Below are 115343 nucleotides of genomic sequence, written 5' to 3' on the forward strand. Positions count from 1 at the left end.
TTTCTCCGGTCAGTGATGAGAATCTCGGTATTCACCACGGGGTTACAACCAAGTCCGTACGCCGGGCATTGGAACGTCACCCTGACGCCAAGGGCGTCCTTGTCATCAACCCGACATATTACGGTGTGTGCGCCGATTTGAAGGAAATTGTAGATCTCGCTCACAGCTATAATGTGCCGGTCCTGGTCGATGAGGCTCACGGAGTACTGATTCATTTTCACGCTGATTTGCCGATGTCCGCTATGGAGGCGGGGGCAGACATGTCAGCTACAAGCGTCCACAAACTGGGTGGTTCCTTGACTCAAAGCTCGATACTGAATGTCAATACAAAAAACGGATTCGTTAATCCGCAACGTGTACAAACTATTTTCAGCATGCTGACAACGACGTCCACTTCGTATATCCTGCTGGCTTCGTTGGACACATCCCGACGCAACCTGGCCCTTAACGGCCATGAAATAGCACAACGTGCTCTGGAATTAGCTGAATATTGCCGCGCAGAGGTCAACAAAATCGAAGGGTTATATTGCTTTGGCAGCGAAATTCTTGGCACAGAAGCTACCTATGATTATGATCCGACCAAAGTTACAGTTCATATTCGCCATTTAGGCCTTACCGGATATGATGTGGAAAATTGGCTGAGAGATCACTACAATATCGAGGTTGAGCTTAGCGATATGTATAATATTCTCTGTTTGGTGACCCCTGGTGATACCAAAGAGGAAATTGACATTTTATTAAAAGCTTTGCGAGAGCTGGCTGCACTGCACTATTCCACAGGTCAGCAGCATGAGCTGGTTGTAAAGATACCGGATATACCGCAGCTCTCCCTCATTCCGAGAGACGCTTTTTACGGAGATACAGAAATCGTGCCCTTCAAGGAATCTGCTGGCCGTATCATTGCAGAATTCATTTATGTATACCCACCGGGCATCCCGATCCTATTGCCGGGAGAAGTTATTTCGCAGGACAATATTGATTATATTGTAGATCATGTGGAAGTAGGCCTGCCTGTTAAAGGACCTGAGGATCGAACGGTACATCAGGTGAAGGTTATCGTTGAAACTGACGCTATTTCTTAAACATGATCTGTTAACACCTGCTTGCAAAAAATGTTGATAGTCAACAAAAAAAGCCCCCATTTGGGGGCTTTTCTATTGTGTGATGAGCAAGAACAGCTACTGTATCCAATCCTATTCGTATTGGGCAACAAGCTCGCTATATGCAGCTTCTACACGCTTCCACTCATCTTCGTCCTCAATATTGTAAAGCACCATTTCTTCGTTTTCTTCTTCCATACGAAGAATGATACCATCCGCTTCGGGATTGCCTCGCTCAAGCAAAAGAGCATACACGTGATCTTCTACGTCAAAGGTCTCTACCAGCACCATTTCTACATCTTTGCCATTTTCATCAGTTAGCGTAAGAACCATTTCTTCATGTTCGTGGTCATGATCGTGGTTGCAGGCTTCACCGTGTTCATGTTTGTGATCACTCATGGAAATACCTACCTTCAAATTGTTTTATTTTCCCTCGTATCGTAACATGATCAAGAGTGCAGGTCAATTTGTGGTATGCCTAATTTATCGCTGTAATGACTTTTTCGGACACGAGGGTATAACTGCCATCTTTACTTTCTTTAATGTAGAAACCGACCCGATAGTTTCCTGCTGTCTTGAAATCATACGTAAAGTCGTTTGTACGGAACCAGAAGTTATCCTTTTGCGCTCCTTTGATATCTTGGGACTGAATATCCTTTACATTGCCCGAAGGGTCGGTAATTGCTACTTTCACTCCGGAAATATCTGTTTTCAGGGTGTCAATTTGACTGAAAACATTAAACTTCACTTTGTTACCTTTATTCACGTTACCAAACACAGTATCCCCCTTGAACAGGAACATATGCACGTTCGGCTGGTCGAAAACAACTTTTCCACCAGAGGGATCAAAATTTACAAGCCCATTAAAATCACGGATAGGCACATAAGTTTTCCCATCAATGACAACTGCGCCATCTTTTGACACTTCTCCGTTAATAATCAACTGCACTTGGTCCTTGGCGGACTCCGCCGAAATGACGGTCCCTCCCATTATTGAAAAGGCCATCACTAGGGCCATCACTTTTCTCCATTTCATACTACATATCCCTCCATCATTATCTGTTAAAAACCATCTGTCGTACATTTATACCTAGCTCAGCCGCACAAGTTGCGCTGTGTTTCACAAATTGTCCAAAGTTTTTACATGAGGAGCCAAATCTTTAGTTCTCGCAGCCTAGATGTTAAAATACGATTGTAGAATGTCTTATAACACATCGTCTGGAGGGTGAATCCATAATGGGCCTAACGATACAAATGCTTGGTACAGGCAGCGCCTTTGCCAAGCATTATTACAACAATAACGCACTGCTGGATAGCGGGGAAGGCAAGCTGCTGATCGATTGCGGTACAACCGCATCGCTGGCATTACACCAGATGGGTGTCCCTTTGCCTGATATTGACGCTATTTTAATCACACATATTCACGCAGATCATGTCGGAGGCTTAGAGGAATTTGGTTTTCAAATGAATATCCTCCATCGTCGCAAACCTCTACTTTATATCGCCGAACCATTAATCCACCCTTTATGGGAGCATACGCTCAAGGGCGGCATGTCCCAGCAAGGTATGATTGACAAGCTTGAGGATGTATTTGAGGTAAATGTCATAACGCCTGGCGTATCCACCACATTAGTACCCGGTATCCAGGTAGAGCTGATCCCTACACAGCATATTCCTGGTAAACACAGTTACTCTTTGTTCATAAATGATCGTCTTTTTTATAGTGCGGACATGGTTTTTGATCCCGATTTACTTCATCATCTGGTGCATGAACGGGGATGCCGGAGCATTTTACATGAGGTTCAGTTACAAGGCGCTGGAGAAGTACATACAACGTTAGATGAGCTGCTAAGCTTGCCAACACCTCTGCAAGAGCAAATTCATCTGATGCACTATAGTGATGATATGGAACAATTTAGAGATAAGGCAGGGATTATGTCCTTTCTGGAGCAGCAGCGAGTTTATCCGCTAGCAGATTTGGAACGTGCAGAGTAGCCGAGCTAATGAGAGCTTAAATAATTAACAAAAAGCCGCCTGGCTTTCCTACAAAGGATAGCCGGGCGGCTTGCTGCATATTTTTTGTATACAATGATAAGCTTGGACGTTAATGTTGCGAGTCAAGGTCAGAACAACGGCAGTTGATCCAGGTTATTAGAAGGATCTCCATCGGCATCTCCTCGAATTCGTTTGCTTCCATCCTTGGCCTTGAACACGTTGACGCCTGCAATGGAGCCTGCTTCAATCTCGTTCAACGCTTGGCTATAATCCAAAATCCGTCCAGTAGATGTCTGAAATGACGTAAGATCGCCATCCCCGTTTTTACGTACTGCCGTAATTTGTTCTCGTTCTGTATTCGCCATGCTGCATCGCTCCTTATCCATAGTATAGTGGAGGAACTTTTACTAGCATGTGCATTGTACAGCTTTGTATACACCCCGTGCCTCAATTACAACTTTTTACGCATACGTACGTGCGGTATTCCCGCATCGTCAAAAGGTTCATCAGAGATCGTTTCATAGCCTAGCTTTTCGTAAAACTTCTCAGCTTGACATTGAGCATCTAGCAACGAGTATCTCAGCCCCAGTTCACGTGCACGTTCCTCCAGTGCTAGCAGTAATACGCGTCCATAACCTGCTGCACGATGCTCCTTGAGAACGGCAATACGTTGCATTTTAGCTGTATCCTCATCATAATATGTCAACCGACCAGTAGCCACCATTTCCCCATGTTCACAAATTAGTAAATGATGGGCGGTATCTCCCAGCTTGTCATAATGATCAATTTCAAGATCTAGAGGAACCTTTTGCTCTTCGACAAACACTTTGGTCCGGATTAATATTGCCTTCTGCAGTTGCTCTTCTGTTGTTACAGTTATAATTTCTGCGGCCATCATCTGTTCCTCCATCCCTAATTTCAAATGTAAACTCGCTAAATTTGAATTATATATATAAATGGTTATGAAGTACAGGCTGATTTGTATTTTTTCACTTTACATATATGGTTAATACATGATATTATCTAGTAACTACAGGACGGTAGCTCAGCGGGAGAGCATTATCTTGACAGGGTAAGGGTCATGGGTTCGATCCCCATCCGTCCTATACGCCTAAAGCCTTGATATTCAAGGCTTTTTTTGTTTATTTGGAGATACAGCGAATTTTGCTAAAAAGAGAAACAGGTCATTGTTTAAGATTTGAGCACAAAAAAGCCAACCTGAAATAAGGTTGACTTTTTTATATACTCTACCACTACAATTAAGCTGTAATATCTCTTTATTCAGTAAGATTGAATTCTAGAGAATCGTTGGGCAATACATATCTCTTCTATTATATAGAAGAACAACTAAGCCCAGCACCCCAAGCACAATAAACTCAAAGCCTCTAGATTATAATAAAAACAGCTCCATTCTCACTATCAATCTCCGTCGGGTAAGTGGTCACACATCCAGTATCCGGATCTCGCACCTGGCCGGTGGATAGGTCGACTTTCCAGTCATGGAGCGGACAATGGACTACCGATCCACAGATCATTCCTTCAGATAACCGTCCCCCTTTGTGCGGACAACGGTTCTCAAGCGCACGCACGCTGCCGTCACTAAGGCGGAATACGGCTATCTCTGTATTTAGAATGCGAACTGTTCTTGCTCCACGTTGGTCAATTTCGTTCAGATCTGCAATCCTGATTCTGCTGGTTATCGTATTGCTCTCCATTTGGTCAGCCCCCTATTCCATTACTGCCTTAAGCTCTGGCAGCTGCACAAAATTTTTGCGCAGCTCTTCGTTATGAATGATTTCGTGCCACGGATCCGTCGTTGTGCTTAACGTCTCCTCAATTCTGCTTACCAGTTGCTGCCTCATCTCCGCATTTGCTAGTACCTGTTTGATCGAGTCTACGCCTACCCGTTCTACCCAATGAGCTGTTCGCTCGTTCCAATTCGCCTGCTCACGGTAATACTGTAAATAGGCACCAGTCCATTCCATCACTTCATCCTCGGTTTTTACAGTACACAGCAGTTCTGCTGCCCGCACCTTAATACCGCCATTACCTCCAATGTAGATCCCCCAGCCACCATCAATAGCGACAACGCCCAAATCCTTAATCGTCGCTTCTGCGCAGTTACGCGGACAGCCCGACACAGCCAGTTTGACTTTGGATGGTGCATTCAGACGCTCGAATGCCTTTTCCAACCGGATGCCCATACCCATAGCATCCTGTGTGCCAAAGCGACAAAAGGTGTTTCCAACGCACGTCTTGACCGTTCGCAATGTCTTTCCATATGCATACCCTGACGGCATATCCAATTCAGACCAGATTCCCGGTAGATCTTCCTTTTTCACACCAAGCAAGTCGAGACGTTGGCCACCCGTAAATTTAACCAAAGGCACGTTGTATTTCTCCGCGACAGCGGCAATCTTCTTCAGGTCGGCAGGTGAAGTAACTCCTCCATAAATTCGGGGCACCACAGAGTAGGTACCATCCTTCTGGATATTGGCATGGTACCTTTCATTCGTGAATCTGGATTCCTTCTCATCCTCATAATCCAGTGGCCACAGCAGACCTAGATAATAGTTGAGGGCCGGCCGACATTTGGTACACCCTTCAGGTTCGTTCCAGCCCAGCACGTTCATCACTTCTTTGACGCTCTTCAGCCCCATTTCCCGGATACCATCAATAATCGCTTCCCGATCAAGCGTTGTACAACGACATATCCCTTCTTTAATCGGTTCTCCGGTTTCTGCACCTGCGTACAGCTGTAAGAGCCCCTCCACTATTGGCTTACAGCCGCCGCATGATGCCGATGCCTTCGTACAGGCCTTAATCTCCCCAAGACTCCTGCAGCCTGCCGCAACCGCCTCTCCAATGTCACCCTTGGATACACCATTACATCCGCATACAATTTCATCCTCAGGCATCTGCTCCAGCATCATGGTGCCACTACCTTCTGGTTGGCCAGGGTTAAAACCAAGTAACAACTCTTTCTCTCGACCAACCACCGAATCACCACTTTTGATCAAAGAAAACAACATGGCTCCATCAGATGTATCCCCAAACAGGACGGCTCCGGTCAGTTTTTCTTCCTTGATGACGATTTTTTTGTAGACGCCACCAATATCATCCTGATACCGCAGAGATCGCGTTTCTGGCTCATCCTTGTAATTGCCTGCTGAAAACACATCGACGCCCGATACCTTCAACCTTGTCGAAGTAACGGAACCACTGTAGCCGGGAGTCTCCATTCCCGCGAGTCGCTGAGCAAGGACACCCCCCTGCTCATATAATGGGGCAACCAGACCGTAAGTGATTCCCCGGTGTTCTGCACATTCTCCAACGGCGTATATGCCAGGAATGTTCGTTTCCATGTTATCATTTACGATGATGCCACGGTTTACGGGAATTCCCGCCGAAACCGCCAGTTCAATATCTGGTTTGATACCTACCGCCATAACGATCAAATCCGCTTCCAGTTCGCTTCCATCAGCAAACTTCAGCCCTTCCACGCGACGACGCCCGGTGATAGCCGCCGTCCGCTTATTGACCAGAAAAGTCATTCCCTGTTCCTCCAGCTCGCGCCGTAACATAAGGGAAGCTGCCTCATCCAGCTGTCGGTCCATAATATATCCATTGAGATGAATAACTGTAACGTCCATCCCCAAATTAAGCAGCCCCCTGGCTGCCTCTAGCCCAAGCAATCCGCCGCCGATAACGGCTGCTTTTTTGTGCGTCTTCGCAGTCTCTATCATCGTCTCGCAGTCACGGATATCCCGGAAACCAATCACACCATCCTTGTCGGCTCCTGGAAGCGGCAGGATGAAAGCTTTAGAACCTGTTGCCAACAACAGTAAATCATAAGAGACGCATACACCGGATCGTGAAGTCACCTGCCGATTTTCCGTATCGATAGCTGTGACAGGATCATCGGTATACAATCGGATATTATTCTCTTCATACCAACTCCAATCGTTGATGATAATATCCTGCAAACCTGCTCCTCCAGCCAGAACAGAGGACAGCATGATCCGATTATAGTTGGGATGGGGCTCGGCCCCAAATACCGTAATCTCATAAGCACCTGGTGCGATCTTCAGCAAATGTTCGAGAGTGCGTATCCCCGCCATTCCGTTGCCGACCAGCACTAATTTTTGGATGTAGTTCATTAGGTCACTCCCTCTCCATTTCTATCCTTAAAACATAAAAAGCCTGCTTCACATACGGGGATGAAAAATATCCCTCCACATGTAAAAACAGGCTCCATTGCCGTTTCATCGAATACGCCGTTGTATCCATCAGAGTATGAATTTAAAGTACTGTAGCCAATATATAACGATTCAAATCACATGTCAATATTCCTTACGCATTATCTTATAAAAAATTATATTTTATCACTAAGTAACATATCCATGACGTATAAAATATCACTCTTCTGCAAAATTAGGATTGATTTTCAGTCCAAAACACGCCAAAATGGTTTAAAAGTCTGTTTCTACTTCATTATGATGGAAAAGTAAAACCATCTCGCAAAGTTCTATGTCACATTTCTTATCAAGACATACAATCCTCATGCTTATTTACCCTTGAGTTAAAGAGAGGAGGAGCCCGCTTGCGTTCCTTGTTGGTAATCCACTTACACGCTGACCCTGCATCCGAGCAGGCAAACGCCATTCCCTCATGGCAGGCAGGACCTGAGCACCTTTTAGAATCCAACGGATACCTACCTTTGCCCTGCCGCAATGAATCTGAAATCAAACAGCTCATCCATAATGCAGATGCGGCAGTACTTAACATACCTGTCGGCACAATCAGCATGTGGAGCAGCAGGTTAGAGCAAACCAAAGCAATTCCGTTGCTCTGGTGGTGCAGCCCGATATCAGCGCTGTCATCGACGGAGGCTTGCGAAGCAGATGTGATTGTCGACGGTATTCTAACCCCTTCCATGGCAGCTCATGAACTGAATTGGGCTCTTCATTTTAGCGCCAAACACTTTTTTGAACGCCAGCATTGGCAAAGTGAACGCAAACAACTGACCGCTCGGCTGGAAGAACGCAAATGGATTGATATGGCGAAGGGGATACTTGGCGAAGTAAACGGCATCCCGGAAGCGGAGGCATATGATCTACTGCGTAAAAAAGCGATGAATGAACGCAAACGAATCGTTGATGTGGCCATCTCCATTGTGAAAGCACAGCAAATGCTAAAAGCATAAATCTGAAAGGGGCCTGAACATGAATATCATTGAAATATTAAAAGAAGTTGGGCGCGGCAAAAGAGGCGCCCGTGATCTGAACTACGCCGAAGCCGAAGCTGCCGCCGAACTGATTATGACCCGGTCGGCAACCCCTGCTCAAATCGGAGCCTTCTTTGCCGCGGAACGCATCAAAATGGAGAGTGTTGACGAGCTGGAAGCATTCGTTAATGTCTGTCGTAAATATTCCCACCACTTTCCCATGGAGGAAGGCATTGATTTCGCTGGTCCGTACGACGGTAGAAAGTCATCATTTATTGCCACCTTCGCAACTGCCTTTCTGCTTTCCTCCTACGGAATACCTGTAACGATGCATGGCAGTGCACCTCTCCCTCCCAAATGGGGGGTTACACTCCCACTTTTGTTGCAGGAGATGGGGGTAGCAACTGCGGACATAACACACGAAACCGCCATTCATGCTGCGAAGCAGACAGGCGTGCTTTTCGTCGTTTCCGAACAATGGTGCCCGCCCCTGCGAGATCTGCGGCCTATTCGCGAAGAGTTGGGGCTTCGCACAGTACTGAACACAGCCGAGAAACTAGTTGATTACGGTTCTTCCCCGTACATTGTATTCGGCGTTTTCCACAACACCGTATTCGACAAGACGGCGAAAGTTATGCAGAATCTGAATTATCGCAGGGCTTTGATCATTCAGGGGAGCGAAGGATCGGAGGACCTGTTCATTGATCGACCGACCCGGACTTACCTGTTTGCTAACGGTGAAGTGTCTCTCCAGGTTATAGATCCCGAAATGTACGGGCTGGATTCGGTAGTACCAGAACACAACTGGACCCCCGCTGAACAACTGCGCATATCAGAGGAAGTGCTGCAAGGTACAGCTCCTACTGCCTTCTCGAATCAAGTGTTGCTCAACGGCGCGGTCCGACTGTTCGTTGCAGGGCGAGTAGACTCCATTGAGGAAGGCTTATATACCTGCAAACCACTGCTTGAAAACGGGGAAGCCTGGGATTTGTACTGCCGTTGGCGTGAAGCTATGTTGAGAAAAGAAATAAAAACGGGAGTCGGCACATCCGAAACCCGTTCGTATTTATAATATCGGTCTTATACAGTCGTGCTCTAGAATTGAGACCACTCCCCATTATGTCCACTGGTCGCAGATACAGCTAGGCGAAGGGGACGGATGCGTACAGCAGCCGTTTTAAAGCCAGGCATCCGGCAGAACGGATCAAGGTCGGGGCGGGTCGCCCGATTTACATTTTGCGCCCCGCCCCAATGCATAGGTACGAAAAGCGTATCTTCGCGAATATGCGGCCTGATCCGGCTGCGGACAGTAAAGCTACCGCGCTGGGATACTATTTCTACCCACTCCCCGTCCTTGATATACCAGCGCTGTGCTGTACGCGGATGAATTTCTACATAATTCTCAATCTCACGCGCGGCCAGCGAAGGACTTCTGCGTGTTTGTGCGCCGGTCAAATAGTGAGCCAGCACGCGGCCATTCGTCAAAGTAAGCGGGTATTCCTCGGATATTTCCTCTCCTGCTCCACAGCTTTCAACCACTGTAAAAACAGCCCTTCGGTCGGAAAGAGCAAAGCTTTCCCGAAACATCGTATCCATACCAGCTTCATCCGTAGATGGGCATGGCCAATATACTCCTTCCTCGCGACGCAGCCTGTCATAAGTGATCCCGTAATAATCAGCAACCCCTCCCCGGCTAGCGAGGCGCAGTTCTTCAAAGATATCCTCTGTATCCTTATACGCGAAATATCCACCCTTGTTCAGTCTTGAAGCTATCTGGCATAAAATGCTCCAGTCATCTCTAGCTTCGCCCGGTGCAATCCGCACCGCTTCCCGCAGCAAAACGCGGCCTTCTAGATTAGTCATCGTCCCCGTATTCTCCAAATAAGACGTCACAGGCAAAACAACGTCGGCCATTCGCGCCGTTTCAGTGAGAAACATATCCGCCACAATCAACAAATCCAGCTTTTTCAGCGCCTCCTCGACCAACCGGGCATTCGGGTTAGATACAACAGGATTAGAGCCCATCACGAACAGAGCTTGGATTTCTCTCTGATGAACCAGTTCCATCATTTCATAGGCCGACACTCCTTTTCCCGGCAAACTGCTTGGTTCAACTCCCCACACGGACGCAACATAGGCTCGATCTTCTTCATTCTCAATCGATCTGTAGCCAGGAAGCTGGTCAGCCTTTTGACCGTGCTCTCGTCCCCCTTGCCCGTTTCCCTGACCTGTGATGGCCCCATACCCACACCCTTCTCTTCCAATCTTTCCGGTGGCCAGCACAAGATTAAGAAATGCACGCACTGCCATGTGCCCATCCGTCTGCTGTTCGACACCCCTGGCAGTAAAAACGATACCCGTTTCCACACTGCCAAAGGCACGCGCTGCCTGCCGGATCATCTCTGCCTCGACTCCGCACAGCGCAGCTGATTCGTTCAGATCCACCCCATCCAAATGAGTCAACAACTGTTCATACCCGTTGGTCCGCTTGCGGATAAATTCTTCATTTACCAATCCCTCATCCACGATGACCTTTAGCATGGCATTGGCCAGCACAGCATCCGTACCCGGTCTGATTTGCAGGTGCAGATCGGCTATTGCCGCTGTGGGTGTCGCGCGCGGGTCAATTACGATGACAAACGCACCATTTTCCTTCGCTTGGTGAAAATAAGGCATTAACGTCGGCTGACATTCAGCGATATTCGTACCTGCAAGCACAATACAACGAGCTAACGGAATATCAGCCAGCCTGCAGGTCAGTCCGCGGTCAATACCAAACACTTTGCTGCCAGCAGATGCTGCTGCCGACATGCAAAAGCGCCCGTTATAATCGATATAGCGCGTGCCAATAGCCACCCGCGCAAATTTCCCGAGTAAATAAGCCGTTTCATTCGATAGCGAGCCTCCGCCGTAAATGCCGATTCCGTCAGGGCCCTGCGTGGACAGCAGCGAAGAGAAACTGCTACCTACAGCATCCATCGCTTCCCCCCATTGAACGGGAACAAGCTTGCCCTCTTTGCGCAGTAGGGGCTGTGTCAGCCTTTCTGCATGAGTTGCATGCTGATGCGCATTCATACCCTTGATGCATAACCTACCTTGTGAGGCTGCGTTAGATTTGCCTTCCGCTTTATACACCGTTCGAATGATACCCGCGAGTGTCTCCGTTTCCGTACTAACGGTCATCTTACATTGCACGCTGCAAAATGGGCATTGTGTCTCCACCACAGGGAGGATGAATTGACCGACTTCCAGTTTGTTTTCTCCTGACTGACACATAAAAGTCACCTTCTCTCTCCATTCGCTGCAATGTTACTGTCCTCGCACACGTATCTATCACTACAACTCCCACAATCCGTTAACCTGTCAGCATGGTGGACCGCAGACTACCGGTCAGTTCACTTCGCAGAGTAGCGTCGAGCACACTTTCCCGCAGCGCCAGAACGCCAGTCCGTTCAATCCATTCCCACATTTTCTCCCCATACCTAGCACTATGCCTGTATATTTGCAAGCAGGTTACAGCCATCAGCACTACTTCTTCTGGATTCTCCTCCAATCCAAGCAGCAACCCCTGACGAACCGGGTGCCCTGCATGCCCACCGGCATAAACCTCCCAACCTGCTGGTGATCGGGATATTCCAATGTCATGGACAAGCACGCCACCGGGATACTCTGAACCCGGACTGACAGCAACCGCAACTGGTGACGGTAATGAAAGACTGCCCCATACTGCCGCTAGCCGCTCTCTTAGCCAGATCACTCCACCACAAGCCTGATCGATCGGGGCAGGATCAACACAATCCCGACGTTCAGCATTCAAATTTGTAAAACTCAGGCCCACAGAACCCACTTCCCCTTCGTACGGTAGGGTGGACTGAACCGCAACGTCTATTCCCAGTTGGTTTGTTGCAGATCCGTTCCGCAAACCTAGAGATTCCAGATAATAAAGTACAGCTGGACGACATAATTCACACCCCTGCTGTCTGGTCCAACCAAGACGGGATACTACTTCCTCTGGAGTTCGACAAACTGCGTCCACCATCGCTGTCTTAAGCGAATCATGATCATAATGCGTACAACCACACACAGAAACAACTTCTTGAGCAGTCGGAGTTACCACAGGTCCAGAAGCTGTTTCTCGGGACAAACCATTTTTGACCAGTGCAGCCACTAGCGGCCGGCAGCCTCCGCAGGAACCGGACGCTTTGGTACGGCTCTTCACCTCTTCAACTGTTTTCAACTTATCCGTGGCAATCGCTCGCAAAATATCCCCCTTGCTCACACCATTGCATGCGCATACCGTCTCTCCTTCGGGCAATGCTTCCGCAGCATCCTCCGCTTTGCTTTTGCTATTATTCTGGGATGTAAGCTCTGTAGTTGGCGCGCCGCGCCGTACCATTCCAAGCAGCGAGGTGCTTTCCGCCGTATCTCCAAACAAAATTGCTCCAGTGATATTGCCGGCGCGCATCATCACTTTTTTGTAAATCTCCTGCATACCGTTATATTCCATGATCGCGATCTCGCTGCCCTCTTCACGAATGTCTCCTGCCGAAAACACATGAATTCCCGCCACCTTGAGCTGTGCATACGGGACCGTCCCTTCATAGGGAGCCGTTTCACGACCACAAATCACCTTTGCCAGCACTTTGGCCTGCTCATATAGCGGCGCCACCAGCCCATATGAAATCCCGCGGTGCTCAGCACATTCGCCAACTGCGTAAATACCAGGAATACTCGTGCGCATATAATCGTCCACGACAATGGCACGGTTTACTGTCAGACCACTGTCCTGAGCCAAACCAATATTCGGCCGGATACCAACCGCCAGCACAACCAAGTCCGTTTCCAATCTGTTCCCGTCCGCAAACATCAATCCTTGTGCCCGGTTGCGACCTATAATGTTGACTGTATCTTTCGCCAAATGAAACCGCATGCCCTGTTGCTCCAACCGTCGTTGTAAAAGTACAGCCGCAGTACGGTCAAGCTGACGATTCATCAGATACTGCGCATTATGAACAACGTCAGTTTCCATCCCCAGATTCAGCAAGCCTTGAGCAGCCTCAAGCCCCAATAACCCTCCTCCGATGACAGTGGCCTTGCGGTACGTCTTGGCATATCTCGCCATGGTTTCACAGTCATTTACATCACGAAAAGCAATTACTCCCTCTTTTCGAACTCCGGGAATGGGTGGCATGAAAGGCAATGAGCCAGTTGCCAGTACGAGAATGTCATAGGGCTCTTGAATACCGGATTCCGTTTCCACCATACCAGTTGCCACATCAATACGACACACACGTTCACCAGCTTGCAACTTTACCCCATTTTCTTCGTACCAGTCCCAGCTATGGGTAACGATATGTTGGAACGTACTCTCCTCCTGAAGCATTTTGGACAGGAGCACACGGTTGTATCCGGGCCGCGGTTCAGCACCAAATATTGTGATTTGGAACCGTTCCGGCTCCAGACTGAGAATTTCCTCCACACATTTGATGCCTGCCATACCATTACCGATGACGACCAGCCTTTTTATCATAATGAATCCAGCCCCATTCTCCGTACTAAAATAAGACAGAAAAAGCCCTTCTCCATTCGATGGAAAAGGGCACCGTTGCCGTTAATGTCGGCACATCGTTGTACCGATATGTACTTAAGATTACTGAATTGTGAGCGTCATGTCAATATTCAATACATGAAACCTGTATTTAAACCTTATTTTAAATTTATTATAATTTTAATGTTATGTATATTGACATATATAGAATGTCTTTTTATAATTTGAATTAAAATCACTACGATGTGATCATATCAAAGCGATGCACAATGAGGTGTGTCAAACACGGCAATGAAGCCGCAAAGCGTTTCCCAGATACGATGTCGGGACGATTTGCGGTTTTTTTATGTTCAACAGAAAATTGAGGACTGAGCTCTACAAACCACAATAAGAAGAGGAGAGATCGAGAATGAAGAAAAAAAGTTTCTGGCAAAGCGGACACAAGCCCACCCTATTGGGCTCCTTTCTGTATTTTGATATTAGCTTTATGATATGGGGAATGATCGGACCGTTGGTCGTTGTCATTGCTAATGACTATCCAATGGACCCTGTACAAAAAGCCAACCTTGTCGCTCTCCCAATACTTAGTGGTTCCCTGCTGCGACTCGTGCTTGGATTCATGTCAGATTATATCGGTCCGAAGCTCACGGGACAGATCGGTATGCTTGTCACAATTATCCCTCTCCTGCTTGGCTGGCTGTGGGTTGATTCGCTGGAGCAGTTGTACGCTGTCGCCCTGCTTCTGGGTGTGGCCGGAGCCTCATTTGCAGCTGCACTGCCGTTGGCTGGCCAATGGTACCCCAAAGAGCATCAAGGGCTGGCCATGGGAATTGCCGGTGCCGGCAACAGTGGGACCGTCCTCGCAACTTTGTTTGCCAACCGCATTGCCCAACATTTTGGCAGTTGGGAGGTCGTTTTTGGCTTAGCCATCATCCCGATTTTCATCGTTTTTGTTCTATTTAGTATTTTTGCCCGCAACAGCCCTCATCGCCCAGCACCAAAAAGTCTTTCACAATATGCTTCGGTGCTCAAACAGAAAGATGCCTGGGTGTTCTGTGCCTTTTATTGCGTGACGTTCGGCGGGTTCGTTGGCCTTTCAAATTATTTGACCATTTTCTTCAATACCCAATACGGTCTCTCCGCGGTCCATGCTGCTGATTTTGCAACCGTTTGTGTCATTGCCGGAAGTTTCTTTCGCCCTGTAGGCGGCTTTTTGTCCGACCGGATTGGTGGTTCACGCATGTTAATGTACTTGTATGCCGGGGCCGGGATTATGCTCGCCAGCATTGCATTTTTACCACCCCTTGCCGTGGTCGTAGTCCTGCTGTTCGTAGGTATGATGTGCCTTGGTGCTGGCAACGGCTCCGTATTCCAGCTCGTGCCGCAGCGATTCGGCAACGAAATCGGGCTCATGACTGGCATCGTCGGTGCTGCTGGCGGCATAGGCGGGTACTTTCTTCCCCTGATTCTGGGACATCTGTACAAATTAACGGGTTCTTACATGCCAGGCTTCATCTGCCTAAGCCTGATCACATTCTGTGCTCTTGTCCTCGTGATCATCATGCAATTGAAATGGCGCAACAGCTGGATGCGACGTTCTGCTCCAGTTGCTAATGAAGCCGTTAGATTTTAAGCCTCAATTATCCCTTATAATCAAAAATAGCTTAACTTCGTTTATAGAAAAATGAAGTTAAGCTATTTCCTCATACATATTCAATCTAATTATAAAATCTATGAAAAAAGTCACATTTAATGAATATTTACCGAAAACATTATGAAAATTTAATGAATTTTTCAGTTGAAAATCATTGAAAATCGCTTTCATTTTCATATTTTTTCTTATGTAAACACTTATATAACCATTTTTCACACAACATACTTGTTCACTTGGTTTAAAATAAGGCGTATACTTGTTCACGAATTGTTCAAGGGTTAACCAAATGTATTTTTTTAGGAAAGAAGGAATTGGAAATGCGTGCTTTTCATGTTACGGAAGATGGAACTATCGAAACCAAATTAACCGGAAAGGATCTTCTTGCCAACCCACTGCTGAACAAAGGAGTGGCTTTTACACTGGAAGAGCGTCAGCAACTTGGACTTGACGGCCTTCTTCCTCCTACCATATTAACGATTGAGGAACAGGTTCAACGGGTGTATGAGCAATTTCAAAGCCAACCAGATAATTTACGTAAAAACGTTGCCTTAAATGATCTTTTTAATCGGAATACCGTCCTTTATTATCGTTTGCTTTCCGAACACCTGAGCGAGATGCTTCCGATTGTTTATACCCCAACAGTCGGTCAGGCTATTCAGGAATACAGTCATGAATATCACAAACCAGGTGGTATGTATTTATCTATTGATAACCTTGCTGGCATCAAAGAAGCTTTTAAGAATTTGAACTTGGGCCCTGATGATATCGACCTGATTGTAGCCACAGATTCCGAAAGTATTTTGGGAATCGGGGACTGGGGAGTTGGCGGTATTAACATCTCTATTGGTAAGCTTGCTGTATATACAGCTGCTGCTGGAATTGATCCTAGCCGGGTGCTGGCCGTTGTGCTTGATGCAGGTACAAACAACGAAAAGCTGTTAGAAGATCCTTTGTACATGGGGAATCGTCATAAGCGTGTACGTGGAGAACAATATGATCAATTTATTGATACTTATGTTCAAGCTGCACTTTCTTCATTCCCGAACGCACTGCTGCACTGGGAAGATCTAGGTAACGTCAATGCTCGGAATATTATCAACAAGTACGGAAATCATATTTTAACGTTTAATGATGACATTCAAGGTACTGGCGCGGTTACGCTCGCAGGTGTGATGTCTGGTGTCCAATTGTCCGGAATCCCACTGAGCAAGCATCGGGTTCTAGTGTTTGGTCCAGGAGCTGCCGGAATCGGCAATGCAGACCAAATTAGTGCGGCCATGATGCTGGAAGGATTGTCAGAAGCTGAAGCAAGACGTAACTTCTGGGCATATGATTACCGCGGTCTGCTTACCAATGAAACGGAAGGACTTTTCCCATTCCAGGTCCCTTATGTGCGTGATGCTGCCGAATGCCGTGACTGGGAGCATGCTGAAGATGGCAAAATCCCTCTGCTTGAAGTCATTCGCCGTGTGAAACCGACGATTATGATCGGAACTTCCGGTGTTGCTGGAGCATTTAGTGAGGAAATCGTGAAAGAGATGGCCAAGCATACAGAACGCCCTATTATTATGCCAATGTCCAATCCGACTCCTCTGGCAGAGGCAACTCCTGAAGACCTGATCCACTGGACGGAAGGAAAAGCCCTTATTGCAACAGGAAGTCCTTTTGAGCCAGTAATCTACAACAATATTAAGTTTGAAATTGGACAATCCAATAATGCTTTCGTATTCCCAGGTCTTGGTCTTGGAGCAATCGTAGTAAAATCCAAAATTATAACAGATAGCATGTTTGCAGCAGCTGCCCATGCAGTAGCTCAAATGGTTGATTTGTCACAGCCTGGTGCTTCCCTGCTACCAAAAATCAACGAACTGCGAGAAGTATCTGAAGCTGTTGCTGTAGCAGTTGCTAAGGCGGCAGTTCAAGATGGAGTTGCGCGTCATCAGCCGGATGATATCGTACAAGCGGTTCGGGAATCCATGTGGGAATGCAAATATAAACCCATCAAACAGTATGGACAGGAAGCCGTTCTGGTTTAAAAATAGCGAACAACATCAAAATTTATACTTGCTGTAAGCAAAGTGATTATTTAACTGATGTCCGCCATTTTTGGCGGACATCTTTATTGGAGGCGACATCATGGCTACAGGTCATATCTTTATTATCTTAATTCCTATTTTCTTTGTCATTTTAATTGGTTATTTTGCAGGTTTTTTTAAGGCTTTTAACCCAGCTTCATCTAAGGGATTAAATACACTGGTAACCAAATTCGCTTTACCTGCACACTTGTTTATTGGTATTACGACGACACCAAGAGAGACGTTAATCCAAAAGTGGCTCTTTCTTGTTGCATTGCTGCTTGGAGTGATCGGCTTTTACATTGTATTGCTCATCTTATATCGCTTAATTGCAAAAAAAGGTCTGACAGAATCCTCCATGTTCGCATTGAATTCAACACAGCCCTCTTTCGCATTCATGGGGATTCCGGTTTTGGGAAGCTTGTTCGGAAGTGCGGCGGTCGCCATTCCTATTGCGATTACCGGCATCGTCGTTAATGCGATTCTTGATCCGCTTGCAAGTATTTTGGGAACGGTCGGCCAGCGTAAATCAACAGAATCTGATGACACTAAAGGTAATTTATTTACAGTCACTATAAAATCTGTCCTTCATGGACTCAGCGAGCCGCTGGCTTGCGTACCCTTGATTGGTGTTGTATTGACTTTATGCGGATTCCAAGCTCCGAAGCTTTTGCAATCTATGTTTGATCAAATCGGCAATATTACTGCTGGTACGGCTCTATTTGCCATCGGGGTAACTATTGGAATTAAAAAGATTACGTTCAGTCCAAAAGCGCTTAGTATCGCTGTACTGAAAGCGATCGTGATGCCTATGGTTATGCTCGGTATTGCTGTTCTGATCGGACTGTCCCCTGAGGATGTAACTAAAGCCGTACTGCTTGTCGCATTTCCCGGATCTGCTGTAGCCGCTATGATCGCGACCCGCTATGAATCACTGGAAACAGAAGCGGCATCTGCATTTGTTATAAGCTCAGTATTATCGCTCATTTCGCTCCCTCTGCTCATTTCACTACTTGTATAATGACAGAAAGCTTTCAACCTTCAGCGAAAGACTGTTATATATAATAGTTAAGGGCATTCGTTCGCCCTCATTTATGTTATTTTTTAAATATTGTCCAAACAATAAAGTGATTTAGTCATATTTGAGCTGAAAACCAGTATGATATTCCGTTTTGCTAGCAAGCGGCAACCTACATTTATTCCATGTGGGTTGCCGCTTTTTATTTTTGGTAAGCTTTCATACCTTTTGTTGGTTCTTATCATTATTTTCACTATCCATCAGTAAGTATATCCCAATTGTAATAATTCGCTAACATTTATAAAGGAAATTGACGAAATATATAAGGGATAGCTGTACTGTAGCATTAAATTAAAATTTAAAGGAGAAGAAACTTGTGAAAAACTTGAAGTGGAGCACTATGTCCTTTTTTGGTAAAAATCTATTAATATCTTTTCTTAACATCGTATTAATAGGTGCTATTCTCATCACATCTAGCTATATACTTCAAAAGAACATTCTCACCACGCAGCTGCAAGATCAGGTAAAAGTGCTGACCAAAAAATGGGCAGAAGATGTTGACAAAACAAAAGTACAACAAGCATTAAGCGAAAAAGATTATAACGGTTCTGCTCAACAAGAAATACGCAAATTTCTAGATTCCATTCACACATTTTATCCTAATGTCGCCCAAGCTTACATATTTGGGACAGAACTAAAAGAAGGAAATCAAACCTCCATTATTGGCGTTCCCACTAATTTGGTTCAAGCTTTCCAAAACTCGAAGATGAATATTGGGGATATGTACACGTTGCCTGACGAAAATGCAGACGCCGTAAATAAAATGCTTCAATCCAATGAATCAGCATTGAGCAGCTTTTATACGGACGAATATGGCACATGGACTACTATTGTTTATCCGATTACAGATGCAAGCGGTAAAGTCACAAGTGCAATTTACTTTGACGTAGATGCGAGCTCTGTACCTACGGGTCTTCATAAGTTGCTTGTATATGGTGTTTCACTGCTCATTCTGTTTCTTGCTATCTTCTTGACAATTCAATACTTGCTGGTAAAACGCACGCTCTCCCCGATTCGTTCCTTGATGAAGGGCATTGAAGAAGTCAGCGAGGGTAATCTGAATGTAAAAATCAAGACAGGCCTAGACGATCTTGGTATTATCAATCAAAAATTTAATTCAATGATCAAGCGCCTTAACGATACGATGGTGAAAGTACAGGATACGACGCAAGAAGTAACAGGATCAGCTCAGGAATTGTTAAGCATTAGTGAGAAAAACAGTACGAATACAAACATCATTAACAGCAATATTCGGGAAATAACTCAGGGACTTGAAGCTCAGGATCACGCAGCACTTGAAAGCTCCAGGGCTATGAATGAAATGTCTACAGTGATCCAAACCATTGCTGAAAGCTCCTCTTCTGTAGCGGATCAAGCTTATTCCATGGAAAAACGCTCCGTTGAAGGCAATCAGGTAGCCCAAAAGCTATCCACTCAAATGGACTCTATCTCCACTACAATGGGCAGTACAGTTGATTCGGTTAATGCACTGCAGAACCGTTCTAACGAAATCAGTAATATTGTAAGCATCATTACCGGCATTGCCAGCCAAACGAATCTGCTTGCTCTCAACGCTTCGATCGAAGCTGCCAGAGTGGGTGAAGAAGGCAAAGGTTTTGCAGTCGTAGCGGGAGAAGTGCGTAATTTGGCTGAACAATCTCAAGAGTCCGCCAAACAAATTGCAGAGCTTATTGAAGAAATTCAAAAAGAGATTGAACAAACTGTAAAAGGCATTAGCCTGGGTACACAAGAAGTTCAGGTCGGACTGGAAGTTACGAAGCAGACAGGCGAAATGTTCTCTGAAATTTTAGAAGCGTCCAATAAAGTGTCATCACAAATCCAGGAGGTATCCAGTGCAACTGAGCAAATCTCGGCCAGCACGCAGGAAATGTCAGCTACCTCGGACGAGTTGTCTTCCACAGTTAGCAAAACAGTCAACAGCAGCAAACAAATCGAACAAACCATTGGGGAACAAACCGAGTCTATGGCTTCAATTGTCCAAGCTTCGGACAAGCTTACATCAATGTCCGGGGAGCTGGAAGAGCTTATTTCATTCTTCAAAGTAAACCGTGAAGTCTAAAACTATAACTATCCAATCCTCATAACAATAAAGAACCTCTAGTCTGCATAGAATGCACATTAGAGGTTCTTTGATATTTTATACACTTCTTTAGTTTAGAAAGCCTTCCAACGCTGAGGTTGGCTTACCGTCAGCCTGCCAAGCACCTTTGTTATAACCTTGATTATAACCTGGGGTTGCAGCCGGCTCCCAATAAAATACGCCGACACCTTTGCCCCCTCCGATACTCCGAACCTTCGTTTTGATTGCAGAAATAAATGCCTTGGAGGCAGCAGGTTCATTATATTCCATTCCGATTTCACTGATGACAATGCCTTTGCCATATTTTGCAATGAGACTATTGGCATTGGTAATCGTCTGATCCACCTTACCCTGCCAGTCAGAGGAAGACGGATATAAAGACAGGCCAATAAGGTCGAACTGAGCTCCGTTTTCAATCAGTCCACCAATGTTCCAGTTTAAAACGGAACTGTTATCCCCATTAGCTAAATGCACGATTGTCTTGGTACTGCTGCTTACGGATTTAACAGCGTTATTCCCTGTATTGACGAGCCACGCATAGTTTTTCATATTCACCGAGGCTTTGCCATCATCCCAGAGCATGCCATTGTTCGTCTCATTGCCGATTTGCACCCAATCCGGTGTCACACCCTTGCTCTTCATCGTGTTCATTACATAGACAGTATGGGACCAGACCGCATCCATAAGTTGTGTAAATGTAAAATTGCGCCATGCGTAAGGCTTATTCTGCTGGCCTGGATCAGCCCAGGAATCGCTATAATGCAGGGTCAGCATAACGCTCATGCCTAACTTTTGGGCTCGCTGCGCAAGTTCTGCCGCCTTCTCAGCATTCATGTATCCGCTTGCATAATCCTTCATGTCAGGATTTACCCAGACGCGAATACGAACCGAATTGATCTGATAATCGTCCCGTAAAATTTGCAGCACGTCCCGGCGAACCCCTTTTTTATCCTTCCAGGTCATACCTTGGGCTTCCATCCCTGCGACCCAGCTTATATCTGCTCCTTTGGCGAAAGCAGGGGCGGCCGAAGCCGCACCCACTCCCACAGAGCCCAATGGGTACAAAAAGCTGGATAACAAGATCAACATCGCAAATACCATAGTACGTTTACCTGTTTTCATAAGTCATCCCCTATCTAAATTATATACTCACATTGCCTCTGGCCAATCCACTTGCTCCCTCACTCGGGAAACGGCGGCGATCACATGTATAACGTGTTCTAATTATTGCGCTCTGCCTTTAAAACCTTAACAGCATAGGCACCCAGTTGAACGCTGCTATCTGCTATCACATGATTTTCAAGCAGATCCGAATAAGTTCGGCCATCCAGTGTAAGCTTTTGCGGCTCATGCGTAAAATTCATTACAAAAATATAGTCATGAACTCCATCAGTACGAATCGCTGTATTCACCCCATGTGGCAACTGCACATCGAGTGCTTTACTGAGACCTGCATCATCAATTAAACTTTTGTAAAAATGACTATGGAATAGTCCAGTGTTGCGTGAAGCGATGTAATAAGCTTTTCCCTGTCCCAAACGGTTCACCGTCAAAGCCGGACGGCCTGCATAAAAGTCTGCTCCGTACTCAGCCAGTACCTCTGCACCCTCCGTATGAATGAGATCACACAATTCTACAGCTTCATATTCCCCTTGTAGATCCAGCTCATTGCCTTCAACCGGTATAATGTAATTACGATCATGATCATGCAATCCATCAATCTCTTCCGACCAAATCCCCAGCGTCTTACGAAGCGGTCCTGGAAAGCCTCCAAGAAAGCATAAATCATGTTCATCCACGATGCCGGACCAATAGGTTGCTACGAATATGCCCCCGTTTTCAACAAACTTCTGTATGCGCTCTCCTACACCGCTGCGAACCATATACAACATCGGAGCTACCAAAAGCTTATATTTGGAGAAATCTGCATCCATATGAATGACATCTACTGGCACTCCCTGCTCCCACAATGCCAAATAATGTGCTTCAGCTGTCTCCTCATATTTCACCCCTTTGTTCCGCGGTCCCTGTGAATCGTTGATTCCCCAACGGTTCTCCCAGTCAAAAATGACTGCGGCCTCAGCCGGTACGGATGTACCGATAACCTCTTCCAGTTTTTCCAGTGCATGACCGACATCTGTCACATCCCCGAATACCCGAGTATGCTCGTGTCCGACATGATCGACGACTGCACCATGCAGCTTTTCACTTGAACCGCGGCTTTTCCGCCACTGAAAATATTGAACGGTGTCTGAACCGTGCGCCACAGCCTGTAAAGACGATAGCAAATGCATACCTGGTCGCTTCAGCTTGCTAACGTCTTGCCAGTTCGTTAAGCTTGGCGTACTTTCCATGAGCATCCAGGGTTTCCCACCTTTAATGGAGCGAATAATATCGTGCATCATAGCCACTCTCGCAGCCTGACGGCTGTCATCCCCTTCACGGTCATGCCACGTCGGATAACTATCCCAGGATATAACATCGAGCAGATCAGCAAACTTCCAGTAATTCAATCCTTCAAAAAACTCCATTAAATTGGTTGTGACTGGAATGTCCGGATTCTCAGCCTTGAGCGGCACAATCTCATGTTTGATAAAATCTGCGGTCTGTTCGGTTACAAATCGTCTCCAGTCCAAATTCATGGCATGAACCTGCGTTTCACCATGAGGTGCCGGAGATTCAACTTGGCTCCAGTCCGTAACTGTATGACTCCAAAATGTCGTCCACCATGCATGATTAAGTTTATCTAACGCACCATATTTATCCTGCACCCAAGCGCGAAATGCCTCCTGACAGTGATCACAGTGGCAATCTCCACCAAATTCATTGGAAATGTGCCAGCCAATAACAGCAGGATGATTAGCGTAACGCTCAGCCAGCTTCGTATTCATGATACGTACTTTTTCCCGGTAGACAGGCGACGTATAACAGTGGTTATGTCTAAACCCATGTAAGTTACGGACACGGTTAGCCTCCACTCGCAGTACCTCGGGGTATTTTTGCGACATCCAGGCTGGTCTTGCTCCGCTAGGAGTAGCCAAAAACGCATAGATTCCGTTTTCAGCAAATGAATCCAAAATACGATCCAGCCATTCAAACGTAAATACGCCCTCCTCAGGCTCTAATGAAACCCATGAGAAAATGCCGACAGACATCACGTTACATTTGGCTAGTTTCATCAAGCGAATATCCTCCGCTAATACCTCGGGATATTGCTGCCATTGCTCCGGGTTATAGTCCGCTCCATGCAGCATACGTGGAACTCGCTTACTAATGGGAGGGTACTTGGTTATGTTTGAATAGGTCATTACAAATCATCTCCTTGTATTAGTTCTATTACTCTTTGACGGAACCTAGTGTCATACCTTTAACAAAATACTTTTGTAAAAAAGGATATACAACAAGAATAGGCGCTGCACCAATGAAAATTTGTGCTGCATTAACCGTCGTTTGTGACAGTAATTCCATCTCTTTGGGACTCATGCTCATGGAACTCATGTCCTTCTGTATAATTACAGTTTGCAGGAACGTCGCTAGCGGATAATCCTTTGCATTGCTCAAATAGAGCAGACCGTCAAACCATGAGTTCCAATGAAATACCATACTGAACAGCGCAATCGTTGCAATGGAAGGCATGGATATTGGTAAGAAAATACTAAACAATGTCCGAAAATGCCCTGCTCCGTCGATCAATGCGGCCTCTTCCATCTCTTTGGGAATTCCTCTAAAAAAGTTCAGCATAAGAATGACCAGAAATGTATTGACCGCTCCTGGCAAAACAAGTACCCAGAAGCTGTCCATAAGATGGATCTTTTGAATAACCATATAGAATGGAACCAGACCACCGTTAAAAATCATACTGAATACAAACAGCCATGAATAAATGTTGCGACTGCGGAACACCGTTGTTTCCTTCGAAAGCGGATAAGCAGCTAAAAAGGTAATAAGTAGCGTCAAGCCGGTTCCCAATACAGTCCGACAGACAGAAATCCAGATGGAGTGCAGAAAAATCGGGTTATTCATCGTCTTCTTATAGGCTTCTAATGAAAACTGCACTGGCCACAGGCCAACCAGATTGGCATCTGCTGCTGATTTAGCACTAAATGATACTGCCAACACATGAATCAATGGAACGATACACATGATAGACAAAATCACTAGTAAGCAAATATTGAACACATTGAAAATGCGGTATGGCGTTGTTTTATGATACATGACTCTCCCTCTTTCAGCCTCGTGGAATCAGAATATGCGGTAACCTGCCCATTTGTAAGCAAGCCGATAAGATATCAGAATGAGAATCATACTGATAACGGATTTGAACAACCCAATGGCGGTAGCAAAGCCCATCTCCCCATTGATCAATGCTGTCCGATAGACGAATGTGTCAATAATATCGCCTTTTTGGTATACCAACGGATTATAAAGGTTGAAAATCTGGTCAAAACCGGCATTCAGAACATTACCAAGGGCGAGCGTCCCAACAACGACCACCATCGGAATCAATGAAGGTACAGTAATGTGCAGTGTCTGTCTCCATCGGCTCGCTCCATCCATTTCAGAAGCCTCATACAACGAAGGATTGATACCCGCCAGTGCAGCGAGGAATACGATGGTATTGTAGCCAAACTCTTTCCATATGTCCGATACAATGACGGTAAAACGAAACCAGTTGTTATCTCCCAGAAAGAAGATAGGCTGGATTCCTATACTTCCAAGAATTCGGTTCATAAATCCATCAGTAGCCAACAGATCAATCAGAATTCCGCCCAAGATAACCCAGGACAGAAAATGTGGCAGATACACCATTGTCTGAATGGAGCGCTGAAGTCCGACCTTGCGAATTTCATTCAGCAGTATAGCAAAAACAAACGGAACCAGCAGATTGAAAAACATCTTTAACACAGCAATAATCAGCGTGTTCCATACGACCTGAAGACTGTCCTCCCGTTGAAACAAAAAGCGGAAATTATCCAGTCCAACCCATTCGGAACCAGTTATGCCTAGCCAAGGCTTGTAATTTTGAAAGGCCATCACGATGCCACCCATCGGAATGTAGCTGAATACAATTAAGAAAATGATGGCTGGCAGCAGCATGATATGAAATGGCCACGTACGTTGCAGACTTCTCATTGCAGTTCCTCCTGTAACTCTCATGGTATACCTCAATTATAAAAGCGTTTTCGCAGTCTCAACAGTTCAAAAAACCAACATACATGGCACAAAAGCAATCATTTTTATTAATCCGTGTGAAGCTTAAGTAAAAAGGCTGTCCACCTCGGGACAGCCCTCCTAATTTGTTTTACATCATCAATAACTTTTACTTTTCTACGCTCTTATACCATTCGTTTACTTCATTTGTAATTTGTTCGCCACCAGCGGCTTTCCACGTCTGTACAAAGGTATCAAAAGCAGAAATCGGCTGTTTGCCATAAATAATTTCATTGAAGGTCTGGCTTTCAATCTTATCCAGGTAATCCTTTTTAGCCTTCATGGTTGGCGTAGTTGGTCCTGTAAACTGATCTTTCATAGAGATATCCTTTTGTTCCATAAGCACTTTGGCCGCAGCGGGAGTGTCTTTCCCGTAATTCACCATTACATCTTTCTCCAGTCTAGTTTTCGGTTCTGCACCGTCAGCCAAGCTTAACAAAGCCTTCATTTGGGCATCAGGGATACGTGCACCATCACGAACCAGCAAATAACGAATAGAGTTTACATAACCGCCTGGTATTTTATCAATAGACATCAGCTTTCCATTGGCATCTAAATCATAATCGTAGCCCTTAAACAGCCCATTCGACAAGTCACCGTCCGGTTTGGCATTTGCATAATGGTCAAACAAGTAATTTTGATACGTGAAGAAAGCTTCAGGATGCTGCATTTGTTTGTTGATGAGTACGACACCATTGGTGTACTGCGTTCCATGGCGCATAGCTTTGTTGTCAGGTCCCGCTGGAATCTTGATCGGCTTCCATACAGCACTCGGCGCATTTTTAACCGTATCCTGGAGCGGCCAACCGCTCATCCAATATGGTCCTGGAATCATCCCGGCTGTCCCTGCAACTGTAGGTTCAGCCGTTTTATTTTCATCCCACAATGCTGCTTCCTGAGGAATATATCCTTTTTTGAGCCACTCGCTCAGCTTTTGCAGACCCGGCTTCATGCCAGGCTGAACAGAGCCATATTCCAAGCTACCGTTTGCACCTTTGTTCCACTGTTGGGGTAGTGTGCCATAAGCTCCGAAAATCCAGGACGGGTCACCCATCCATGTGTTCATGGATGTTTTGAAACCGATGCTGAGCGGAGTCACTTTGTCCGGAGCCAGTCCGTCTGGATTTTTGTTTTTAAAGGCATCCATCACTTTTTCCAGATCATCCATCGTCTCCGGAGCCTTCATCCCCAGCTTATCCAACCAATCTTGTCGTACCCACAATACATAATCATGGTTATAAGCGAAATCAAGCACAGGGATACCCATTTTTTTACCATCTCGGCTATACTGATTCCATACGTTCGTATCCTGACTCATTGCCTGCTTCCAAGAGTCCGAAGCATATTTATCAAATAATGGGCCAACTTCAGCGAACATACCGGAATCGATCATATCCTGGGCCAGCTGCTCATTCTCTGTCCCCAGTACAACGACATCAGGCATCTCCTGACCGGAGGACATCGCCAACCGCAGCTTGGTAGCAAAAGCACCATTTGTATCCGTGACAGACCAGAGTGATTTTACATTAATACCAAATTTCTCTTTGGCCCATTTTGTCGCAACGTTATTTTCGATAGATTCGCCATTTTTAAATTTTAAGGCGGGATCTACACCCCATACCGTGGATATTGTAACTTCTGGGTTGTATTTTTCTTTGTATACGTTTTCAGTTTTAGCTGTGTTGTCCGCATTCCCATCATTTCCTGCACCTGAGCAGCCCACAAGGCCAACCCCTAATACCATAGTTGCGGCGAGCAACGACAATAGCTTTTTTTTCGAATGAACTCGCATCTTGTTCCCCCTCTAAAAATCATTTTCTACTCTTTTATTATAAGAGGGCTTTTCTTAGCAGCCTATGTCACAAAATAAATATTTCTGCACCTTTCTCAACTGATCTTTACTCATTTGTCTTTACTGGTCCCGAAATTCATGCGGAGTCATTCCATAATGCTTTTTGAACATCTTGCTGAAATATTGGGGATTCTGATAGCCGAGTTCAGTGGTTATTTCATATATTTTTTTGTTGGAATATTTGAGCAAATAAAGAGCCCGTTCCATTCTCATTCGGATAATATAATCTCCCAGACCTTCTCCAGTTTCAGCTTTATAGATTTTAGACAAATAGACGGGATGAAGATAAACTTGGTCGGCAATCGTCTTAACAGACAGCTCCTGCCCTTTATCCTGGGCGATCAGCTCCTGGACCTGCTTGACCACATAGCTTTTGGCGCTTTGCTCGCTTGCAGACCACTCGGCTTTAAGCTTGTTCATCATGGAAAATATCCACTCTTTGAGGTGTGGGAACGAATGAACCAATTTCTGCGCATGTAACGGATCAAAGCCTACTTGGTCCATCTGTGTAATGAAACGTCCTTGTTTGTGAGCTGTATACATAAAGGCGCTCGTTACCGAAATAAACAGTTCATATAAATGCTCGCGTGTATATCCCGCCTCTTCCATTTTGCCAAATACACGGCTTACTTTTGCTTCGGCCTCTTCCCATTGCCTGGACTCTAGCAGATGAGTAAGCGTAGGGTGCGTATAAAGCCCCTCCAGCGACTTCACTGAGTTGTGTGACTGTTCTGTCTGCTCTTCTATGAATAGGAGTGGATTCGTCTCCTCCTGTTGGTTCCAATATAAGGATCTGATCGCTGTCTGATATAGCTTAGGCAGCTCATCCGGGAAATGAAACCAATTGGTTAATGTGACGTAAATTTCCCCTTTCAAGTAATTGCTCACATTTTTTCGAAAGGTTTCAATCGCTGCACGCAAAAAATGATTCTGCTCATCCACAGTCCGTTCAGGAAACAAATGCCAATTGCCTTCTATTAATACGATTAGGCAATCATGTGGCGCTTTGCAATGCCAAACATGAAAATCAGGAGCGAACACTTCTTCTGCAATATTCCCAATCGCATACTCAATTAAGGACACTGAGTGATAATCCATGTCAGAAAATTGCTTGCCCAGCTGAATAAGCAACATACTGGCAGGATGTTCTGTGCGTAGCTTGATTTCGTACTCGGACATTTTGTCCTTTATTTTTTGTACAGTCAAATCACGCCCGAGTAACAAATCGTGCATCAAATGAGTGCGCAGCACACCGTAATCGTTCCTACGACTGTATTGTAATTGATGAACCTTGTCGAATGCTTCCCATTCTTCCTTTAGCGAATCCATGGCAGCTGACACACATTTGAAAAACTCTTCATCATCCACCGGCTTTAAAATGTAATCAAAAGCCTTAAGCTGGAGCGCTTTTTTAGCGTATTCAAAATCAGCATAGCCTGTCAGTAATAAACTACGGATATGCGGCCAACGCTCATTTACTTCAACAATCAACTCCAATCCCGTCATGCCGGGCATACGAATATCCGTAACCAGAATATCAATATCGTATGCTTCCAGCACATCTATTGCTGCCAAGGCAGAAGCTGCTTGATGAACCTTTTCGATTCCCAACGTCTCCCACGGTATAGTAGCCGCCAGGCTTTCAGTAACATAGCTTTCATCATCCACTAGTAATATCTGAACCATCAGTATCCTCCAATTTACTATTTCTTGAATTTGACGAAGAATGGATCAAACCGTCTTCCTGCCCTTCTTCAATTGACAGTGTCCATTTTAAAATCACTCTCAATCCTCCCAACGGAGACAACGAGAATTCCAAGCCCGCGTTTTCACCAAAATGTAATCGCATTCGTTGGTGCACATTCCATAAACCATAACCACTTTTTTCTTCTACAGGTTTCTCTAGTGCTAATGTAAGGGACGTTATACCTTCATCACTCAAACCGAGCCCGTTATCATCTACAATCAAGTACATGGATGAGCCGACACACTCAGTCATAATACGGATGATCCCCTCCTCCGCCTGAGGTTCTATTCCGTGCAACACCGCATTTTCCACCAGGGGTTGCAACACAAGCGGTGGAACCAGCAGAGGATTGGCCTGTGAAGAAATATCAATAGTGAACGTTAACCGTGGCATACGCATCTGCTGAATTTTCAAATAATATTGCACAAACTCGACTTCATCTGATAAAGGAACCAAATCTCTTTCCTGTCTTGTCGTATAGCGATAATATTTGGATAAATTATGAGCCATGGCCACGACTGCCTCATGATTGCGCAACTTTGCCATACTCGTAATAAAGGAAAAACAATTATAGAAAAAATGGGGATTGATTTGAGACTGGAGCTGCTTTAGACGTGCTTCCTTCACATGCAGCTTCTCAACGTAAACTTTCTCAAACAGCTCCTGAATCTGTTCGACCATCAGGTTGAATTGACGTGACAGAAATGCAAACTCGTGACTGCCCTTAGGACTCAAACGAACAGCGTAGTCTCCATCCTTTAATCGCCGAAATGCCCGCACAAGCTGAAGAATCGGGACTTGTACCTGTGAGTGAAGGAGATAAGCACCAATGATGCCTACCAGTAGTGAGCCAACAACGGTTATATAAAATAGTCGGTTAGATGAGTAAATCGGAGACATCATATCGGACAAAGGCATGTAGTCAATCAAATACCAGCCTGTCGTTTGCGAAAGAACGGCGTGAACAAGGTAACTCTCTTCTCCAATTTTCACGGTCAAATTATCAACTTCATGTAATCCCAATTTCTCCAGTTTCGCAATCAGCTGGCTTGACAATTCTGCATTTGCAGAGCGATTATAAATCACTCCTACGCCTTTTTTATAATAAAAAGGCTCCTTTCGTCCATCGCCTTTAAAGCGGTCAAGCATGTCCTGAATATTGCTGCTATCGAATTCCACTTTAATAATCGTGTTAGCGGTTTCCGGATTAGCTAGAGAGGAAAACGGGGATAAGGTATACAATGAAAATATAAATTGATCCTTACCGTACACTCTTTTCTTAGATACCTGCCAGCCGTTTGTAATCGATTGATTTAATACCTTCTGATCATAATAACTGGCTCCATTTTCCGATACAACTCGTCCAAGTGAAGGGGAATATATACTCAGCCCTGTTCTCCAGTTAGAAGAGCTTTCCTGAAGCCCAAGCTTGGTTTGAATCCGCTTGACCAGGTTAATTCCATCCAGATTGAGAGTCTTGTCCTTTAAAAAAATCGCTTGGAAACTGGCAACATCAGGATCATGAATCAGCAGGTGCGGCCAGGAAGAAATCATTTCAATATTCGTATTCACCTGGTTTTGAAAAAAAGTTAGCTGATTATAATTGGATTGATTCAGTTCCTCACGTAATACACCTGTCGTTGTCTGATTAGAGTAGACATACAGAAGCAGCACAGGTATCAGCAATACGATAACGATGGACACGATTTTAGTATAAAAATTAAATTTAAACATGAGTTTCACACATCCTCTGCACAAAAAACAGGCATACTTAAAAGGTATGCCAGAGCCCTGACCTTCGTTGCCGCCACTACATACTATACATTATTAAGGGTTGGCGGTGATAATATGTTTGACGCTAAGCAAATGGAATGGTTAGACCAACTATCTGCTGAAGACCTGGCCATTTTAGCTGCCGGCTTCAATACACTAGGTGATTTTTTTGATTTTCTGGCGCTGATTAAAGCCAAACAGGAAACATCTAAGGAGCTAAAAGGTAAAAACACGAAATCAAAAACTATTTAATAACGAATTTTACACGAGTTCCATCCTCATACTGATCTAACTGGTGACTGACCCATGATCCTGCCCCACGGTTATCCTTAGGAGCTATGTATTTGACATTTGCACCCTTGCCCCCTTCTGAGCACATAGCCATCGGCCATTCATCACGATCAAACCCTTTACGAGTAGGAACACCCGCAAGCGAATGCTTACGATTTTGCTCGGCTCCTTCCCGGTCAATTGTGCATACTGGTGATTTTCCCGCTTGAATGGCTTCCTTAATATGCTGCGCCGTTTCAGGATAACGACCTGACGGAAATTGCAGCGTTACCTGAGCTGATGAAGGCGGGTTTTCTCCTGTTATTTTTGTAAAAAGATTGTCTCCTTCAACCCAGTACGCGCCCACAGCTAGCAGCACTAAGGCTATAAAACTTAGTAACTTTTTCTTCAATTTCCCTCTTCCTTTCAAGCTATTCCAGTAAATGACCTTCAGCTAAGGCAATCCCCAGATTTTATTTTTTGTAACCCCTTACCGACTATAAAAAAAGATTAAATATCCGACGACAAATAGTATAGAGAGGAGGTTGTACGAATGAACGATGAGATCCAACTGGCCGTGAGCCAAATGCAAGCTGTTGTAATCCGGTTACTGAATGGAAATACCGTAATTGGCTGGCCTAAGCTCCTATCTGACCAAGAAACTCAGCAATTCAAGCTCTACGATGACGAACACGTATATACGATTTCCGTTAATGACGTGGATACAGTCGCAAGAGTTATTGTATAAGATACAGGAAGCACTTAATGAGTCATCCAGCGGACAAGCCCAAACAAGGCGCACCACAGGAGAAGACTGATCAGAATTCCCCAAAATAAACCTTTAAAAAGCTTCATACCATACTGACAACCTTTCCGACTGGGCTTTTTCCCCATTATAACATGTCAGAAAGACAGCTGTCGCAGCACGCTCTTACATTGTCTTGGTATCATATATTTCAAATTTTGAAATCACGATACCAAGGGAAAAGCGCAAAATTCCGAAATTATGCCTGATCACCAATGAAAATGCAATCATGACATAATAAAAGTCACAATTTAATCGAAATTTAATGAAACTTTTCCGAAAATGATGTATAATTATTGACATAACAAAACGCACGAGGTGATCATCATGGCATTATTAAACAGAGTTAAAGAATTAAAATTACAACTGCCTAACGAGCATCATAGCATTTCACAATACGTGGAGCATGCACTGCATTCGATTGACAGTTTTGTAGAACAACATCGTCAATTTGTAGCCGCTCAAGCTTTATATGGTGAAAAAATCAATGGTACGGAAGAAAGATTATTTCGCGACACAATTGCTGAGATTAAAGCCCAACTGGTAGCTACGCTGGAGAAAACAGTTGAAGATTTCGCACATAAAGGCGATAAGCACTGGAAAAATCATTATCAGGACGGCGTAGAATAAGCTAAAAATAAACCCCCGGTCTTTGGACCGGGGGTTTATTTGACATACGCCAGGTGTGGTAATGTGCGTTGACTATTTTAAAACTTTGGCAGATGTCGTTACCTTCTTACCACCATAGACTACTTTAATACTGGAGCTTCCGCTATCCAATGCCTTCACCTGACCAGCTGTAACCTGTACGATCGACGGTTTGGAGGATGTCCATACCGCTGAATTGGTCACATTTGCAGTCGCTCCTGAATCATAAACGGCACTCACGCTAAGCACTTGAGACGAGCCTTTAGGCAGCTTCAGGTTTTTATTGCTCAATACCAGCTTAAGCAATTTAGGTGTAACCTTAATCTCCACGTTAAACGACTTATCCTGGTACGTACCCGTAATGGTTGCTGTTCCAATTCCAACAGCTTTAATGGAAGACCCTTTTACGACCACTACAGAAGCATTTGATGTTGTCCATTTCACTTTACTGCTCAGGGTAACTTTTTTACCATCTGTATAATTGCCGACGACTTTGATGGACTTACTTCCCTTCAAATTCATCTCAGCATTCGAAAAGCTTGGTGTCAATGTAGAAATGGCTCCCTCCACAATGACAGGCACTTTCACGTATTTATTCATATACATTGCCTTGATTCCCGAGTTGCCACCACTCACCGCTTTTACTTTTCCATTTCCTACTGTAACTGCGGCTGTTGTAGCTACCCAGCTTACCTGGTTGGTAACATCCAGTACTCCACCACCAGCCATATGTGCTTTTACGGTCGGAATACTTGTTTCTTGGCCTGCAACCAATACATATTTTTTCTCAGAAGCCGTTAGCTTGAGAACTTTATATTGTACGGTCACTGGAATGTCCAACTTGAGCGCACCTACTGTCGCCGTCAATGTTGCACTACCTGGGTTTACTGCAACCAGCTTACCATTTACAATCTTGACTGCACTCTCACTGCTTAAGCTCCATTTCACATCGGATTGAACTGCTTTTTTGGCTCCATTGACCAAATAAGCAGATATACTTGGAAGAGAAGTTTTGCTTCCAGTTTCGAGAGTCAGACTGGCTTTGCTTGAGACCAGTTTTTCAACAGTTGGAAGTACATTAATCTTCAGAGTCTTACTCAAACCATGATAGGAGGCTGTAATCGTCGAATTCCCTACATCCATCGGTGTGATTTTACCTTGCTCCACCGTAGCAACCAATGAATTAGAGGAAGTCCATTCTGCCGTGCTGGTCACATCTGTTTTTCCGCCAGTCAGGTTCACATCGGTTGCAGTAACCTGAAACGGGGAGCTACCCAGATAGACCGATTTGGAGCCAGATGCACTCAGTACCAATGCCTGGGATGAAGAACGCACATACACGATCAATTGTGCATTAAGTCCATCTTTGGTGGCTTTAATGTAAGTCACGCCTTTGGCAAGAGGACGTACAAGTCCATTTTCTACGGTAGCAACAGCTTCATTCGTAGATGTCCATTCCACGCCAGACACATTTTCCGTGCCGCCTCCGCTAAGCACACCTTGAGCAGTCAGTTGCTTCGATTCTCCGCCAATGGTCAGATTGAGAGGACCCGTCGGATTGAATTGCAGCTTGCTGTAAGGCGATTTTACCGTAATCGTCGTACTTACTGTTTTCTGATCATATGTGGCAACAATCTTAATCTGCCCTTTGGACACTGGAGTAATGAGTCCCTTTTCTACCTTTAAAATACTTGAATCTCCGGAGATCCATTCAGCTCTTTCGGTTACATCCGTTTTACCAGTCTGCGTCACAGACCACACTTTTAATTGAGCGGGGCTTCCACCCAGATTAACTGTGGTTGGATTTTGACTGTCCCACTGTACTGTGGAGGTCGTTTTCTCCTCAGCCCGGATCAAACCTGCTGGCCATGCTGCGAATACAAACATCAGCAAAGCAAGTAAGAAGGTACTCCGTTTGCTCATACGTTTCATACGCTCCATTCGTTTCTCTCCCTTGGTTTCATTCTATAAAACAGGATATTATTAACAATCCCAATATCTTTTATCGGTAAGCAGCTAACTAAATTGAACCCTTCATCAAAAAAAGGTGAATTATTACAGTTAAAGTTCTCCACGCAGTGACCTCACTACAAATAAATGCTCTTCCTTGGATAAGGTTTGTCCATCCTCAAGAGTCACATGGTCTGCCGAGTGACTAACCAGCTTTACATTGTAAGCAATCAGTTGATCATCTCTCCAAATCGTCACCGCTGACTGAAAATGAATGGCATTATCAAACTGTAACGGAACGTTCATTACATAACCGAAAGTGTTCAGCCTAGCTGGATGGCGGCTTTTACGCTCACGTCCCGGAGGAAGCATGGTAATGTGCGTAATATTTTCAAAAGGAATAGCCAGCATTTTCGGGCCCAAAATAACGCATTTTCGTATATCATCCCATTTTTCAAGTGTGCCGCGCACCTTCTGGGTATGACCGTTGTTGCCGTGATATAAAATGACCTGACGTCCCTTCCATTGACGCATGTCCTCACCTCCCGTGCTAGCGGTTAGGAATCTCCCACTGAATCGGTTCCATTCCATGCTCCTGCAAAAATGCATTGGTACGTGAAAAAGGCTTGCTGCCAAAAAAACCTCTGTGAGCCGCCAATGGACTCGGATGGACAGATTTCAGCACCAAATGCTTGCTGGTATTCACAAAACTGGCCTTTTTCTGAGCATGACTCCCCCACAAAATGAACACTACCGGCTGTTCACGTTCATTAATCGCTTCAATGACAGCATCCGTGAAACGTTCCCAACCTATTCCCTGATGAGATTGCGGTTGTCCTTCACGCACAGTCAACACGTTGTTCAGCAGCAGCACACCTTGCTCAGCCCAAGGAACGAGGTATCCCTGATTCGGAATGGGAGTGCCGACATCATCGCGTAACTCCTTATATATATTTTGTAGAGATGGCGGTGTACGCACACCAGGTCTAACAGAAAAGCTCAAGCCGTGAGCTTGTCCCTCTCCATGATATGGGTCCTGTCCCAATATAACCGCTTTGGTCAGATGATATGGCGTTAATTTGAGTGCTGAAAACAAGTCTTCTTTTGGAGGATATACCTTATGTAACTTGTACTCTCGAGCTAACGTATACCTTAATTCATTAAAGTAAGGCTTTTCGACCTCTTCTCGTAGTACATCATCCCAGTCATTCCCAAACATACCGCTGTCTCCTCTCAATATGTAAATCTGTGAAAGCTGTAAACTTTTGTCCAAACAAATAAAGCTGACCCCTCATCCGGAGCCAGCTTATTTATTCGTTACTTGTGTTCTATGCCGAAGGACCAGAAAAGTATTCTTACGATAGTCAACTACCGCGGGGTCTAAATTCGATTTCCTTATTATAGCATTCACGGTATTGATGTCAAGTAACTGAAAGCTTAAATTCCTCAGAAGAAAAGCGCTTTGTTGCTGTATTGGTTACGACTTTGGATGAGCATTCAGGTATTCCAATGCATTGTATAACATAACAGCAGCCTCGGCACGCGTAATCGCACTTTTGGGATGAAAGTTTCCCTTCCCATCCAGGACATTGACCTTGTACACTAGCGAGCGTTGAATGCTACCTTGGTAAGAAGGCTCCAGTTCGCTGTCATCCGTAATATTTGCAGGTGCGATTTTAATCATGGGAAGAGCACCTGCTTTTTCCATGCCCTGAATCAACATGTGGGTGAACTCTTCCTTGGTCAGAGCTTTGGCAGGATTGATATCTTTTGGAATGTCTACGCCATTATAATACGCGTTAATAAAAGCTTCAGCGTACCATGCGGTATCTTTAACCTGGGTAAACAATCCACTCGCCTGTGGCGCCTGGTTCAAATCAATGGCAGCCAAACTGAGCTGAAGTCCACCCGAGATCAACTGAATGCCTTGGGCAGCGGTCACTTTAGATGAGGGGAGAAACTGCATGTCTGAGGCACCTTTAAGCAATCCCCGCTCTTTAAGGGAGAGGATTTTTTCTTTGCCGTTTACATGGTCCAAATCCCTGAATTGACTATCTGCCGCAGACAAATGACCTCCTATCGAGAAGGACAGCAGAGCTACAGTCGCAAGGGCTGCGATTGCATTTTTTCTCATGCGCATGTTAAGTTCCACCTTGTAGTTGAATTAGGCCGCTTGGCCATTAACAACTTCTTGACGTGGTTCAAGCTAGAAAGGTTGCAGCAGACGCTACTAACCTAAAGTGAACGATCTAAGCTAAATAAAAAAACTCTCCTCTGCTTCTAGCAGGGAGAGTTTATAGCTCACTCCATCGGATTTAATTGCGTGCTGGATTCAGCTTTGCTTGCAGTATCTTGTTAAATCCGTTTATTCTGTTTGTGGCTGAGCATTTGCCAATTTGATATTAACATCTCTCAATTGTTTGTCAGTAACCTCCGAAGGAGCTCCCATTAATACGTCCTGTGCTTTGCTATTCATCGGAAAAGCAATAACCTCTCGAATATTCGATTCATTTGCAAGGATCATCACAATCCTATCAATTCCAGGTGCTATACCGGCGTGAGGGGGTGGCCCAAATTGAAAAGCATTAAAGAGTGCAGGAAATCTACTCTTGATCTCTTCATATGTATAACCCGCGATCTCAAAGGCTTTTACCATAATCTCTGTATCGTGGTTACGGACAGCACCCGAGGACAGCTCAATCCCATTACATACAATATCATATTGGTACGCCAGGATATCCAGAGGATTCATATTCAGCAGCGCATCCATACCACCTTGCGGCATCGAAAACGGGTTATGACTGAACTCTATTTTATGGGTATCAGGATCCAATTCAAACATGGGGAAATCAACAATCCAGCAAAACTTAAACGTATCCTTTTCTAATAAATCCAGCCTTTTGCCTAATTGACTTCGGACAGCACCAGCTATTTTTTCGACATTTTTAAGCTCATCGGCAGCAAAAAACAGTGCATATCCCGGACCAGCTTGCGTTACATTCATTAATTCGTTTTTTACCTTCTCCGGAATAAATTTTGCAATTGAGCCGCTGAGAGACATATCATCATTGAACTTAATCCATGAAAGGCCCTTCGCTCCAGCCTCCATAGCAAAGTTCACTATATCATCGTAAAAGCTTCTTGGCTGCCCTCCACAACCAGGAGTTGCAATAACTCTTATCGTTTTATTTTTAAACACTTTAAAATCAGTCTCTGTAAAAAGCTCTGTAACATCATGGATAATTAATGGATTTCTTAAGTCAGGTTTATCGCTCCCGTATTTGAGCATGGCTTCTTGATAGGGAATTCTACTAAAAGGCTTTGAAATTTTATAATTTGTAAATTCGGAAAAAACTTCATACAGCATATTTTCAACTACATTAAAAACATCTTCCTGTGTAGCAAATGCCATTTCCAAATCCAGCTGATAAAACTCGCCAGGCGATCTGTCTGCCCTTGCATCTTCATCTCTAAAGCACGGTGCAATTTGAAAATATTTATCAAAGCCGGAGACCATTAATAGTTGTTTAAATTGCTGAGGTGCCTGAGGCAAGGCATAAAATTGACCTGGATGCACTCTACTAGGAACCAAATAGTCTCTGGCGCCCTCTGGAGATGAACTTGTCAGAATCGGTGTCTGAATCTCTAAAAAATCCAAATCAATCATCTTTTTTCGGATACTTTGAATTACTCTAGAGCGAAGTACAATATTATCATGCAGATTTTCATTGCGCAGATCCAGAAAACGATACTTTAATCTTAAATCTTCCCGAGCTTCATGTGCTGAAGATACTTCAAAAGGCAATGGATTTATGACCTTTCCTAACACTTCTATCTCCTTGGCAACGACCTCAATATATCCGGTTTTCATATGGGGACTGATCGTACTTTCGGATCTGTGACATACAGCTCCTATGACAGAGATGGTTGATTCCCTGCTGATCTTGGATACAAAATCCTTTAATTCATTAGAATCAGAGACAACGATTTGCGTAACCCCATAATGGTCCCTAAGGTCAATAAAAACAATCCCGCCAAGGTTACGAATATTTTTAATCCAACCTGCAATTCTCACGATTTCTCCGACATGCGTTTGATCCAGTTCTCCACAGTTATGAGTTCTATACCTATGCACGAAAACACCCTCTTTCTTTTACCCTAGTATCTAAATGGTTTTAATGATGTAACCCATGGTCTGATTGCAGAGATTGTCACTCTATCCTGCATGTATCCGGCCATGGGCTTATTCAGCTAGAACGTACTGCACTTCACTATTAGCTTCTCGTAGCTTCTCGCCATTGCTTGAATCCAACTAGATTGTAAGTAGACTAGCAGTTAAAGCTTTAAATCTTTCATTCAGGTGTTCTGCAGTCTCAACCATTATTTTTTGTCCTATATCGTCAACATGTCTATTCTTCCAATCCTCAAGGGCTGTCCCCTTAACCCATTGATTAAAAGCACCAAGGGCTGGTCCGCAGTGTACTTGATAATCGACCCTGTTGTTTTTGTCCCCATTAATGGCAAGTCGGGTAGAATAAGTAAAGTACCATCTAAATATCAAGGCCATCTTACGTTTTGGGATTCTTTCAGCTTTTTCAATGATTTCAGCCGGGTAATAAGCTTTAATATCTTCATAGACTTGTTCGATACTCTTCTTAAAATATTTTTCTTCAATATAATGTTTGGTTTCTCTATCAATTTCATCTATGGAATTATAATTCCGGTAAAGATCATATAATTTATTCGCCCTCGCCGGGAAAAACACTCCTTTTTTCATAACCTGAACTTTTGCCCCCATTTCAAACATATCCCCTGCTGGAGCGTAGTCCGTATCCTGAATGTTTAATTGCTGGAGCAAATCTTTTACTTCATCACTCGTCCCTGCTTCAACCGTACACTGATTGATAGAACCCGTCATGATAAAATCAGCACCTAATATAAACGCTGCCGCTGCAGCTTGTGGAGTCCCTATTCCCCCCGCTGCCCCTACCCTTATGCTTTTATTGTATTTATACTTTCGAATCGCTTCATCCCTCATCTGAAGCATTAGCGGAACCAATACATATGCAACTGCATGGTCGGTATGCCCGCCTGAATCAGCCTCGACGCATAAATCATCAACCATGGGAATTTCCATTCCCATCATCGCCTCTTCCCGGCTGATCCTATTTTCCGCCAGCAGCTTATTTATAATATTCTGAGGCGCAGGACTCAGGAAGGCTTCAACAACCTCGGGTCTGGATACTTTCGCTATAATTCTGTTCTGTGGCGTTACGTTTCCCTTTGCATTCCGCCTCAGTCCCTTCAGCCTGTACCTAACCAAAGAAGGCGTGATACTCATAAACGCAGAGGCTTCAATATTTCTAACACCGTATTTTATGTACAAATCAACGATGTTATTTTCTATGTCTGGGTGGTCTGGCACATGAATAAGATTCATTCCATAGGCTTCGCCATGGTTCAATTCCTTTTGAATATACTTTATGGTTTCCTCCAGAGCATCAATCTTCACTCCCCCAGCTCCAAAAAATCCCATCATTCCTGCCTTTCCTGCTTTTACGACCATCTCTTTTGAAGAGATGCCCTTGTACATAGAGCCTATAAGATACGCATACTTAATTCCGTAATCTTGTTTAAATTCGCTATGCCCAAGAGACTCCGCCGTAAATCGTTTGCTGGATTCCAGTACGTCATGACCTGATTTTGTTCTGGGAGCCTGTCGCTTTTCGGATATCGATTCATCATTTCTCAACGTATCCTTCGACATCCTCTTCTGTACCTGTTCGTTCCGGTCTTCAACCTCTGTCACGATCAATGGCTCGGCTTCTCGTTGTATGGCATTAACCAATCCTGCCACAACATTTCCAGGCCCGATCTGAATAAACTGGGTTACACTTTTACCCATCAGATAGCGTATACTTTCCGACCATTTGACCGGGCTCACAATCTGGTTGATTAGCGTGCTTCTTAAATCCAGCTGCTTGTAGGGTCTGGCATGGACATTTGAAATAACGGGTATTTTGATTTTTGAGAATTCGAATGACGCCGCATAAGCCTCAAATTTCTGTCTCGCACTTTCCATATACCTGGAGTGAAATGCTCCACTTACATTCAAAACCACATAATTTCTGGCTCCAGCATCCTCAAAAATCGGTTTCGCCTGCTCAATCAGTTCCTTTGGCCCTGAAATGACAATCTGGCTGGGCGAATTATAGTTGGCAACATCGAGCTCTACTAATTTATTTTTTTCCATTACTTCCCGAAACACTTCTTCTTTCAAGCCTAAAACTGCCGCCATTCCGCCGCCAGCAGCCCGAGCCATCAGCTCTCCTCTTTTTTTGACCAGCTTCAAGCCGGTTTCAAAGTCAAACGCTTCCGCGGCAAATAAAGCATTATATTCACCCAAGCTATGTCCTGCAACATAGTCGGGTTTTCTTCCGGTTTCTCTTATTTTTTTCAGGTAACTTAAGGCATTTACGACAAATAGCGCCGGCTGGGTAAAATCCGTTTGTCCGAGTTGCTTGGCAGGGTCCTCAAGGCACAGCTTCTGAATAGAATAACCAAGAACTGCATCCGCTTGGGCAACCCATTCTGGAAATTCATCAAACAGTCCTTCGCCCATGCCTTTCACTTGAGCTCCTTGTCCAGGGAACAGATATGCGATCATTGATTTCCTCCTTGTTAGTAATGGATGCATATTAGTCAAATATTTCGAACAGACGATCCAAATTTTTTATATCCTGTTGAAAAGGAGAGAGCATGGAATAAACGCTTGCCTTTTTCTTGGGACCAAAATTATACTTTACAAAATTAGCAAGCGTGCCCGAGGGACCGAGATCAATATAAACAACCCCGTCACTATCTCCCAGACACTTTAGAGCGCTCTGAAATTGGATAGGCTTTCTAGTGACGTCCCAAAGAAAACGGTTGTCAAGCCATGTCGTCTTCCCGCCGTACATAGATGAAACCATATTTATTTTAGGTTTTCTTATGGTCTTGAGCTTTAAAAATTCTGTATATTCCAATGCGATTGGGTCCATTAAGGAAGCATGAAAAGCATAGTGTACTGGCAGTCTTTGACAGATTATCTCATTTACCTTCAAATAGTGTTCAATCTCTGATAGACCTTCGCAGCTGCCTGAAATAACAAAATGCGAGTCAAAGTTGATGGATGCCAGTTCTGAGTTGGTATTCAATATGGGTGCTTCGTCGTACAGACTGGGATTGCCAATGACGGCCATCATGCCCCCTTTCGGACAGTAGGCCTTCACCAACTGTGCTTGCTTGATAATACATTGAAGCGTGTCCTCATAGCTCATGCAGTCAGCCACAGCAACAGAAACAGACTCACCCAGACTAGAGCCTAAAACATAATCAGGATAAATTCCCTTTTCCAATAACACCTGTGTGAGCGAATATTCAACCATGAAAATTGCAGGGTGAGTATATAGCAGGGTATCAAATTCTTCTCCCCTGCGACGCGTATCATCGTACAGCGTTTTTAATACAGAGCTGCCTGTAATATCCATATGAATCTCATCCAACCTGGTCATCCATGTTCGGAAAACCGGGTTGGACATATATAATTCCTTTCCCATGCCGTAGTATTGCGAACCCTGGCCTGAAAACATAAAAACCACTGATCTGTCCATCCGAGTAACCCCCACAACGTATTGATCAGACTCTCCTAAGCAGTTCCTCTATCATTCAAAGTTCACAACAAATTGCGCACTAATTGCATTTGGGATGCCGTAGGATTGCTTTCGTTAAGAACATTCTCCATATGCTGCCTGATTGCAGGTTTGAATTTCGGTTCTGTGATGATATATAGCTGCCCTTTTCGGATGCCCTCAAAAATCTGATTGGCCACATCCTCCGGAAGTATTCCATTTTGGACAGCCTTGCGAGCCAATTCGGTAATAACTTGTCTTTCAGGTGGAAGATTGCCGCTCCCATCTGGCTTACGCAGCTCTGTCGGGCGGTTCCGCTCTGCATCCATGATTTGAGTACGAACGAATCCCGGACATACAACCGACACTCCCACATTAGAACCGATCAATCTGAGCTCCTGATATAACGTTTCAGACAGGCTTAAAACAGCATGCTTTGACGCGCTGTATATTCCATTTCCAGGACCGGACAGCAGACCGGCAATAGATGCTGTATTTACAATATGGCATGGAGTTTTTTGTTTCACCATAATAGGAACAAAAATTTCGGTGGCAAACAGAATTCCCCAAATGTTTACGTTGATTACCCACTGCCAATCTGCCACCGTATTCTCCCATAATAAGCGGCCTGTGCCAGCATCCACGCCTGCATTATTGAACAAAAGATGCACAGCGCCAAAGGTCTGAACTGTTTTTTGTGCTAATAAACGAATATCAGCTTCTTTGGAAATATCGGTCACAACGGAGAGGGTAGCTGCACCCATTGCTTTCAATTCTCGTTCAGTCCTTAGAAGAGCTCCCTCTTCAATATCCGCCAAAACGACCTTCATTCCTTCTTTGACACATCGGTCTGCAATAGCTCGGCCAATTCCGCTGGCAGCTCCCGTAATCACAGCTACCTTATCTTTGAACTCCCTCATTTGTACCTCCGGATTATTCGTATTTTTCGTCAGACAGTGTTCAGTTCCCCAATTTGTGCTCAGAACGGAGAGGTCGGTAAGGGAATTCTGCGAACAGCTTGCCCCTCATGGAGCGCCTCCCACGTAATTCTGCCTCCCTGGGTCCAATACATTGCAATATTTTCCAGGTTCCTCTCCTCTAAAAGAATTTGGGAAACTTTCTCGCCTACTTTTCCTAAAAGGAGTGCACTTGTATTCGAATCTTCTCCGCCTTCCCCAATAAATATCGGAATAGACGCTCCCTCTGGCTCGTTGCCTTTGCCGACGGATTCGATAAGCTCTCTCAGACCAGTGAGCAGTTCCTCTCGCGAGCTCGCTACGATTGCCGTTCGGCACTTCATCGCTTCGCGGCCTGTCTGAAGTGTGAAAGCCACATCATGTAAGCAAAGCTCGTTCTGCTGCTCCACATATTCAAGCAATTGACTCGCAAGAGCCTTCAATCGCTCCCAGTTTACGTCCGAGAGAACCACTACTTCTGTCTGATCTGCCCCTTTCAACTGAACAGCTTCTTTTGGCGAAGGAATGTATTCTTCCAGAATAAAATGGACGTTAGATCCCCCAGCACCGAAGGAGCTTACTGTTGCCCGCAACGGAAATTCCCGCGCTTCTCCTTCCAGCTCTATTACAGGCCGCTTCCATTCCTGAAGCTCCCGCTGCAGATAAAATGGAGTATTGCTGAAAGTAAGATTGGGATTCAGCTTCTCCGCTTTAATGGTGGGAACCAGTTTTCGATGCCACAATTGCAATATGGTCTTGGTTAGCTGCGATATCCCCGAGGCTGCTTCTGCGTGGCCTATATTGGATTTAACCGATCCCATGGCACAAAAGTGCTGCTCGTCCGTAAATTTCTGGAATGATTTTTTCAAGGCGACTAGCTCAATTGGGTCTCCCAATGTAGATCCATTGGCTGCTGCCTCTACATAGCTGACTGTCCGGGGGTGAATGCCGGCTTTCAAAAAGTTCTCTTCAACAAGTTGTGCCTGTACATTGGGATTAGGGACCGTATACCCATTGCTGTGTCCTCCATGATTAGTTGCCGTAGATTTGATGACTGCTAAAATACAGTCTCCATCCTGTTCTGCCTTATGAAGCGGCTTTAAGAGAACTGCCCCAACTCCTTCAGCGGGAAGATATCCGTCTCCATCTGCAAAGCTTCGACTATCTTCATGGCTTCCGATCAAATTGTTCTGGCTGGATTCGATATACTTTTTGGGGCTTGTCAACAGATTTCCCCCGCCAGCTACTGCGATTTGACACTCTCCTCTGATCAGGCTTTCACATGCCATATGGACAGCCACTGCAGAGGAAGAGCTCATCGTATCAATAGATATGCTCGGACCCTGGAAATTGAAATAATGCGACATGGGGTTGGCGACAGCAACAGAACCAAAGGATGTGATCCGAGGGGCATCCGTATTTGTATCACAGTCGCAGTATTTATGATACGTAGCACCAACGTAGACCCCCACCTTGGACTGGTGTTTTTTCTGTAGCACCTCTCGCGTATATCCCGCACTTTCCAGCAGGCTCCATATCATTTCCAGGAAAAGCTGTTCCATTGGGTCCATCAAACTCACCTCATGAGGGGTCAGGTGAAAGTAAGAAGAATCCAACGGATTTATTCGGTTTAGGAAGCCCCCCCATTTGCAGTAGGTTTTTCCCGGTTTATTTCTTTCTTTATCAAAGTAAAGATCGTGATCCCAGCGATCTTCGGGAACTTCGGTAATGCAGTCCTTGCCCTCTTGGAGATTTCTCCAGAATTCTTGAATATTTTCCGCTCCAGGATATTTTCCGGACACCCCGATGACAGCAATGTCCATCGCTCCTGTTCCTGTGACCGCCTCCTTAGGCTCTACTCGCACTGACGAAATGGGTGAGTGCCGAAATATTGGAGAGGGAGCTTTTGCATGTTCTACGATGCCAATGGATTTCGTGCTGGCTCCCGCAACTAGCTCTTGTTCAGCACCAAACAAAGCGTTCAATTCATCCCAGTGTGATTCCAGGAAGTAATCCGTTAAACTCTGGATATTTGGATATTCAAACAGTAAGGTTCTGGACAGTGATCCAAACGTTTCTTCCAGTTGATCGGTTATTTCCATAGACTTTATGGAGTCAACTCCATAGTTCTCTAGGTTTTTATCCTCTTCAATGCGTTGTTCCGGCAGTCCGGTGGACGAGGAAAGTAAGCCCTTTAGATACCCTGTCGTCTGATCACGCAGCCGCCCTTCTCTAGACAGGGATTTTGTCTCATTGGCTACAGAAACCGTGTCAGCTATTGCACTTACAGTCGCTACCTGATCCAGACCAAACAAAGTGCTTAATTCGTCTCGGTGAGATTCCAGAAAATATTCGGTTAAGCTTCGGATATTCGGATATTCAAACAATAGCGTTCTGGACAGTGATCCAAACGTTTCTTCCAGCTGATCGGTTATTTCCATAGACTTTATGGAGTCAACTCCATAGTTTTCCAGGTTTTTATCCTCTTCAATGCGTTGTTCCGGCAGTCCGGTAGATGAAGATAGCAAGCCTTTTAGATAACTTGTCACCTGATCACGCAACTGTTCTTCTCCTGGTCGAAGTTCTGTAACCATTGCTGCCGTGGCGGTGGCGGCTTTTACACCTACAGTTGCTGCCTGCTCCAGACCAAACAGAGCGATTAATTCGTCTCGGTGAGATTCCAAAAAATACTCGGTTAAGCTCCGAATATTCGGATATTCAAAAAATATCGTCTTTGACACCTGATCGAACGTCTTCTCCAACTGGTCAGTCAGTTCCATGGACTTGATAGAATCCACCCCGTAATTTTCCAACGGCGTATCCTCTTCAATTCGATATGCAGGCAGTTCGATTGACGAAGACAGCAAAGTCTTCAAGTAATGGGCCGTCTTTTCACGCAGCAGATGTTCATCTTGGACGGACACTACCTTATTTGCTGAGAAGAGAACCATGTTGTCTTCTGATCCGAGTCTCTGATCTCGGGCTGCTTCTCCGCTTTCTTCAAGCTGTCCTTCCATAATCATCATTCTGCTGATCAGCTCAATGTCTCCTTCTACCACCATCGCTTGATTCGATATGCAGGCTATACTTTGATACAACGCACTAATACCAGTCTCTGTCCTCATCGCAAACATACCTACATTCTGCAAGGCCTTCTCCGTCTCCTGGTCAGGCCGCATTCCGCCTTCTTTCCATAGCGGCCAATTGATCGACAGCGTTTTGCCCATACGCTCCCAGGAGGATACCAAGGTATTACGATACCAAGCATATGCATCCATGAACGCATTCGCGGTAGCATAGTCAGACTGACCCGCATTTCCGCCCACTCCCGCAGCTGATGAAAAAAGGATAAAGAAATCTAGGGGCATGTCCTTACTGGCCTGATCCAAATGGGCTAGGCCGGCCACCTTTGGCGCCAGTACTTCCCTAAATTCTGCGCTCGTCTTTTTGATGATATAGTTATCTTTGATAATTCCAGCACTGTGCAGAATGCCATTAATTCCGCCGTATGCCGTTTGGATGTCCTCAATCAGGCCAACCACCGCTTCCTTCTGCGTAACATCCACCTGTCTATATTCCACCTTGGCGCCCAAAGCCTTCAATTCTTCCAATGGGGCCAGCTTGTCCTCGTCCAGCATGGAACGCCCCGTCAGAATCAGAGTTGCATCCTTGGTCTGACGCGCAATTTCTTTGGCAAAAATAAGACCCAGGCCTTTGGCACCTCCAGTAACCAGATAAACTCCATGATCTTTCCATGGAATTTGTGGTATCGACGGCATTTCGACCTTGTTCCAGGCAGGAATCCAACGTTTGCCTTCTACAAACCGGATGCGGCTGTCCTCTGGACGCCGACTGCTCGATCTTAATATTTCAATGAGTCTTTCATTTTTCTCCATTTCCCCTACTTCAATCAGTTGCCCATAGAACTTTGGGTTCTCCTTATGAGCTGTTTTGAGTAAGCCGCACAGCCCGGAGAAAAGTAGCTTTTCATTTCCAGACATCATTACAATTTGTACCAACACTTTGCCTTTAGGCTTGTTAATCAGGATACCTTGTATTTTCTCAAAGACCTGAACAGCATATGTTTCAAAGCGTCGGTCGACCTCCTCCATGCGGGCTTGTAGGGTGATACATTCCGCGCCTGTCAAGGAAGCCTCGACATGTAACGCAGCTATGGCATCTGTCTCACAAAGTATGACCACATGCCGTTCGTAGTCGGTTGTTATGGTTTCCTCCCCAACCGCCTGTTCTTTCCAGAATGGCTGCAGCATCATTGCACCGAGCGGTTGCTCACAAGTCTCCGCTTCCTTGTAGGAGACCCCTTTTATGCGCACACAGATTCTGCCTGCCTCGTCGCACAAATCAATGTCAAACTTGTGCGCCCTATGATCAATCTGGTTTCCTCTTCCATGCCGTACCAACGCCCACATGTCGCTCGGACACTCCCGAAATATTTGAAGCCTGTCTATCGCAGTCGGCAGTATTTTTTTCCGAGAGTCAATGCCGGTGAACCGCATAATATTTTCATTATTCGAAAGCAGGTATAACGGCATTTGCAGGGCAGCACTTGTTATGAAGGGATGCACAACAAATAGGCCTTCAGTATTTGCAATACCGGAAGGCAGTGATAGCTTGGCCAGTACCAAGTCCTGACCTATATAAACTTGCTCAGCGGACTGGAATTCCGAACCGTAGTTAACTTCAATCGTCCGCAGTGCTTCATCGTCTCCCCCATGTGAAATACGATCAATGCACTCCATCTGCAAAGCCTGAATATCTAATGTTTCCGTTCTACTTAAAGCCTCCAGCTCGGCACTTCCCTCGCTGTATATGACAGGATCGCCTGCTTCGGTTCGTGTGCTGTAAATCTTAAAATCAATTCCACCTTGATCTCCCGGAAAGAGTCCTATATGTATTTCCGGCCGATCTCCTATGACAGGAGTATGTGTCCATACCATGTCTGTGAGTGTGATGCCTGCCTGACCCTTCTCCTGTACTGTTAACGACTGTTCAACCGCTGCCCGTGCCATTTCAAGACATGCTCCATCTGACAGGACAAGTCTTCCGTCAACGACGGAGCTATTCAGATAAAACTCCTGACCGTTAAAGGTTGAGCTAAATCTTTGCTCAGAAAGAACGGAGGTGTTGTGATGCAGCAAGGGGTGCAGATATGCTGGAGCGACACCAGCGGGCTTTTCTTCATCTACTGATATCCAGTAGCGTTCCCTAGCAAAGGGATATGTGGGCAAACTGATGCGGAAAGGCTGGATATCACTGTAGAGTCTGTTCCAGTCAACGTGCACACCCTTGACCCACAATTCCGAAATTCTGCCGTATTTCTCTGCTAGATTCCAGACATCAAAGGATTCATCCAGCGCTTCTTCCAGCTGAGCTACATCCAAGCTCTCCTTGTCCCGCTTGGCCTGTCCCCGATAAAGCTGTGCAATATCCCGTCTTCCCCCATTGAATTCCCGCAGTTTGTTCCTAAGTTCCTCTACTGACTGAACGACCACGGCAAGACGCTCATCCATCGCCTCACGCCCCATTTGCAAGGTGTAAGCCGCATTCACCAGGTCGTTATCTGAGAAGACATTTTTATCAATTGCAGCAGTCAACTGAACAGCCTGCTCTTTCAATGCTTCATCACTTTTGGCCGACAATATAATGACAACCGGCTTTTGCGGAGTAGAGACAGCCTGTTCTGCCGGAATGTATTCTTCTAGAACGATATGGGCATTAGACCCTCCGGCTCCGAAGGAAGATATGCCTGCAATTCTAGGGTATTCCCGTTGCTCGCCGTTTTTCTCCAAAATCGGACGTTTCCATTCAGCAAGTCCCTGCTGAACTGTAAATGGCGTTTTGGCAAAGTTTATATTGGGGTTCAATTCTTTGGCATGCAGGCTTGGGACAATTTTTCGGTTTTTCATTTGTAGAATAATTTTAGCGACTCCCGCAATCCCTGCGGCCGCCTCTAAATGGCCTATGTTTGATTTTACCGAGCCAATCGCACAGAACCCTGTATCCTGTGTATCCTTCTTGAAAGCCTGGGTAAGTCCGGTAATTTCAATAGGATCACCGAGTTCTGTCCCTGTACCGTGAGCTTCAATATAACTGACTGTTCGAGCATTGACGCCTGCTTTATCCAAGGTTTCTCGGATCAATTCTACCTGTGCTACCGGATTAGGCACGGTATACCCGTTTGTTTTTCCGCCATGATTGATACTAGTTGCCCGAATAACCGCATAAATATGGTCCTTATCGGCAATGGCACGAGATAAAGGTTTGAGCAGCACAACACCCGCACCTTCACCAGGGACAAATCCATTTCCTCCTTCACCAAAGCTCTTGCACCGTCCCTCTGGCGATAGCATTCGCATTGTGCTTAGAAAAACATAGTTGGAAGGATGAAGATATAAGTTGACTCCTCCTGCAATGGCAATCTCGCATTCTCCGTTATGGATATGCTCACAGGCCTCATGGATTGCAGTTAATGACGATGAGCACATGGTATCGACCGAAAAGCTAGGTCCCTTCAGATTCAAGAGATACGATATTCGATTTGCTACCGAACTGAAGGATGTGCGAGGAAAGATCGGTTTGCCTTGCTCCCACAGCTTGGGTCCGTATAAATTGAAGCCTGTTGCGGTAATGCCTGCAAAGACGCCGATTCGCCCATTATATTGCGCTGCAAGCTGATCTCTGCTGTATCCAGCATCCTCGAAGGTCTTCCAGCATTCTTCCAGGAATATCCGCTCCTGAGGGTCCATACTCATAGCTTCCCGAGGAGATATATTGAAGAAAAGAGGATCAAAATCTGCAAAATCCTCCACAAATCCCCCAGATTTGCTATAGCTTTTGCCCTTCTCCACAGCTTCCTTTATGTTAGGAGAGTAAAATCCTTCCCTCTTCCAGCGATCTGCGGGGATTTCTGTAATACAATCTTTGCCCTGTTGTAAATTGCTCCAGTATTCCTCCATATTTTTCGCTTGTGGAAATCGTCCGCTCATGCCAATAATGGCTATTTGTTCGTGTTTTACACTGCCTGTGTCTATAACTGTCCTACTGGCATGATGGTTTTCTTCCTTTGGCAGAGTCGGCAATGATAATTCGCTATCAGTATGCAAAGATGCGGGAACGAAGTTTTCTTCCGGCTCCAGCCGTCTTCCAAGTCCTGTCCACCATACGCATTCCTCATAGTAGTCAGCAATAAAATATTCCGCTACCGCTTCCAACGTCTGATATTCAAAAAACAGGGTCATCGAGATTTCACCAAAAACTCCTTGAAGCTTTTGGTTGAGCCTTGTAATCATGATGGAGTCTATGCCGTAGCTCTCCAAAGGCTCACTGACATCAATCTTTTCAATGCTCAGCTTAGTCACTTCTCCAAACAATACTTTAAGCTGGTGCAAGGTTTTTTCCAGAAGCAGCTCAGGATTTATCGGTGAAGAAGCTGTCTCTTCAACATATAATTTTTCCTGTGGCTGAGGCTCCAATAGATGCTTCCGCAATCTGGGCAAATCCCCCTCTATCACCAGTACCTGCTTCTGGCCAGAGGCTAGGCTATCATATAAAGCCTTGACGCCGTTTGCAGTTTGCATGGCCACCATGCCAATACTTTGCCAAACCATCTCCGTTTCGGCATCCGCATGCATTCCTCCATCCTTCCAGAGCGGCCAATTGACAGACAGCGTCTGCCCTTTGCGTTCCTTGGAAGAGACGAGGCTGTTTCGATATAAGGCATAGGCATCCATAAACGCATTTGCTGCAGCATAATCGGCCTGACCAGGATTGCCCATAATCCCTGCGATGGATGAGAAGAAAATGAAGAAATCAAGGTCTAGCTCCTTCGTCGCCTGATCCAGGTTGACCAATCCGGCTACTTTGGGAGCCATTACTTCCTTGAACTCTTCCTGCGTCTTATGAATGATAAAACGATCCTGTATCACCCCTGCACTATGGAGGATGCCATCAAGCCCTCCATGCTCCTCTTGGATCTTTAGGATCAGTTGCGAGACCTCTTCCTTTCGGGATACGTCCGCTCGTTTGTACTCTACGCGGGCTCCCAGCACCTTCAACTCCTCCAGTATGGTCTGCTTGCCTTCGTCAAGTATTGAACGCCCTACCAGGACTAGCGTAGCTTCTTGGACTCGCCGGGCGATATCTCTCGCAAAAACAAGTCCTAATCCTCCTGCACCGCCCGTAATCAAATAAATCCCCCGATCTTTCCAGGGCACTCTTCCCGGAGTTTTAGGGGCTTTCATTTCATTCCAGCTGAGAACCAGACGTTTACCGTTCTCATACTGTATCCTTTTGTCTTTGGGGTATTGGCTGTTCTCTTTTAATTTCTCAACGATCTCTTCCAAACCTGTAGCTTCCAATTCAACGAATTGCCCTACGATTTTTGGGTTTTCCTTTTCGGCTGTTTGCAGCAATCCCAAAAGCCCAGCAAAGAGCTGCTGTCCGCTTTGGGAGGAAGCAGCAATCTGTATCAGTACGCTGCCCCTCAAGTTCTCTTTGAGGAGCATTTGCACTTCCGCAAGCAGTTGAAGGGCATAGCCCTGAAAGCGTTCATCCATGCCGGTTTGACCGGCATGGAGCTTGATGCATCGGGTTCCTTTTAAGAGCGCTTCAATGCTTCGCTCCGAGATATGATCGAGTTCGCAAAGCACCACCAGATGTTGGCTAAATTCAGGGAGAGTCGCTTTTTGGAGTGCAGCTTGCTCTTTCCATGAAGGCTCAAGCATAAGAATTCCTGTATTCGCCAGGGCCCCCGCCTCGGCCCCTGCTTTGCTTTGCAGGGTACCGTGTGAAGCCATTTGAGCTTGAACTTGGCGTATTCTGAAAATAGCCTCCTCTTTCTGCATCCGTCCGCTTTTTACCTCGCCCAGAATATTTTGAAAAAAGTCCTTCATCTTCGATTGCCTCCCAGCATGTAGAAACTTCTCATTTACGTGTGAATATATTGAAGATTTCGTTGGCAGCCTCATCAACAGACATGGCATCGTTCATCATTTCATCCAAGAGTCTGCCACACAATTGATCATCAAAATCTACATTGCTTTCATTTTGCGGCAGTAATGCATGGGCTTTTAATTGATCCTTGCTTTCAGAAGTCCAGTAATGCTCTTTTGCAAATGGATAGGTTGGCAAGCTGATACGGCGAGGTACCTTGCCAGTATAAAGTTTGTTCCAATCCAAATTTAGCCCTTTGGCCCACAGCTCCAGAAGCTTTGTATATTTCCTTTTGGAAATCCAATGTTCAATCAGTTGCTGCAGGTCTTCGTCCCCCGTAAAAATGGACAACGCTTCTTTGTTGCGCTTCACCTGACCTCTATACAGGTTGAGCATGTGGTGGCGTCCGGCCACAAATTCCTTTAATTTCTCCTCAAGATCTGTGATCGAATCCACAAGCATGGCTAGACGCTCCTCCATCGGTTCGCGTCCCACCTGGAGCGTATAGGCAATATCCAATATGCTAGCAGAGGATAACTGACCCTGAAGAGCCTCAAGCAATTGTCGTCCTTTTTCCTTAAGCTGCTCCTCACTCTTGGCTGATAGCACGATCATGGCAGGTCCCTGAGAAGCAGATTCTATTCCTGATGGCTCCTGGACCTCGGGAATATACTCTTCAATCACGATATGAGCGTTGGCCCCTCCTGCACCGAAAGACGATATTCCAGCCCGTCTCGGATACTCTTCAGTGATTCCATCCGTTGTAATTACCGGTCTCTTCCATTCTTCTAGGCTCTGCTGAACGACAAAAGGAGTATTGGTGAAATGAATTTCACGATTCAACTTCCTAGAATGTAAAGATGGTACTAACTGGCGATGCTTAAGCTGCAACAATATTTTAGTTACTCCTGCAATGCCTGCTGCGCTCTCAGTGTGACCAATATTGGATTTGACCGACCCTATGGCGCAGAACTGCTTGTCTTGTGTGAATTTCTCAAAAGCCCTGGTCAATCCTGCAATTTCAATAGGATCTCCCAAAGCCGTGCCGGTTCCATGGGCTTCAATATAACTGATGGTTCTTGCATCAACATTCGAACGCTGGAGCGCCGCCTCGATCAGCTGAGATTGAGCTTGAGGGCTAGGCACTGTATAACCACTGGTTTTACCTGAAGCATTGAGCATGCTCCCTTTGATGACACCATAAATATGATCACCGTCTGCAATGGCCTTCTCCAGCGGCTTTAACACGATAGCGCCGACGCCCTCCCCATCAACGAATCCATCCGCTTGGTCTCCAAACGACTTACATTCGCCACTTTTGGAAAGCATCGTCATTGCTGACAGCTTGATATAGTGGATTGGGTCTACGATCAAATTGACCCCTCCGACAATAGCGCACTCGCTGATACCGCTATACAGACTTTCCAAAGCTAGATGGATCGCCGTCAATGAGGAAGAACAAGCGGTATCGATAGTCATACTTGGACCTTGGAAATCCAAATGATAGGATATCCGATTGGAAATGGAATTGTATTGAGGTCCCAAACCGTAATTCCCATTCATTACGCCCGCAAATACGCCCACTTTTCGACTCTCACAAAGATTGGCAGGGGTATATCCGGCATCCTCAATACTTGCATATGCGGCTTCCAGAAAGAGCCGTTCTTGCGGGTCCATAGTTTCAGCTTCTGCAGGAGAAATCTTGAAAAATAGCGGATCAAATAAATCAATTCCATCGATAAAGCCGCCTGATTTCGTATAGATGGTGCCTCGTTTTCCTTTTTCTTCGTCAAAGTAGGTCTTCCAATCCCAACGGTCTTTCGGAATTTCAGTGATGCAGTTTTTGCCCTCTTTTAGGTTGTTCCAATATTCCTCTACATTACGAGCTCCTGGATAGCGCCCTGACAAGCCCACAATCGCAACATCTCTGATATTAGAGGAGTGCTCCTTCGGCTTCTCACCTTTGCTGACAGACGGCTTAAGGAAGCGTCCTTCCCGTACAAAGCTCATTGGGGCCATATCGATTACCTGTGGAGCAGGTACCTCTACCACTCTGGAAGTTTCTTCGCTCATCTCTGTCTCCTTCATACCTACCAGCTTCTTCAACGAATCCCTTTGCGTTTGAAGCAGGTACGCTACCAGATCATCTATGGTGTTGTACTCAAAAAACAGGGTGCTGGCAAAATCCTCGATGACCTCACGCAAAACATTGGTGATTTGCACAACCAATATCGAGTCGATCCCGTACTCTTCCAGGGCAACCGTAGAGTCGATGCTTCCCGGTTCCATTTTTAGTGTTTCGCCAAGTAAATTTTTAAAGTAGGCCGTACTTTTGCTGCGCAGCACATTTTCTGATTCTGCCTGTACTGCCTCTCTTTTGGGCTGAGCTGATTGTTTCATTGATCCTGCTTCAACAGTCCTATTCTCTATCGATATGGTTTTCTGCTTTGGATGTCGCTTTTGCCGAACCAAGCCATCGCTTTGGGCTGCAACGATCTGCTGGCCCCAATCATGCGCCTCCTGCGCTGGGAAGAACGCTGTGTGAAAGCCTTCTTTGGCCAATACGCTTTTCCATACGTGAGGATACAGCCCAGGGCAGCCGGGAATACGCAATTCCGAATCCTCATAAGCCCACCAGCCATCCAGCAATCCGAAGGTAAGATGGGTAAACACACTGCTGCCCATGAGTTCATTTAACAGAAGCAGGCCGTTGCTTTTCAAAACCGCTTTCGCATTGCGCAATGCCTGGCGGATATCTTTTGCCGTATGAAGTACATTGGCAGCAATGACAATATCATATTTACCCGCATCAATACCTTGTCCAGCAATAGGTTCTTCCACATTAAATATTCGATAACTGAGATACGGATTGTCTGGCCCATACTCTTTTTCTGCGTGCATCAAAAAGGCCTTCGAAATATCGGTATAACAATATTCCTGAATGTGTTTGCGATATGGCCGTAATTTGAGAAATACGGCGCTGCTGGTTCCTCCGGTGCCTGCTCCGATTTCGACAATTCTGATTTCTGCAGCGGAGTTGTTCATAATTCTCTGCTGAACATAGGCGGCAATCGTATCGGAAAGAACTTCATTAAAATAGTCGGCGACCAGACTGTTCTTATAAATCCCTTCCACCAGCTCCATAGAGGAATTGGGGAACATGATTTCCGTGGCAGGACATTTGCCGGTAATAATTTCAGGCAAAGCCCGCAGCGTTGTCTCAACCAAATGTACCCTTGCTCGCATCTGCGGATATTTCAGCCATGTGTGCTTGTGCTCTTCCCATTCCTGCCAGACATCCTCTCTATAAGTCGAGCTGGAATCATTTCCACCTGTAAGGGCATCATTCATCCGTGCCAAAATCTTTACGCTCTCTCCTAGCCATTTGCCATATAACTCAGGCAGCCCATGCTTATGTTTAAACTCGTCGACAGACTGACGATCTGTCCCTGACAGCCCCATAGACAAAAGTTGCCCCTGCATTAGTTTGCACAATAGGTGTTCCAATTCCCTTTCCTGCAGGCTGCCAGCATCCTCTGCCGCATAGTCCTCGGCAAACTGGACTTTTGATTTGATCATAGCAGCAATACTTTCTTGTATATCCCGAAGATCGGGATCCGTGTTGTGCGGGTACAGGTCAATGGCTTCCGCCGGATTAGTCCCTTCCAAATCTAGATGTTTTGTTGTTTTCATCAGCCCTACTTGATTCAGCGGGGAAGCAAGCAACGTCTCAAGTGCCTCCATCCCCTCTTGAGGCTCAATAAGTCCAACACCGATCTGCGCTAGTCTTGAGTAATTTTCCACCTCTTGCTGCCTGTCTTGGGAAGCATTGTTCTCGTCGTTCCCCCAGTATCCCCAGTTCATGACTTTCACCGGACAACGCCATTCCTGTGAGAGCCGCTGCGCAAACGCATCCTTAAAGGTACATCCGGCAGCATAGCTACTTTGTCCCGGGTTTTTTACATAGGCAATAATGGAAGAGAAAAACAACACGAAATCCAGCGGTTCATTTTGGAAGACCTGAGCCATGCGTACACTGACATCGACCTTTGCCGAAAGCCCGGACCGGAGCCCTTCCTCCGTCAAGTCTTCCAATCCCTTCTCCAAAAAGGCAATGGCAGAGTGAACTACGCCGTTGATCTTGGAGTAACGCTGCTTTATCTCCTCATATGCTCCCTGCAGCGACCTTTCATCTGCTGCATCTGCCGTAATATAGCATGGAACAGGCCCGTGGCCTTTAAATTCGTCCAATTTAGCCTGGATGGATGCATCCTTTGGCCTTCTGCCTATCCACACCATCTGGGCCTGATAGGTCGAAGCCATATACTTGCTCCATGCCACTCCGATGTTGCCTGCACCACCGATAACCACATAGACGCCTCCGGTTTTGTACAGCGTCTGTCCGTTTGAGCCTGGAGTCTGTTTAAACGGAATCAGCTGCTGGCGATACCACTGCCCGCCTCTGAAAACCCACATCCGTCCCTGACGGTCTGAAGGCAGCGTAAATAGTTCGGATAACGGCCAGTCATAGTCGGATTGCAGGTCTATAATACGAACCTTCCAGTTCGGATATTCTTTGGCCATCGTGCCTACCAACCCATGGAAACTTGCGTGGGCCGGGTGGACTGTATCATCCTGATCGATCGACTGAGCCTGGGTGGTTATAGTTGTCCAGCCTAGCTTTTTCGTTCCATACCCCAGTAGGAGCAGCGCCTTGACTAATCTAAAGAAGAGCAAGACTCCTGGCTTCTGTTCGTCAATCAAGGATTCAGCAGTGACCGATTCGACGGAACTACAAGGTGCAATCCACAAAATGTGGTCAACTGCTCCATATTCTTCGACCTTTGAGGCAACCGTTTCTATGGAATCCTGCGCCTGTAGCTCCAAAAAATGCGCCTTCGGATAGTATTCCCGGATAGCCTGTCTATCTTTGTCTGTACCACCTGCAATGACCATTCGGTCTATCGACGATGGGAAAGCTGTATCTTTTTTAAGCGCAACCGGGTCCCATTTGGGGATGAGCATAACGGCTCCTACAAGCGGATCGGCGGCATGATCTCCTGCGACTACACCTTGTGCATGCTCAGTGCGGATATCTCCGTCCAGCGCCCGGGTGGATAGTCCCGTTATTCTGACACAAACGTTCCCTTCCTCATCACATAAGTCGATATTGAGCTTCTGTACCTTGTCCTCTTTCTTACTGCCCTCGCTGTATTGAATCAACGACCACATATTCTGGGTGCATCCCCCATGGATTTCGACCTCTTGAAGAGCGAATGGCATAGAAGGGGTATTTGGTACCTTGCTGTCCGGTAGCCCTCCATCTTGCCCCATGATTAATCCGATCGATGCATGCAAGGCCGCATCCATTAAGCTAGGGTGAAGAACAAAGCTGTCAGCCGAATCAGAGAGCATGGAGGGCAGTGCCAGCTTGACCAGTACCTTGCCCGGACGTGAGTACACTTTCTCCACACATTTGAAGGCTGGGCCGTAATCCATCCCGATTTTTTGGAAGATATCGTAGCAGCGCGCCCCCTCAAATCCGTGTGGATCAAATTCTGCCTGTAATGCCTCAAGGTTAAGCACTAGCTTTTGTTCCACGTTAAACTGCACCGCATTGCCCTGGCTGTGCACGGTATGTCCGATATTGCTTCCTTCTTGCTCACTATACACTTCAAAGCTGATTTTTCCGGCGTCTTCCAAGAATAGTCCGGTGTGTACTGAGAATGGCCGATCTTCCACCACAATTGGCCGAATCCAGTTTACATTTTTCAACCGGATTCCTGTTGCGCAGTTGTCCTCATCTCCTATAGAGCGTTCCACAGCCGCCCGCACTATCTCAAGATAAGCGACACCTGGTAGAACCCGTTGGCCTTTTACCGTATGATCCCTGAGGAAAAACTCCTCGCCTGTAAACGTTGAGCTGAACCGCTGCTTCAAGAAGTTTGAAGTGTTGTGATGCAGTAAAGGTGACAAAAATGTAGACTGACCGAGAGCGGCTGTCATGCCATCGATCTTTACCTGGTTTACGGGCACCCAATAGCTTTCCCTGGCAAAAGGATAGGTTGGCAAACTAATCCTGCGAGGCTTCACTTCCCCATAAAGCCTGTTCCAGTCCAACAGCAATCCCGTCGCCCAAAGCTCGGCGAGTTTTCCATATTTACCTTTGCTCACCCATGCACCCACCATTTTAGCCATATCCTCATCGATTTCCTGAGTGACCAATACTCCTTTGTTGCGCTTTACCTGTCCTCTATACAGCTCTTCTATACCTTCCTTTTTCAGCAGGAAGCTTTCCAATTTCCAATCCAGCTCTTGGATGGAGGTGGCAATGATCGCAAGCCGTTCTTCCATCGCTTCTCGTCCGATCTGCAACGTGTAGGCGATATCTGCGAGACCTATACGCGGGTCATTCAGCTCTCTGATGGCAGATAGCAATCTTTGGGCCTGCTCGTTCAGTCTTTCCTTGTTCTTGGCCGATAGCACAATCATGGCAGGATTAAGCGACGCAGGAGCAGCTTGCAGCTGAGCAGTCTCTGCTGGAATGTATTCTTCGATTACCACATGAGCGTTAGATCCGCCTGCCCCGAAGGCCGAGACTCCTGCCAGCCTTGGGTATTCCCTGATTTCGCCATCGATGGATACGACAGGTCTTTTCCATTCCTCTAATTCCTGCTGAACTTTAAAAGGGCTATCACTAAAATCGATATTGGGATTTAACTTGCTTGAATGCAGCGAAGGTACCAATTGTTTATTTTTCAACTGCAACAGCACCTTTGTCACCGCGGCAATACCAGCTGCGCTCTCACAATGTCCGATATTAGACTTGGCAGACCCGATTGAACAGAACTGCTTGTCTCTGGTATATTCCCGGAACACCTTTTGTAAGCCCGCAATTTCAATCGGATCACCCAGAGGAGTTCCTGTCCCATGCGCCTCTATATAGCTAATGGTTCTAGGGTTGATTCCCGCCTCCTGAATGGCCTGCCCAATCACGCTAGCCTGTGCGTTGGGGTTGGGTACGGTATATCCATTGGTCTTACCTCCGTGATTCACTGCAGTACCTTTTATGATGCCATATACCCGGTCTCCATCTGCTATAGCTTTGGCCAACGGCTTGAGCAGCAAAGCCCCGACTCCTTCTCCTGGCACATATCCGTCACCCTGTCCGAAGCTTTCACACCGCCCATTGCTTGATGCAAAGCTTCCCTGTCCGAGTAGTAGATATTTGTTGGGATGGACAGAAACGTTAACTCCCCCTGCAACCGCCAGTTCACATTCTCCATGCTGCAACCCGTGACAAGCCATATGGATTGCTGTCAGTGACGAAGAGCACATGGTATCCACAGCGATACTTGGTCCATGAAAATTACAAAAATACGATACACGGTTGGCAACCGCCGAAGCATTCCCGAGAAGCCCGAGCATATTCCCTTTGGCTTGTTCCTGGGCTCCATAAAGCTGATATTCGTGATACATCACTCCGACATAAACGCCAACATTGCCTTCCATGCCGCCAAGTCCCCGGTCTGCACAAAGAGTTTCACGCGTATAGCCCGCATTCTCTATGGTTTCATACACGCATTCTAGGAATAGGCGCTCCTGAGGGTCCATCGTTTCAGCTTCTCTTGGCGAAATGTTGAAAAACAATGGGTCAAACCAGTCCACTCCGTCGATAAACCCTCCCCACTTGCTGTAGGTTTTCCCGAGCTTACCTTTAGTTTCATTAAAGTACAGGCTGTGGTCCCAACGCTCCTTGGGAATCTCAGTGATGGAATCCTTCCCATCCCTTAGATTTCTCCAGAACTCGTCGATATCTGCTGCCCCCGGATATCTTCCCGATACCCCGATAATGGCAATCTCCAAGCCCTTCTTTTCACGATGGGGCTGCGTACTTGTCGGGAGAGGCCATGTACGTTTGCGACCCGCAGCTAACGAAGCCAAAGGCTCTATTGCTGCTTTTGCAGGTTTGTTCGCTACTTTGTGAGGAGCTATATTCTTCTCCTGCGCTTTTAAAACGTCTACCAGCCGGCCGCGATGCGATTCCAGGAAATAGCCAGTTAATGAGCGGAGATTATGGTATTCAAAAAATAATGTCTTCGGCAGTGAGCCAAACGTTTTTTCCAATTCATTCGTGAGCTGCATGACCAATATGGAATCAATCCCATACCTGTCCATAGGCGCGTTTACATTTATACTTTCAGCCGGCAGCTTGATTACAGCCGAAAGCAATGTTTTCAAATAGTCTTCAGCTTTTTCTTTTAGCCATTCTTCGCCGATAACCGCGGCTTCCCCGTCTTCCAATCCGGAACGGCCTGAAATTTCTGTTCCTGAAGACTGTCCAAGGATGGCCGCCTTAATCGTTTGAGGATACCCTTCGATAACCATGACCTGGCTTTTACCGGAAGATAAGCTTTGATACAAAGCCTTTATTCCATTCTCTGTTTCCATGGCAATCATGCCCAGACCTTGCATCGCCTTTTCCGTTTCCCCATCGACATGCATGCCCCCGTCTTTCCACAACGGCCAGTTGATCGACAGCGTGTGCCCATGGCGCTGCTTGCCTGCCACCAAGGCATTTCGATAAGAAGCATAAGCATCCATAAAACCATTGGCAGCAGAGTAATCAATCTGTCCTACATTACCAAGACTTCCGGCGCCGGAAGAAAACAGGATAAAGAAATCGAGAGGCAGGGCTCTGCTGGCCTGATCCAGATGGATCAACCCTGAGACTTTGGGAGTCAGCACTTCTCTAACTTCTTCTATCGTCTTTTTGATGATGAAGTTGTCCCGTATCACTCCTGCTGTGTGTAAAATACCGTTAAGACCGCCAAATTGCTCGACGATGCCATTAATTAACTCGGTGACCGCTTCCTTTTGACCCACATCCACCTGTCTGTACTCTATATGACCTTCCCGCGCTTCCAATTCACTTAACAAGGACTGTTTATCCGCTGACAGAGGTGATCGTCCTGCCAGTACGACGGTGGAGTTTTTCACATTGCACACGATGTCTCTGGCAAAAATCAGTCCCAGACCGCCTAGACCGCCAGTGATGAGATAGGTCCCTCCATCTTTCCATGGCCGGACTGGATCTTCGCACAAGGTTTCAATTTCTTGCCACTTTAAAGCCTGTCGCTTGTCGCCATGATATCGTATCCGTTCGTTGTACTGGCTGTATCGGTTCTCTTGTAATTTTTCAATAATCCCCTCAGGGCCATCTTTGGCATCAAGCTCTAGCAGTTGACCCATGATACTCGGGTTTTCTTTTTGGGCGGTTTGCAGCATGGCAAAGAACCCGGAATAGACCTGTTGATCATTTCGGGCAGGGACTGCAATTTGCAGCAAAGTTTTTGGTTTGTGTATGTCCAGCATCATAGTTTGCAATTCTTCAAATATCTGAATAGTGTAGTCTTCAAACCGCGCATCCAAGTCAGTACTTGAGGACTGTAAAACAATGCAGCGAGTACCGTCCATGCGAGCTGCAATATCCTCCCCGGCGATACCTTCAAATTCGCACAGGATCACAATGTGCCGTATATCGTCGAACGCGTTCTCTCCTGCGGGGACTGCCTTCTCCTCCCAGACCGGCTCCAGCATGAGTGTGCCCACATGCTCAACGAAGTCTGCTTGCGCTACTCCTTCTTCCAGCTCTCTGGATGAGAGCCCTTTGAGCTGCACACAAATCTTTCCGGTCTCGTCACAGAGATCGATATGTACCATGCTCAATCCATTTAGTGTCTCCTCATTCGCTTGTCTGGAAATCCGGGCCCACATCACAGAAGTGCATTTTTCGAATATTTTCAGTTCGTGCAAGGCAAAGGGTACTGAGAGCTTGCCCTCAGGCACATGTTCTTCCCGATCCATCACCAAGCCGATTGTGGCCTGCAAGGCTGAATCCATCAAAGCCGGATGCAATACAAATTCACTTTGGGTATGAGATACATTGGATGGAAGGGACAGCTTTGCCAGCACGTAATCCTTTCCCTGAAAGATGGTCTCTATTCCCCGATGTCCCGGGCCATAGTCTATTCCCATGGTTCTGAAAGCTTCATAGCATTGGCTTGAAGATAGTGAACTGCGAATACATTCTGCCTGTAAGACATTCAGGTCCAGATACTGCGACTCACCGCTTCTCTCCAACACAGCTATCCCCTGGCTGTGTATAATACCTTCGGCGTCTTCTCCCACTCTGCTATATATTTCAAACGCAATCGCTCCATCTTCCTGAGGATATAGGCTGGTGTGCACCCTGACTGGTTTGTTAGCTACAACGATGGGCTGAGCCCATACTACATTTTTCAGCTGTATATGAGTCTCACCCTCCATAACATCCCCCGCTGCTTCTTCTACGGCCGCTCGCACCATTTCAAGGTAAGCCACCCCGGGTAATGTCGGTTGGCCTAGGATTCGGTGATCCGCTAGGAAAAATTCCCGGCCTGTAAAGGTGGAGTCGTAGCGCTGCCCAGAGAGATCGGAAGTATTTTGATGCAGCAAAGGGTGGATTTGGGCGGCCATAACCGGGTTTATATTCTCCTGCCCCATGTCTGTCTCAGACAACCAATAGCGTTCCCTCTCGAAAGGATAGGTCGGTAGACTGATTCGCTGAGGCTTAATTTCTCCATAAAGTGCATCCCATTCAATACTTGCGCCATTGGCCCATAATTTGGCCACCTTATCAAGTCTTCTATTCTGAAGCCAGGTCCGAACGAGGGTCCCGGTGTCTTCGTCAGAATCAAAAAGTTCAATTCCGTCTCTAGCATCGTCTACCTGTCCGGTTAACACCTTATCCGATGAGTTTCCATTCACAAAATGCTCCAGCTCATCGATCAGATTTCCTCTTGAATCTGTCAAAAACGCGAGGCGCCAGTTCATGGCATCTCTGCCCACTTGAAGGGTATAAGTCAGGTCCGACAAATTAGCATTTTCGTGCAATTTAACAAAGTCCATCATGTCAGCTGCATAGGCTTTCAAGGCTTGTTCGCTTTTGGCAGACAGTACAAATAGCACTGGGTTGTCTTGATCGACTGGGTCCAGCTTCATCTCAGAGGCTACAGGCACATATTCTTCAATAACCATATGTGCGTTAGTGCCGCTAAACCCAAAAGCACTTACGCTTGCACGCCGGGGTGTCCCCGGTTTTGACTCCCACTTTTGTAGCCCGGTGTTAATGTAAAACGGGCTTTCCTCCAAAGAAATATGTTCATTTAAGGCTTCAAAATTGATCGTTGGCGGCAATTGCTGGTGTTTCATAGCCAGGAGTACTTTCATTACCCCGGCCACTCCGGCCGCAGTCAGCATATGTCCCATATTGCTTTTCAGCGATCCCAGCGCGCAATAGCCCTTTTTGCTCGTATAGGATCGGAAAGATTCGGTAAGTCCTTCCACTTCGATAGGATCGCCCAGCTTGGTGCCTGTCCCATGGGCCTCTACCAGAGAGATGGTTTCAGGATTAATATTAAACCGTTGGTAAACCTCTCTTTCGAGCGAAATCTGTGAATTTACACTTGGAGCGGTGATGCCGTTGGTTTTCCCATCCTGATTCATTCCCCAGCCTCGGATAACCCCATGGATGGAGTCCTTGTCCCTGATTGCATCAGAGAGCCGTTTTAATAAAACAACGCCAACCCCTTCTCCGGGGACAAAACCGTTTGCACGGGCATCAAAAGTAAAGCATCGTCCATCCTTGGACAACATTCCTGCTTTGCTGGTCATAACATGCATCCCCGGTCCTGCCATAATCATTACTCCGCCCGCCAAAGCAAGATCGCTTGTTTCTAAAACAAGGCTGTTGCAAGCTTCAGCAATAGCTACCAGAGAGGAAGAGCATGCGGTATCAATCGCCAGAGAAGGGCCCTTCAAATTCAGTAAATACGAAATCCGGGCCGATAAAATGGAAGGCGCTCCTCCTATAAGAACCTGCGCGTTCAACCCCTGTCCGCTCATGGACCTTCCATAATCACTAGCTGCACAACCTACAAAAACACCGCAACGGCTCCCCGACAGTGAGGCAGGATTTAAACCTGCATCTTCAATGCATTTCCAGCTACTTTCCAGAAATAGACGCTGTTGAGGGTCCATCATCTCTGCTTCCGCAGGAGATATATTAAAGAACAACGGGTCAAATCGATCTATATCCTCTAGCACACCCATCCACTTGCTATAGGTTTTCCCCTCAACCTTGGGATCAGTATCATAATAATCATCAATGGACCAGCGTGTTGAAGGAATTTCCGATATACAATCCCTGCCTTGAGCCAGGTTATCCCAGAATTCAGTCAATGTTTTGGATTTGGGGAACTGCCCCGCCATGCCAATAATTGCGATCGAATCCTTCTCCTGACCATGCGGTATACGGGACACGTTTTTTTTCAGATCAGCCTGCTTGAGCGGTTTGTGCGTATCATCGCTATTCGACTGCTGTCCGTAGGCCGTTTGAATCCGTTCCTTGACTTCTTGCTGATTCACAAACGTTTTGTCCTGCATTTTTATTTCTTTTTCAATCGTCGCCGCCAGCTTTTCTCTTATCGGCTGAGCCATATGGTTTTTCAGCTCAATCAATGATTCTCTTGGCGATTCGGACAATTTTCTTGCCAGCTGCATAGCGTACGGTACCACTTCGTTTCTCGGCAGAACAGGAAAAGGAGTCCCTTTGGACTCCAGTTCTGAACCGCTATATCTAGTACCTGTGAATAAAATTTCCTGCGCCATGCTAACTCCGAATTTTTCAGGAAAAATGAGAGTTGAGCCCGCACCAGGAGTGAAGCCGTATTTCATAAAATTAGTGGTGTAGATGCTTTCTCTACTCATCACGATAAAATCGCAAAACATCCCCATGCACCAGCCTGCACCAATCCCATGTCCCTGCATAGCGGCAATGACCGGTAGCTTGCAATCCAGTGCAATCTTGTAAACATTGGTATCGCTATATTTCGCCTTTCCCTCATGAATTGCCAGCAGTCCCTCCTGTGTACCTCCTGTGGCAAAGTAGGTGTCGTACCCCGTCAGAATCACAACTTTATAATTTTCGTTAGCCTGCACCGTTTCGAACGCCTGATTCAGGCCTATAATCAGTTCATTGGAAAATGTATTTTTGTGCACTGTATCCTTCATTGTTAACAGGACAATGCCATGCTCAAATTCCTGCAGTTGAACCACAGGCGGCACTTCCGTTTCGCCATTGCTCTCCTTTTCCGGTCCGTGAAAACTGTCCAATGGCTGTAGCGAAAGAGACAATTCCTCTAATGATGATTCCTCTGATCGAGCTGCCAATGATTCTTCCAAAAATTCATCCGAGAGCCCGCCCATAAATTGGAGCAATTGTTTTTCGGCATCTTCAGAATTTATTTCCCCTGTTTGTACCGCACGAAAAATATCTTTTGGATCCATAAAAATGCCCTCCTAGCTGTATGAAATAGGACGAATATCGTGTCGGCAATTTACGAGTGTAATTGCTTGAACAACTGATCGGCCTGCTCAACATTTAATTCCCCTTGCAGCACCTTCTGGATCAACGCTTGCATAGGCTGCGTAGAAGTTGACTCTACAGGCACTTGATTTGAGGCTTCCGCCGATTTGCTTAATTCCTTTGCTAAATATCTGGAAAATTCTTTAATGTTAGGATAGTCATACACTCTGGTTGCTGAAATAGAAGTTCCAAACCGTTTGTTCACGTCCTGTACCCACTCTACACCTATAATAGAATCCAGTCCCATGTCGATAAATTTATCGTCCCGGCCAATGTCCTTTTCGTCCATACTCAAGGATTTTGCAAGACTTTCAATTAGTTCCTTCTCCAAGGCATCAACCCGTACAGCCGCAGGCCCATTAGCAGATCGCTTGACCTCATTCTTGACAGCCAGTTGCGGTGAGGAAATGATAGGTTTAGGTTGCGGCGGAGCCGGCTTCACTTCTGCGGGCTTGGCTGCCTTTTTCGGTGTATCGGCTACCTTCTCGATGTCAGAAACTGAGCGCAGCAAAATACCCTGCGGTTTTTCAGGTACTTTCGCCAATGTCTGTACCTGCACATTATCATCGACAGCAGGAGGACTGAAAACAGGCTTTTGTGCCGGGATATCAACTTCAAGAGGTTCCATCTTGGTCTCCTTGGACTGGCTTCCGAACGTAGAGATCCAATAGCTCTCCTGAGCAAATGGATAGGTTGGCAGACTCATCCGACGAGGTCTGGCCTTTCCATAAAGCCTGTTCCAATCGAATAACAAGCCCTGAACCCAAAGCTCTGCCAGCTTTGTATACTTGCCCTTGCTTATCCAGACATCCACCAACTGTTCCATGTCCTTGTCTGCTTCAAGAACAGTCAGAATATCTTTATTTTTCTTTACCTGACCCGAATAGAGTCCGTCGATATCCTCATTCCCCGCCAGGAAGCTCTCCAGCTTTCCTTCAAGCTCCCTCGTAGACTTAGCTAAGACTGCTAACCGTTCTTCCATAGCTTCCCGTCCTACCTGAAGGGTAAATGCTATATCCTCCAAACTGGCTTCTGCGTATTCCGGTGCTCTGAGTGCAGAAAGCAATCTTTGTACCTGCTCGTACAAACGCTCTTGATTTTTGGCCGACAGCACGACCATGGCCGGGTTTTGCAATATCACGGCAGCTTGTCTAGTCTCCTGCACCTTAGGGATGTATTCCTCAATAAGCACATGTGCGTTGGAGCCTCCGGCGCCGAAAGAAGAAATACCTGCAATTCTCGGGTATTCAACGGTCTTTCCATTTATAGTGACGATCGGTCTTTTCCACTCTTCAAGCTCCTGCTGAACTATAAAAGGGCTATTGCTAAAGTCGATGTTCGGGTTGAGTATGTTTGAATGCAGCGAAGGTGCGATTTGTCCGTATTTGAGCTGAAGGAGCACCTTAGTCACTCCAGCAATCCCTGCCGCACTCTCACAATGCCCTATATTAGATTTTGCCGATCCAATGGCGCAGAACTGCGTGTCTTCCGTATATTTCCGGAAAACCTTTTGCAATCCAGCGATTTCAATAGGATCACCTAAAGATGTCCCCGTGCCGTGTGCTTCAATGTAACTGATTGTTCTGGGGTTTATTCCGGCTTTCTTAAATACCCTCCCAATCACACTGGCCTGCGCCTTGGGGTTCGGAACCGAAAAGCCATTGGTCTTCCCGCCGTGATTCACAGCGGTTCCCTTGATGACCCCGTATATGTGATCGCCGTCTGCAATTGCTTTGGTCAGCGGTTTGAGCAATACGGCCCCTACGCCTTCACCCGGCACATACCCATCTCCGCCTTCTCCGAAGCTTTCGCACCGACCCTTGCTTGATACGAATCTTCCCTGCCCAAGCATCAGGTATTTGTTCGGATGAATGGAGACATTGACACCTCCAGCAATGGCAAGCTCACACTCATCTTGCTGTAAGCTTTGGCAGGCTAAATGAATGGTCGTCAATGAGGATGAGCACATCGTATCCACAGCCATGCTCGGCCCGTGGAAATTACAGAAATAAGAAACTCGGTTTGCAATGGAGGCCGGATTCCCTGGTACGGCAATCATTTTGCCTCTAGCCTGCTCCTGCGCCCCATAAAGCTGGTATTCTTCATACATAACTCCGACAAAAACGCCTACATTCCTTTCCAAACCAAGCCCTTCTCGTGTATAGCCTGCATCCTCGATCGTTTCATAGACGCATTTTAGGAACAAGCGCTCCTGTGGATCGATGATTTCTGCTTCTCTAGGAGAGATGTTGAAAAACTTCGGATCAAATTGATCCACGCCTTTGATAAAGCCACCCCACTTGCTGTAAGCTTTTCCGGATTTGTCCGCTTCCTCGTCAAAGTGTATGCTGTGATCCCAACGCTCTTTGGGAATTTCCGTAATGCAGTCCTTTCCATTGCGCAGATTGTTCCAGAATTCCCCAACATTCTCCGCCTCAGGATACATGCCCGACAAGCCGATAATGGCAATATCCCCCGTACCGCCTACTGTTTCCGGCTGCGGTTGGAATTTTTTCTGATCCAGTAATTGTGTCTGAGCCGGCATTTCACGAGCTTCTCTTCGGCTACTGGAAAGTGGCCTTCCTGGGCTATCCTTCACAGTAGAAGACGTAAACGCTTGGACGGCATTAACCTCTTCCTCCATTCCAAGCAGTTGAATCAGCTGCTTCTGGTGAACTTCAAGAAAATATTGGGTCAGCTCCCGGATACTTTGGTATTCAAAAAACAACGTTTTGGGTAGTGTTCCGAATGTTTTCTCCAGTTCACGTGTCAGCTGTCTGATCATAATAGAGTCAATTCCATACTTCTCCATAGGGGCATCGACTTCAATTTGCCTTGCCGGCAGTCTGATCGATGCAGCAAGCAGTTGCTTTAAATAATTTGCCGCTTTTTCGGCAAGAAGATCTTGTCCGATTCCTGACTCCTTTCTGCTCTCCATAATCATAGAGGAGGCATCTTCAGCCTGATTCAGGGATGGCTGCTGCAAGAGCGTTTCTCTGAGCTGATTGGCACGCCCTTCCAATACCATGATTTGATCTTTTCCGGAAGCCAGACTTTGGTACAAAGCCCTCATTCCTGTATCGGTCTTCATAGCAAACATCCCCATTTCCTCCATGATTTGTTCCATTTCTCTATCAATACGCATTCCGCCTTCTTTCCACAGCGGCCAGTTGATAGAAAGCGTCTGCCCCTGACGTTGCTTCTGTTCTACAAGCGTATTGCGATATCTGGCATAGGCATCCATAAAGGCATTGGCAGCAGCATAGTCAGCCTGTCCTATATTCCCAAGGCTGCCGGCAACAGATGAATACAGGACAAAAAAGTCTAGCGGAAGATCCTTGCAGGCCTGATCCAGATTGATCAATCCTGTAACTTTTGGCGCCAATACTTTCTGCAATTCCTCCCCTGTTTTTTTTATAATGAAATTATCGCTGGTCACCCCAGCGCCGTGAACAATTCCGTCCAGCTTCCCAAACTCTTCCTGAATATCCCGGATCAAATCCTCAACCGCTCTTTTATCGGCGACATCGGCCTGTCGAAATACGACTCTTGCTCCTAGAGCCTCTATTTCCTCAATCCTTGCTTTGGTGTGACCGCGAAGCACAGATCGTCCAACGAGAATTAAAAGGGCATCTTTGGTCTGTCGTGCCATTTCTTCAGCCAGAATCAAACCAAGACTACCTGTTCCTCCGGTAATCAAATATACCCCTGAGTCCTTCCACGGAATACGGCCCGCTTCCCACGAGGATTGGATTTCTGTCCATGCGGCTGCATATCGTCTGCCCCACTGATAGCGGATATGTGTATCCATGGAGTTGCGGCTATTTTCTTGCAGGATATTTATAAGACCTGCTGCATCTTCCTCCACATCCACTTCGATCAGTTGGCCCACCAGTCCGGGATTCTCAAGCCGCGCTGTTTGTAAGAGTCCGTAAAGTCCCGAGTATACCTGTCTGTGATCCTGTACCGGAATGACAAGCTGAATCAATGTTTTGTGTTTGGATTGGGTTTTAAGCACATGTTGAATTTGCTCAAACACCTGAGCTGCATAAGTTCTAAACCGTGCATCCATGCTTTCCTCTTCGGATTGCAGGATGAGACAATGCACCCCGTTTATTTGTGATTCAATCATTTCCCCGGAAATAGGTGCTGGTTCACATAGAATTACCAGATGCTGCTGATAATTAGGTGCTGTTCCTCTCGGGGCAGGCGCTTGCTCTTCCCATACAGGCTCAAGCATCAAAGTCTCAGGTATCGTCAATTCATCTGATTCCCCTGATCCCCTAGTTCCTCCTTCTGCAATTCGTGATGAGAAGCCCTTCATGCTTACACAAACATTCCCCTGCACATCGCACAAATCAATATCGAGCTTTTGCACTGGACCATCCTGTCTGCTGCCTTCACGATAACGGACCCAAGCCCACATCTCTGATGTGGAGCCGCTAAACACCTCAAGCTCTTCCAATGCAAATGGTAAAGCTGGCTTTATAGAAGCTTTACCGTCAGACATGAGGTCTCCGCCTGTGCCCATAATCAGGCCTATGGACGCCTGCAAAGCGGAATCCATCAAGCTAGGGTGCATCATAAACTGTCCCAGGGTCTGGTAAACAGAAGAAGGCAAGGACAACTTGGCAAGTGCCTGACCCACGCCGGTATATATCTTTTCAATTCCTTGATGTCCCGGCCCATAGGAAACCTGCATCGCTGCAAACGCCTCATAACACTGCTGGGATGAATAGGTACCTAGATTGCACTGCTCCAGCAAGGCTTCAATATCTATGACAGGAATCTCGGCCAACGGAACAATCGCTGCGCTGCCTTCGCTATGCACAACTAGCTCCGTGTCCACTGATTCAGACTTGCTGTAGATTTCATAGGCAATTTCTCCGCCATCTTGCGGATAAAGCCCGATATTTATAGCAATCGGCCGCTCCTCAGCTACCACAGGCCGGAGCCATAATACATCTTTTAGACGAACACAAATCCGACTTTCTTCCAGAGATGTATCGACTTCCTCTACAGCCGCTCGCGCCATTTCAAGGTAGGCCACTCCAGGCAAAAGCTTCTGTCCCTTGATCACATGATCAGCAAGGAAAAATTCTCTTCCCGTAAATGTGGAGCTGAACTGAAGTCCATAAATATCGGACGTATTTCGCTGAAGCAAAGGATGAATGATGGCTGACGTCTCCTGCTTCGGCCCAACATTGTTTGCTCCGCTCAGCTTATTGGTATTGGTTATGCAATAACGTTCCCTGGCAAAAGGATAGGTAGGCAGGCTAATACGGTTCGGCTTATTCTTTCCGTACAGCACGTCCCAGTCAAAAACCGCGCCTTTTACCCAAAGGCGTGCGATTTGGGTATAGTCGCTTTCACTAACTAACGCCTCAATCGTCTCGGCCGCACCCTTTTGTGTTTCCCGGTCTCTATTTTCTTCTCTATAGCGTTTTGCCTGCCCCACATATAAGCTATGGATACCTTCTCGGCCTTCCACAAATCCCTTTAGCTTCTCCTCAAGCTCGGAGAGAGAAACTACAGTGAAGGCCAAACGTTCTTCCATCGCTTCGCGTCCCGCCTGCAGGGTATACGCTATATCTCCCAGAGTGCTGTCTGTGAACTGGCGCACCCGAATTGCAGCCAGCAATTGCCGTGCCTGATCTTGCAGCTGTGCTTCAGTCTTGGCTGACAGCACAACAATAGCCGGCTTTTGGGTAGCGAAGGTAACCGGCTCTTTCTCCTGATTTTCCGGAACATATTCCTCGATGATCAAATGGGCATTGACACCGCCGAATCCAAAAGAGCTGACCCCCGCTCTCCGAGGAATATTTTCCCCAGAAGCATCTTGCTGCTGCTTCCATTCCCTCGTCTCCTGAACGATATAGAATGGACTGTCTTCAAGTTTGATATAGGGATTCATTGCATCGCAATGAAGGCTTTTAACAAGTTTTTTATGCTTCAACTGAAGCAGCACTTTGATGACACCGGCGATCCCAGCAGCCAATTCCAGATGTCCGATATTGGTCTTCACTGAACCTAGGCCACAATGGGGTTCATTGATCCCGGGTCCCTTTATAGTCTCATAAAGCTCTTTAAAGGCTGCTTTCAGTCCGTTAATTTCAATTGGATCGCCTAATTCGGTGCCTGTTCCATGGGCCTCAATGTAAGAGACTGTCCTTGGGTCGATACCAGCCTTTGTATATGCATTTACCAGCAAATCCGCCTGTGCCCTCGGATTGGGGGCTGTCAGAGAATTGGCCCGGCCTCCGTGATTAACGGCTGTACCCCGAATTATGCCGTAAATATGGTCTCCAGCCTTTTCTGCATCCTTCAGCTTTTTCAGGAAAAGCATGCCCGCCCCTTCACCGCGCACGTAACCGTTGGCTTGATCAGAGAAGGTTTTGCATCGACCATCCTCACACAGCATCCCTGCTTTATTGAAGCTGATATGAAGCTCAGGTGTGATAATTACATTGACACCACCTGCAATTGCCATTTCGCAGCTTCCATCTTCTATAGCCTTTACTGCCCGGTGAATGGCCACCAGTGAACTGGAGCAAGCTGTTTCGACAGGCTCGCTCGGACCATGAATATTAAGGAAATAGCTCATACGATTGGGTCCCACCGACGGCGCCATTCCACTGGAGGAGTATGCCTCGACATCCACATTTCCCTGATAGATCATTCCGCTATAGCCGCTATTTGCGGTTCCTGTAAAGATGCCTGTACGGCTCCCAGATAGACCTGCTGCTTGAATCCCAGCATCTTCAATCGCCTTCCAAATATAAGTCATCAACAGGCGCTGCTGCGGGTCCATGAGTGCGGCTTCCCTCGGTGAAATTCCAAAAAATAAAGGGTCAAACTCATATATCCCGTCAATAAACCCGCCCCACTTGATGTTTGTTTTATTGCTCTCATCCGCAGGGTCACCGTAATATGCCTTCCAATCCCAGCGATCCTCAGGTATTTCAGTGATACAATCCCTGCCTTCCTCAAGATTTTTCCAAAACTCATCTACATCCCGGGCCATGGGAAAGACACCGCTTATGCCTACAATTGCAATAGGTTCAGAACCCGCCTGGGTCTGTTGCGGCATAGCTAGCACATTCTTGTTTGCAAATCGAAAACGCTGGCGTCTACTGCGGATGCAGTCTTCCCTATCCTCCTCTTCATTCTGCACAGAAGGCTCAGTCCGGGTCTGGACGAAAAACTGCTCACCAAGCAAGGTGGCATATTCGTCCACTAAATACCTGCAGAAGTCATGAAGTGTAGTGTATTCAAAGAATACGGCAGGTGTCAGCTCAAGTCGGTACAAGTGATTGATGTTGTTGGCAAATTGCGTGAGCAAGATGGAATCAAAGCCATACTCACTCAGTTCGACATAGGCATCAATATCTTCAAGTTTGACTTTCAGCAATTTCGATACCGCCTGCATCATGGCGGTCTGCACCTTGTCCAGCAGGTCCGGTGCGGCATTACTTTCAGTAGAAATTGCTGAAATAGTTGCTGAAGCACCCGCCACCTTTTCAAGCTGTCTGGTTTCCGGAATTGCTATTAAACCTACTGTTCTTTTCATTTTTTCGAGATTGCCTTCCATCACCATAACCTGATCAGCACCCGTAAGCATGGCACGGTACAAGGCCTGAATGCCGGAAGAAGTTGAAATACTGCCCATGCCTGTGTGCTGTTTTACCAGCTTCTCCGTCTCCTCATCAATATGCATCCCTCCTTCTTTCCATAGTGGCCAATTGATAGATAACGTTTGGCCCTGGCGCTGCTGCGATCCTGTCAAAGCGTTCCGGTATCTGGCGTAAGCATCCATAAAGGCATTAGCGGTAGAATAGTCCACCTGTCCCTGATTGCCCAGTCCTCCGGCTACCGACGAAAACAGAATGAAGAAGTCAAGAGGCAGGTTCTTACTCGCCTGATCCAAGTTCACTACCCCTAATACTTTGGGAGCGAGAACCTCCAGCATTTCCCTGCTATTTTTTTTGAGTATACGGTTGTCACGAATTACTCCTGCACTGTGAATGATGCCATTCAAGCTTCCGAATTCTGCCTCAATTTCCCGAATTAAATCAGCCACCGCCTGCTCCCGGGACACATCGGCCTGCTTATATGCTATTCGTGCTCCTAATGACTCCAATTTCTTTATCTCTGCCCGCTTGCCCTCATCCAGCGCGGAACGCCCCGTTAAAATCAACGCAACATTATGAACTTTATTTACAATCTCTTTGGCAAAAATAAGTCCCAAGCCACCAGCACCACCGGTAATGAGGTATACTCCGTTCTCCTTCCACGGGATGTCTACCATTTCCGGAGAAAACGGAACCTCGTTCCAACTGGAAATCCACCGTTTGCTTTTCCCATACCGGATCTGGATGTCTTCAGGACTCCAGCTGTTTTCTTTTAAAATATCTATGATTGCACTCGGGGCCTCATCCTGTTCAAGTTCTATCAACTGTCCCACCAGTTTTGGATGTTCTATTCTGGAGGTTTTTAAAAGACCCGAGAGCCCTGATACAAGCTGCTGCTCCTCCTGGTCGTTAGTGACAATTTGGATTAACACCTTGCCATGGTTTTTTTCGCTAAAAATTCTTTGCATCAGCTCAAGTACCTGAACGGCGTAACGCTGGAACTGTTCCCCGATTCTGTTTTGATCAGGTTGCAATAATATACATTGTGCGCCGCTTATTTGAGCTTCTACTTGTTCACAGGAAATCCCGGACGGCTGGCAAAGGATCACGACATGGCGATCATACACAGGTAAATCACCCTCTATGGTAACTCCCTGCTCTTTCCACACGGGTTCAAGCATCAAGGTACCAGAATTGGACTGCGCGTCTATGGAAATAGACTCTATATCCAAAATTCTTGATGAATAACCCTTTATTCTCACGCAGATCTCTCCGGTTTCGTCGCTCAGGTCAATATCTAGTTTCTGTGCCTTATCTCCCGCTTTACCGTCTGCACTGTATCGAATCAGCGCCCACATGGTGGAGCTGCAATTTTTTATAATTTCAACTTCCTGAATGGCATACGGCAGAGCGGGCTTAGTCTCGCCAGAGCCCAGCGTCAAGCCTATGGATGCCTGCAAAGCGGAATCGATCATGCTTGGATGCAAGACAAATTGGCTTTGAGTGTCAGAGACTGAGGAGGGCAATGATAGCTTCGCCAGCACCTGACCTTCTCCCGCATATACCATCTCAATCCCCTGATGCCCGGGACCGTAATCAATCCCCAAATCTCTGAAAACGCCATACAATGCTGTCGGATAAAAGCTTCTGCTGCATGTATCCTGCAAATCTTTTATATTCAATGCAGGAACCTCCACCGCCGATCTCCGTACCGCATTGCCGTAGCTATATATCATAAGCTCTGTATCACCGGCTCCGTTATTTCCATAAATCTCATATGAAATCTCTTGATCTTCATTCTGGAAAAGCCCGATATGCAACTGTATTGGGCCATCCTCTAGGGTAATAGGCCGTGCCCAAACCACGTTTTTAAGGCACATTCCGACCAGGTGGCCCTCATCCGTCCCTAGTGACTGCTCCACTGCCGCCCGCGCCATTTCAAGGGATGCAGCCCCAGACAGCACCTTGCGACCATTTACTACATGATCCTTCAGGAAAAACTCCTGACCTGTAAAAGTCGAGCTGAACCGCTGTTCAGAGAAATCGGAGGTGTTTTGGTGCAGCAAAGGATGAAGTGCAGCCGCAATGACAGAAGTCGTGCCTTTGCCTGCCTTATTGTCTAGCTCGGGCGCCCAGCACCGTTCTTTTGCAAAAGGATAGGTGGGTAGACTAATCCGGCGAGGCTTGATGTCCCCATACAGCTTGTTCCAATCCATCGTTAGACCCTGTACCCACAGCTCCGCAATTTTTTCTAATTTTCTCTTCTTGATCCAGGTTTCAAGCAAGGATTTGGCATCTTCATCTGCCTCAAAGAGCCCGATACCGTCTTTGCCCTTTTTCACCTGAGCCGTCAGGACTCCAGCTGGCAGATGATGATGAATCAATCCATCCAGCGCTTTTAGTAGATTATCTTTTGAATCTGCCACAAAAGCCAGACGATAGTTCAGCGGCTCACGGCTCACCTGCAGCGTATACGCCATATCAGCCAAATTAAGATTTGGCTGATATGCAATAAAGTTTCTCATGTTTTCGGCATAGGTTACTAATTGCTTCTCATTTTTGGCAGACAATACGAAAAGAACGGGACTATGCGGTTCGTCGTCTACTGGTAATTTTCCAACCTCAGGACGATATTCTTCAATAATAAGATGGGCATTGGTACCGCTAAAACCAAAAGAGCTCACAGCGGCACGTCTTTTGTTCCCGCGAGAAGGTTCCCAGTCCTTTAATTGTGTATTTACATAAAATGGAGAACCATCAAAATCAAAATGCTCATTCGGGTTCTTGAAATTCAGTGTCGGTACCAGTTTCTTATGCTTCATGCATAATAGCACTTTTTGTATGCTTGCTACGCCTGCTGCTGCCGAAGTATGCCCGATATTACTCTTTACCGAGCCTATGGCACAGAACTTCTTCTGATCTGTTTTTTCTTTGAAAGCTTCTGATAAAGCCTCCAATTCAATAGGATCGCCCAGCTTGGTGCCTGTCCCATGCATTTCAACATAGCTAATACTTTCGGGTTCAATCTGATACTTATTGTATATCTCCTGCTCAAGCTCTATTTGGCTGTTTGCGCTTGGCGCGGTAATTCCGTTGGTTTTTCCATCCTGATTGATCCCAGTTCCGATAATAACCCCATAGATGTGATCCCGGTCAGCTTCCGCATCCTTTAGCCGCTTCAGAACCAGCCCCCCTGCTCCTTCGCCTGGAACAAAGCCGTTGGCACTGTTGTCAAATGTCTTACACTGACCATCTGGTGATAACATTCCCGATGCAGACATACCTATATAGGATTCCGGGGTCAGGTATAAGGACACACCGCCGACCAGCGCCATTTCAATCTCTTTATTTGATAAAGCCTGGCAAGCAAGGTGAGTAGCCACCAGCGATGAGGAGCATGCCGTATCCACAGATATGGCAGGTCCTTTCAGATTAAGAAAATAGGAAATACGAGCCGCTGCAATAGCGTTGCTATTCCCGGTAGTATTGCTGAACTGTGCTTCATTCTTGTAGCGCATCATACTATACTCATTATTTAAAATGCCAAGATAAACGCCGCATTTTTTATTTCCCAACTGCGAGCCGCTATAACCTGCATCCTCAAAGGCTTTATAGGCTTCTTGCAAAAAGATGCGCTGCTGCGGGTCCATCCCTTCCGCCTCGGTAGGAGATATATTAAAAAATAACGGGTCAAAATATTCGATATCCTCCAGGGCACCCAGCCACTTGCAATTTACTTTCCCCTCTTGTGCCGGACGCGGATCATACAACGGGTCTACGTCCCAGCGGTTCTTCGGGATTTCAACAATGGAGTTTTGGCCTTGAGCGAGATTTTTCCAATATTGCTGTACATCTTCGGCACCAGGATATCTTCCCGAAATCCCGACAATTGCAATTGCATCTTGATTTTCCGAAGTTGCTGACACTGATTCCTCTTCTGCTTTTATCCGACGCAATGGCACCGTTTCCGCTTTAGGCAACTGCGCTGGAGAGCATTGGATCGTGTCTGTTCGCGGCAAATGGACTTCTGCTATAGGTTTGTCCGTGCCTGTGACTGTGTCCAAGGGCTGCTGAACGAAGCTTTTCTTACCCCCATGCTTATTGATTTCTTGTGCCAAAAACTCGGTAAATTGCAGAATAGTCGGATAGTCGTAGACCTTGGTAGCTGCAATGGATGTGCCGTAGCGCTTATTCATATTTCGAATCCATTCTACGCCTATAATGGAATCCAATCCGATGTCTATAAAGTTTCTATCTGCCTCAATCTCGCTCTGTTCCATGTATAAGGCTTCAGCTAGGCTTGCCGTCAGTTCTTCCTGTAATTGCTCTGTAGAGACACCAGACGGAGTTGTGCCGAATTGCGGCTGCTTTTCAGGCGATATCGGCATCAAATGGACTTGAAGTGAACTCTCTGCCTGCTTATTCATTTCCAATGATACGAGCGGCGGTAAATGCTTCGCAGGTGCCTGATCTGGGATAGACGCAGCAGAAGACGGCATGATTAATTCGGCCTCACGACCGCCCAATTCCTTTTCTAAAAATTTGCTAAACTCCCGTATGGTCGGATAATCGTAGACTTTTGTCGCTGTTATGGATGTGTGGTAGTGTTTATTAATGTTTCGAATCCACTCTACGCCTATAATGGAATCCAATCCAAGATCAACAAAGTTTTTATCCTCATCGATCTCGTCCCGATCTATATATAAAGCTTGCGCCAGACTTGTTGTCAGCTCCTCCTGCAATATTTCTGACGATATGGATAGGGCAGGAGCCACAGGCGTCTGTTCTTCCGCCTTTTTGTCCTTCTCTGATGTAGGCATTACCCCTTCTGGAGAAGTTAAAATAATCGGAGACCCCTGCTGGTTGGCAGACTTACTAAGCTGCGGCTGACTGTCCGACAAATTCCGTAAGGAAATCCCGCTTGGTTTTTCAGAACTACTGGAAAAACCGGATAGCATTAAAGCTTCAGGAGGTGCAGGCTCCATCACTTGAGATTGAACATGAACTGCTTTTTCTTGAGATTCACTAGGGATTCTTTCTACAGATGGGATCGTAATATCCGTGATCCAATACCGCTCCTTTGCAAAAGGATAGGCTGGCAAGCTTATTCTCTGCGGCTTGGCATCTCCATAAAGCATGCTCCAGTCCATCGCCAGTCCCTTCACCCAAAGATCTACAATCTTCGCATATTTCCGTTTCCCGATCCAGGCAGTGATCGTTTTTTCCATATCTTCATCTTCTATCAGTGCGGACAGTGCCTCTTTATTTCGCTTGACCTGTCCTCGGTACAGTTCGGATATCCCATCGTGGCCTTCTAGAAATCCTTCCAGCTTTTCCACCAGTGCTGGCATCGATTCGGCAATGACCGCCAGGCGTTCTTCCATCGCTTCACGTCCTACCTGGAGCGTGTAGGCTGCATCAGCCAGATTGCTTTCTGTGACCTCTCCTTTCCCGATCACGGACAGTAATCTCTCGACCTGCTGTTTCAGTCGTTCCTCATTTTTGGCCGACAACACAATAATAACGGGGTTGTGAGCTGTCACACGGATGGGCGCCTTCTCTTCCGGAACGTACTCTTCAATGATGACATGGGCATTGGCGCCTCCTGCTCCAAACGATGAAATCCCAGCCATTCTCGGGTATTCCTGGGTCTCTCCACCGAGCTCAACTACCGGCCGCTTCCATTCCTCCAGCTCCTGCTGGACAACAAACGGCGTCTGCTCAAAAGGAATGTTCGGATTTAGTTCCTGGGCGTGCAGGCTGGGAACCAGCGTCCGGTTTTTCATCTGCAGGACAATTTTCCCAATCCCTGCGATGCCCGCTGCCGCCTCCAAATGTCCGATGTTGGACTTCACAGAGCCCACGGCGCAAAATCCTTTGTCTGCCGTATCCTTCCTGAAGGCCTGGGTCAGACCGGTTACTTCAATAGGATCTCCCAGTTCTGTACCGGTTCCGTGAGCTTCAATATAGCTGATGGTCCGGGCATGTACCCCGGCTCGCTCTAGTGCTGACCGGATCAGCTCCCCTTGAGCAGTCGGGTTAGGCACTGTATACCCGTTAGTCTTGCCTCCATGGTTGATACTCGTTCCCCGGATGAGCGCATGGATCGGGTCTCCATCTGCTATCGCCTTGGACAGCGGCTTCAATAGCACGACCCCCACGCCTTCTCCTGGGACAAAGCCGTTGCCTCCCTTTCCGAAGCTCTTGCACTGCCCGTCTATGGACAGCATCTGGTTCGCGCAAAGTCCGACATAGCTCAGCGGATGCAAATACAGGTTCACTCCCCCTGCCATAGCCAGCTCGCATTCTCCACGGTACAGATGCTCACACGCTTCATGAATCGCGGTCAACGAAGACGAACACATCGTATCCACCGGCATGCTTGGTCCCTGCAAATTGAACAGGTACGAAATTCGGTTGGCTACCGAGCTAAAGGAAGTGTGAGGGAATATTTGCGCTCCCTTTCTCCATAGATCAAGACCGTACAGATCAAATCCTGTTTTGGTAATTCCCGCAAATACACCTACCCGGCTGTTATGTCGTACTGCAAGCTGTTCTCTGGTGTAGCCTGCATTCTCCATCGCTTCCCAGCAGGCTTCAATGAACAGCCTTTCCTGAGGGTCCATACTGAGTGCTTCCCGCGGTGCAATATTAAAAAACAGTGGATCGAATTCCGCAAATCCCTCGATAAAGCCGCCCCACTTGCTGTAACTTTTACCATGCGCAGCCGCTTCTTCTTTGTCAGGCTGGAAGAATCCTTCCAGCGACCAGCGTTCCTGCGGGATTTCGCCGATACAATCCTTCCCTGCTTTGAGATTTTCCCAATATTCGTTCATGTCCTTCGAACCTGGATACTTACCTGCCATACCAATGATGGCGATCGGTTCTCGTGTTTCCTCTGCGCCAGACTGCACATAGCTTCGAACCGGCTTCACGTAGCTTCGGGTAAGCTTCGCTGTCGCCTCTTCCGCAATCGTTTGTTCCGCAACTGACGCGCTTTCTTCTTCGGCACACCGGGTTGCCGCAGTCGTTTCCTCCACCAGCTGCATGTCTGGACTCATTCCGACCCACTGCATGCACTCCGGTGCGTATTCCGCCACTAAATGTTCTGCCAGGGCACGCAAGGTCTGGTACTCATAAAACAGCGTCTTGGACAGCTCGCCAAAAGATCCTGCCAGCTTGGCATTCAGTTGGGTAATCATAATGGAATCAATGCCATAGCGCTCTAGCGGTTCATGAGCTTCAATGCTACCAACGCTCAGCCGGGTCACCTCTCCCAACAGCGCCTTGAGATGATGCAAAGTTTTATCGTAAAGTAAGGCCGCATCCAGCTTTGGTGCAGATGCCTGTATCGCACGGATACTGATATGCGGAACGGATTTCGTCAGATAGGCCTCGATTTTTTCAGGCTCTCCTTCTAGGACCATCACCTGCTCTTTGCTTGAGGACAGGCATTGGTACAACGCCTGAATGCCCGACTCAGTTTGTAGGGTCGTAACGCCCATGTTCTGTCTCATGAGCTTTTCCGTGTCCGCATCGATCCGCATCCCACCCTCTTTCCACAGCGGCCAGCGGATGGATAGCGTCCGGCCCCGTCGTTGCTTGGCTTCCACCAGGGTATTTCGGTATGCCGCATACGCGTCCATAAAGGCGTTGGCGGTGGCATAATCGGCCTGTCCCGGATTGCCCAGGCTACCCGAGATGGAGGAAAAGAGCACGAAGAAATCCAGATCCTGACCGCTGCTTGCCTCATCCAGATGGACCAGCCCTTGGACCTTCGGTCCCAGCACCTCGATAAATTCTTCCCTGCTTTTCTTGAGAATGAAGTTATCGTGAATCACCCCTGCACAGTGAATAATCCCGTGGACACGCCCAAATTCCTCCCGGATGCTTTTCAGCAAGCCAGTCACCGTGTTCCTGTCGGTGATATCCCCCTGCTTATACACCACTTTGGCCCCTAAGGACTCCAGCTCTTTTAGCCGCGTCTGCTTGTTTCCATCCAGCGACGACCGGCCTGTCAGAATCAAGGTCGCTGCTCGGGTATGCCGAACCAGCTCTTCTGCAACAAGCAGCCCCAGACCGCCAAAGCCGCCGGTAATAAGATAAACGCCACCGTCTTTCCATGGCAACTTCTCATCCGGCCGAGATGGCTCGAACCTGCTCCAGCAAGCGGTTTTCCGTTGACCGCCTTCATAGCGAATCCATCCATCCACCGGACTGCGGCTGTTTTCCTCCAGCTTCGCCCGCAGGCTTTCCTCAGATTCTCCCTGTTCCACTTCGATCAATTGGCCGATGAGTTTCGGATTTTCCAGCCGGGCGGTCTTCAGCAGACCCGAAAGTCCCGAAAAGAGCTGCCCTTCTCCAGCCGCCGCCACGACAAGCTGAACCAGCACCCTTCCAGCAGGCTTGTCTTTAAGAATGCTTTGGATGCTCTCAAAGGTCTGAACTGCATAGGCCTGAAACCGCTCATCCACCCGGCTTTTCCCGGATGAGAAGGCCAAGACCTGCGCCGCTCCGTTCACTCTCGCTTCAAGCCGTTCAGGCAAAGCCTCGTCCGGCTCACACAGCAAGATGATACGACGGTCATAAGCAGGGGCTTCGACCTCCGGCGGTACGTTCTGCTCCTTCCAAACTGGCTCCAGCAGCAGGGTATGGCTAGCTGTAGCCACTGGTTTTGCCTCTGGTCTAGAAATCGTTAATTCGATTTCACTTTCTATACCTATGCTCTTAGCCATTTGAGCTTCATTCCCAGGCGCCCAATACCGCTCTTTTGCAAAAGGATAAGTTGGTAGCGGAATTCTGGAGTACTGTTCATTTGAAAACAAACGCTCAAAGTCTAACGGATATCCCTGAACATATAAATCCGCAATCGTAGTTAAAAACTCCAAATACTCGCGGGCATCACCTGCATTTTGACAGTTTTGGATACATTCATTTCCATATCTTTTCAAGGACGATTGAATGCGTTGGTCTTTTTCGTGTAGTTCAGAATAATAAACTTGAGAAGAACTGCCTTTTTCCAGCCACCTTTTAAGGGACATGACAAGCTCACCTTGATTGCGGGCAACACATGCAAGCCGATGATTGCAGTGCTTTCTCCCAAGCAATAATGTATAGCTCATGTTACCGCAGTCTGCCTCAGGCTCCTGTTCGCAATATGCAATCAGTTGCTCCACCTGGCGGCGTAATTGTTGTGAAGTCCGGGCGGACAGCGGAATGAAATAAGCCGGCTTTTCGGAATGTCTTCGTTTTGTATGTGGAGCCTCTTCGATGACCATGTGGGCATTAGTTCCACTGGCACCAAAGGAGCTAACCGCAGCACAACGTCTGGCTTCAGGCTCAATCAACCAATTCTGCAGTTGCGTATTGACATAAAAAGGGCTATCCGCAAACTGAATATTGGAATTGCCTGATTGGAAATGAAGTGAAGGCGGAATCTGCTCATGTTTTAATGACAATAACAGCTTAATTACTCCTGTAATTCCTGCCGCAATTTGCGTATGGCCGATATTCGTTTTAATGGACCCGATCGCGCAATATTCCTTCTTGTCCGTATACTTTCTAAATGTTCGCGTCAATGCCTGATATTCAATTGGGTCTCCCAATTTGGTACCTGTCCCATGCGCTTCCACCAATTGGATTTGCTCTGGATGAATATGAAAAGTATCGTACACATATTGCTCCAGTCGCTCCTGAGACTTCTGGCTTGGTGCAGTAAGTCCATTCGTGGTGCCGTCCTGATTAATCGCTGAACCTAAAATCACCCCATAGATGTGGTCACCATCGGTAACTGCTTCGTCAAGCCGTTTGAGCACAACCGCGCCAACAGCTTCTCCCGGAACCATACCGTCTGCCCTATCATCAAAGGTATAACAGTGCCCTGTGTGAGACAGCATTCCTGCCCTATCACCATATAAATAGCAGCGAGGGGTAGTATGAATATACACCCCACCAGCTAAAGCCATATCCGTTTCCCCGGACCATAAGCTTTGGCAAGCAAGATGGGCAGCAACTAACGAACTGGAACAAGCTGTATCTACAGCTATCGCCGGTCCATGAAGATTCAAGTAGTAGGAAATTCTGGCGGGAATCACGGAGCCCATATGACCCCACAGTGCTTGCGGAGGCAGGTCTTCACCCAGCAATCGCTGGTAATCGCCTTCGGCACAGCCTACATAAACTCCGCACCGACGCCCATCCATCCCTGTACCCGCATAGCCCGCATCCTCTAGAGCATGCCATGCTTCCTCGAGAAACAACCGCTGCTGCGGATCCATGTAAGTCGCTTCCAGCCCTGAAATATTGAAAAAAAGCGGATCGAACTTATCAATATCCTCCAAAAAGCTTCCATAATTGCAGTAGCTCGCATTTTTTTCCTGATATTTTGAAAGATCCCACCGAGTCACCTCTTTTACTAAATCGTCGCCATTCTTAAGGTGATTCCAAAGCTCATCTACATTGTCAGACCCGGCAAATCGCCCGCTCATTCCAATAATCGCAATCGGCTCTCTTTGCGCTAAATCCTTCCCTTTATTCTCCTGTTTAGGTCTCTCTGGCTCAATGGATGCACGTGCCGTTTGAACCGGATTAAACGTATAATCCTTATCCTTATCCTCAATCGCTTGGATTTCACGGCTTGCATCTTTTCTATCCTCTATTGAATCAGCATTGTGTCCCAAGGCCTGTAAAACGGTATCGCCAAATTGGCTTAAAATGTATACCGTCAGTTGTTTTACCGAACTGTAATCAAAGATGTCTGTAGTCTGCAAATGAATGCCCAGCCCCTGATTGACATCCTGTACAAAGTTGACGCCAAGAATAGAGTCCAAGCCATAATCTGCGAATGACTCATGGACATCAATCATTGAAAAGTCCACATTCAAGGCCTCTGCCAACTTCTCTACAATAAGCTCCCTGACATGCTCTTCAGCCATTTCATCGGTTACATCAGTAGCTGGTTGAATCCCTGTGTCACGCTGTTTCAATGGAAGCTTGTCATGTTCAAGCTCCTGTTGATGCCGAAGCATACCATCACTTTCAGCCACAATAATTTGTTGGCCTACTTCATGTGCTTCCTGAGCAGGGAAAAAGACGGACCGGAATCCCTCGTTTTCCAATACCTCCTGCCAACGTTCAGGGTATAAACCGGGGGAGCCCGGAATACGCAGTTCAGGGTCATTATAAAGCCACCATCCCTCCAACAAGCCAAAGGTTAAGTGGTTTAACAGCGAGTTTCCACTGATTTCATTGATAAGAATCAGGCCGTTTTTTCGCAGCGCTGCTTTGACATTGCCTAACGTATGCCGAATGTTCCTCGTGGCGTGCAGGACATTGGTGGCAATCGCAATATCATATCCGCCCGTGTCGATATCTTGTCCCACAGCCGACTCTTCCACATTAAAAATTTTATAAGTCAGGTAAGGATTTCGCGGGCCATACTCTTTTTGTGCATGCAATAAAAATGCTCTGGATTTATCGGTATAGCAGTATTCATGAATATGTTCCTGATAAGGTCGAAGCTTATGGAAGAGCATAGCACTGGTTCCTCCGGTGCCTGCACCAATTTCAATGATTCGAATCGACCCTGTCGGGTCATGCTTAAGCCGTTCATTCAAGTAGGAAACCACAATATCCCCCAGCACTTCATTAAAGTAATCTGCTGCAGGACTATTTTTATATATGCCTTCCACCAGCTTCATGGAGGACTGAGGAAAAACAATGTCGGTGGCAGGTATGTTTCCGGTCAAAATTTCCGGCAACTTACGCAATGTTGATTCTACGAGTACAACCCAGGCCGAGAGATCCGGATTTTTCAGCCATTCACTTTTCTTCAATTCCCATTCCTTCCATACAGCCTGCACATCAACCGAAGCGGTATCCGTTACGCTATAAGAGTCTCCTTTGCGATAAAAATAATGATTCCGTGCCAATACCTCTATGCTTTCTTCAAGCCAGCGATCGTATAAACTCAGCAATGCTGTTTTAGTTTTAAAATCATCAATCATAGCTTTCTTGTTCATATGTGCATAAGGGAATAATCCCATCAACTGCAAATACCCCCATAGCAATTTGCATAAGACATCATTCATTTCCTTCATCTGTAAGCCTCCTCATCCGATTAGTCCCTCGCGTCGCCCCATCCTGTTCCGAGTAAGCTTGGTTGTCGACCATAGTCGAAGGAATTCTTTCGTATTCAGCCGCTAGATAAGAAATATCTGGCATCTTCTTCATTTTGACACTGGTGGAAATGTGGCTCTGAATATTCTGGATATACGAAGGAATAGCTTCGGAATTTGGATCGTCGCTTTCTTTTCCATTCATTTGCGAAATATTTGCCGCTACCGTAGATGCTTTTTGATCGATAAATATATTCGTTGGCTGTACAGATTTGGTAGATTCAAAGGAAGCCTGCTTGGTTTTAATATCCGTGATCCAATACCGCTCCTTTGCAAAAGGATAGGCTGGCAGACTCATTCTCTGCGGCTTGACATCTCCATAAAGCATGCTCCAATCCATCGCCAGTCCCTTTACCCAAAGATCTACTATCTTCGTGTATTTCCGTTTTCCGATCCAAGCAGCGATCATTTTTTCCATATCTTCATCTTCTAGCAGTGCGGACAGTGCCTCTTTGTTTCGCTTGACCTGTCCTCGGTACAGCTCGGATATCCCGTCGTGACCTTCCAGGAATCCTTCCAGCTTCTCCACCAGTGCTGGCATCGACTCGGCAATTACCGCCAGGCGTTCTTCCATCGCTTCACGTCCTACCTGGAGCGTGTAGGCTGCATCAGCCAGATTGCTTTCTGTGACCTCTCCTTTCCCGATCACGGACAGCAATCTCTCGACCTGCTGTTTCAGCCGATCCTCATTTTTGGCCGACAATACGATGATCACGGGATGGTGAGCTGTCACACGGATTGGCGCCTTCTCTTCTGAAACGTACTCTTCAATGATGACATGGGCATTGGCGCCTCCTGCTCCAAACGATGAAATCCCAGCCATCCTCGGGTATTCCCGTGTCTCTCCATTGAGCTCAACCACCGGCCGCTTCCATTCCTCCAGCTCCTGCTGGACGACAAACGGCGTCTGCTCAAAAGGAATGTTCGGATTCAATTCCTGGGCGTGCAGGCTGGGAACCAGCGTCCGGTTTTTCATCTGCAGGACAATTTTCCCAATCCCTGCGATGCCCGCTGCTGCCTCCAAATGTCCGATGTTGGACTTCACAGAGCCTACGGCGCAAAATCCTTTGTCTGCCGTATCCTTCCTGAAGGCCTGGGTCAGACCAGTCACTTCAATGGGGTCTCCCAGTTCTGTGCCTGTTCCGTGCGCTTCAATATAGCTGATGGTCCGGGCATGTACCCCGGCTCGTTCCAGTGCCGACCGGATCAGCTCCCCTTGAGCAGTCGGGTTAGGCACTGTATACCCGTTGGTCTTGCCTCCATGGTTGATGCTCGTTCCCCGGATGAGCGCATGGATCGGGTCTCCATCTGCTATCGCCTTGGACAGCGGCTTCAATAGCACGACCCCCACGCCTTCTCCTGGGACAAAGCCGTTGCCTCCCTTTCCGAAGCTCTTGCACTGTCCGTCTATGGACAGCATCTGGTTGGCGCAAAGTCCGACATAGCTCAGCGGATGCAGATACAGGTTCACTCCTCCTGCCATGGCCAGCTCGCATTCTCCGCGGTATAGATGCTCACACGCTTCATGAATCGCGGTCAACGAGGACGAACACATCGTATCCACCGGCATGCTCGGTCCCTGCAAATTGAACAGGTACGAAATCCGGTTGGCTACCGAACTAAAGGATATTTGGGGAAATATTTTGGCCCCCATCTTCCATAATTCCGGCCCATAAAGCTCGTAGCCCGTTTTGGTAATTCCCGCAAACACACCTACCCGGCTATTATGCTGTACCGCAAGCTGTTCTCTGGTGTAGCCCGCGTCCTCCATCGCTTCCCAGCAGGCTTCAATGAACAGCCTTTCCTGAGGGTCCATACTGAGTGCTTCCCGCGGTGCAATATTAAAAAACAGGGGATCGAATTCCGCAAAGCCTTCGATAAAACCGCCCCACTTGCTGTAGCTTTTGCCATCAGCCACCGCTTCCTGTTTGTTAGACTGGAAGAATCCTTCCAGGGTCCAGCGTTCCTGCGGGATTTCACCGATACAATCCTTCCCTGCTTTGAGATTTTCCCAATATTCGTTCATGTCCTTCGAACCTGGGTACTTTCCCGCCATACCAATGATGGCGATCGGTTCTCGTGTTTCCTCTGCGCCAAACTCCGCGTAGCTTCGAACAGGCTTCACATAGCTACGGCTGGACTTCGTTGTCACCGTCTCCGCAATCGTCTGCCCCGCAACTGGCGTGCTTTCTTCTTCAGTGCACTGGGTTGCCGCAGCCGTTTCTTCCACCCGTTCCTTGTCTGGACTCATTCCGACCCACTGCATGCACTCCGGCACGTATTCCGCCACCAAATATTCAGCCAGGGCACGCAAGGTCTGGTACTCATAAAACAGCGTCTTGGACAGCTCGCCAAAAGACTCTGCCAGCATGGCGTTGAGCTGGGTAATCATAATGGAATCAATCCCATAGCGCTCTAACGGCTCATGAGCTTCGATGCTGCTGACGCTCAGCCGGGTCACCTCTCCCAACAGCGCCTTGAGATGAAACAAAGTTTTATCGTAAAGTGAGGCCGTATCCAGCTTCGGCGCTGATGCCTCGATCGTACGGACATCTACCTGCGACGCTGCCTTCGCCAGATAGGCCTCAATTTTTTCAGGCTCCCCTTCCATAACCATTACCTGCTCCTTGCCTGAGGACAGGCATTGGTACAACGCCTGAATGCCCGACTCGGTCTGTAAAGCCGTAATGCCCATATTTTGTCTCATGAGCTTTTCCGTGTCCGCATCGATCCGCATTCCGCCCTCTTTCCACAGCGGCCAGCGGATGGATACCGTCCGGCCCCGCCGTTGCTGGGCCTCCACAAGGGTATTCCGGTATGCTGCGTACGCATCCATAAAAGCGTTGGCGGTGGCATAATCGGCCTGCCCCGGATTGCCCAGGCTACCCGAGATGGAGGAAAAGAGCACGAAGAATTCCAGATCCTGACCGCTGCTTGCCTCATCCAGATGGACCAGCCCTTGGACCTTCGGTCCCAGCACCTCGATAAATTCTTCCCTGCTTTTCTTGAGAATGAAGTTATCGTGAATGACCCCTGCACAGTGGATAATCCCGTGAACACGCCCAAATTCCTCTTGGATGCTTTCCAGCAAGCTAATCACCGTATTCCTGTCGGTGATATCTCCCTGCTTATACACCACTCTGGCCCCTAAGGACTCCAGCTCCTTCAGCCGGATTTGCCTGTTTTCGTCCAGTGGCGACCGGCCTGTCAGAATCAAGGTCGCTGCTCGGGTGTGCCGAACTAGTTCTTCTGCAACAAGCAGTCCCAGACCGCCAGAGCCGCCGGTGATAAGATATACGCCACCGTCTTTCCATGGCAGCTTCTCTTCTTCCCGGGACGGTTCGAACTTGTTCCAGCAAGCGGTTTTGCGTTGACCGCCCTCATAGCGAATCCATCCATCTACTGGACTACAGCTATTTTCCTCCAGCTTCGCCAGCAGGCTTTCTGCAGATTCTCCCTGTTCCACTTCGATCAATTGGCCGATGAGTTTCGGATTTTCCAGCCGGGCGGTCTTCAGCAGACCCGAAAGTCCCGAAAAGAGCTGCCCTTCTCCAGCCGCCGCCACGACAAGCTGAACCAGCGCCCTTCCCGAAGGCTTGTCTTTGAGAATGCTTTGGATGCTCTCAAAGGCCTGAACTGCATAGGCCTGAAACCGCTCATCCACCCGACTCTTCCCGGATGAGAAAGCCAAAACCTGCGCCGCTCCGTTCACTCTCGCTTCAAGCCGTTCAGGCAAAGCCTCGTCCGGCTCGCACAGCAAGATGATACGACGGTCATAGGCAGGAGCTTCGACCTCCGGCGGTACGTTCTGCTCCTTCCAGACTGGCTCAAACATCAGGGTATGGCTGGCTACAGTCACAGGTGCTTCCACCGCTGCTCTGGCCCTTGCTGCCCCAGCCTCAACCTCAGGAGCCCAGCAGCGTCGCTGAGCAAAAGGATACGTAGGCAGACTGATTCTTTTCGGCCGGAGATCGTAATACAGCAATTTCCAATCGATATAGAAGCCTTTGGCCCATAGCTCTGCCAGCTTGTTCATTTCACGATTTGAGATCCATTGGCTCACTAATTCCTTGAACACTTCTTCCTGTTCAAACCATTGAACTGAATCTTGCTGATTATGTTCTCCCCTCCAGCAATTCTCGATATGTTCTTGCCCATTCGCGAACGATTCCAGTTTTTGCACCAGCTCGCTCGTATTCTTGACAATAAACGCTACCCGACTTTTCATTGCCGTTCGTCCTGTTTGAAGCGTAAAAGATACATTCGACAAATTGATTTCTTGAGAAGCTGTCAAGAAAGCCGAGAGATCCCCAGCATATGCCTTGAGGCGCTGATGATTTTTGGCAGACAAAGGAATAAGATAGTCAGCAGCATCGTTCATCAAACTGGATTTAGAGCGTTCGGGTTCATCATTGGCTATAAATTGTTCGAAAATGGCATGAGCATTCGTTCCCCCTATGCCAAAGGAGCTTAATGCCGCCCGATGGGGAACTGACGCATGTTCCCATTTCCGCAGTTTATCAACAACATAAAAAGGCGAATCAGACAAATGGATATCGGTATTGGGTGTATCGTAATTAAGCGTTGGAGGAATCTCATTATGATATAAGCTTAAAGCGACTTTAATACACCCCGCCAAACCTGCTGCAGTATCCAGATGTCCGATATTGGTTTTGACAGATCCAATACCACAAAATTGTTTTTTGGCTGTATACTGCCTGAATGTATCATTTAGGGCAGCAAATTCAACCGGATCGCCCAATTTGGTTCCGGTTCCATGTGTCTCAATATAACTGATCGTTTCGGGATGAATTCCGGTTGATTCGATCGTCTTCTGAATAACTTCAGACTGACCCTTAACACTTGGGGCATAAAACCCTAGTTTGTCAGTCCCATCGTTGTTCACGCCGACCCCTCGTAAAATCGTATATATATGGTCACCGTCTCTAACGGCATCCAGCGTTTTTTTCAGTAGAACAACTCCAACCCCTTCTCCGCCAATCATTCCGTCTGCAGAATCATCAAAAGCTTTAATATGACCATCACTAGAAAAGTTCAAGCCAGGCTGATATACATAGCCTAAACTGTTGAAAGGAAAGATTGTTGACGCACCAACCAACGCGTATTTTGCTTCACCGGACAACAGGCTTTGCGAAGCTAAACGCAGTCCGACTAACGAGGAAGAACAGTTGGAATGCACAAATAGGCTGGGACCTTTAAATCCCAATTTATGAGATATCATAGTAGGAATGGTCCCGCCCTGTGCCAAAATCCAGGTTACATATTCATCCGCATTCCTCAGGACATTAGGCGACTGCGATGCCAAATTAGGAATAAATGATTGATAAAAACTGCTGCTCGCCGACATATACACACTGGTTTCAGGAATTTCTTTAGAAACATAACCAGCATCTTCAACAGCCTTCCATGCATGCTGTAACAGCAATTTCATCTGGGGGTCCATAAATTCAGCATTTTTCTGGGACAAATTAAAAAACTCAGGGTCAAAATACTCTTTCCCCTCAATTGTGCATTGTCCGGGCACATAGTTTGGATGCTCGACAATCTCTCTCTCCAGCCCTAATTGAGCTAGTTCATCTTCGGAAAAGTACCGGACACTCTCTACCCCTGCCCTCAAATTACTCCAAAACTCAACGTGGTTTTTCGCACCCGGAAAAAGGGACGAGATTCCTATGATTGCGATGCTATCCTCATAATAATCAGGGTAGGATGGTTTATGTTCATCTTCCTTTGAGTCTATTCCCTGTGAAATGGTATTTTCAGTGGTATCTGTTTGTTCTGTTGCAGAAGCTGGGGCCTCGCCTTTTACTTTCATAATATAAGCACTAAGTTCCCTAATCGTTGGATACTTGAACAGTGCTGTCACCGAAATATCGCATTCCAGCTTGTCCTTGATCTTTCTAACCATCTCTGCGGCTGTAAAAGAATTTCCACCCACGTCGAAAAAGGCATCATCCGTACTTAGATGATCGACATCCAGAAGCTTTTTCCATATTGTTAAAACTTGATGTTCAACATCTGATTGTGGCAAATGGATTTTTCTTGTTGCTGTCGCCAGCTCGACCTTGCGACTCATTAATTCCTTCCGGTCTATTTTTCCATTCGGGGTCAATGGCAGCTTGTCTAGTTCGATAAAGAATGCTGGAATCATATAATAAGGCAAGAATGCTTTTAAATAATTTCGCACTTCTTTCGGGTCAAGTGAGGACTTCCCGAACTCGGAGTCGTTCCGCAAATAGTAGGCAACAAGTTGCTTATCCTCTCCTTGTTCCTTGGCAACCACGACGCATTCATCAATTCCTGGATATGTTCTGACTTGACCTTCAACTTCACTAAGCTCAATCCGAAAACCGCGAATTTTCACTTGATAATCCATCCGACCCAAATACTCAATAGAGCCGTCAGAAAGCCACTTGCATAAATCTCCAGTTCTATAGAGCTTAGTTCCGGGCTTGAATGGGTTGTCAATAAACTTTTCATCCGTAAGCACCGGCTGATTCAAATAACCTCTGGCCAAGCCACTGCCCGAAATGAAAAGCTCACCCGGAAGTCCAATAGGCACAGGTCTAAGGTGCTGATCCAAAATATAAATCTGAGTGTTGGCAATAGGCTTACCGATCGAAAGCGGCTTGTCGGCGGTAATCGTTTGAATTGTAGACCAAATTGTCGTCTCAGTCGGACCAAACATATTCCATGCGTCACCGTTGTTATGAACAAAATAAGATTTCAATGTTTCTGAAAGTGCTTCTCCGCCACAGAGCATTTTCATGTTCTCTTCGTTCTTCCAGCCAGCTTGAAAGAGCATGGTCCAAGTCACAGGGGTAGCCTGCATTATTGTCGGTTTTATTTTTTGTATCTCCTGCTTGAGTCTTTCGGCATCCTTGGCTTTTTCAGAACTGCAAACATAGCATTGAGCGCCTTTAATCAAAGGCAGGTATAATTCCAGTCCTGCGATGTCAAAGCAATACGTTGTCACTGCGAGCAGTTTGTCCTGCTCTGTTATGCCTGGCTTTTCTGCCATGGAAAGAAGAAAGTTGGTCAACGCTTTGTGCGGGATCATGACCCCTTTGGGTTTCCCTGTACTTCCAGAGGTATATATAACATATGCCAAATGGCTAGACTGCACTTCCCGTTTGAGTGTCTTTCTCCCCTTTACACTACTTGTCAGAAGATCCCAATCGTTATCAAGAACAATGCAGTTCACATTGCTCCCTGCCAGCCGAGACACTTTTTCCAACAATCCCGATTGCGTAATGACAAGGGATGCATTGGAATCCTGAAGCATATACTCCAATCGATCCTCCGGATAGTCTGGATCAAGCGGTACATAGGCTCCTCCTGCCAGAAGGATTCCCAACAGCCCAATGACCATTTCTAAAGACCGTTCCATGCAAATTCCTACCAGCGTATCAGGAGTCACGCCCTGATTTTGCAAATATATGGCGAGCAAAGTGCTCTTTTCTTTTAATTCCCGATAGGTAAGCGATTGTTCTTCATACACGACTGCAATAGCCTCAGGCGTTTTTCTTGCCTGTTTTATGAATAATTCGGGAAAGCATTTATCCGGATAACTCACTTCGGTTGCATTCCAGTCATAAAGGATGCTGTTCTTTTCCTCTTGCAATAGTACTGAATAGTCCTGCAGGGCCCCTGTAGGATTGCTCATTAGTGCTTCCGCTAATCCGATATAACGCTCAGCCATCTGTACAATAGTTGATTCATCGAACAAACCGGAACGGTATTTGATATTTAATGTCATCTCTTCTTCCTGCTCCAGCAGCTCCAATACCAGCTCATATTCACCTTCCTGGTGAATTTCTTCTACCAACTCAACGGTAAAGCTATCGCTATACGGCGCACAAAGCTGCTGCAAGCTTGAAGTTTGCAGGTAATTTTGGTAAGAAAAAACGGTTTGAAACACAGGCGAGCTCGCCAGCAGACGCGGCACATTTAATGCTCGAACCAGAGCCGGAAAAGGATAAGGAGCATGATCCATCCCATTGACTACGGTCATTTGCAATTTTTTCATGAAATCCAAGAATGTCTCTGTCTCCGACACTTTGCTGCGTATGGGAAGCATGTTGACAAAATATCCAATTAGTTGGTCAAAACGCTCCTCTGGTCGTACCATAACTGGCATACCAACGATGATATCTTCCTGTCTCGAATACTGGTTGAGCAATATCACATACATACCTAGCAAGACGGTAGACAAGCTCATATATTGCGTACGAGCAAAAGATTTTACCCGATTGACCCAATCAACTGGAAGCCGCTTGGTGTATGTTTGTCCTTCCATGCTCGGAGTCAGAAAACCTGAGCGGCTATATGGAAGCTCTAGAGTCGGTAAAGCACCCGACAACTGTTGCTTCCAATAGGAAAAATGCTTCTCCCCTTCTGCACTGGCCAGCATCGCTTGTTCCCATTCCACAAAATCGTTATAGCTCGCGGCAGGTGGTAAAACGATCGGTCTATTTCCTCGTACCAAGTCTTTATATGCATCTAAAAAACTTTGAATAAAAAGGACGAAAGAACTACCATCAAAAATAATATGATGGATGACCACTAGTATGAAATGTTCTTGCTCGGACCTGGACATCAGATACACACGCATCATAGAGTCCTGTTCCAGCGCGAATGGCTGCTTTGCCTTGCTCCGAATAAAGGGCATGATTTCATCCGCTTTCAAGCTTGAAATATCCTCTACCTGCATATTGAACGGCTGAGCAGGCTCCAGCTTTTGATAAGGTGTCCCGTTTTCTTCTTCAATCACACTATTTAAAATAGGATATTGTTCTAAAACGGTGTGGAAAGCCTGTTTAACGTTCTCTATCTCCACTTTCGTATTAAATCGGAGACATATTGGTACATTGTAAGCATTGATTTCAGGAGACATTTTATGTAATAACCACAGTCCTTTTTGAACTTCAGAAAGTGGATTCCTTTGCAAACCGTGCAGGATTGTCTCGGTCTTGGCCTCTACAACCGGTTTATCTTTTTCAATCTTTTTGGCTAAATAAGCCGATAGTAGTTGAATCGTCGGGTATTCTAGAATTTCTCTTGCATTAACCTTGATCGGATAAGATTTTTCGATACCACGTATGAGCTTCATAACAAGAATGGAATCGATGCCGTAGCCGTGAATATTTTTATTCAAATCCATTGCCTCGGACTCCAGATTCAGTTCCCCATGCAAAAATTGCACCATATATTCCTGAATCTTCAGCTGTATCAACGAAACAGCGTTTATAGTAACATCCGTTTCTCCTATCTCTGAATGCGCTGTTGAGAGGGTACTCCGATATTGATAAAGCGCCCTAAGCTCTTGTTTGATATAGGCATTACGGCAGACCTTTCTTTGAATTTTCCCGCTCCCCGTTTTGGGAATACTACCCTTTGGCAGCAAATATATATCATATATCTCAAGTTGATGTGTCCCAGATACAGCGTTCAGCATGTTTTCAACCAGTCGTTTATATTCCTGCTGATGAAGAGGTGCTTCAATCTCCTGTACGACGATTACCTTTTCCTGACCATTGATTTCAGCGGAAAATACAGCGATAGGCAAGGTCAACTCCGGCATATTCTTTTGGATGGTCCATTCAATATCGACAGCATGATGATTTTTACCATGAATGATGATGACTTCCTTCTCTCTGCCGATGACATAGATATGATTGTCTGCAATAAAACCAAGGTCTCCTGTACGGAAAAAACCGTCTTCTTGTGTATTGGAAAGTACCGCCTCAAAAGTGCTGTCCGTTTCTTCCTTCCTGTTTAGATAGCCCTCTGCCGTCCGATCGGATTTAATCCAAATCTCGCCGATTTCCCCTGGTAGGCATTGCATATGACTTTCAGGATGAACAATCCGTATTTCTGTTGGAGCTTCGATTTCCCCGCAGCTGACAACGGTCTTTGATGGATTCTTCTCATCTGTGTATTGGACTCTTCTTTGCTCCAAGCTAGGAATATCCAAATTAAGAAATCTCATCGACTGGCCCGGTTTTACACTGGTAACAGGACACAGCTCAGACAAGCCCAGAAGAGGACAAAATATATCTTCTTTAAGCCCTAATGCCCGGAAATTATGAATGAAGTTTTCGTAACTCTCCTTCCGAATGGGCTCACCTGCACATATAATAGCTTGGAGATGGTGTAGAGAATATTCCTGTAGTGAAGCTATGTCCAAGGTGGAGCAGCAGTAATCGAATGCAAAGTTTGGCGCAGCCGTATGGGTAGCCTGATACTTGTCAATCATCTGAATCCAGTGCTCCGGATTTTTAGCAAAGCTTTCTGGTGGGAGAAGAATGCTTGAGGCACCATTGAATAGCGGTACCAAAATATTGTTTTGCAGTCCAAAAGCATGGAATTGCGGCATCCAGGACACGATACGGCTATTTTGGTCAATTCTCCATTGCTTAGCCTTAACCTGATTCATCAAACATCTATGGCTGAGAATTACGCCTTTAGGCAGGGATGTAGAGCCTGATGTGTACAGCAAAAGGGCCATATCTTCAGGTGCTGGCATTCTCATCTTCATATCTACGTGGGCGGCGCTCTTCTGAAAAATCTCATCAATATTTAGGATACGAAACGTTCTATACTCTGGTTGTGTTTGGAGAAAGGCTTTGAATGCAGTATTTGTTATGATACATACAGCCTCGGAATCTGTTTGAATAGGCTTTATTTTCTCAAGCATTTTTTCATCTGGCTCTGCTGCTGTAATGGGTGTAGGGATGGCTACGATGTTTGCATAAAAACATGCCAGCATGCTGCTGATATATCCCAGACCCTGTGGAAATACAAGAAGCGCTCTTTCCTGCGCGGCCAGTTCTTTCATTAGAATGTTGCCCAAAGTTTGCACTTGCAGCAAAAGCGTGGTTCCCGTAAGAACTTGAGGATGCTCTCCTTCATTTTCAAAAGTAAACAACTCTGTTTCAGGAAATTGCCGGCAAGTTTCCATAAAAGAAACGATCGGGATATTAAGGTCTGATCTTTGATCATGTTTACGTGTCATTCATCCACCAACTCCTCAAAACACAAAATTTAAATACAACATGAGCTAAATGCTTATCACGATGTCTATTTTGAGCTGCTGTTTCACGTTTGAAGCGTTGCCTAATCGAAAGTAGCAAAGAAAAAACGAGTGATGAGAAAAGCTATGTGCCCCTTTCACACTCGTTTCCAGATTCCCATGAACAACCGTAAAAGGCGTTCAACAAATCTCGATAAATTAATCTATAAAAAATTGTTATTTTCCAAACAGGTTGATAATTCGTTCTTTAACCTCGGCTTGATGAAAGGTCTTCTCATGCATAATCAGCTCTTGTTCTACGATTTTGGGAAGCTGAGCTCGGAGTGGAGCAACCAGATGATCCTTTAACGTGATTAATGAAAATCTGGGTTTTTCGGCAAGCTGTCTAGCAAGGTCCAACCCATAGCTCATCACTTCTTTGCGAGGCAGAACTGGAAACGGCACTCCCCGCTTCTCCAGTTCTGCACCTCGGTAATTCCCCCCATTTAACAGTAATTCTTCTCCCAGGCTGAACCCCAGTTTTTGGGGAATAATGAACGTCGCACCCATTCCCGGTGTGAATCCATATCTCATAAAATTAGTCGTGTACATACTTTCTTTGCCCAGGATTACGAAATCAGAAAATAGCCCCATGACAAAGCCCCCACCAACCGCATGGCCCTGCATGGCAGCTATCACTGGAACTTTGCAGTTCAATGCCAGAGAGTAAATATTTTCATCAGTAAACTTCGATGTCCCTTCATGTATAGCCAATAGTCCTTCTTGCGTCCCACCAGTGGCAAAGTAGTTGTCATACCCTGTTAGAATTACGACTTTGCAGGTCGAGTCATCCTGGATCGTATGGAACGCTTCTCTAAGTCCATGAGTCATTTCAAGTGTAAATGTATTTTTATGAACTCTATCTTGCATTGTTACTTGAATAATCCCTCGCTCGAGTTCAAGTAACTCAACCACAGATTGTGACATGATGATCTACTTCCCCCTAAGCATCCCGTCTTGTGGCAAACGCCCATCAGTCCATCCACGGAAATTGACCTGTTTCGACATAGCGGAAAATGCCCTTAAGATTTTGAGCGTCTGAAAACACCTCTTGATTGGAAGCCAACGCCAGTGGTTTGCACTGACGCAAATCGCTGAGTTCGTCCATAAAGCGCTTGTAGCGTAAAATACCCGTTTTGGACAATCGTCTAAGACGTAATAAATGCTTGCGCAGCACCGTATCGCTCTGTGCATCATACACATCAACTAATCCCCATGAAAGAGCCTGTTGAACCATAATTGGCTGTGTCATTAATGTCAAATAATTCGCTTTTTGAAATCCAATTCTGCGTACTAAAAAGGGCAGAACACAAGCAGGGAAAAGCCCAAATAACAATTCCGACAGACTAAACTGTGCTGTCTGATCTGCTATCACAATGTCGCTGGCAGCAATAAATCCGATACCGCCAGCGTTTGCCTTTCCTCGCACATGAGAAATCGTGATATAGGGCCCCGTCGCCAGTTTTAACCACAGATCATACAGAGGTTCGGGATTCTGTGCATGCTCATGTTCATTTGCCATGTTTTCGTACATTCCTTGAAAATCCGCTCCAAGACAGAACACCTCCGGCAGACCTTCCAAAACGACGATCGTAACCGATTCCTCACACAGTGCAAGCACGTGCATGCATTCCTCAACGAGGATGTTATTAATCGTGTTATTTGCCTCCGGTCGGTAAAACCGTAAATAACAAATCGAATCTTGGAACCGAACCTGAATCGTTTGATAATTCATGATTCCCACCGATATTTGCGGTGGAATTCATAAATTTCTTCCAGATATAACCGCTGTCTCCCTTTCCCGGAATCAATCACTCCCGAAACCAATTGAAAATCCAGTTTGGTGTTGCGGGTTCCAAAGCGTACAGCACCGCTGCCTTTCAGCAAGGATTCATATTCATCCATGGATAATTGATAGCGATCATCCAAATTACGCTCGATCTCAAAACGACGCAGATACTCTTGGCCTTGCGGCATGACCACACCGCTATAAAATTCTGAGCAGCAGCCTGATCCATAGGAAAAGCAGCCAATCCGCTTCGGAGAATCAAATGTGCCCTTATCAATCGTACCTGCCAAGGACAGGTACAAGGTCGCACCCATAATATTGCCGACTCGTTGGCAATACTCCAATCCTGGCTTGACACGTTGTAAATAATCCGCCTCAATCTCATTCGGTTTGGCCTGAGTCATCCTTCGCATCATTGTTCGATGCGCTCCTTTTACCATTCCACCGAATGGGGTATGGAAGGAAAGATACTGGAAGGTATCTTTATAATCCACCCCTTTTACCCGTTTCTGGTATTCCAGAAATGCTTGCTCGCAACAGTCCAGATAGGACATTAAAGACAAGTCCGCATCCCCGGCCTCGCTATCTGGTATCGGCCGGCAAGTATCCATCACCTCATAGCCATAATATCCATTAGCACCCGCATCAACTTGGAATATATGAGGATTTTCACTAATGAGCATAGCCACAGCTCCTGCCCCTCCGCTTGGTTCAGCGTAAGACCAATCCTCACTCAAAACATCCCCGCCTTCAGCGGCAATAAATCGTGAGATATCACTGGCAATGACAAGCGCTTTGGCCCCTGGCGAGACCTGGGATAAAATAAAATTCACCGCCATTTGGAATCCGGCAGTCCCCGAATAACAGGCTTGCTTGAGTTCAAATAGCCTGCAATTCCGATTCAGTCCCAAATAGTGGTGAATATATGTACTGATTGATTTACCAAAATCAATGCCTGATTCTGTACAGGTTATAAGCATTTCGATGCGGTTTTTTTCCGCTTCAGAGAGGGCGTCCACCAGCGGTTTTGCCGCATTGACTCCGAAGGTAACCGGATCTTCATAGGGCAGAGCAACAGCCTTTTCTTTCATTAATAAATTTTCAAATCTCGCAGGGTCCAACTGTCTGTGCTGCGCTAATTGCATGACATCCAGATAGGCTGAGCCCCCAAAAACGTTCATCGCCTCTATTCCTACCAATACCATAACGCTCCCCCTTTCTTAAATACCCGACTCACACTTTTGCATACAAATGGCAGTATTGATTCCGCCAAACCCCATGCTTAGGTTCATAGTATTATGAATAGCTGCTGGAATGGGCTCATTTTTCACCCAGTTGCAATCCACTCCGATAGGCTTCTCCAAATTACGCGTAGGATGAAGTTTCGACTCCTTCATTTGTAAAAGAGTAGCAATAATTTCAACCGTTCCAGCCGCGCTCAGGCCATGACCGATAATGGATTTGGTTGCATTGATGTAAGCGTGCGATAAATTGCAATCCTGTATTGCCTTTATTTCGATCTCGTCCCCAACGACTGAGCCTGTCCCGTGGGGATTAATATAATCAATCTTTTCCGGCTGCAGCTTCGCTTTCTTCAAGGCCCTTTTAATCACCTGAACCTCGCCTTCATAAGAGGGATTGGGATTTCGATTCCGATCCATCCCCATGTCCCAGCCTGTAAGCTTTGCATAGGATTTCCCCTGACGCTTCATTGCAAAATCTGACCGCTCAATGACGATAACTCCGCAAGATTCCCCATATATGAACCCGTCGCGCATCTGATCAAAGGGGCGACAAGCCTTTGCCGGTTCATTAGCGTATCGGTCGCTTCCCATGGCCCCCAAGGATCGCAACGCCTGGCATTCCAAATACGAAATATCCATCAACGCCCCCATCGCAATGCACACATCAACCCGATTTGCTTGAATTGCCTCAATCGCTTGAATGATGGCGACTTGTCCGCTTGCGGAAGCCCCTCCGACAGTATACGCTAACCCTTGAATGCCGAATTGCTCGGTACATAGTCCGCATAAATCAGTATCCATAAAGGAAAGCCCATAGGTTGGAGGTACAAAGTGCATTTTTTCCCGATAAGCCTCATAGGTCTGAAATAATTCCCGTTGCTGAAAATTAGATCCTCCAATCACGAGCCCAATGCGGCTAGGGTCGACGTGATCCAGTTTAGCATCATCCCAGGCTTCTTGAAGGGTAACCATTGCCACCTGTCCTGAAAATGATGCGGTTCGTAACATTCGTTTGGATATGGACTCCGGATAAGATAGAGATGGCAGCTCCGCACCTATAAATGAAGCTTCTCCTTCTCTGCCGGGACGTTGCATAACTCCAAATGCATGTTGCCCTTTGAATAATGCCGAAGCAAAGGCCGTCTTCCCCTGACCAATCGCCGAAGTAACACCAATGCCCGTAATAACTAACTCAGGCTGTTTATAATTTGGCATAGAGCGCATCTGCCAATTCTCCTATATTTTTCACGCCAGATAACTCAACGCGCGGGATATTAAGAGATAATGCTTCCATAGTCTTCATTACAATTTCGGCTCGATCTACCGAATCCGCACCCAAATCTACCAAGCGATCGTCATACTGGAACTGGTGATCATTTAATTCCGGGAGCACTTCACAAATACAACCTTTAACGAGTTCAAACACTTCTTCTTTACGCATGTTTACCCTCCTAAAATTGGATTATCTACAAACAGCTTGGATGAAAAATCGAATTAAATTGCTCATACAATCGAGACATATTCATACTCCATTCCGTCTTCCTTGGCGCTACAATAGTAAAGATGTAGTTACCCAACCGATACGACTGGGCAGCATATTGTGGAAAGTGCGAAAATGTACTCTGAAAGCATCCACTTTTAAATCTGATCTCGTTAATTTCAAGCACTTGCAATGATGCTGCAAAACCGGTGCGCAATATTTTCGAAATCGCCTCCTTTACCGTCCAAGAAACCGTTAATAAAACAGAGTACTCCTCTACTCCCCGAACGGCTACGATTCTTTCCCTTTCTTCCATCGTCAACTGGCTTTCCATGGTCTTATTTCGGTTAGGACTTATCCTCTCAATATCAACCCCCATAGGATGCGCTTCTGGAAAAACAACAGCGGTCCCAATATCATCACAGTGGGCGATGCTCACTTGGTATCCAGGGGCGCCGGTAGTTCGAAGCAAGGGCTGGCCGAAAACACCTGTCTCCACGCTTATGTTGCTCAAGTTCGACTCACTCAACAGCAACGATGCTGCTTGTTTAGCACTTAGCCTGCCGAGCAGAAAGTTGGATTTTCGGCGCTGGAATAGCAGGCTCTCAAAGTAGCTACATTCATCTGAATGAAAAATCTCTGGATCGAGAGAAGCACCGGCATGACAAACTGCATGTACAAAACTTACAGCCGCCTTCATCACAATATCTTCCCGCGTCAATATGAGCTGTTCCGTATACAAGACCACATGCATATCCCCCTATGAACAGGAAAGCCCAAACCAAAAAAAACCTTCAAATCCCTTAAGGGCTCTGAAAGCTTCCACATGGAGAAAAATATTCTCACAATTGTTCTATTTAAACTTTACTAATAATTTCTAAAGCTACGTTCACTAGTCTGATATCACCCATAAATTCTAACTGAATAACCGCCTGTCTTTTATGCCTGTCTATCTTCTTAACTATGCTGCTTCTTCCTTTAAGTGGTCCTTCTATGATACGTATATTGTCTCCTTCAATAATTCCGGTTGAGCATTCTATACAATATCTATCATTGCATAAACTCTCTAAAACTTGTCTCTCGCAATCTCGCATGGAGGCTTCTAACTTCGAATATCTCAATAAACGAATGATATCACTGGAAGTATAAATCATTGAATTTGTACTTGTTACGAACTGCAAGTCAGGTAAGTTGGACTCAATAAATACATAACTGGGGAACAAAGGTGCTAATTCTTTCTTAACTGTTCCTGCTACTTTAAAAAGTCTCTCTTGGATCGGTATAAATGGTTTGTAAACTTCAGAATCAAACCACTTATTAAAAAGTTGTTTAACCCTTTCTTCCCTACCCGTTCGCACAAAAAGCACATACCAATTCACTCCGCTCATCTCCTAACAAAACATACTGCCAAAATCAACTCCTATAATGTCCGCTGCCAGTATATGCATAGCTTCGCCCTTTCACTTATCCTGATAGATAAGCTACAATCTCTCACGATATGTCCCTCATCAGTGGTTAACGTGACCCGCCAGCGATTAACCGCAAACAAGTTCCTTTATTTTTCATATAATCATATAAATGGAATAGTATATTTCCATTATAATCCTCTGCCCAAACAGTGTCAATTGCCATTTTGGCAACACCCCAGTCTATCTTTAGGGGGGTGAATGCCCTATCCCCCTTTAGAACTCACCCTTTTTACCAACTCATTTGAAATTGAATAGACCTTTTTGGTTGGGACGCATTCTGAAATTAATAAACGGTTTCATACTCGTAAATTGAAAATAAATATTTTCATCCATAAGGTGACTGAGTGGGAAACCAGGTGCTTTACCATATGAATGAGCAGGATAAATTTGAATGGAGCTATCAACCTCTCGCTTTATTTTTTGAACGCTATGATATAAGTCCTTCGGATCTCCTCCATTCGGATCACAAAATCCACAACCTTCAATGAAAATGGTATCCCCCGTAAATAAGTGATTGGATAAAAGATAGCACACACTTCCCATGGTATGCCCAGGGGTCAGAAGACTTATAATTTCTGTTTCTCCAAGTTTGATAAAGTCCCCATCTTTAATAGGATGTAAATTTTTACATCTAAAATGGTAATAATCGATTTCTTGTATTGACATGAATACGTGCGGTCTATACTTTTCCAGGAGCGGATTTACCAAATTAACATGATCTAAATGTGAATGGGTTAATAAAATGGCTCTTAGATTACCATTCAACTGTCGAAGATATGACTCTATTTTTAATATATCCCATGACGGATCGACAATGGCAATGTCTCCTGTTTTTTTATCCATTACAATATATACATAGTTAATAAAATTCATAAAACGGACTCTTAACTGTTCCATATGGTATGTCAGACTCATATCAGCTTTACTGAACCCACCTTCCATGGCCAAATCAAAATTTGTGCGTAAAATTCACTGTTCAAATGCGGCTGAATTGATCTGCATCACTACGCGTTTCCTATGCTGCAATCTTTGCTAAGAGTCCCTGAATAACAAGCATTCCTGCGCTTTTCGGGATCATTCTTGTCTCCGATGGTCTCTCTGTAAAAAGTTGCTGTACCAACGATTATAGCAACTTATGCAATAGAAGGGCTTTGACTCTCTGTTACAAGATTTTGCACTATAAAGTCGAAAAAGCTGCACTGAAAAGGCCGCAAGGCCCAGTATTACGTAACCAAAAAAATACCGCTCTACGACGGTATTTTTGGTTTCTCTTAATATGAACACTATTATTCACACTTTCATAAACTACTAATACAAAATACATTTTTTACGGAAAGAGAGTTGTTTAAATGAAACCTAAAAAAGCTGGAAAAAGTACAACTACTGTCCGTAGAGGGATGAATAGATCCCCTATACAATCTCACACATTGAAGAAGAAAAAAATTTTGCCTACCCAGGCTGTTGTTAGAAACGGTGGCTTTGAAGATCAAGATTTGACACCTTGGATTGCAAACGTCAGCAACGTGACAGGTCAAATCTTTATTACCAGAACCAACCCGCACAGTGGCAATCAAGCCGTCAGAATCTCAGCTAACCCGGGGCACAGCGTCTCGCTTAGACAAACGATTTCCGATCTGAGTAGAGGAAGAAGATACCGTGTGACCTTCTGGGTACGTAATTTGATCAGGCCTTTTGGCGGTCGGCTTCAAATTAGTCTAGGAGAGCAAACCTACACAATTCAGCTAAACTCGCTACCTTCATCACAGTATGAGAGAGTCTCCCGTACCTTCTCAATCTCAGGGAATTCGGGGACAGTCTCTAGAGATTTAGTGTTCCGTGTTACAGCGCAGGATGCTTTTGCCACCATTCTTTTGGATGATGTATCAATATCCAGATTAAGATAACAAATCACTTGGTGGCATAATTATTCTTACAAAACACAAAACTAAACTGGATTTTTATAGCATGTAATCTTGCCAAAACAAAAACGCCTCCTCCGTATATTAACGGTGAGGCGCTTCGTCGGTCCTGTGTACCTTCGGATTGCTCCGTTACAGCTACACAGGAACTCGCGTTATTTTCATCCGATTAAACTGATGAGATCGAGATAAAACATGAAATGCCGAGATAATCTATACAAAACACTAGAGTCTGTCCCCAATAAAAAGAGCAGAAGGATTAATTCCTTACTGCTCTTTTTGCCTTCTATTAAATACAAAATCATTATCCGCCGACCACTAGATTAGCGGGTAGTATCTTTTGCCGTATGTGTTGTCCTACCGCATGCCACTATCATTTATTGTACATTTTAATCTGATTTCTATCCTTCAACGCATCCTGGGAAAAAGCCAGTTTATTATGAACCGTGATAATTATTCTGAAATTAAAAAATGATACACCGTATACATTCTTAATGACTCTCTTGGTTCTGAATAAACTTGGTCTATTTTTTTATGAATAGCACCTTAGGCTTAAACTGTTCCATCCGTTCCTGCTCCTCACTATGAATTAACAGGACATGGTTATGAAGAAAAATTCGTGATAATATGTATGTCACAGTAAGTAGATATGAATTAATTGTTTGGAGGGATAATTTTGACTAAAATTCACCAAAAGTTGACAGAGTTAATTGGAAATACTCCTTTGTTAGCACTGTTAAACTATAGCCAAATCCAAAATATTGAGGCAAACGTGGTAGCAAAGTTGGAATATCTCAATCCGGCTGGTAGCGTTAAGGACCGCATTGGATATGCTATGATTAAAGACGCTGAGGAGAAAGGCTTAATCAATAAAGACTCCATTATTATCGAGCCGACAAGTGGCAATACTGGAATCGGACTTGCATTTGCGGCTGCGGCTCTTGGATACAAACTTATAATTACACTTCCTGAAACGTTTAGTATCGAACGTCGCAAGCTTTTGACTGCGTTCGGTGCTGAGCTTGTGTTAACACCGGGAACCGAGGGGATGAGAGGCGCTATCAAGCGTGCTGAGCTCTTGGCTGCCGAAACACCAAACTCCTTCATACCACAGCAGTTTAGCAATCCTGCCAATCCAGAAATTCATCGCAAAACTACAGCTGTGGAAATCTGGGATGATACGGACGGCGGTGTAGATATTTTTATCGCGGGCGTAGGTACAGGTGGAACTATTTCGGGCGTTGGACAAGCATTGAAGGAACGAAAACCTTCTGTAAAAGTGATAGCCGTCGAACCGTTCGATTCACCAGTGCTGTCTGGCGGTACTCCAGGTTCACATCAACTACAAGGACTCGGTGCTGGTTTCATTCCAAATAACTTTAATGAAGAATATGTAGATGAGGTTTTCAAAGTTAAAAACGAAGATGCGTTTGAAACTGCTCGCCTGCTTGCCAAAACAGAAGGGCTGCTTGTTGGTATTTCTTCTGGGGCAGCGGTTTATGCAGCAACACAAATTGCGAAACTTCCAGAAAACAAAGGCAAGATGATCGTGGTCATATTACCTGATACAGGTGAGCGTTATTTGTCCACTCCGCTTTTCTCAGACGTAGAATTATAAAACTCCGAAGGCAGGGATCCCCCTGCCTCTTTTGTTAATTTTCCAACCACATATAGGATTTTTCTTTTTTTTAGTTAATTAGCTAAAACACTAGCATCAAATGCTCCTAGAAAGACTTCAATTTGAATTTTCGTAGGTAAGGCGGATAAAAACATTTCTTGTTTGTTGGATAACGTCAGTAGAATATTTACTCTCCTTAGGTTTTTGCTAGATACTTGCTGAAATGATATCCTCCAACTTAATCCAACTATAATCATCCTCACCACGAAATAGTTTTACTTCTCTGCGAGCAGTATTTATAGACGTGATGACACATGTGAGTTCTTCGTCATCGAACGGGCTAAAAACCACCAATGTTATAGGTTGACATGTGTTGTAGGACTCTATAAGCTTTTGCTCGATCAACTGGATTTCCTGATCGTCAAGTTCCGGCTTGCCTCCCCGCTGACGGTCTTTCATGAGTTTTAAGTACGCTTCCTTGTGTTCTGGTATGATAATCCGACTGCTTTCCCACAAGTCATTACCTTCACTGAACAACGTATACTCTTAATGGCTTAATGCAACAGTGAATAGTTCTATATCCGACTTTAATACTTTATATGTATGGTTCATGATATTCACCTCAGAATAGGCATTTGCTGGATTGGTGTAGTATTCCTTTAACGACAGAAAAATACTCGCCACTTATCCAGCGAGCCTTAATTTTAAGTTTAATGCAACGGAGCCAGATCCCAATCCGTCTGTAAATCGGCGCCAAACTGTCTTATTGCTTCTTTAGTAGCAAAAAGGCAGAAGTCTTGTTGGGAACCGTAAAAATTCAGCTGATATAGAGTACCCGAGTCAAGTTCTTCCCAGCTTAACTCATAAAGGTCTTTCTCGAATGAGGAGTAGAATCCATTCAAACTTTCTACGGGAAATTGCGAGGTTGCTTCAATATAATTTTTAAGTGTGATATTTGTCCACCCAAAATCCAAATCATATACCTTTCTATTTATTTTAAAGTATTTGAAATTGAGCTGACACCCTTCACGTTCACCCGGGATATGATATTTGAATGTAAATTCAACCCATGTTCCTTCTTCATTTTTGTCTTTAAGAATAGCCATTGTTTTCTCCTCTTTATTTAAAATTCCACATAGACTTAAACCAACGCTTTTTCACATTTACTCCGTAATTAATAGTATCCTTACCGTTATCGCTATAAATTGTGATTACAGATTCGCACTATTATCCAAAATGGCTATTACTCTATTATTAGGGTCATAAACAACACGAGCTCTGTTTGGATATCAACATATTTTTCAACTGCTCTCATACCTGATGTTTTACCTTCAAGCAGGTTGTCAATCATAAGAGTAGTAATTCCGTCTTTGATAGCCTCCTCAATGGCATGTTTAGTTAAGTTTGTAATAACATTTCTTGTTGTGGTTTGAACAGCAACAGAACTACCTTTTTTTGAAAAGTTGTTGTATTGTAAACTTAATTATATGACCAATTGATGCTGGTTGAGCTGCAAACGGAGTAATATGATTTTGACTAAATTCAGATTGAATGCCAGACTGATTTTCCTTGTATTCTTCATACACTTTATCCAATTGTCTGTCATATTCTTCAGTAACTTCTTCAGACTGATGAGTGATTTCTTCAGCTGAAGCTGAAGTTGCAGTCAAACCAAAAATATTAAATAATAAAATAACGGATAAAATTGCGGAAAAATACTTAGCTATTCTCTTCAAGTTAGCACTTCTAAGTTTTATTTTTAACAAGTATGGTTGGCCAACCAATATTTACAATAATAGTACAACTTGAATTATTATACAATTATGTTCTTTTTTACACTTTAAATTTTAACATATTTTTGAATTTTATTTATTGAATTTAATTGTAGAAATGCAACAACACCCCACTAGCTTAGCTAGTGGGGTGTTGCCAATGCTTTCGGATTGCACAACAGTGCTTCCTTATGTGTGGTGTGTCCGCATAATTATTCGGATGATTTTGTAAACAAAATATGTTAGTTCATGTTAATCACCTCGATCATTCATTCGGTGAATGGTGTGGATAATTCCTTCAACGACAAAAAAGGCTCATACCGAATAACTGGGTAGATCCTTTTTAGTGGTTTTGAATTAATGATTATACCGCAATGCTCTCTGCCTTTATGCTGATACCTTGCTGTATGATTGAAAATGAGTGGGTTCCGAAGCACGCCGTAATAGAATTAAAGAACGGAACCACTTTGGAATCTCACTGCTCCAAAATCAACAATCACGTTCTGCCGAAAATTGGCCATATGCCTATTGATGAAATTACAATCATGATTTTAGTGAAATTGTTCGCTGATATGAGAAAGCCTGGCGTCCGTGTTGATAAAAAAGATAAAAAGTCTCCTCTTGCATCGCGTACAATCCAGTATGCTTACGATGTAACAAATAGCATATTCCAACGAGCTACAGAATGGCGTGTACTGATCAAAAATCCCCTGGGAGGCGTTAACGTTCACAAATTAGCAAAGAGGATAAAAAGGCCAGGAAAGACCGCAAAAATTACTTTGAAGAAGATGAGGCAGTCGAGGTAATTGATAAGTTACATTATACAGACTCTAAATGGAAACTCTCTTTCTTAGGAGCGATAATGGGAGGATTCCGACGCGGTGAGTTAATTGCTTTAGACGAAGACGATTGCGATTTTGAAAACAGCAGATTGAGGATTGACGAGAGCATTTCAAGTACCAAAAATGGCCAGGCGGACATTACAGATACTAAGAATAAAGCACCTAACGATTATGTAGATATGCCTTAATGGTATATGGAGGAACTGGTCGTCCATGTTAAAAACATGCGTAAACTAAGGTTTGAGGCAAAGGCAAATGGGATATGAAGAAGGCGGGGATCGGAACTTTATTTTTCACTCAGGTACAGGGAAACCTATTACCATAAAACGCCATCCCAGCAGTGGAAAAACAAGTGTGAGGGGCACGACTTCCGTAATGCATCACTTCATGGTCTCCACCATACAAATGCAACGTATTTGCTGGGTCAGGGAACATCCATCAAGGAGCTTCAACATCGATCGCAACATTCCACTCCACATCTCAGGTGACTTCAGATAACTATGCTCACGTCACCAAGAAGCTCCGTCGTAAAACGACAGCACACCTTGACGTCTTCGATCCAAAAGTTCGTCCCCAATCCGTCCCCAAAAGCGAAAAGGCGCTCGCTCCCTGTGATATGAGTGTTATGGTCTCAATTACTAAAAAAGCAAAAAACCCTTGAATATCAAGGGTTTCATGCAACAAAACTGATATGCCGAGGACCGGGATCGAACCGGTACGGTAGTCACCTACCGCAGGATTTTAAGTCCTGTGCGTCTGCCAATTCCGCCACCCCGGCAAGTATTTAGGAACGCTATTTTACACTTACTTGTTCTTGTCTTACAAGTATCTGAGAAGCTTACTTATTAAGAAGTGTTCTCGCTATGTAAATATCGTTCAACCGGGCACCAACTTATAATACGACAATTTTATCAAATTGTAAAGTGTTTTTTTAAAAAAATAATAAAAAATCTCTTTTTGTATAACTTGTGCACATTTGAACTACACTAATAAATGTCTTTCCAAACCACCAGAAGGGGTGTTACGAATGCGTGAAGGTATGATTCCAACTGTTCTTGGGACGGTAGTATCGGCTTCAGGCGCTGTGTTGCTGAGCAGTAAGTACAAACTTGCAGCTACAGGCATTCTCGGTTTCGGACTGGCTCATGTTGTTCTGGGAGCGATTGATTTGATTGAGCATCGCTAGTTGTTTGGAAAGTACCGGGCGGGATTTATCCTTCCCGGTTTATTTTATAAGCGTTTAATATGGAGCATAAGCGTTTATGTAAAGTGTAGAACTGAATCATGCCTAAGAAGGAGCGTGTAATGTGCTATGAAAAAACATAACTCCGAAAAAAAGAATCTTACTGACGATCAAATCGAATATAAACAATCTCTGGATAAGCGTGAACCAGGATTTGATCGGATTCCTGACCCTGATGCCGATTCACCTGCAGCTACCGATATGATTGATGAAGCCGTGGGCCGTGGAATAGATAAGCTACGTAATGACTTTACCAAATAAAGCATGAATTATAGGTCACAGGTTATTAAGTATCACTTGAAGATAAGCATGATCCAGCCAATAATCGAGATCCACAATACAATGCTGATGAAGAATCCACACAAGAGACCAAAAGAGAAATTACCTTCACTCTTCGGCATAACACTGCCAAATTTCAATCTAAGCTTCATTTGATTCCAGTTCATAGAACCCCCTCCTTAAGTTCTATTTCGGAATATGAAGCTTATTTTTGTAGACCTATAGTCATGTTTTTGAAAATAAAAAAGGGGTTTTTGTCCTATCACCCTGAGCGCGGCAACAGAATTACAGCTATACCTACCAAACAAATCAATCCACCAATGAAATCGTACAAGTCAGGTGTCTTTTTATCAATCCACCAGCCCCATGCAATGGAAAGAACAATAAAGACACCTCCGTACGCTGCATATACACGCCCAAAGGAGGAGAAAACCTGAAAGGTAGCAATGACTCCATAGACAGCTAAAATCACTCCGCCGCAAAGTCCGACATACCATGTCTTACCTTCTCGCAGCCATTGCCAGATCAGATATCCACCTCCGATTTCAGCGATGCCTGCCAAAATAAAAAGTAAAGCTGCCTTTAACAACGTATCACGTCCTAAACTTTCTTACTTTTCAGTCATCTCATTATAGTAATCGACCTATAATAATAATCAATGCAATTACGCCAACCAGAATAAGCAGATTACTGACCTGACGCCACAGGCTTGAAGCTCCCTCGGAGTGAAGCTTCCGCTGATTGGCATCAAAGTTTGCTTTGGTTCCCTCAGCATCTACCGGACTAGAAAATGGTCTGTGTTCTTCATTCATATGAAGGCCTCCTTTGCAATCCACTTTAATCATACCAAACTTTTCCGTCGATTTCGCGTTGCAATTATGCCTATAATTCAATGCAACTTCCGAATGAAGCTTCATATGTATGAGTATACAAACCAACATGTCGATATTTCACTGAATATAAAGTATGATGACGAATTAAGGAAGAGTGGGTATTTAGACGCCTTTCATTGCAGGACGGTAGTTATGGTATAATTTAGTCAACTTGTTCAGGATCGTATCAGGGCGCAACTGGTTACTCCATTTATAATGAAACTTACATCCAAGAATCCACATCCGCTTAAAACCTACATATTCTGTTTGTAGATCTAGGAGGAGGATACGGATGTCCCCTATTTTTATAGCTAGTTTAATGATAATGGGTATATTTTTATTTCAGGCAGCCCTTATTCTAGGCATCATACATTGGGTTTCTAAACGTACCAAGCGTCCAGCACAAACCAAAATGTACCTTACAGTGGGTTTGCTTGTCTTTATATCATGCTTCCTTGTGTGGGACAACTGGATACACTTGCAGGAACTCAACGGGTGGACCATGATTAGTCTAGTAGTGATCATGATTAGTGCCTACATACAACTAAGAAAACAAAAAGAAAAATACTAACCCCATTACCAGCATCAAAGGAGGAGCGCCATGAAATCTCACTCAACACGCTTTTGGTTACAGAGGGTGCTACTGCTAATGCTTGTTTTACTCTTTAGCGGCTCTCAACAATCGTTCATTGTTGCTGATGCCGCCCCGCCAATTAATGCTCATGCCTCTGCCAAAGCCAGGCAATTACTTGCCTACCTAACTAATGTGCCGGATGATATGCTAATTTCCGGACAGCACGATTACTTAGAGGCACCGGATGAACAAAATAACAAGCTGCAACAAATCAGCGGACAATACGCGGGACTTCACGGCTATGAGTTTGGAGGGTTGGCTAATCAATCCCGTACTGCCTTACGAGAGCAACGTCAGCGTGTTGTGAATAGCGCTATTCAATGGAGTCGGGACGGCGGAATCGTAGCTATCACCTTTCATCAGGCGTTACCGGGCAAACCAAAAACGTGGAAAAACGTACAAGCAAAAATTACTCAAGCTGAATTTAATCGTTACGTCACGCCGGGTACCCCACAATATAAGCAACTCATCGCTGATTTGGACGAGGCGGCTCTGTCCCTTAAGACCTTACGGGATGCGGATGTGCCAGTTTTATGGAGACCCTATCATGAAATGAATGGTAACTGGTTTTGGTGGGGGAACAAACAAAATTACGCTAAGCTGTGGGATCTAATGTATGATCGGTTCGTACATGTCCATCATTTAGATAACCTGTTGTGGGTCTGGAGTCCCAATGCCCCGAACGCTTATAGCACTCCCTATAGTCTGTCCTTTCCAGGCATTAACCGGGTAGATGTGCTTGCAGCCGATATCTATAATAATGATTACAGGTCCTCCTACTACACTGAATTGCTAAAGCTTGCGCAGGGCAAGCCTATGGGAATCGGAGAAAGTGATATTCTGCCGAGTGCGAAGGTGCTACAGAATCAGCCTGCCTGGGCCTATGCCATGACATGGGGAAAGGAACTTTCGGCAACCAATTCGCAGGCAGCCATCAGACATTTTATGAACCAAAATAATATTATCACACGCGATCTTCTCCATGAGTCCCTCCGCTGAAAGAAAAAAGCTTGCACTTTGCTCCTAGAGCGAAGTGCAAGCTTCTTTATACCCAATCCAAATGAAGCTCCCTAACTATTTCTAATTACCTCTTCAAGATCAAGATCCGCATAGGCCTCTTCACCAAGATGTACAGATACAATGGTGTAGATCCGCTTGGTTAATCTAGACATCAACCGATCACCTGGTGCTACGGAATATTCTTCCCGAAAATCCCCGATCTTGTGAAAACCACTGGACATATGGATGTACAAGTTGCCCCTACGCGTTTTACCATGTACCAACATCAAATCTCCTCCTGCTGTGTGACCAACCTATTTTCCCTGTTACATCTATATCGGTCAGAACAAGATAGGATATAAGTCCCTGATCCCCTTCTTTTCTTTCACAAGATCGTGCACGTAAACGAAACGGGTCTGTCAGTGAAATGACAGACCCGTCTTTGTAAATCCATTTTTCTAGCTAGAAAGAAACTATTCTTGATAGGATTCTGCAATCGCATTTGCTGCGATGATTGCGTTATACACATCATCAGGACTAACTGGGAACGGCATGTTGACCATTGTATCATTTGCTGCACAAGCATCTTCAGCCACCTGACGCCATTCAGCCTCAACAAATTCCTCTACACCCAGATCACGAAGCGTTAATGGAAGACCTACATCCTTAACCAGCTTAATCACGGTCTCTAGCTCTTCTTTTGGTGCGTTTTCCAGCACCAGCTGAGTTAACAAGCCGAATGTAACTTTCTCACCATGCTGTGCTTTGTGAAGTGAAGGAACAGCCGTCATGCCATTATGAATAGCATGTGCTGCTGCCAATCCGCCTGATTCTGCTCCGACACCGCTCAGATAAATGGTTGCTTCAATCGTATCCTCAACTGCACGAGTATATACTTTACGATCCACTGCACGTTTTGCCTTCACGGCATTTTCCAGCAATGTATCATAACAAAGGCGAGCAAGTCCCAGACCTGTAGTGGAAGGCTTGTTCAGCACCAGATTGTCCCCATTGGCCTGATAGCAGGCACGAGCTTCAAAATAAGTTGCCAGTGCATCACCAATACCAGCTGCAAAGAAACGTGCAGGCGCCGCTGCCAAAATACCTGTATCTGCAAGTACTACATCTGGATTCGTAGGCAGGAACAAATATTCATCAAAGGAGCCATCCTTCTTGTAAATAACCGCAAGCGCGGTACAAGGAGCATCTGTAGAAGCAATGGTTGGAAAAATAACGACAGGCAACTTTTCATAATATGCTGTTGCCTTGGCGGTATCCAGCGTTTTTCCCCCGCCAATCCCTATAATGATGTTCGAACCATGTTTGCGTACTAATTCACGGTTACGATCAATCTCTTCTTTTGTACATTCATATTGGAATTTCTCGAAGACCACCTGGTTACCAGCTGCTTCAATCGAAGCCCCTGCCTCCTTTTGGGCTCTTTCAAGGATAAACTCATCGCAAATAACATAGGCCTTATCGCCATAATCCTTAATGTAGTCATTTAACGACGAGAGCAGATTTTGTCCAGAAATAAATTTCTTGGGTGAAGTAACGGACCTTACAACGTTTGCCATGTAAATTCCTCCTCAGCTTTGACTCATACTCAAATTAATAATGATTTGGGCATGTGACCCCTTAACTATAAACCTCTTTTCACATTATTAAAAGGCTTATTATGGAATATATTATGAACAAATTGTGTATCTATTACATTTAAAGAGACGAGCTCCATTCAGAGTACAGAATGCCCATCATGATGCGATCATAGCTGTTGCCATCACGGAGAACAGCGGAACGAACTCTCCCCTCAAGCTGGAACCCTGCCTTCTCATAGGTACGGATCGCTTGTGTATTGTACTCAATCACATCCAAGCCGACCCGATTTAAATTCAGCTCATAAAACGCATAACGAAGAATGAGACGTATAGCTTCCGCTCCAAAACCCTTGCCACGGTAGTCCGTATTACCTATACCTACTGCCAGCTGCCCGCAGCGATTATTCCACTCAATCCCATGAATAGCAACAAATCCGATCAGGACATCGTCTGCCAATGTTCTTAAGCGAAAATAGACCTCGTTAGAGCTAGGAGATCCTTCTGATTCCATCTGTTTCAACGTGTAGGGGAGTGCCAGATCCGTATCTACATTGCGCAAATACTTCGCATCCTCACCCCATTTGAACATCAGTTCAGCATCTT

The 115343-nt window shown here is 45.8% G+C and carries 63 protein-coding genes and 2 tRNA genes (2 of these 65 only partly in view); 19 read left to right on the forward strand and 46 right to left on the reverse strand.

The features are described 5' to 3' along the window. Positions 1-1082: the 3' portion of an aminotransferase class I/II-fold pyridoxal phosphate-dependent enzyme gene (locus tag PPM_RS16540; protein ID WP_013371896.1), read on the forward strand. The gene continues 394 nt to the left of window position 1, outside the view; 1082 of the gene's 1476 nt are visible here — the last part of the coding sequence; the start codon falls outside the window, past its left edge; it ends in the stop codon at positions 1080-1082. 111 nt (positions 1083-1193) lie between these two features. Here the strand turns inward: PPM_RS16540 and PPM_RS16545 are convergent, their stop codons facing one another. Together PPM_RS16545 and PPM_RS16550 are read right to left on the reverse strand one after the other, a co-directional pair. Beyond that, a complete protein-coding gene (locus PPM_RS16545) occupies positions 1194-1499 on the reverse strand; it encodes a DUF1292 domain-containing protein (protein WP_007431055.1) in 306 nt (101 codons plus the stop codon). Positions 1500-1578: 79 nt separating this feature from the next. Then, positions 1579-2136 (reverse strand): hypothetical protein, encoded by a 558-nt coding sequence (locus PPM_RS16550; RefSeq protein WP_013371897.1) that lies wholly within the window; start codon positions 2134-2136, stop codon positions 1579-1581. A gap of 200 nt (positions 2137-2336) precedes the next feature. Between PPM_RS16550 and PPM_RS16555 the strand changes: the two genes are divergently transcribed. Beyond that, positions 2337-3095 (forward strand): MBL fold metallo-hydrolase, encoded by a 759-nt coding sequence (locus PPM_RS16555; protein WP_013371898.1) that lies wholly within the window; start codon positions 2337-2339, stop codon positions 3093-3095. A 128-nt stretch (positions 3096-3223) separates the two neighbouring features. On the opposite strand, the gene PPM_RS16560 is transcribed toward PPM_RS16555, so the two are convergent. Beyond that, positions 3224-3460: a DUF3892 domain-containing protein gene (locus tag PPM_RS16560; protein ID WP_013371899.1), complete on the reverse strand. Its 237-nt coding sequence runs from the start codon at positions 3458-3460 to the stop codon at positions 3224-3226. Positions 3461-3546: 86 nt separating this feature from the next. Next, positions 3547-3990 carry a GNAT family N-acetyltransferase gene (locus PPM_RS16565; RefSeq protein WP_025675812.1) on the reverse strand — a complete coding sequence of 148 codons (444 nt, stop codon included), beginning with the start codon at positions 3988-3990 and terminating at the stop codon, positions 3547-3549. 139 nt (positions 3991-4129) lie between these two features. Here PPM_RS16565 and PPM_RS16570 point away from each other — a divergent pair. Then, a tRNA-Val gene (locus PPM_RS16570) sits at positions 4130-4201 on the forward strand. 279 nt (positions 4202-4480) lie between these two features. On the opposite strand, the gene nirD is transcribed toward PPM_RS16570, so the two are convergent. Beyond that, positions 4481-4810, reverse strand: a complete 330-nt coding sequence (nirD, locus tag PPM_RS16575; RefSeq protein ID WP_014600038.1) for a nitrite reductase small subunit NirD — start codon at positions 4808-4810, stop codon at positions 4481-4483. A 12-nt stretch (positions 4811-4822) separates the two neighbouring features. Next, positions 4823-7255, reverse strand: a complete 2433-nt coding sequence (nirB, locus tag PPM_RS16580; RefSeq protein WP_013371902.1) for a nitrite reductase large subunit NirB — start codon at positions 7253-7255, stop codon at positions 4823-4825. Positions 7256-7698: 443 nt separating this feature from the next. Between nirB (PPM_RS16580) and PPM_RS16585 the strand changes: the two genes are divergently transcribed. Together PPM_RS16585 and PPM_RS16590 are read left to right on the forward strand one after the other, a co-directional pair. Next, positions 7699-8301, forward strand: a complete 603-nt coding sequence (locus PPM_RS16585; RefSeq protein WP_013371903.1) for an ANTAR domain-containing response regulator — start codon at positions 7699-7701, stop codon at positions 8299-8301. Positions 8302-8320: 19 nt separating this feature from the next. Further along, the gene (locus PPM_RS16590; protein ID WP_013371904.1) at positions 8321-9394 is read left to right on the forward strand and encodes an anthranilate phosphoribosyltransferase; all 1074 of its coding nucleotides are present in this window, start codon (positions 8321-8323) and stop codon (positions 9392-9394) included. A 23-nt stretch (positions 9395-9417) separates the two neighbouring features. Here the strand turns inward: PPM_RS16590 and nasC are convergent, their stop codons facing one another. Further along, the gene (gene nasC, locus PPM_RS16595) at positions 9418-11598 is read right to left on the reverse strand and encodes an assimilatory nitrate reductase catalytic subunit NasC (protein WP_014600039.1); all 2181 of its coding nucleotides are present in this window, start codon (positions 11596-11598) and stop codon (positions 9418-9420) included. Positions 11599-11677: 79 nt separating this feature from the next. After that, positions 11678-13852 (reverse strand): nitrite reductase large subunit NirB, encoded by a 2175-nt coding sequence (nirB, locus tag PPM_RS16600; RefSeq protein ID WP_013371906.1) that lies wholly within the window; start codon positions 13850-13852, stop codon positions 11678-11680. Between the two features lie 427 nt (positions 13853-14279). Between nirB (PPM_RS16600) and PPM_RS16605 the strand changes: the two genes are divergently transcribed. From PPM_RS16605 to PPM_RS16620, 4 genes are all read left to right on the forward strand, one after another. Further along, entirely contained in the window at positions 14280-15503 is a 1224-nt protein-coding gene (locus PPM_RS16605) for a nitrate/nitrite transporter (RefSeq protein WP_013371907.1), read from the forward strand. A 338-nt stretch (positions 15504-15841) separates the two neighbouring features. Beyond that, positions 15842-17560 carry an NAD-dependent malic enzyme gene (locus PPM_RS16610; RefSeq protein ID WP_014600041.1) on the forward strand — a complete coding sequence of 573 codons (1719 nt, stop codon included), beginning with the start codon at positions 15842-15844 and terminating at the stop codon, positions 17558-17560. Positions 17561-17660: 100 nt separating this feature from the next. Then, positions 17661-18620, forward strand: a complete 960-nt coding sequence (locus tag PPM_RS16615; protein WP_014600042.1) for an AEC family transporter — start codon at positions 17661-17663, stop codon at positions 18618-18620. A 373-nt stretch (positions 18621-18993) separates the two neighbouring features. Continuing rightward, positions 18994-20757, forward strand: a complete 1764-nt coding sequence (locus PPM_RS16620; RefSeq protein WP_013371911.1) for a methyl-accepting chemotaxis protein — start codon at positions 18994-18996, stop codon at positions 20755-20757. 90 nt (positions 20758-20847) lie between these two features. On the opposite strand, the gene PPM_RS16625 is transcribed toward PPM_RS16620, so the two are convergent. The 7 genes from PPM_RS16625 to PPM_RS16655 all read right to left on the reverse strand — a co-directional run bounded on the left by PPM_RS16625 (position 20848) and on the right by PPM_RS16655 (position 31322). After that, on the reverse strand, positions 20848-21900 hold the full coding sequence (locus PPM_RS16625; RefSeq protein ID WP_013371912.1) for a glycoside hydrolase family 53 protein: 1053 nt from the start codon (positions 21898-21900) through the stop codon (positions 20848-20850). 98 nt (positions 21901-21998) lie between these two features. After that, positions 21999-24086: a beta-galactosidase gene (locus PPM_RS16630; protein ID WP_013371913.1), complete on the reverse strand. Its 2088-nt coding sequence runs from the start codon at positions 24084-24086 to the stop codon at positions 21999-22001. 28 nt (positions 24087-24114) lie between these two features. Beyond that, complete coding sequence (locus PPM_RS16635; protein ID WP_013371914.1) at positions 24115-24993, reverse strand: carbohydrate ABC transporter permease; 879 nt, start codon at positions 24991-24993, stop codon at positions 24115-24117. A gap of 27 nt (positions 24994-25020) precedes the next feature. Then, a complete protein-coding gene (locus PPM_RS16640) occupies positions 25021-25911 on the reverse strand; it encodes an ABC transporter permease (RefSeq protein ID WP_013371915.1) in 891 nt (296 codons plus the stop codon). Positions 25912-26098: 187 nt separating this feature from the next. After that, positions 26099-27781: an extracellular solute-binding protein gene (locus PPM_RS16645; protein WP_013371916.1), complete on the reverse strand. Its 1683-nt coding sequence runs from the start codon at positions 27779-27781 to the stop codon at positions 26099-26101. A gap of 120 nt (positions 27782-27901) precedes the next feature. Next, complete coding sequence (locus PPM_RS16650; protein WP_013371917.1) at positions 27902-29527, reverse strand: response regulator transcription factor; 1626 nt, start codon at positions 29525-29527, stop codon at positions 27902-27904. After that, positions 29502-31322: a sensor histidine kinase gene (locus tag PPM_RS16655; protein WP_013371918.1), complete on the reverse strand. Its 1821-nt coding sequence runs from the start codon at positions 31320-31322 to the stop codon at positions 29502-29504. The genes PPM_RS16650 and PPM_RS16655 overlap by 26 nt, the downstream gene beginning before the upstream one ends. 114 nt (positions 31323-31436) lie before the next feature. Here PPM_RS16655 and PPM_RS29670 point away from each other — a divergent pair, with 114 nt between their 5' ends. Further along, positions 31437-31613 carry a hypothetical protein gene (locus tag PPM_RS29670; protein WP_013371919.1) on the forward strand — a complete coding sequence of 59 codons (177 nt, stop codon included), beginning with the start codon at positions 31437-31439 and terminating at the stop codon, positions 31611-31613. On the opposite strand, the gene PPM_RS16660 is transcribed toward PPM_RS29670, so the two are convergent. Next, the gene (locus PPM_RS16660) at positions 31606-32043 is read right to left on the reverse strand and encodes a NucA/NucB deoxyribonuclease domain-containing protein (RefSeq protein WP_013371920.1); all 438 of its coding nucleotides are present in this window, start codon (positions 32041-32043) and stop codon (positions 31606-31608) included. The genes PPM_RS29670 and PPM_RS16660 overlap by 8 nt on opposite strands. Before the next feature lie 141 nt (positions 32044-32184). On the opposite strand from PPM_RS16660, the gene PPM_RS16665 reads away from it, so the two are divergent. Together PPM_RS16665 and PPM_RS16670 are read left to right on the forward strand one after the other, a co-directional pair. Continuing rightward, entirely contained in the window at positions 32185-32379 is a 195-nt protein-coding gene (locus PPM_RS16665) for a hypothetical protein (RefSeq protein WP_013371921.1), read from the forward strand. Positions 32380-32763: 384 nt separating this feature from the next. Further along, entirely contained in the window at positions 32764-33066 is a 303-nt protein-coding gene (locus PPM_RS16670; RefSeq protein ID WP_013371923.1) for a hypothetical protein, read from the forward strand. 72 nt (positions 33067-33138) lie between these two features. Here PPM_RS16670 and PPM_RS16675 read toward each other — a convergent pair whose 3' ends face one another. The 20 genes from PPM_RS16675 to PPM_RS16770 form a co-directional block, all read right to left on the reverse strand. Then, the gene (locus PPM_RS16675; protein WP_013371924.1) at positions 33139-35025 is read right to left on the reverse strand and encodes an Ig-like domain-containing protein; all 1887 of its coding nucleotides are present in this window, start codon (positions 35023-35025) and stop codon (positions 33139-33141) included. Positions 35026-35145: 120 nt separating this feature from the next. After that, positions 35146-35568 (reverse strand): hypothetical protein, encoded by a 423-nt coding sequence (locus PPM_RS16680; protein ID WP_013371925.1) that lies wholly within the window; start codon positions 35566-35568, stop codon positions 35146-35148. 16 nt (positions 35569-35584) lie between these two features. Further along, entirely contained in the window at positions 35585-36253 is a 669-nt protein-coding gene (locus PPM_RS16685; RefSeq protein ID WP_013371926.1) for a uracil-DNA glycosylase, read from the reverse strand. A gap of 258 nt (positions 36254-36511) precedes the next feature. Next, on the reverse strand, positions 36512-37174 hold the full coding sequence (locus PPM_RS16690; protein WP_014600044.1) for an S-layer homology domain-containing protein: 663 nt from the start codon (positions 37172-37174) through the stop codon (positions 36512-36514). A 225-nt stretch (positions 37175-37399) separates the two neighbouring features. Further along, complete coding sequence (gene aspS / locus PPM_RS16695; RefSeq protein WP_014600045.1) at positions 37400-39169, reverse strand: aspartate--tRNA ligase; 1770 nt, start codon at positions 39167-39169, stop codon at positions 37400-37402. Between the two features lie 177 nt (positions 39170-39346). Further along, positions 39347-41701, reverse strand: coding sequence for an ACP S-malonyltransferase (gene fabD, locus PPM_RS16700; protein ID WP_013371929.1), 2355 nt, complete (start codon positions 41699-41701; stop codon positions 39347-39349). Between the two features lie 31 nt (positions 41702-41732). Beyond that, positions 41733-42686 (reverse strand): acyltransferase domain-containing protein, encoded by a 954-nt coding sequence (locus PPM_RS16705; protein ID WP_013371930.1) that lies wholly within the window; start codon positions 42684-42686, stop codon positions 41733-41735. Positions 42687-42748: 62 nt separating this feature from the next. Then, a complete protein-coding gene (locus tag PPM_RS16710; protein WP_013371931.1) occupies positions 42749-43624 on the reverse strand; it encodes an SDR family NAD(P)-dependent oxidoreductase in 876 nt (291 codons plus the stop codon). Positions 43625-43683: 59 nt separating this feature from the next. Next, positions 43684-52572 carry a type I polyketide synthase gene (locus PPM_RS16715; RefSeq protein ID WP_013371932.1) on the reverse strand — a complete coding sequence of 2963 codons (8889 nt, stop codon included), beginning with the start codon at positions 52570-52572 and terminating at the stop codon, positions 43684-43686. Positions 52573-52603: 31 nt separating this feature from the next. Then, entirely contained in the window at positions 52604-66001 is a 13398-nt protein-coding gene (locus PPM_RS16720; protein ID WP_013371933.1) for an SDR family NAD(P)-dependent oxidoreductase, read from the reverse strand. A gap of 50 nt (positions 66002-66051) precedes the next feature. After that, a complete protein-coding gene (locus PPM_RS16725; RefSeq protein ID WP_013371934.1) occupies positions 66052-85809 on the reverse strand; it encodes an SDR family NAD(P)-dependent oxidoreductase in 19758 nt (6585 codons plus the stop codon). Beyond that, the gene (locus tag PPM_RS16730) at positions 85793-96925 is read right to left on the reverse strand and encodes a non-ribosomal peptide synthetase (RefSeq protein ID WP_016324524.1); all 11133 of its coding nucleotides are present in this window, start codon (positions 96923-96925) and stop codon (positions 85793-85795) included. Before PPM_RS16730 ends, PPM_RS16725 begins: the two co-directional genes overlap by 17 nt. A gap of 234 nt (positions 96926-97159) precedes the next feature. Next, positions 97160-97909: a polyketide synthase gene (locus PPM_RS16735; RefSeq protein WP_013371936.1), complete on the reverse strand. Its 750-nt coding sequence runs from the start codon at positions 97907-97909 to the stop codon at positions 97160-97162. A 46-nt stretch (positions 97910-97955) separates the two neighbouring features. Continuing rightward, a complete protein-coding gene (locus PPM_RS16740) occupies positions 97956-98717 on the reverse strand; it encodes an enoyl-CoA hydratase/isomerase (RefSeq protein ID WP_013371937.1) in 762 nt (253 codons plus the stop codon). Then, the gene (locus PPM_RS16745; RefSeq protein WP_013371938.1) at positions 98714-99976 is read right to left on the reverse strand and encodes a hydroxymethylglutaryl-CoA synthase family protein; all 1263 of its coding nucleotides are present in this window, start codon (positions 99974-99976) and stop codon (positions 98714-98716) included. The genes PPM_RS16740 and PPM_RS16745 overlap by 4 nt, the downstream gene beginning before the upstream one ends. 15 nt (positions 99977-99991) lie before the next feature. Continuing rightward, positions 99992-101239, reverse strand: a complete 1248-nt coding sequence (locus PPM_RS16750) for a beta-ketoacyl synthase N-terminal-like domain-containing protein (RefSeq protein WP_013371939.1) — start codon at positions 101237-101239, stop codon at positions 99992-99994. Continuing rightward, the gene (locus tag PPM_RS16755) at positions 101217-101456 is read right to left on the reverse strand and encodes an acyl carrier protein (protein ID WP_013371940.1); all 240 of its coding nucleotides are present in this window, start codon (positions 101454-101456) and stop codon (positions 101217-101219) included. The genes PPM_RS16750 and PPM_RS16755 overlap by 23 nt, the downstream gene beginning before the upstream one ends. Before the next feature lie 25 nt (positions 101457-101481). Next, on the reverse strand, positions 101482-102243 hold the full coding sequence (locus PPM_RS16760) for a 4'-phosphopantetheinyl transferase family protein (RefSeq protein WP_013371941.1): 762 nt from the start codon (positions 102241-102243) through the stop codon (positions 101482-101484). 109 nt (positions 102244-102352) lie between these two features. Beyond that, on the reverse strand, positions 102353-102874 hold the full coding sequence (gene loaP / locus PPM_RS16765; protein ID WP_013371942.1) for an antiterminator LoaP: 522 nt from the start codon (positions 102872-102874) through the stop codon (positions 102353-102355). Positions 102875-103201: 327 nt separating this feature from the next. Continuing rightward, entirely contained in the window at positions 103202-103837 is a 636-nt protein-coding gene (locus tag PPM_RS16770) for an MBL fold metallo-hydrolase (RefSeq protein WP_040103360.1), read from the reverse strand. Positions 103838-104313: 476 nt separating this feature from the next. Here PPM_RS16770 and PPM_RS16775 point away from each other — a divergent pair, with 476 nt between their 5' ends. After that, on the forward strand, positions 104314-104868 hold the full coding sequence (locus PPM_RS16775; protein WP_013371945.1) for a carbohydrate binding domain-containing protein: 555 nt from the start codon (positions 104314-104316) through the stop codon (positions 104866-104868). Positions 104869-105559: 691 nt separating this feature from the next. Further along, positions 105560-106501 carry a cysteine synthase A gene (cysK, locus tag PPM_RS16780; protein WP_013371947.1) on the forward strand — a complete coding sequence of 314 codons (942 nt, stop codon included), beginning with the start codon at positions 105560-105562 and terminating at the stop codon, positions 106499-106501. A 207-nt stretch (positions 106502-106708) separates the two neighbouring features. Here the strand turns inward: cysK and PPM_RS16785 are convergent, their stop codons facing one another. The 3 genes from PPM_RS16785 to PPM_RS16795 all read right to left on the reverse strand — a co-directional run bounded on the left by PPM_RS16785 (position 106709) and on the right by PPM_RS16795 (position 108237). Beyond that, positions 106709-107038, reverse strand: a complete 330-nt coding sequence (locus PPM_RS16785) for a YolD-like family protein (protein WP_016324526.1) — start codon at positions 107036-107038, stop codon at positions 106709-106711. Positions 107039-107211: 173 nt separating this feature from the next. Beyond that, on the reverse strand, positions 107212-107607 hold the full coding sequence (locus PPM_RS16790; RefSeq protein ID WP_013371950.1) for a hypothetical protein: 396 nt from the start codon (positions 107605-107607) through the stop codon (positions 107212-107214). Positions 107608-107946: 339 nt separating this feature from the next. Then, on the reverse strand, positions 107947-108237 hold the full coding sequence (locus tag PPM_RS16795) for a hypothetical protein (protein WP_013371951.1): 291 nt from the start codon (positions 108235-108237) through the stop codon (positions 107947-107949). Between the two features lie 443 nt (positions 108238-108680). On the opposite strand from PPM_RS16795, the gene PPM_RS16800 reads away from it, so the two are divergent. Together PPM_RS16800 and PPM_RS29430 are read left to right on the forward strand one after the other, a co-directional pair. Further along, positions 108681-109079 (forward strand): hypothetical protein, encoded by a 399-nt coding sequence (locus PPM_RS16800; RefSeq protein WP_158309131.1) that lies wholly within the window; start codon positions 108681-108683, stop codon positions 109077-109079. 56 nt (positions 109080-109135) lie between these two features. After that, entirely contained in the window at positions 109136-109303 is a 168-nt protein-coding gene (locus PPM_RS29430; protein ID WP_013371952.1) for a DNA integration/recombination/inversion protein, read from the forward strand. A 504-nt stretch (positions 109304-109807) separates the two neighbouring features. Here PPM_RS29430 and PPM_RS16805 read toward each other — a convergent pair. Continuing rightward, positions 109808-109893 (reverse strand) — tRNA-Leu (locus tag PPM_RS16805). Positions 109894-110142: 249 nt separating this feature from the next. Here PPM_RS16805 and PPM_RS16810 point away from each other — a divergent pair. Both PPM_RS16810 and PPM_RS16815 read left to right on the forward strand, forming a co-directional pair. Beyond that, entirely contained in the window at positions 110143-110301 is a 159-nt protein-coding gene (locus PPM_RS16810; RefSeq protein ID WP_013371953.1) for a hypothetical protein, read from the forward strand. A 126-nt stretch (positions 110302-110427) separates the two neighbouring features. Then, complete coding sequence (locus tag PPM_RS16815) at positions 110428-110619, forward strand: hypothetical protein (RefSeq protein ID WP_013371954.1); 192 nt, start codon at positions 110428-110430, stop codon at positions 110617-110619. Positions 110620-110651: 32 nt separating this feature from the next. On the opposite strand, the gene PPM_RS29675 is transcribed toward PPM_RS16815, so the two are convergent. The 3 genes from PPM_RS29675 to PPM_RS16825 all read right to left on the reverse strand — a co-directional run bounded on the left by PPM_RS29675 (position 110652) and on the right by PPM_RS16825 (position 111449). Further along, positions 110652-110804 (reverse strand): hypothetical protein, encoded by a 153-nt coding sequence (locus tag PPM_RS29675; protein WP_013371955.1) that lies wholly within the window; start codon positions 110802-110804, stop codon positions 110652-110654. Positions 110805-110899: 95 nt separating this feature from the next. Further along, on the reverse strand, positions 110900-111226 hold the full coding sequence (locus PPM_RS16820; protein ID WP_013371956.1) for a YnfA family protein: 327 nt from the start codon (positions 111224-111226) through the stop codon (positions 110900-110902). Between the two features lie 40 nt (positions 111227-111266). Beyond that, positions 111267-111449 (reverse strand): hypothetical protein, encoded by a 183-nt coding sequence (locus PPM_RS16825; protein WP_013371957.1) that lies wholly within the window; start codon positions 111447-111449, stop codon positions 111267-111269. 661 nt (positions 111450-112110) lie between these two features. Between PPM_RS16825 and PPM_RS16835 the strand changes: the two genes are divergently transcribed. Next, positions 112111-113142, forward strand: a complete 1032-nt coding sequence (locus PPM_RS16835) for a glycosyl hydrolase (protein WP_016324529.1) — start codon at positions 112111-112113, stop codon at positions 113140-113142. A gap of 71 nt (positions 113143-113213) precedes the next feature. Here PPM_RS16835 and PPM_RS16840 read toward each other — a convergent pair whose 3' ends face one another. The 3 genes from PPM_RS16840 to PPM_RS16850 form a co-directional block, all read right to left on the reverse strand. Further along, positions 113214-113429: a hypothetical protein gene (locus PPM_RS16840; protein WP_013371960.1), complete on the reverse strand. Its 216-nt coding sequence runs from the start codon at positions 113427-113429 to the stop codon at positions 113214-113216. A 186-nt stretch (positions 113430-113615) separates the two neighbouring features. Beyond that, the gene (locus PPM_RS16845) at positions 113616-114719 is read right to left on the reverse strand and encodes a glycerol dehydrogenase (RefSeq protein ID WP_013371961.1); all 1104 of its coding nucleotides are present in this window, start codon (positions 114717-114719) and stop codon (positions 113616-113618) included. Positions 114720-114858: 139 nt separating this feature from the next. Further along, a protein-coding gene (locus PPM_RS16850; protein ID WP_040103355.1) for a GNAT family N-acetyltransferase crosses the window boundary here: on the reverse strand, positions 114859-115343 show its 3' portion. Its footprint extends 58 nt past the window's final position; 485 of the gene's 543 nt are visible here — the last part of the coding sequence; its start codon lies off the right edge, out of view; it ends in the stop codon at positions 114859-114861.

It is taken from the genome of Paenibacillus polymyxa M1, assembly GCF_000237325.1.
Classification (GTDB): Bacteria; Bacillota; Bacilli; order Paenibacillales; family Paenibacillaceae; genus Paenibacillus; species Paenibacillus polymyxa_C.

Bases quoted from the DNA above. Each gene is read 5' to 3' on its own strand.
- PPM_RS16545 (WP_007431055.1), bottom strand. From the start codon at position 1,499: ATGAGTGATCACAAACATGAACACGGTGAAGCCTGCAACCACGATCAT.
- PPM_RS16550 (WP_013371897.1), bottom strand. From the start codon at position 2,136: ATGAAATGGAGAAAAGTGATGGCCCTAGTGATGGCCTTTTCAATAATG.
- PPM_RS16555 (WP_013371898.1), top strand. From the start codon at position 2,337: ATGGGCCTAACGATACAAATGCTTGGTACAGGCAGCGCCTTTGCCAAG.
- PPM_RS16560 (WP_013371899.1), bottom strand. From the start codon at position 3,460: ATGGCGAATACAGAACGAGAACAAATTACGGCAGTACGTAAAAACGGG.
- PPM_RS16565 (WP_025675812.1), bottom strand. From the start codon at position 3,990: ATGGCCGCAGAAATTATAACTGTAACAACAGAAGAGCAACTGCAGAAG.
- nirD (WP_014600038.1), bottom strand. From the start codon at position 4,810: ATGGAGAGCAATACGATAACCAGCAGAATCAGGATTGCAGATCTGAAC.
- nirB (WP_013371902.1), bottom strand. From the start codon at position 7,255: ATGAACTACATCCAAAAATTAGTGCTGGTCGGCAACGGAATGGCGGGG.
- PPM_RS16590 (WP_013371904.1), top strand. From the start codon at position 8,321: ATGAATATCATTGAAATATTAAAAGAAGTTGGGCGCGGCAAAAGAGGC.
- nasC (WP_014600039.1), bottom strand. From the start codon at position 11,598: ATGTGTCAGTCAGGAGAAAACAAACTGGAAGTCGGTCAATTCATCCTC.
- nirB (WP_013371906.1), bottom strand. From the start codon at position 13,852: ATGATAAAAAGGCTGGTCGTCATCGGTAATGGTATGGCAGGCATCAAA.
- PPM_RS16605 (WP_013371907.1), top strand. From the start codon at position 14,280: ATGAAGAAAAAAAGTTTCTGGCAAAGCGGACACAAGCCCACCCTATTG.
- PPM_RS16610 (WP_014600041.1), top strand. From the start codon at position 15,842: ATGCGTGCTTTTCATGTTACGGAAGATGGAACTATCGAAACCAAATTA.
- PPM_RS16615 (WP_014600042.1), top strand. From the start codon at position 17,661: ATGGCTACAGGTCATATCTTTATTATCTTAATTCCTATTTTCTTTGTC.
- PPM_RS16625 (WP_013371912.1), bottom strand. From the start codon at position 21,900: ATGAAAACAGGTAAACGTACTATGGTATTTGCGATGTTGATCTTGTTA.
- PPM_RS16630 (WP_013371913.1), bottom strand. From the start codon at position 24,086: ATGACCTATTCAAACATAACCAAGTACCCTCCCATTAGTAAGCGAGTT.
- PPM_RS16635 (WP_013371914.1), bottom strand. From the start codon at position 24,993: ATGTATCATAAAACAACGCCATACCGCATTTTCAATGTGTTCAATATT.
- PPM_RS16640 (WP_013371915.1), bottom strand. From the start codon at position 25,911: ATGAGAAGTCTGCAACGTACGTGGCCATTTCATATCATGCTGCTGCCA.
- PPM_RS16645 (WP_013371916.1), bottom strand. From the start codon at position 27,781: ATGCGAGTTCATTCGAAAAAAAAGCTATTGTCGTTGCTCGCCGCAACT.
- PPM_RS16650 (WP_013371917.1), bottom strand. From the start codon at position 29,527: ATGGTTCAGATATTACTAGTGGATGATGAAAGCTATGTTACTGAAAGC.
- PPM_RS16655 (WP_013371918.1), bottom strand. From the start codon at position 31,322: ATGTTTAAATTTAATTTTTATACTAAAATCGTGTCCATCGTTATCGTA.
- PPM_RS29670 (WP_013371919.1), top strand. From the start codon at position 31,437: ATGTTTGACGCTAAGCAAATGGAATGGTTAGACCAACTATCTGCTGAA.
- PPM_RS16665 (WP_013371921.1), top strand. From the start codon at position 32,185: ATGAACGATGAGATCCAACTGGCCGTGAGCCAAATGCAAGCTGTTGTA.
- PPM_RS16670 (WP_013371923.1), top strand. From the start codon at position 32,764: ATGGCATTATTAAACAGAGTTAAAGAATTAAAATTACAACTGCCTAAC.
- PPM_RS16675 (WP_013371924.1), bottom strand. From the start codon at position 35,025: ATGGAGCGTATGAAACGTATGAGCAAACGGAGTACCTTCTTACTTGCT.
- PPM_RS16680 (WP_013371925.1), bottom strand. From the start codon at position 35,568: ATGCGTCAATGGAAGGGACGTCAGGTCATTTTATATCACGGCAACAAC.
- PPM_RS16685 (WP_013371926.1), bottom strand. From the start codon at position 36,253: ATGTTTGGGAATGACTGGGATGATGTACTACGAGAAGAGGTCGAAAAG.
- PPM_RS16690 (WP_014600044.1), bottom strand. From the start codon at position 37,174: ATGCGCATGAGAAAAAATGCAATCGCAGCCCTTGCGACTGTAGCTCTG.
- fabD (WP_013371929.1), bottom strand. From the start codon at position 41,701: ATGATCGCATATCTGTTCCCTGGACAAGGAGCTCAAGTGAAAGGCATG.
- PPM_RS16705 (WP_013371930.1), bottom strand. From the start codon at position 42,686: ATGGACAGATCAGTGGTTTTTATGTTTTCAGGCCAGGGTTCGCAATAC.
- PPM_RS16710 (WP_013371931.1), bottom strand. From the start codon at position 43,624: ATGAGGGAGTTCAAAGATAAGGTAGCTGTGATTACGGGAGCTGCCAGC.
- PPM_RS16715 (WP_013371932.1), bottom strand. From the start codon at position 52,572: ATGAAGGACTTTTTTCAAAATATTCTGGGCGAGGTAAAAAGCGGACGG.
- PPM_RS16720 (WP_013371933.1), bottom strand. From the start codon at position 66,001: ATGGATCCAAAAGATATTTTTCGTGCGGTACAAACAGGGGAAATAAAT.
- PPM_RS16725 (WP_013371934.1), bottom strand. From the start codon at position 85,809: ATGAAGGAAATGAATGATGTCTTATGCAAATTGCTATGGGGGTATTTG.
- PPM_RS16730 (WP_016324524.1), bottom strand. From the start codon at position 96,925: ATGACACGTAAACATGATCAAAGATCAGACCTTAATATCCCGATCGTT.
- PPM_RS16735 (WP_013371936.1), bottom strand. From the start codon at position 97,909: ATGTCACAATCTGTGGTTGAGTTACTTGAACTCGAGCGAGGGATTATT.
- PPM_RS16740 (WP_013371937.1), bottom strand. From the start codon at position 98,717: ATGAATTATCAAACGATTCAGGTTCGGTTCCAAGATTCGATTTGTTAT.
- PPM_RS16745 (WP_013371938.1), bottom strand. From the start codon at position 99,976: ATGGTATTGGTAGGAATAGAGGCGATGAACGTTTTTGGGGGCTCAGCC.
- PPM_RS16750 (WP_013371939.1), bottom strand. From the start codon at position 101,239: ATGCGCTCTATGCCAAATTATAAACAGCCTGAGTTAGTTATTACGGGC.
- PPM_RS16755 (WP_013371940.1), bottom strand. From the start codon at position 101,456: ATGCGTAAAGAAGAAGTGTTTGAACTCGTTAAAGGTTGTATTTGTGAA.
- PPM_RS16770 (WP_040103360.1), bottom strand. From the start codon at position 103,837: ATGAATTTTATTAACTATGTATATATTGTAATGGATAAAAAAACAGGA.
- PPM_RS16775 (WP_013371945.1), top strand. From the start codon at position 104,314: ATGAAACCTAAAAAAGCTGGAAAAAGTACAACTACTGTCCGTAGAGGG.
- PPM_RS16790 (WP_013371950.1), bottom strand. From the start codon at position 107,607: ATGGCTATTCTTAAAGACAAAAATGAAGAAGGAACATGGGTTGAATTT.
- PPM_RS16800 (WP_158309131.1), top strand. From the start codon at position 108,681: ATGATTGAAAATGAGTGGGTTCCGAAGCACGCCGTAATAGAATTAAAG.
- PPM_RS29430 (WP_013371952.1), top strand. From the start codon at position 109,136: ATGGGAGGATTCCGACGCGGTGAGTTAATTGCTTTAGACGAAGACGAT.
- PPM_RS16810 (WP_013371953.1), top strand. From the start codon at position 110,143: ATGCGTGAAGGTATGATTCCAACTGTTCTTGGGACGGTAGTATCGGCT.
- PPM_RS16815 (WP_013371954.1), top strand. From the start codon at position 110,428: ATGAAAAAACATAACTCCGAAAAAAAGAATCTTACTGACGATCAAATC.
- PPM_RS29675 (WP_013371955.1), bottom strand. From the start codon at position 110,804: ATGAACTGGAATCAAATGAAGCTTAGATTGAAATTTGGCAGTGTTATG.
- PPM_RS16825 (WP_013371957.1), bottom strand. From the start codon at position 111,449: ATGAATGAAGAACACAGACCATTTTCTAGTCCGGTAGATGCTGAGGGA.
- PPM_RS16835 (WP_016324529.1), top strand. From the start codon at position 112,111: ATGAAATCTCACTCAACACGCTTTTGGTTACAGAGGGTGCTACTGCTA.
- PPM_RS16840 (WP_013371960.1), bottom strand. From the start codon at position 113,429: ATGTTGGTACATGGTAAAACGCGTAGGGGCAACTTGTACATCCATATG.
- PPM_RS16845 (WP_013371961.1), bottom strand. From the start codon at position 114,719: ATGGCAAACGTTGTAAGGTCCGTTACTTCACCCAAGAAATTTATTTCT.